Source organism: Martinezella paranaensis, assembly GCF_014200235.1.
GTDB lineage: Bacteria > Pseudomonadota > Alphaproteobacteria > Rhizobiales > Rhizobiaceae > Rhizobium > Rhizobium paranaense.
On record NZ_JACHBI010000004.1, the window covers coordinates 283,176 to 395,188 of the forward strand.

Below are 112,013 nucleotides of genomic sequence, written 5' to 3' on the forward strand. Positions count from 1 at the left end.
ACTTCCTTGATGACGAAGTTCAGGAACTTCTCGGCGAAATCCGGGTCCAGATTTGCGTCCTTTGCCAGGTGGCGCAGGCGTTCGATCTGGTATTCCTCGCGCGCCGGGTCGGCCGGCGGCAGATTGTATTTGGCCTTCAGCACACCGACTTCCTTTGTGCAGCGGAAGCGTTCGGCCAGCATATGCACCAGTGCGGCATCGATATTGTCGATCGACTGGCGGTAGTTGCCCAGTTGGGCTTTGACGTCTGGATCAATCATGGGGTCTGCGATCCTTCTCACTTCTTCTTCGGCAAACCGGGCAGTCCCGGCAAACCACCGCCGAGGCCGGGGAGCTTGGCGCCGCCGAGACCCGGCAAACCGCCACCGCCGCCAAGACCGGACAATCCGCCCGGCATACCGCCGGGACGTCCGAGACCAGCGGCTTCCGCCTGCTTCTGCAGGGCTTCCAACTGCTTGGGATCGATGTTCGACAGGTCAGGCATGCCGCCCATGCCGCCGCCGAGGCCCATCTTGCCGGCAAGGCCGCCCATAAGCTGCTTCATCATGCCGCCTTTGCCCTTGCCGCCCATCATCTTCATCATGTCCGCCATCTGGCGGTGCATCTTCAGAAGCTTGTTGATGTCGGCGGCATCGGTGCCGGAGCCGCTAGCGATGCGCTTCTTGCGGGAATGCTTCAAGAGGTCCGGATTGGCGCGCTCGGCCTTGGTCATCGAGGAGATGATGGCAAGCTGGCGGCCGAAGAGCTTGTCGTTGAGGCCTGCAGCGGCCATCTTGTCCTTCATGCCGGCCATGCCGGGCATCATGCCCATAATGCCGCCCATGCCGCCCATCTTCTGCATCTGCCTGAGCTGGTCGGCCAGGTCGTTCAGATCGAACTTGCCCTTGGCCATCTTGGCGGCCATGGCGGCCGCCTTCTCGGCGTCGATATTCTCCGCCGCCTTCTCGACCAGCGAGACGATGTCGCCCATGCCGAGGATACGGTCGGCGATACGGCGGGGATGGAATTCTTCCAGCTCGCCCATCTTTTCGCCGACACCGATCAGCTTGATCGGTTTGCCGGTGACAGCGCGCATCGAAAGGGCGGCACCGCCGCGGCCGTCGCCGTCCATACGGGTCAGCACGAGGCCGGTGATGCCGACGCGCTCGTCGAAATTGCGGGCGAGATTGACAGCGTCCTGACCGGTCAAGCTATCGGCGACCAGGAGGATTTCGTGCGGATTGGACTTCTTCTTGATATCCGCCATCTCGACCATGAGCGGCTCGTCGATATGCGTACGGCCGGCGGTGTCGAGGATGACGATGTCATGACCGCCGAGCTTGGCGGCCTGCACGGCGCGCGCTGCGATATCGGTCGGCGACTGGCCGGCGATGATCGGCAGGGTGTCGACGCGCGTCTGAACACCGAGCTGGCGCAACTGCTCCTGCGCGGCCGGACGGCGCGTGTCGAGCGAGGCCATCAGGACCTTCTTGCGGTCGCGGCTCGTCATGCGGCTGGCGATCTTGGCGGTCGTAGTGGTCTTACCGGAGCCCTGCAGACCGACCATCATGACGACGACCGGGGCCGGCGCGTTGAGGTCGATGCCGACGCCTTCGCCGCCAAGCATTTCGATCAGTTCGTCATGGACGATCTTGACGACCATCTGGCCGGGCTTGATCGACTTCAGGATCTCGGCGCCTACGGCCTTTTCACGGACGCGATCGGTAAAGGAGCGTACGACATCCAGCGCCACGTCGGCTTCCAACAGCGCGCGGCGAACCTCGCGAAGTGCTGCGGAAACATCGGCTTCCGAAAGCGCGCCGCGGCCAGTCAGTCCATTCAGAATGGAACCAAGACGGTCCTGGAGGTTTTCAAACATCAGTTCTTCCTTATCGATCGCTTGGGATTTGGACTTGCGCAACTTGCGCGGTTCCTCGCCCGAAAACGTCGTGCTTTTCCATGACGAAAACAAGACGCAAAGCCAAAAAGCACCCGAGGGCGCATCGCGCTGTCGGGTGTTGACCTCCGGGATCTCTTTATACCTTAACGGGTCCCGGTCGGTGGCTCGGAGGCTTGTGCTCGTCGCAGATTGGTGGGGATAAACAGGAAACGGGTGGGAAAGTCAAGCCGAGAGGGCGGAAAGGCTTTCAAAACCCTGATGTTTAACCCACATCTCAGCCAAGAGAAAAATCCATCGGCGTATTCATGACAGATAGATCCGGTTCCAGGAAGACATCGAACCCCTATTATCAAGGTCCAATCTCCGATCACTTCGACGGGCTACGCTTCTTTAATCCGGGCGGCGTGGAACCGGGTGGTCTTAGTGACCTGTTGAAATGGAAACTTGGCGGCGGGCGGGCGCGTTGGCCTCGTCCGGTCGTCAGCCTGTTTCCGCCGGCCAGGCCCGACAGGCGTGTTTTCGGCGACGTCTTGCGGGTCACCATGATCGGCCATGCCTCGATGCTGATCCAGGCGGCCGGTCTCAATATATTGACCGATCCTGTGTGGTCGGAACGCGTGAGCCCTTTCACCTTCATCGGCCCCAAACGGGCGGTTCCGCCCGGTATCCGCTTCGAAGACCTGCCGCCGATCGATCTCGTGCTGGTCTCGCACAATCACTATGATCATCTCGATCTCGCGACGCTGAAGCGGCTGCACGAGACGCACGCGCCAAAAATCCTCACGCCGCTCGGCAACGATGCCGTTATCCGCCGTGGGGCGCCCGGTGCCCAGATCACGACAATGGATTGGGGCGATCGCATCGCCATTGCCGACAAGGTGACGGTCGATGCCGAGCCTTGCCATCACTGGTCGGCGCGTGGCGCCGGCGACCGTCGCATGGCGCTCTGGGCCGCTTTCGTCATCACGACGCCTGCCGGCAAGATCTACCATATTGGCGATACCGGCTTTCATGGCGGCTTGAATTATGAGGCCGCGCGGCAAAAACACGGCAGCTTCCGCCTCGCCATCCTGCCTTTCGGCGCCTACGAACCGCGCTGGTTCATGAAGGGCCAGCATCAGAATCCGGAAGAAGCGGTCAAGGGCATGAAGCTCTGCAACGCCGCCCACGTCGCCGGCCACCATTTCGCGACCTTCCAGCTCACCGACGAGGCGATCGATGCGCCGGTTCACGCGCTGGACGCGGCCCTGAAGGCCGAGGGCGTGGAAGCGGATCGGTTCCGACCGCTGAGAGCGGGGGAAGTGTTCGATGTGCCGATGGTTTAAGACCAAACACTTTGACAGTGATGTGGGGAGGAGTTGGATTGGAACGATCGCCTGCCCAACCGTTTAGATCATCACTGTAGTGCCAGCAGATAGGAGCTTTGTATTCTTTATCAGTGACGCGAGTTCGCCAAAACGAGATATCTCGATGCTCCTTGCCTTCGAAGCTGCTTAGCGTCGGAGTGAGCTGATAGCGATCCACTTTGCTTCTTCCGGCCGCCTTATGTGCCAGTACTTCCAACCGTCAAGGTTAGTTCGCTTATCGTCTTTTGTTAGAGCGACACCGCCGGCCGCCGCAGAAGGGCTGGTGTACCGATCCCCTTCGACCATCCATGCCCCGTTTTGAATGATGCCCGTATGAACGCGGCCATTGTATTCCATCCGTAGTTCGGTGCCGTGTGGTAGTGTGACGCCTTTGCTTGCCCAAGGACGGCTTCCACTAGGTGTGACTTGGGTGGCATGCGCTTGGCCTTCGATTTGGAGCAGGCGCCGAAGCACGGTGTTAGGCGTTTCAGCAAAACTTTGTCGCGCTAGCTCGATCCGTTTATGCACGTCGAAGTCAATTTCAATAGTCCGCAGTTCTGTCATGCAGGCCTCCTTTGATAGTCCGCAATTGAAAGTTAAAATAGTAATTTAAGTAAGTAAAGGAGAAAAGGAGGTCTCGTGCAGCTTGCGTTGCGGCCCGTGGTGGTGGAAGGCGAAACATTGCCAGCCAGACAAGGCCGTCTCTTGCACTTTGCGCCAATGTGTGGGCCCTCTCCTCGCAGATGGGCAGAGGGAGTCATCATGCCACTGGTAATTCCCCCGCATTTCCGCCATATACAGCTCGAAAACACTGACGGACATACCAGCATGAGCAATACGGTCGAATTCGCGCGGATGAACGGGCTTGGCAACAAGATCCTGGTTGTCGACATGCGTGGCCGGAAAGATGTGGTGACAGCGGCGGCGGCGATTGCGCTGAATGCCGATCCGGCCACTGAGTTCGATCAGATCATGGCGATCCACGACCCGAAGGCGCAAGGCACCGACGCCTGGATCGATATTCTGAATTCCGATGGCACCAAGGCGCAGGCCTGCGGCAATGGTACGCGCTGCGTCGTGCAGGCGCTGGCCGCCGAGACCGGCAAGAAGATATTCACCTTCCAAACGGTCGCCGGCATTCTGAATGCCGTCGAGCACGAGGACGGCACGATTTCGGTCGATATGGGTAAGCCGGTCTTCGCCTGGGACAAGATCCCGCTCGCCGAGGAATTCGCCGATACGCGCCGTATCGAGCTGCAGATCGGGCCGATCGACAATCCTGTCCTGCATTCGCCTTCGGCCATGTCGATGGGCAATCCGCATGCGATCTTCTGGGTCGACAAGGACCCGATGTCTTACGATCTCGCCCGCTTTGGACCGCTGCTCGAAAACCATCCGATGTTTCCCGAGCGCGCCAATATCACCTTGGCGCAGGTGCTTTCGCCGACCACGCTGCGCACGCGCACCTGGGAGCGCGGCGCGGGGCTGACGCTTGCTTGCGGCTCGGCCGCCTGTTCGGCCGCCGTCAGTTCGGCGCGCACCGGCCGCACCGGCCGCAAGGTGACGATCGACGTCGCCTCTGCTCCTGCGCCGAGCCAGCTCACCATCGAATGGCGGGAAAGTGACGATCACGTCGTCATGACCGGTCCGGCGGAATGGGAATGGTCTGGTGTCGTCGATCCCGTAACGGGGAGCTGGGCACGCGATCAGGAGCAGGGGGCTCAGGCGCGGTGAGCGGGGTCGAGGTCATCACCTTCGGCTGCCGTCTCAACACCTATGAATCCGAAGTGATGAGGTCGCAGGCGGAAGCCGCGGGGCTCAATAATGCCATCCTGGTCAATACCTGCGCCGTCACCGGCGAGGCCGTGCGACAGGCGCGCCAGGCGATCCGCCGCGCGCGGCGCGACAATCCGCATGCTCGCATCATCGTCACCGGCTGCGCCGCGCAGACAGAAAAACATGCTTTCGCCGAAATGGCTGAAGTGGATGCCGTGCTCGGCAACGAGGAGAAGCTGACGAGTGCTTCCTATCGTTCCCTGCCGGATTTCGGCGTTTCAGCCGAAGAGAAGCTGCGCGTCAACGACATCATGAGCGTGCGCGCGACCGCGCCGCAGATGATCAGGCATATCGACGGGCACGTACGCGCCTTCATTCAGGTACAGAACGGTTGCGACCATCGCTGCACCTTCTGCATCATCCCCTATGGCCGCGGCAATTCGCGATCCGTGCCGATGGGTGCGGTGGTGAGCCAAGCGCGCAATCTCGTCGAAAGCGGTTACCGCGAGATCGTTCTGACCGGCGTCGATGCCACCAGTTACGGCGCCGACCTGCCGGGAACGCCGACGCTCGGCCTCTTGGCAAAGACGCTGCTGAAGCAGGTTCCCGAGATCCGCCGCCTGCGGCTATCCTCGATCGACAGCATCGAGGCCGACCAACATCTGATGGATCTGATCGCCGACGAGCCGCGCTTCATGCCGCATCTGCATCTGTCGCTGCAGCATGGCGACGACATGATCCTGAAGCGGATGAAGCGGCGGCATTCACGCGCCGATGCTATCCGTTTTATCGAGGATGCTCGCCGTCTTCGGTCGGAGATGAGCTTTGGCGCCGATATGATCGCCGGTTTTCCGACCGAAACGGACGCGATGTTCGAAAACGCCGTCAGTCTGGCGGAAGAGGTTGGCATTGCGCATCTGCATGTCTTTCCCTACAGCCCGCGTCCCGGTACGCCGGCCGCTCGGATGCCGCAGCTCGACCGCGCGTTGATCAAGCAACGCGCTGCACGGCTGCGCTTGGCTGGACAAAAGCTGCATCAGTCCCATCTCGACTCCATGGTCGGCACGCGGCAATGGCTGCTTGTGGAGAATAACGGGCTGGCGCATACGGAAAACTTCACGCTTGTCGCAGCCCCAAGCCTCAGGCCGCGCGACCTTGTGCAGGTGGCGATCACCGGCCACAATGGCAAGCATCTCGACATGCAACTTGCGGCCGCCGACGCGGCCTGATCCTACTCGCTCACGGAATTTTCATGGCGCTCAATTTCATCAAAAAAGTCTTCACCTTCGGCCGCGAAAAGCCGACGGAAGAACAGGCGCCCGTCGAGGATTCGACGAAGGTTGAAACGCCCGTTCCGGAGCAAGAGGCGCCTGCTGCGGAGCCTTCCGTTCATTCCGAGTTTGTCGAGCCTGCGTCACCCCCCTCTGTCCCTTCGGGACATCTCCCCCTCAAGGGGGGAGATCGTTTGGAGAGTGATGCGCCTTCCGAACAAGACGAGCGGGCCGATACGCAAGCAGAAGACGACTTGCGCATTTCGTTGAATGCTCAGGTGATCGAGGCTGAGAAAGCTGCTACGGCAGAGTATCCTGTGGCGACTGAAGTTGGTGATGAGTCTGACGAGACCGCCTCCGAAACGATCTCCCCCCTTAAGGGAGAGATGTCCAATAGGACGGAGGGGGGTGACGCAGGCTCGACAAACTCGGAGTTCTCGTCGGAAAGCACAGAATCTCCAACAGACTCGCAACCTCCATCGGAAAACACCGAATCCCCCATCCTCCCTAAAGGCTTCTCCACCGCCGCGCCCGCTCCAGCTCCCATTCCGGAAGCCCCCAAGCAGAAGCTTTCGTGGTTCCAGCGCCTCCGCGCCGGTCTTGCGCGCACTTCGTCACAGCTCTCTGGCCAGATCACGGCGCTTTTCACCAAGCGCAAGCTGGACGATCAGACGCTGCAGGATTTGGAGGATCTGTTGATCCAGGCCGATCTTGGCGTCGAGACCGCCATGCGGGTCACCGATACGCTGGCTTCGGAACGCTACGGCAAGGATGTGACCGGCGAGGATGTCAGCCGGATCATGGCGCAGGAAATCGCCAAGGTGCTGAAGCCGGTCGCCAAGCCATTGCAGCTCGATCTCGGTCATAAGCCGCATGTCATCCTGATCGTCGGCGTTAACGGCACCGGCAAGACGACGACGATCGGCAAGCTGGCGGCGAAGCTTTCTGGTGCGGGCTTGAAGGTCATGGTGGCCGCCGGCGATACGTTCCGCGCCGCGGCCATCGAGCAGTTGAAGATCTGGGCCGACCGCACCAAGTCGGAATTCATCGGCACCAAGCTCGGCGCCGATGCCGCCGGTCTTGCCTTCGATGCCTTCCAGCAGGCCAAGGCCAACAAGAGCGACGTGCTGATCATCGACACCGCCGGCCGCCTGCAGAACAAGGCGGAGCTGATGGCGGAGCTGGAAAAGATCGTCCGCGTGCTCGGCAAGCTCGATCCCGACGCGCCGCATACCGTTCTGCAAACGCTGGATGCGACCACCGGCCAGAATGCGTTGAATCAGGTGGAAATCTTCCGCAATGTCGCAGGGGTCAACGGCCTGATCATGACCAAGCTCGACGGTACGGCGCGCGGCGGTATCCTCGTAGCCATCTCGGCCAAGCACAAGCTGCCGGTCTATTTCATCGGCGTCGGCGAGGGTGTAGACGATCTCGAGCCGTTCGAGGCTGAGGATTTTGCCCATGCCATCGCCGGGATCGGTCAATGAACGACAAGACCAAATTCGATGACAGTGCCAAATCCGATGACAGTGAGAGTGCCGCAATGACGACCAGCGACAGTGATCTGACCCCAAGTGCTGCCGACAAGCATCATCCGCTGCTGAAGCTGGTGCTGGAACTCGGGCCGCTGCTCGTCTTCTTCTTCGGCAATCTGCGTGGCGACTGGCTGGTGCAGCATTTCCCGGCGCTCTCGGCGCTGGGCGGTCCGCTCTTCGTCGCAACCGCCCTGTTCATGGCGGCGACTGTGACCTCGCTCGTCGTCTCGAAGATCATGCTCGGCCATCTGCCGCTGATGCCATTCGTCTCCGGCATCGTCGTCGTCACCTTCGGCGCGCTCGGCATCTATCTGCAGAACGAGACCTTCATCAAGATGAAGCCGACCATCATCAACGCCCTGTTCGGCGTGGTGCTGCTCGGCGGGCTCGCCTTCGGCAGATCGCTGCTCGGCTATGTCTTCAATGCTGCCTTCCAGTTGGATAGCGAAGGCTGGCGCAAGCTCACACTGCGCTGGGGCATCTTCTTCCTGTTTCTCGCCGTGCTTAACGAAGTCGTCTGGCGTGGATCGAACTGGTACTATCTGCCCGATGTGAAAGCCGCGGATAATCTCTGGGTGCTCTTCAAGGTCTGGGGCACGATGCCGATCACCATCATCTTCACCTTGTCGCAGATGCCGCTGATCATGAAGCACACGGTCAATCCGCCGGCGGAAACCGAAGAATGACGACGCTTACGGACGCCGAAAATCGCTATCGGCAGCAAAGCTTCTGGTTCATTGCCTGCGCGATGGTCCTGCTAGTCCAGATCGTTGCGGAATATATGATGGGCCGGGTGCCGATCTGCACCTGCGGCTATGTCAAGCTCTTCGAACCCGTCGTGAAATCCAGCGGCAATTCGCAGCATATCGCCGACTGGTATACGCCGTCGCACATCATTCACGGCTTCCTGTTCTTCGGGCTGACGCATCTAATCATGCGCCGCAAGCCGCTGTCGATGCGCCTGTTCGTCGCCATGTTGATCGAATCCGGCTGGGAGCTGCTCGAGAACTCGCCGATCATCATCAACCGCTACCGCACGGCGACGATCTCGCTCGACTATTTCGGCGACAGCATCCTGAACTCGGCGATGGACGCGGTGTTCATGGTCGTCGGCTTCCTGTTCGCATGGCGCGCGCCGGTGGCGCTGACCATCGTGATCGCCATCTTCTTCGAGCTGCTCACCGGCTGGCTGATCCGCGACAATCTCACGCTGAACATCATCATGCTGGTCTGGCCGATCGATGCGATCAAGACCTGGCAGGGTGGGCTTTAAGAGAACTTTGAACCCGTGGCCACCTCGTGGTTCGAGGCCCTATTGCCTGCGCCAAGGCTTCGGCAACAGAGCACCTCACCATGAGGTGGAGTGCCTCTTGCGCAGGGCGGCGAAGATCAGCCCTCCTGGTGAGGTGCGGAAGTGCCCTGAGCCTGCCGAAGGGGGGCTGGAGCCTCGAACCACGAGGGCGGGTGGTTATCGCTGTCGTCGTTTCTCGACGCGGGCGCGGCGTTTAAGACGCAGATTTCCCCTGAGCTTTCTCTATCGCCGGATACAGCCCCTCTTTGAGGCTGTTCGCGGTAAACGGCCCGACCTGCTTGTAGAGGATCGTGCCGTCGGGGCCGACGAGGTAGGATTCGGGAATACCGTAGACGCCCCAGTCGATCGCGGCCGAACCGTTCGGATCGATGCCGATGGCGCTATAGGGATTGCCGAGTTCGCCGAGGAAACGCAGGGCGTTTTCGCTCGTATCCTTGTAGTTGATGGCGACGATGTTCAGCCGGCCGTCTTTGGCGAGTTGCTTCAAGACAGGGTGTTCTTCACGGCAGGGAAGGCACCAGGAGGCGAAGACGTTGACGAGCGTCAGCTTGCCTTTGATGGCATCGTCGGTCAGCGCCGGCAGATTGGAGCCCTCGAGCGGTGTCAACGCCAGGGTCGGAGCTTTCGTGCCGATCAGGGCCGAGGGGATGGCGGAAATATCGGTGCCGTGGACTTCCTGGTCGTACATCACCTTGCCGACGGCAAGGGCAATGCAGGCAAAGACGATCAGTGGAATGAGCGCCAGCAGGTAGCGACCGGTATTGCCGGACTTCGGCTTGTTGCCTTCTTCAGTTCCCAGGCTCATTTCGTCTTGCTTTCCGGGGTGCGCTGTGACCGGCGGCGGATGCCGGAGGCTTCGAGCGCCGCGATTTCCTTGCGCCGCAAATGTCCGTCGATCCATGTCCAGGCGATGACGGCGATGATCATGGCGGCGGTAAAACCATAGGAGCCGTAGACGTAGAAAGGATGCGTCATGCTATTCCTCCCGGGCGGCCATGCGGGCGGCGAGACGACGCTGCGCGGCGATGCGGCGACGCCAAATCTCGTTGCGGATCGCCATCAAATGCAGCGTGAAGAACAGCAGCGTGAAGGCAAGCGCCATGACGAAGAGCGGCCACAGGAATTGTGCATCGATGGTCGGGCCATCCAGGCGCATGATGCTTTCGGACTGATGCAGCGTGTTCCACCAGTCGACCGAGAACTTGATGATCGGAATGTTGATGAAGCCGACGAGGACCAGCACGGCGCTGACGCGCGCTGCCTTCGACGGATCGTCCATGGCGCGATTGAGCGCAATCAGCCCGAGATACATCAGGAAGAGGATGAAGACCGAAGTGAGCCGGGCATCCCAGACCCAATAGGTGCCCCACATCGGTTTGCCCCAGAGCGAGCCGGTGACGAGGGCGACGAGGGTAAAGGCGGCGCCGAGTGGTGCTGCGGCCTTGGCGGAGACATCGGCCAGCGGATGGCGCCAGACCAGCGTACCGATCGCCGACATGCTCATGATCGTATAGCACATCATCGACAGCCATGCGGCCGGCACGTGGATATACATGATGCGGACGGTATCGCCCTGCTGGTAGTCGCCTTCGGTCGAAAAGGCGAGATAGAGGCCGATCGCGAAGAGCACGGCTGATATGGCCGCCAACCAGGGAATAAGACGCGCCGAAAGCGCCAGGAACCGTGTCGGGTTGGCGAGGTCGGAAAATCGGCTGATCGCGGGGCTGATATCGCTCATGTCGCCTGTTTAAACCGATATCGCTTTTACGGCAATCGATCGCATTGTCTCAGGCCTATCAATCCGTCGTGTTGCGCAAGGCGAGAGCTGCTGCGGCCGGGCCGAGCACGGCAAAGAACAGGGTAAGTGCAATCAGGATCAGGAAGGGCGGCAGGAAGGGCTGCGGACCTTCGACCACGGCATAGGTGGCGCTGACGCCGAAGATCAGCACGGGAATGGTCAGCGGTAGCACCAGGATCGATACCAGCAGTCCGCCACGCGGCAAGGCAACGGCAACGGCGGCGCCGACCGCGCCGATGAAGGTGATAGCCGGCGAGCCGACAAGCAAAGTCAGCGCCGTCGCGCCGATCGCCATCTCGTTCATGTTCATGAAGAGGCCGAGCAACGGCGAGGCGATGACCAGCGGCAGGCCGGTCGCCGTCCAATGTGCGGCGCATTTGGTGAGCACGGTCAGCACCAGCGGCGTTTCCTGCATGACCAGCAGATCGAGCGATCCGTCATCGCGTTCGGCCTGAAACAGGCGGTCGAGACCGAGCAGGGCGGACAGAAGCGCGCCGATCCAGACGATGGCCGGACCGATGCGCGACAAAAGCTTCAAGTCGGGGCCGACGCCGAAGGGAATGACGGCGACGACGGTCAGAAAGAAGAGGATGCCGATGAGCGCGCCACCGCCGGCGCGGACTGAAAGTTTTAAGTCTCGGAGGAAGAGGGCGGTCATGGGGATATCCTGCCGTGGTGAGGGGGGTATCGCAGGTTCGGCAGACTCTGCATTGTCGAACTCATCCCCACACCCCTTCGCTCACTCCGGCAAACCCCGTCATCCGCATTTCCTGCACATTCTCCAAGCCCAGAGGTTGATGCGTTGCGGCAAGGATAATGCCGCCATTCTTCTGATGGGCTGTGATGAGCTGCGCAAGCAGCCGGTCTGCTGCCGCGTCCAATGCTGCCGTCGGTTCATCGAGGATCCAGATCGGGCGATAGGCGACCAGCAGTTTTGCGAAGGCTATTCGGCGTTGCTGGCCGGCGGAGAGATAGCCGAAGGGCAGGTGGGTGATGCCGGCAAGGCCGACGGCATCGGCCGCTTCATCGACATCCACACCGAAGCCGCCTGGCATGTCGTCCAGGAAGGTTTTCCAGAAGGACAGATTTTCGGCCACGGTGAGCTCGGATTTCATCGCATTGCGATGGCCGAGATAGTGGCTGGCCTCGTATGCCGGGCGGTCTGATTCGCCCTTGGAATCGGTGAAAACGACGCGGCCTTTTTCCTGCTTTAAGAGGCCCGCGACAACACGCAGAAGCGTCGATTTTCCTGAGCCGTTGCGGCCTGTCAGGATCAGGGCCTCGCCATTGCTCAAGCTAAAGGAAACATTTACGAAAATCAGGTCTTCACCCCGCCTTGCCGCCAGGTTTTCAGCGCTTAGATGCATCTGCTCAGGCTTTCCCCGTTTTCGTTATCGCAGCGCGCAAAAAATTGTCCGAATTTGCGCTTTGCCACTCTGGCAAGTCTTTACGAAATTATCTATAAGACCCGCAACCACGCCAGCGGTCGGCGTGAATTTCATCCTTGCGCCGAACATAAGGTTTTCTGCCTTACGTGCGGACAGCGGAAATGGCCGTACCCGCATCCTGATGTGCATAAAGTGCATAGGCGTTCGCACGACTGTGTTGGCTATCAGAAACGGGGTATCTCGTGTCTAAATCTCTTGACAGTTTCAATTGTCGTTCCACGCTGTCCGTGAACGGGAAAGACTACGTCTATTTCAGCCTGCCCAAGGCTGAGGCCAATGGTCTGCCTGGCGTTTCCAAGCTGCCCTATTCGATGAAGGTGCTGCTGGAAAACCTGCTGCGCTTCGAAGACGGGCAGTCGGTCACCAAGGAACATATCCTTGCCGTCGCCGAATGGCTGACCAACAAGGGTACCGTCGAGAACGAAATCGCCTATCGCCCGGCGCGCGTGCTGATGCAGGACTTCACCGGCGTTCCGGCCGTTGTCGACCTTGCTGCCATGCGCGACGCGATGGTGTCGCTCGGCGGCGATCCGGAAAAGATCAACCCGCTGGTTCCCGTCGATCTCGTCATCGACCACTCTGTCATCGTCGATGAATTCGGCACGCCGCAGGCTTTTGCCAAGAACGTCGAGCTGGAATATCAGCGTAACGGCGAGCGCTACCGCTTCCTGAAGTGGGGTCAGCAGGCATTCCAGAACTTCCGCGTCGTTCCTCCCGGCACCGGCATCTGTCACCAAGTGAACCTCGAATATCTTGGCCAGACTGTCTGGACGAAGGAAGAGGACGGCGAAACAATCGCTTATCCCGACACCTGCGTCGGCACCGACTCGCACACGACCATGATCAACGGTCTCGGCGTTCTCGGCTGGGGCGTTGGCGGTATCGAAGCTGAAGCTGCGATGCTCGGCCAGCCCGTCTCCATGCTGCTGCCGGAAGTCATCGGCTTCAAGCTCACCGGCAAGCTCAAGGAAGGCGTCACCGCGACCGACCTCGTGCTGACCGTCGTGCAGATGCTGCGCAAGAAGGGCGTCGTTTCCAAGTTCGTCGAATTCTTCGGCCCCGGCCTCGACAACATGCCGCTCGCCGACCGCGCGACCATCGGCAACATGGGTCCGGAATACGGCGCGACCTGCGGCTTCTTCCCGGTCGATAAGGAAACGTTGAACTATCTCAACATGTCCGGTCGTGCGAAGGATCGTATCGCGCTCGTCGAAGCCTATTCGAAGGCTCAGGGCATGTGGCGCGACAATGATGGTTCCGACCTCGTCTTCACCGACACGCTGGAACTCGACCTCAACGATGTCGTGCCGTCGATGGCCGGTCCGAAGCGCCCGGAAGGCCGTATCGCGCTGGAAAACATCGCGTCCGGTTTCGCCACATCGATGGACACCGAATACAAGAAGCCCGGCCAGCTCTCCAACCGCTATGCGGTCGAAGGCACGGATTTCGATATCGGCCATGGTGACGTCGCAATCGCCGCCATCACCTCCTGCACCAACACCTCCAACCCGTCGGTGCTGATCGCTGCCGGCCTTCTCGCCCGCAACGCCGTTGCCAAGGGCCTGAAGAGCAAGCCGTGGGTCAAGACCTCGCTAGCACCGGGATCGCAGGTTGTCGGCGAATACCTCGCCAAGTCCGGCCTGCAGGCCGATCTCGACAAGCTCGGCTTCAACCTGGTCGGCTTCGGCTGCACCACCTGCATCGGCAACTCCGGCCCGCTGCCGGCGCCGATCTCGAAGACGATCAACGACAAGGGCCTGATCGTTTCCGGCGTTCTCTCCGGCAACCGTAACTTCGAAGGCCGCATTTCGCCTGATGTCCAGGCGAACTACCTGGCGTCCCCGCCGCTCGTCGTCGCCTATGCGCTCGCCGGCACGGTGCAGCTCGACCTGACGAAGGAGCCGATCGGCGAAGACCAGAACGGCAAGCCGGTCTACCTCAAGGACATCTGGCCGACCTCGCAGGAAGTGCAGGAATTCATCCTGAAGTACGTCACCCGCGAACTCTACGAAACCAAGTACGCCGACGTCTTCAAAGGCGATGCCAACTGGCAGGCCGTGCAGGTTCCTCCGGGCCAGACCTATGCCTGGGACGACAACTCGACCTATGTGCAGAACCCGCCTTATTTCGTGGGCATGGGCAAGACCGGCGCCGGCGTTTCCGACATCAAGGGCGCCCGCGTTCTCGGCCTCTTCGGCGACAAGATCACCACCGACCACATTTCTCCGGCCGGTTCGATCAAGGCTGCCTCGCCGGCCGGTTCCTACCTCATCGGTCATGGCGTCGGCGTTGCCGACTTCAACCAGTACGGCACGCGCCGCGGCAACCATGAAGTCATGATGCGCGGTACCTTTGCCAACATCCGCATCCGCAACCATATGCTCGGCCCGAACGGCAAGGAAGGTGGCTACACCATCCACTATCCGTCCAAGGAAGAGACGTCGATCTACGATGCGGCCATGCAGTACAAGGCCGAGGGCGTTCCGCTCGTCATCTTCGCAGGTGTCGAGTACGGCAACGGCTCGTCGCGTGACTGGGCAGCCAAGGGCACGAACCTGCTCGGCGTGCGCGCCGTCGTCGCCCAGTCGTTCGAGCGTATCCATCGCTCGAACCTGGTCGGCATGGGCGTCATCCCCTTCGTCTTCGAGGACGGCACCACCTGGGCAAGCCTCGGCCTGAAGGGTGACGAACTCGTGACGATCGAGGGCCTGGAACACATCAAGCCACGCGAGCGCAAGATCGCCAAGATCACCTATGGCGACGGCTCCGTGAAGGACGTTCCGATCATCTGCCGCATCGATACGCTGGATGAAGTGACCTACGTCAACAATGGCGGCATCCTGCAGACCGTTCTGCGCGATCTCGCGGCCTGATTGGCATTAAAACTGCCTATACACGCCGCCGGAGCATAGCTCTCCGGCGGCGTCTTGTTTTTCACGCCGATGTGTACGACGCTAACGTCTCCGGGCCTTCGTCTCACCCCTTCGTGACTTTGCGTCATCGTGCTTAGCTATTATCTCTTGTTTCAGATTTATCAGGCTTGATGAGGCCTTACGGACATCCTGAAAAGCGCGACGCGGTTTCGGGGTTCGTGCCAGCACAAGGCCTTCAAGGTCTGAGAAAGAGGTATAACGGCATGCGCTTACGGTTTTTGGTTCCACTTCTAGCAGGCATCGCGCTCGCAAGTTCGCTGCATGCGGAGGAGCTTGCCAAAATCAAGGGCGTTGTCGAACTCTTCACGTCCCAGGGCTGCGCCTCCTGTCCGCCGGCCGATGCTGCGTTTCAGAAGCTGATCCGCCAGGGCGATGTCGTCGCACTCGCCTATCACGTCGATTATTGGAATTATCTCGGCTGGAACGACACGATGGCGTCCAAGGACAATACGGCTCGGCAATATGCCTATGCCCGCACCCTCGGCCGCAGCGGGGTCTATACGCCGCAGGCGATCATCAATGGCCGCGACCATCTGAACGGTGCCGATCTAAACGCCATCAATTTCAAGCTCGATGACTTCCAGCGCCAGGGCAAGGGCCTAACGGTCCCGGTCAGTGCCGCCATGAAGGGCGACGAACTGGAGATCAAGATTGGCGCTGGCCAGGGCAAGGCTAATGTCGTCGTTGCCTATTTCGACAGGGAGCAGCAGGTTGCTCCGAAGGCCGGCGAAAACAATGGCCAGGAAATCACCTATCTGCACGCGGTTTCGGACGTCGAAACCGTTGGCATGTGGGACGGCAAGGCCATGAATGTCGTGCTGCCCGCCAATGTATTGGACAAAGCCGGTCGGCGCGGCCTGGCGGTTCTATTGCAGTCCTCGACGCCATCGGGCGACCCGGCGGCGATCATCGGCGCGACGGTCTTGACGATCGGGACCGACGGCTGATCTGCATTTTCCGACGTCAGTCGAAAAGGTCCCAATTTCGGCTTTTGCCGAAAGTTCTCTATTTTGGCTGGCACCAAAAAGAGGGAGTGCCCGGCGAGGGCGCATTCGGGGCTGGGGTTCGGTCGATACGCCCCGGCCGGGCTCGGTTTAGCGCGGCGGCGCCAAACCGGGCCCTATAGTTCCGGTAAATGGGGCGTCGTTTTGACTGAAATGCGGCGCCGCCAAGATGCGTCCTTTCAAGCGCAAGAAATTGTGAGTAGCTCTTGGTCTTGCAATTTAATGTGGCTGAGGCAAACTGTCATCTTCTTGTCATGACGCAACCCCTGGGGGATTGATGACTGATCAGCCGGAATTGCGACACGGCGAAAGCCGTTCCGTCGACACCACTTCTTCCGTCGTCGTTGATCTCAGAGAATACAAACAGAGCAAGGACCCGCTGCCGGTGACCTTCCATCGCAGGGAGCTGGACGCCATCCTATGGATCTACGGCCGCATGGTCGGCGAAGGCGAATGGCGTGACTACGCCATCGACCATCTCAGGGAAAAGGCGGTTTTCTCGGTCTTCAAGCGCGCAGGCGAGCTGCCTCTCTTCCGCATCGAGAAAAACCCCAAGCTGGCCGCTAAGCAGGGCGCGTTTGCCGTAATCAATACCAACGGCATGATCCTGAAGCGTGGCCACGACCTGAACCAGGTGCTGAAGGTTTTCGATAAGCAGCTCAAGCTGGTGGAGAAGTAGCGTTGTTCCTTCTCCCCTCGGGGAGAAGGTAAAGGCGATACTACCCCCCAAACAAAGTCCCCGGATAGACCGATGGATCGGGGTCGGTTTCTACACCCTCGCCCAGCGCCTTTTGCATCAGCATCGTGTCCAGCCAGCGGCCGTGCTTGTAGCCGGTGCCTTTCAACAGGCCCGTCTCCGTAAAACCGGCGGCGCGGTGGAGGGCGACGGAGGCTGGGTGGGCGCCGCCGATGACGGCGATCATTTGGCGGAAGCCGAGGGTCTGGCAGTTTTCCACCAGAGCTGCCAGCAGCGCTTTGCCGATGCCGCGGCCGCGCGCTTCAGGCGCGAGATAGATCGAATCCTCCACCATCCAGCGATAGGCCGGCCGCGTGCGGAACGCGGAAGCGTAGGCATAGCCCAAGAAGGCGCCGTCTTCGCCTTCTGCGGCGATATAGGGGTAGCCTTTGTCGCGGATACCCTGGAAGCGGCCAGCCATTTCCTCTTCGCCCGGCGGGGTGATCTCATAGCTTGCCGTGCCGTTCAAAACGGAGTCGCGGTAGATGGCGGTGATAAAGGGAAGGTCGGCGGAGGTGGCGTTGCGAAGGCGGAAGGACATCTGCGTTTATTGCCTGATCTGCGATTCCAAAACGCAGATATAAAGCCGCGTGTGAAGCTGCAAGGCAAACAAAAAAGGCGGCCGGAGCCGCCTTTTCGAACGATCATTCATGTCGCAGCAATTATTTGCGGTTGCCCATGAATTGCAGCAGGAACATGAACAGGTTGATGAAGTCCAGGTAAAGCGTCAGCGCGCCCATGATCGCCTTGCGGCCAGCAACGGCAACGTCGTCGGCTTCATAGTACATTTCCTTGATCCGCTGCGTATCCCAGGCGGTCAGGCCTGCGAAGATCAGCACGCCGATCGCCGAGATGGCGAACTGCAGGGCGGACGAATGCAGGAAAATGTTGACGAGCATGGCGATGATCAGGCCGAAAAGACCCATCATCATGAACGAGCCCATCGCGGACAGGTTACGCTTCGTCGTGTAGCCGAACAGCGACAGCGCGCCGAAGGAGGCGGCGGTCACGAAGAAGGTCTGCACGACGCTCTGGCCGGTGTAGATGATGAAGATCGACGACAGCGACAGGCCCACCAACGCGGCATAGACCCAGAAGGTCGTCGTCGCGGCGGCAACGCTCATACTATTGATCCTGAAGCTCAGGAAGAACACCATCGCCAAGGGAGCGAGGATGACGACCCAACGCAGCGGGCTCAGATAGATCGCCTGACCGAAAGTTGTGAGCTGCCCGTCAGCGAAGGCGAGGGTGAATGCGAAATAGGCGGCCAAACCCGTGATCGCCAGACCCAGCGCCATCAGGTTATAGACCTTGAGCATGTAGGCTCGAAGGCCCTCATCTATCATCGCACCGGTCTGCGCACCGCTCTGGGGCGCCCGGTTTTGGTAATTGCGGAAGTCAGCCATGTTTTCCTCTTTCAAGCTCCGATGTGAGTAGCGTGTCGGGCACTTTGTCCCAGGCGCCGCTGCGGAGCTCCAGCATGCCTGCACAGAATATGAGGCTTTCACGCCCTATGCACAAGGGCTAAGCGGGGGCGGCAGGGTTAAATCGGCGTAATATCGAGCAATTTCGGGATGCTCGGTTAACGTCCAAGCATCTTGGCAGCGGACATGCCTTTCCGAAAATCCACGGCGATTTTCGTGTTCTGTGCTCAGAGTTCACGCAGGACCGGCGCTGCCTTCTGGCCGAGAATGCGCCAGGTGCCGATCAGCCCGATTCCGACCGTCAGCAGCAGTGCGATGATGAGGGTCGAAAAGGCGACGTCGGGAAGGAAGGTCGACGGCAGGTGCATGATGCGGCTGACGATGTACCAGGCCGCCACGGAACCGGCGAGCAGGGCGAAGACGGCGGTCGCTGCACCCAGCATCAGATATTCGTAGCTGAAGGCGCGGATCAGCATGGCTCGCGTCGCGCCGAGGGTCTTCAGCACGACCGCATCATGCGTGCGTGCGCGATTTCCGGCTGCGAGCGCGCCCGCAAGAACAAGCACGGATGCGATCAGCGCCACGGACGCCGCAGCGCGGATGGCGGCGGCAAGCTGGCCGACCAGCGTGTTGACGATATCGAGAGCATCCTTGACGCGGACGCTGGTGATCGTCGGATAGGTGTTGGTGACGTTCTTCAGGATGGCGGCTTCCTGCGCCGACGTCGCGCTGGGGTCGGTGAGGGTCGCGAGCCAGGCATGCGGCGCGCCCTTGAACGCGTTGGGCGAAAAGATCATGACGAAATTGATGGACAGCGATTGCCACTGGATCTTGCGGAAGCTGGCGATCTTGGCCGTCAAGTTGCGGCCGAGCACGTTGACGGTCACGGTATCGCCGAGCTTCAGACCGAGCGCCTTGCCTTCTTCGTCGGAGAAGGAGACCAGCGGTTCGCCGCTGTAATCCTTGCCCCACCATTGCCCTTCGGTAAGCGCAGCATTCTCCGGGATGGTGTCGGCATAGGTGATGCCGCGGTCGCCGCGCAATACCCACTGGCCAGCTGGCGGCACTTTCCTCTTGCTCACGTCCTCGCCATTGAAGGCGACGATGCGGCCGCGCAGCATCGGCACTTCGACGAGCTTGCCCTGCGGCGCCTGCGCCTGCACGACCTTGCGGAAGCCATCGAGCTCCGAGCCCTGGATATCGACGAAGAAGAAGTTCGGCGCCTGTTCGCTCATGCGCCCAGTGAGTTCGCGGCGCATATTGCCGTCGATGAGCGTCAAGGTCACCAGCAGCGCGAGGCCGAGACCGAGCGAGAGGACGACGGAGGCGGTGAGCGCGCCCGGCCGATGGATGTTGCCGATCGCCAATCGCAGCGCGGGCGAATGGACGCGTGGGCTGCGGCGGGCAAGCCACGACAACAGGGCGGCGACGGCACGCAGCACGACGAAGGCGACGGCGATCGAGACGACGAAGACGACCGCGATGAAGCGATCATAGGCGGTGAAGATCGCAAGCGCCGAAAGTGCCGCCATCAGCAGACAGGCGGCGAGCAGGTAGGGCCAGCTTGGCAGCCGGCGGGCCTCGAAGCCTTGCTCGCGGAACAGCGCTGTCGCCGGCACTTCGCGGGCATGGCCGAGCGGTAGGATGGCAAAGGCGAGCGTCGTCAGCAGGCCGAAGAGTGCTGCCAGCGTGAGCGGACCGGGATATAGCCGCGGCGCGGTCGAAATCGGCAGAAATTCGGCCATGAATTGCGAGGCGAGCAACGGCGCGATGGCGCCGAGGAGGAGACCGACGGCGATGCCGGCCAGCGCAATCAGGGCGATCTGGATCAGGTAGATCATCACCACGACCAAGGCCGGCGCGCCGAGGCACTTGAAGGTGGCGATGGTGGTGCGTTTGGAATCGAGGAAGGCGCGCACCGCATTGGCGACCCCGACACCGCCGACGATGAGGGCGGTCAGCCCGACCAGGGTCAGGAATTGCGAGAAGCGGGTGATGTTGTCGGCAAGCGCGGGCGCTGCCCGGTCGCTCGTTCGGACCGACCAGCCGGCCTGCGGGAAAGCCGTATTGGCGCGGGCGGCGATGTTGTTCAGGCCGTTGGCGGGATCGTCCATACGGATCTTGTAAACCTGCTCGACCAGACTTCCGGTCGTGATCAAGCCCGAGGCGACCAACGCGTTACGGCTGGTGAGCAAGCGCGGCGCAAAGCCGAAACCTTCCGATACCGAATCCGGCTCGGTCTTCACCGTGCCGGTGATTCGGAGCCTGGTATTGCCGAGCAGCAGCTCGCTGCCGATCTTGAGGTTCAGTCGTTCCAGCAGCAGAGGCGCGGCGACGGCGCCATAGGTTCCTTCCTTGGCCGCGAGCAGCGTCGATAGCGGCTGATCTGGATCGGCCTCGAAGGTGCCGTAGAGCGGGTAGGCGCCGTCAACTGCCTTGACTTCGACCAGCGCCTGATCGGAGCCGTCGGGCAGGCGGGCCATGGAGCGCAGGCCGGTGGATTGGGAGAGCTGGCCGAGGCTGTTGAGATAGGCCAATTCGTCCGGCGTCGCCTCGCGATTGTTGAGCTCGAAGCGGACGTCGCCGGCGAGCAGCGATTGGCCCTGCGTCGAGATCGCGTCGGTGATCGAGCGCGAGACGGAGTTGACGGCGGCGATTGCGCCGGTGCCGAGGGCGATGCAGGCGAGGAAAATATAGAAACCGCCGAGACCGCCGCGCAATTCGCGCAGCGCCAGGCGAAAGGCAAGCGTCAGACGCGCTCCCGCCGCAGTCATGCCATTGCCGCCTTATTGGTCCGTGCGTGGGCGCTGTCGCCCTCGATTTCGCCGGAGCGAACGTGGATCTGGCGGGAGCAGCGGGCGGCAAGCGCCGGATCGTGGGTGACGAGCAGCAGCGTCGTGCCGCGTTCGGCCTGCTGGGCGAAAAGCAGGTCGGCGATCTGCCGGCCGGTGTCGGTGTCGAGATTGCCGGTCGGCTCGTCGGCGATCAACAGGGCAGGCGACGGGGCGAGCGCGCGGGCGATCGCCACGCGTTGCTGCTCGCCACCCGAAAGCTGACCGGGATAATGGCTCAGCCGCTCGCCCAGGCCGACGGCCTGCAATTCGCGCCGGGCGATGTCGAAGGCGTCGCGGACATTGGCCAGCTCGAGCGGTACGGCGACATTTTCCAGCGCGGTCATATTGGCGATGAGATGGAAGGACTGGAACACGATGCCGATATTGCGGCCGCGGAAATCGGCAACGCGATCTTCGCTCAGGCTATGCAGGGGCGTGTCGCGGATCAACAATTCGCCGCTATCGAGCTTTTCAAGGCCGGCGAGCACCATCAGCAAAGTCGACTTGCCGGAGCCGGAGGGGCCGACGATGCCGACGGATTCGCCTTCGGCAACGGTGAGGTCGATGCCTTTCAACACATGGACGGAGGCGGCAGCGTTGCCGAGCGTCAAATCCGCCTTCTTCAGCTCGATGATGGTTTTTGCCAATGCGAACGCCCTATATACGTCAGAGACCGTGGCGGGCGCGATTTGGCCCTTACGGCGAATTTAGGGAATGGATCATGAGTTTTAAAGTTGCGGTGTTTCACTTCGCTGTCATTGCTTTCGGTCTTTTCTTTGGCGTTGCGGGTGCCGCCGATGCGCGGACGATCCAATTGGTCGGCCTCGGCGACAGCCTGATGGCCGGCTACCAGCTTCCGCCAGGCGATGGATTTCCTGCCAAGCTCCAGGCGGCGCTGAAGGCCAAGGGTCTGGATGTGGCGATTGCCGATGCCGGTGTGTCCGGCGATACCAGCTCCGGCGGCCTGTCGCGCGTCGACTGGTCGGTGCCGGACGGGACCGACGGCGTGATCCTCGAACTCGGCGCTAACGACGCATTGCGCGGCATTCCGCCCGAACAAACGGAAAAGAACCTCGACGCCATCATCAGCCGGCTGAAGGAGCGCAACATTCCCGTCCTGCTCGCCGGCATGCTGGCGCCGCCGAACATGGGTCCGGACTATGCAGCCAAGTTCAACCCGATCTACAAGCGGCTCGCCGAAAAATATCAACTGCCGCTCTATCCATTTTTTCTCGATGGCGTCGCGACGCATGCGGACTTACAATTGAGCGACGGTATGCATCCGAACCCGCAGGGTGTCGATGTGATGGTGCAACGTTTTCAGCCCGTAGCGACGAGTTTCATTGGGACGATTGTCGCACACGCGAAATAGGAGCTTGCACCGACTGCAAATGCATGATTCCCTGCTGTTATCTGCAAGAGATTCGGGGAGTGCTCGTTATGCCGAGACTTTTTACCGCCCTCGAAATTCCGCGCAACGCGGCCATGAGCCTTTCGTTGTTGCGCGGCGGTCTTCCCGGAGCCCGGTGGATCGACGTTGAAAATTATCACATCACTTTGCGTTTCATTGGCGATGTCGACGGTCGTACCGCCGATGAAATCGTCGAGCGACTGGACCGCATCGATCGGCCGGAATTCCAGCTTCGGTTGGAAGGCATCGGCTCCTTCGGCTCGAAGAAACCGCATTCGGTCTGGGCCGGCGTCACGCAGACGCCCGATATGTACGCGCTGCAGGGCGAAATCGAGCGCATCTGCCAGCGTATCGGCCTGCCGCCGGACCCGCGCAAGTTCACACCGCATGTCACGCTCGCACGGCTGAAGTCGTCGCGGGTCGATGATGTGGTGCACTATCTCTCCGGCCGCGGTAACTTCCACACGGCGCCGTTCACGGTTGGACGCTTCGTGCTGCTGTCTTCCCGCGAATCGGTCGGCGGCGGTCCCTACCTCACCGAAGAGATTTTCCCGCTTCACGAGGCTCGCAGCGCTTTCCCCGCCATGGGCAACAACGCTCTGCAGCCAGCCAAGAGCATGGTATAGACCGCTTCGAAGTCCTCGTGGCCTCCATAATAGGGGTCTGGGATGTCTTTGGGGCTACCAAGCGTGAAGGCGTTGAAGAGGTGCAGCTTGCCGAGTGCATCGGCAGGCGCAATTTTGCTCAAATTCTTCAAATTGTCTTGATCCATTGCCAGGATCAGGTCGAACCGATGAAAATCGGTTGTCTCGATGCGGCGTGCGCGTTGAGCGGAGATATCGACGCCGTGGCCTGACGCGACTTCCACGGAGCGGCGGTCAGGCTTCTCGCCCTGATGCCAGCCGCCGGTGCCGGCCGAATCGATCTCGAACTCGGAAGCTCGCCCGGCTTCGGTCGCAAGATGCCGGAAGATACCTTCGGCAAGCGGGGAACGGCAGATATTGCCGGCGCAAACAAACAGAATTCTGTGACGGTCCATAGTATCGTTCAATCGATAAAGAGGAGTAATCTTGCCATGAAATACGAAAAGCTGGAACCGGCGGCAATCGATGAAAACCTGGCTGGCCTTAGCGGCTGGACATTGGCTGCCGATCGCCTTTCGATGTCGAAGAGCTTCAAATTCCGCAATTTCGTCGAAGCTTTCGGCTTCATGGCCGAGGCAGCCTTGGCGGCGGAGAAGTTCAATCACCATCCCGAATGGTTCAACGTCTATTCCCGCGTCGACGTGAAACTGACGACGCATGACGCCGGAGGCTTGACGGACCATGACATCAAACTCGCCAAAGCGATGGAAAAGGCTGCGGCTCGGCGAGCTGATTGAATCGCGGGTGCCGATCACCATATGTCTAAGCGGCCCAGCAAGGGCTTCCTAAAGGGATGAGCGGAATGGATGACATCAAGTACGGGGAAATCCTGATGCCTGGTGACGAAGAGACCCAAGAACGGCAGGAGAAGTCGGTGCGCAGCAAGTTCTGGCCGACCTTACGCAAGGCAGCACGGTATATCCCGTTTTCTCGCGATGTCGTCGCAGCTTTCTATTGCGCGCTCGATCCGCAGACGCCGACCCGCGTCCGCGGCATTCTGCTGGCCGCGCTCGGCTATTTCGTCATGCCGGTTGACATCATCCCGGATTTCTTCGCCGTCATCGGTTTTTCGGACGATGTTGCCGTGCTGACGCTCGCCTTCGGCATGATCAAAGGCCACATCCGGCAGGAGCATTATGACGCCGCCGACCGGGCCTTGGCCAACGAACCCGAGGCCGTAAAAACGGCTTGATCCCCCTCCGATCGACGCCGGCAGGATTCCTGCCGGGTTTCCAGACCTTTATGCGGTCTTCCTGATTTTAGAGAGGTCAAACTCTTGCCCGAATCTTTCTGTCTTAAATCGATCCCATAGGGTGGTGTTCCGCCATCCGGGTTTTCCAATTCCTCCTGATGTGTTTCAGGCCCGGCCCACTTGGGCTGAAACGGCACAGATCAGGGGCAATTACCGCCCCGTTGACGGTTTGGTAACCTAAATAAAGTCAAAATAGGGCAGCTCACGAGCATAGGCGTGCGTTACTTAAATCGCCTTGAGCTCTGGACCGCAAGAAATCGGCAGGAAACCATGTTTGTAAAAAGCTTCGCAATCGCCCTCTCGCTCGTTCTGGCCGGCACCGGCATCGCGTCCGCGCAGACCAAGACCAAGAAGCAGGCAGCGCCCGCCCCACAGGCGCAGGCGGCAGCACCGGCGGCTCCGACGCGCATCCAGCAATTCGATGCCTGGGGCGCCTATTCCTACCAGTCCGGCGCGGGCAAGGTCTGCTACGTCCTTTCGGTGCCGACGGCAAAGTTGCCGGCTTCGGGCATCGACCATGGCGACAACTTCTTCATCGTTTCCCAGCGTCCGGGTCAGAACATCTCTTACGAACCGCAGGCGATGATGGGCTATCCGCTCAAGGAAAATTCCAAGGTCGACGTCGTCATCGACAACAAGACTTTCGTGATGTTCACCAAGGACAAGGCTGCCTGGGTCGAAAATGCCGCGCAGGAGCCGGCGCTCGTCGCAGCGCTCAAGTCCGGCCATTCGCTGAAGGTCACCGCGACCTCGAAGAAGGGCACCGGCACCTCCTACACCTACTCGCTGAAGGGCGTTTCCGCCGCTCTAAAGCAGATCGAAAGCTGCAAATAAGATCGATGATGCCGTGATCACGTCAAAGTGATCAAAGGTTCTCTCGAAACCGACGCAACGAGGCCGGCCTTGATGGCTGGCCTTTTGCCTTTCTTGAAGAGGGATGACGCGGGCTGAAATTAATGCTAAAGGCCGCGCCGACGAGCGGTGTATTTGCAATTTTTTGCCCCGCTACCAGATGAACCTTCTGATCTCAGTGCCTTGCCCGCGCCCGCAGCTTTCCGGCTTTGGGGCATCGCCGATATGAACCATTGGAATGATGCTATGTCCGCGATCGATGTCATGACCCCATCCAAGCTGAAGCCGATGCCTGTGTCGCAGCCGGTCGAGCTTTCGCCGAAACCGTCGCTGATCGGCCTGACACGTGAAGAGATGGGGGCGGCACTGAAGGAAAAGGGCGTCGCCGACAAGCAGATCAAGATGCGCGTCAGCCAGCTTTGGAACTGGATCTATGTGCGCGGCGTCTCCGATTTCGATGCCATGGCGAATGTCTCCAAGGACATGCGGGAAATGCTGAAGACGCATTTCACCATCGCCCGGCCGGAGATCGTCGAGGAGCAGGTTTCCAACGATGGCACCCGCAAATGGCTGTTGCGCTTCCCGCCGCGGGGCGCCGGCCGGCCGGTCGAAGTAGAAACCGTCTATATTCCGGAAGAGGGCCGCGGCACCCTCTGTATTTCCAGCCAGGTCGGCTGTTCGCTCACCTGTTCCTTCTGTCACACCGGCACGCAGCGCCTCGTCCGCAACCTGACGGCCGAGGAGATCCTGTCGCAGCTCCTCTTGGCGCGTGATCGGCTGGGCGATTTCCCCGACCGCGAAGCGCCGCAGGGGACGATCATGCCCGCCGAAGGCCGCAAGGTCAGCAACATCGTGATGATGGGCATGGGCGAGCCGCTCTACAATTTCGACAGCGTCAAGACGGCGTTGCTGATCGCTTCCGATGGTGACGGCCTGTCGCTCTCCAAGCGCCGCATCACGCTCTCCACCTCCGGCGTCGTGCCGGAAATCTATCGGACAGGTGATGAGATCGGCGTCATGCTGGCGATTTCGCTGCATGCGGTGCGCGACGATCTGCGCGACATGCTGGTGCCGATCAACAAGAAATATCCGCTGAAGGAATTGATGGACGCCTGCCGCGCCTATCCGGGCCTTTCGAACGCCCGGCGCATCACCTTCGAATATGTGATGCTGAAGGGCGTCAACGACAGCCTCGAGGATGCGAAAGGCCTGATTCAGCTCCTGAAGGGCATTCCGGCCAAGATCAATCTCATCCCCTTCAATCCTTGGCCGGGCACGAATTACCAGTGTTCTGACTGGGAGCAGATCGAGAAGTTTGCCGATTTCATCAATTCGGCGGGCTATGCCTCGCCGATCCGCACGCCGCGCGGCCGGGACATTCTTGCCGCCTGCGGCCAGTTGAAGTCGGAATCCGAGCGCATGCGCAAGACTGAACGGCTCGCTTTCGAAGCCATGATGATCGCCAACCACGGCGAGGATTGAGATCGATGCTGCTTGGTCTACGCGGGCCGATGCGGCTCCTGTGGGGCTATCTCGGCGCCTGTGTTCTGATGGGTTTCGTGCTGGCTTGCGTTGCAGCCTGGACCATGCCGGGAACGGCGGCCCCCGAACTCTTCGCGCTCACCGTGGCGCTGACCAAGCTCGCGATGATCGTCAGCATCCTGCCATCGCTCGTCGTCATTGCGATTTTCGAATGGCGCGGCATGCGCCGCTGGTATGGTTACGCCCTCTACGGCGCCTTGCTGTCAGCGGCGGCATCGGTGCTGATCTCGGGGAGTGTGGAAGGACCACAGACCCTCAATCTGATCACCATCGTCGTTTGTTTTGCCTTCCTTGGTGCCGTCTGCGGCACCGTCTATTGGTGGATCGCCGGCCGGTTCGCCGGGCTGCCTTAACCCAGGACATCCTTGGTAATCAAAGGATTGTAGCAGGTGCCTGATTTCGGAACGATGTCGAGATGGTCGCCTACTAAAACGTGCACTGGAGGACGTCCGATTTCGATTGTCTCGTCACAGTTGTATGATTTGCCGAGATGCGTTCTTACGAAGATGATCTCCGCCAACGTCACGGTATAGGGGGCACCCTTGCTTGGATGCACCTCTTCGTTCCACATCCGGGTAATGGTGGCCTCAGCGTGTGGAAAGTGATGTACCCGCCAGACGTTGGCTTCATGCACTGCCCACATAACGAAAAAAAAGCCAGCCAATTCAAGGGCGACAAGCATTACCTTTATTTCGGTGTCGGTGACGCGCAGCCAAAAAGAAGACTTTGGATCGTTATGCATTGTTTCAAGGTTTGCTACCGCTTCCCAACTTAAACATGCATAATATGTGCGGATAGTTCGCCCGCTTTTCAAGCCGTGCCGCACTTAACGGGAATGCGTGAGGAAGATCTTCACCGCGAAGACTGAAAAGACGCTCGCAAAGGCATAGTCGAGGCCGCGCATGATGCCGCGGTTCTTCTGCAGCCAGGTCGACAGGCCGTCGGCCGCAAGCACGACGAGCGCGTTGACCGGCATGCCGATCATGATGAAGAAGAAACCCAGGAACAGGAGCTTTTGCGTGACGGCCGGATCGCCCGCCGTGACGAACTGCGGCAGGAAGGTCATGAAGAAGATGATGACCTTCGGGTTCAGCAGATTGACCCAAAAGCCGGTCGAAACGTTGGCGAGCGGCGTGCCTTTTGCGATATCGACCTTCTTCACCGTCAAGCTGGAGCCGAAGCGGATCGCCTGGATCGCCAACCACAGCAGATAGGCAGCGCCACCGGTTTTCAGGATGGTGAAGGCCAGCGGCGATGCGGTAATCAGCGCCGAAACGCCAAAAGCCACCAGGAACGTATGCACGACGATACCGAGGCTGGTGCCGAGGACCACGAAAAGTGCTGCCTTCTTGCCCTGCGCCAATGCACGGCTGATCGACAGGGTCATGTCGGGGCCGGGGGTCGCCGCCAGCAGCAGGCTCGCGGCCGAAAAAGCAAGAAGGGTCGGCAAGCTGGGTATGAAGTCCATGGCATGCTCCGAAAGCCGGACAAAAGGATCAGCGGTTTTATCCGGCTTTCTGATCTTTGCCAATCAATCCTTCTTTTCGAGGAATGCCTTGAACTTTTCGGCATAGTCGGGATGCCAGCGTGACAGCGGCGGGCGGTTTTCGATGATATCGCCTGCGGCCCAGAGCATGCGGCGCTCGTCCGTTGGCCGCGCAACATCATTGTCCGGGCAGAGGATATAGAAGTCGCCGCGCTCAAGGCTCTCGACCATGAAATCGACCGTCTGTTCCGGCGTCCAGGCTCCGGCCGGCTTTTCCTGGCGGTCGCCCTTGGTGAGGCCGGTGAAGACGAAGCCGGGGATCAGGAGATGCGCGGAGATCCTGGCGCCGGCGGTGTTGCGCAGTTCGTGCTGGAGCGCCTCGGTGAAGACCTTCACGCCCGCCTTGGAGACGTTGTAGGCCGGGTTGCCGGGCGGTGTGGTGATGCCCTGCTTCGAACCGGTGTTGATAATCAGGCCGGGTTTTCCATGAGCCAGCATGCCGGGTCCGAAAACGCGCGTACCGTTGATGACCCCCAAAAGATTGACACCAAGGATGTTGTCCCACCCGGGCTGCGGGCTAAAGATCGAGGTTTCCGGCCCGATACCGGCATTGTTCATCAGCACATGCACGCGGCCGAAATGCTGCAGGACGGCACGTTCGAGAGCTTCCAACTGCTCCTTATGGGCAACGTCGGTCTCGACGGCCATGACCTGGTCCTCGCCGGCGATCGCTACGAGTTCGGCGCGTGCAGCGGCCAGCCGGTCGCGGCCGAGATCGGCGATGGCGACGCTCATGCCGAGCTTTGCGAAATATTTCGCCGCCGCAAGGCCGATCCCCGAGGCGCCGCCGGTGATGACGGCCACATTGGCTTTCTTGAAAATCTCTCGAATATCCGTCACGGGCGTTGCCCTCCCTAGGCCTTGTTTGGATACTGGCAGATATGATCCCTCGATTTGATGTGTCAAATCGAAATCATGTGTCCATGAACCAGAGGTCTTGCCGCTTCTCCATGTCATGAACGCGACACGAACTGGCAGTGCTTCCCCTTGCGCCTCGTGATAATCTCGCTAAAAGTGCCGCCACACAGGGTTTGCGGGCGTCTCCGCGGGCTCGCATTGAAACGGACCTCATCACCATGGCATCACATAAAGACGTGAAGAAAGTCGTTCTCGCCTATTCCGGCGGTCTCGACACCTCGATTATCCTGAAGTGGCTGCAGACGGAGCTCGGCGCAGAAGTCGTCACCTTCACCGCCGATCTCGGCCAGGGCGAAGAGCTTGAGCCGGCGCGCAAGAAGGCCGAGATGCTCGGCATCAAGGAAATCTATATCGAGGACGTGCGCGAAGAATTCGTGCGCGATTTCGTCTTCCCGATGTTCCGCGCCAATGCCGTCTATGAAGGCGTCTACCTGCTCGGCACGTCGATTGCCCGGCCGCTGATCTCCAAGCATCTGATCGATATTGCCAGGAAGACCGGCGCCGATGCGATCGCGCATGGCGCGACCGGCAAGGGCAACGACCAGGTTCGTTTCGAGCTTTCGGCCTATGCGCTGAACCCGGACATCAAGATCATCGCTCCCTGGCGCGACTGGTCGTTCAAGAGCCGCACCGATCTGCTCGAATTCGCTGAAACGCATCAGATCCCGGTCGCCAAGGACAAGAAGGGCGAAGCGCCGTTCTCCGTCGATGCCAACCTGCTGCACTCCTCGTCCGAGGGCAAGGTTCTGGAAGATCCGTCGCAGGAAGCACCGGAATATGTGCACATGCGCACGATTTCGCCGGAAGCTGCTCCCGACAAGGCGACCGTCATCAAGGTCGGCTTCGAAAAGGGTGATGCCGTTTCGATCAACGGCCAGCGCATGAGCCCGGCGACGCTGCTCGCAACGCTCAACAATTACGGCCGTGACAATGGTATCGGTCGTCTCGACCTCGTCGAGAACCGCTATGTCGGCATGAAGTCGCGCGGCGTCTACGAGACCCCCGGCGGCACGATCCTGCTCGCCGCCCACCGCGCCATCGAATCCATCACGCTCGATCGTGGTGCAGCTCACCTCAAGGACGAGCTGATGCCGCGCTATGCCGAGCTGATCTATTACGGCTTCTGGTTCTCGCCGGAGCGCGAAATGCTGCAGGCGCTGATCGACAAGAGCCAGGAGCATGTCGAGGGCGAAGTGACGCTGAAGCTCTACAAGGGCAATGTCATGGTCATCGGCCGCGAAAGCCCGAAGTCGCTCTATTCCGACAAGCTGGTGACCTTCGAAGACGACCAGGGCGCCTACGACCAGAAGGATGCGGCCGGCTTCATCAAGCTCAACGCGCTGCGCCTGCGCACGCTCGGCAAGCGCAATCTGTCGAAGTAATCGGCATCAAGATGATGAAAAGCCCGCTTCCGGTTGCCGGAGGCGGGTTTTTTCTTTCTGGATGGTTAGATAGAAAAAAGGGCCGGATTTACTCCGCGGCCCTTAATTCCCGTTCGATCTCCGCCGGCAGCTCCGCATTCTGCAGATTGCTGCGGAAGGCGCGGAGCGCATGATGGAGTTCATCCTGCAGGCCGTGATCGAAGCCCTGCATTGCATCCTTTTCCACCGCGTAGATCTCGCAACCGATCTGCTTCAGCTTGGCACCGGCCGCCTCCGACAGCACGATGCGCTTGGCGCGACGGTCAAGCGGATCGGGCTGACGCTCGATCAGGCCGCGCGCCTGCAATTTGTCGAGGAAGGCGCTGACTGTCATCGGCTCCAACCCCATGCGAGTGGCAATATCCAATTGACGGCTGCCATTGACGGCGGCGACCTGGATGAGCGTGCGCGCTTCACCCGCCGTCAAACCCAGCCCCGCGACCATAATGCGCCGCTCGAAGGCCGCTCGCATCAATCGGGCGCAATCCGCCACGAGAAAGGCAAGCGAATCCGTATCTATCCTGCTGCTCATAAGCGCTTCCCTACTTACGCTTTGTTTTTTAGGCCCCAACCAATCTTTATTGATTTCGCCCCCCGAATTCAACGGATTCTTCCTTTTTCAATAGACTTGTCCCGCTTGACCCGATTCGAAGCGTTGCTAATCTGCCCTGATTATCAGCGGGAACTTCCAATATGACGCAATCCCTTATCGTCGGCGCCTTCTTGGCGGCGCTGTTTTATGTGCTCATTCCCGGACCTGCTTTCCTGGCGCTGCTCGGCATCGGCGCGGGGCAGGGGCGCAAGGCTGGCGCCTTCTTCGTGAGCGGTCATTTGGTCGGGGATATCATTTGGTCGTCACTCGCTTTGATTGCAATCATCGGCGCAAAAACTATCGGTACCGTCGTATTCGACGTGCTCGGCTTGCTCTGCGGCTTCTATCTTGCCTGGATCGGCTGGAATGCGTTCACCGCCAAGCCGAAGAAGGATGGCAAGGCGTTGCTGAATGTCGAACGTCCCTTCCGGCGTGGCCTGATCTTTGGCGTCACCAATCCGAAAGGATATCCGGTGGCACTGGCAACGTTCACCGCGCTGGTGGCAGGTTCGGCGGGTGCGTTGACCTTCAGCGCGCTGCCGCTGCTGCTCGCCGTTTCTTTCGTCGGCTTCATCACCGCCGATATCATCCTCATCGGCGTTATCGGCGCTGGCGCCGTTAGGCGTTTCTACCGCGCTCACGAGCGGCTGATCGTACGCTGCTCCGGCGTGCTGTTCATGGGCTTTGCTGCGCAGGCTTTGTGGCATGCGACGCCCGGCTTGCTCGGTTGGCGCAAGGCCTGACCTTTCCTCATTATTTGTTCCACCCTCGCCATACCAATTTGGCGGCGAGGGTCTTATATCGTGCTTCGATCAGATGCCTGCCGAAAGGATGCCTTGCATGTCTTCCCAAACCGCCGTCAACCCAGCGCTCGTCGAATGGACCGGACATCAGGGCCTACCGCGTTTCGATGCCGTGAAAGACGCCGATTTTGCGCCTGCCTTTGACGCCGCTCTTGCGGCGCATAACGCGGAGATCGATGCGATCGCTGACAACGGCGAGGCGCCGACTTTTGCCAACACCGTTACCGCGCTCGAAATCGCCGGCGACGAGCTGTCGCGGGTCTCCGCTCTGTTCTGGAACAGGGCCGGGGCGCACACCAACGAGCTGATCCAGGCCTTGGAGCGCGAGATCGCGCCGAAGATGTCGCGGCATTATTCGAAGATCGGCATGAACGCCGCGCTGTTTGCTCGCATCGATGCGCTATGGGAAGCGCGTGAGGAGCTTGGCCTGACAGTGGAAGAAACTCGCGTGCTGGAACGGCACTGGAAGGGTTTCGTGAAGTCGGGCGCCAAGCTGGCGAAGGCAGAACAGGAGCGGCTCGCCGAGATCAATGAGAAATTGGCGGGCCTCGGCGCGCAGTTTGGGCAGAATGTTCTCGCCGACGAAAAAGGCTGGGTACTGATCCTCTCCGAAGAATCCGATCTGGCCGGCATTCCCGATTTTCTGAGGGACGCGATGGCCGCAGCCGCACGCGAACATGGCGCAGAAGGCAAATTTGTCGTCACGCTGTCGCGCTCGATCATCGAGCCGTTCCTGTCTTCGTCCGAGCGTCGCGATCTACGTGAGCAGGCTTTCAAGGCATGGGTAGCGCGTGGCGCCAACGGCGGCGAAACGGACAATCGCAAGATCATCAAAGAGACGCTGGCGCTGAGAGCCGAGAAGGCCGAGCTGCTCGGCTACGGCAACTTTGCCGAATTGAAGCTCGACAACACCATGGCCAAGACGCCGGAGGCGGTGAACGAACTGCTGAGGGCGGTCTGGGCGAAGGCGATCGAGCGCGCTCGCGAGGAAGAGGGCGATATCGCCGCGCTGATCGCCGAGGAAGGGCGCAATCACGAGGTCATGCCTTGGGATTGGCGGCATTATGCCGAGAAGATCAGGACGCGGAAGTTCGATTTCTCCGAGACGGAACTGAAGCCCTATCTGCAGCTCGAAAAGATCATCGCCGCCTGCTTCGACGTTGCCGGTCGCCTCTTCGGCATTCGCGCCGTCGAGCAGAAGGGTGTTCCCGCCTATCACCCCGATGTGCGTGTTTTCGAAATCCGCGATCGCTCGGACAGGCTGGTGGCACTGTTCCTCGGCGATTATTTCGCCCGCAATTCCAAGCGCTCAGGCGCCTGGATGAGCTCGTTTCAATCGCAGCATAAACTGCCGCTGAAGAATGGTCATGTCGGCGAGCTGCCGATCATCTATAACGTCTGCAATTTCGCCAAGCCCGCCGAAGGCAAGCCGGCGCTACTGTCGCTCGACGATGCCCGCACGCTGTTCCATGAATTCGGCCACGCGCTGCACGGCATGCTCTCCAACGTCACCTATCCGTCGGTGTCGGGCACCGGCGTTTCCCGCGATTTCGTCGAGCTGCCGTCGCAGCTTTACGAACACTGGCTGACCGTGCCGACAATCCTCAAGGAATATGCCGTGCACTACGAGACCGGCGCGCCGATGCCGCAAGCTTTGCTCGACAAGGTTCTTGCCGCCCGCACCTTCAATGCCGGCTTCAACACCGTGGAATTCACGTCCTCGGCGCTGGTCGATATGGCTTTTCATACCCGTGGCGCTGTCGAGGACCCCATGGTAGTGCAGACCGAAGTGCTTTCGGAAATCGGCATGCCGAATTCGATCGTCATGCGCCATGCCACGCCGCACTTCCAACATGTGTTTTCCGGCGACGGCTATTCGGCCGGCTATTATTCCTACATGTGGTCGGAAGTGCTGGACGCCGACGCTTTCGCCGCCTTCGAGGAAACCGGCGACGCGTTCAATCCGGATATGGCTGGAAAGCTGAAGGCCAATATCTATTCCGTGGGTGGCTCGATCGATCCGGAGGATGCCTACAAGGCCTTCCGCGGCAAGTTGCCGAGCCCGGACGCGATGCTGAGGAAAAAGGGGCTGGCGGCCTGATCCTTTATCCCCGGACGTGAAGGTTCGGTGACAAGATCGACATGTTGGGGATATGCGAAAGCGGGCATGCTGCGCGCTTTCGTGCCTCCCCCCTTTCGCATTCGCGAAAAAAAGGGTATGAGCGCGCCAAATGTAATTGGCGTGTTCACTTCATACCGCGCCCCAGCCTCAGAGATACAAGATTATGGCACTTCGCAACATCGCGATCATCGCGCACGTTGACCATGGGAAAACCACCCTCGTTGACGAGCTTCTGAAGCAGTCCGGCTCCTTCCGCGAGAACCAGCGCGTTGCCGAACGCGTCATGGACTCGAACGACCTGGAAAAGGAACGCGGCATCACCATTCTCGCCAAGGCGACCTCGGTCGTCTGGAAGGATACACGCATCAACATCGTCGACACCCCCGGCCACGCCGACTTCGGCGGTGAAGTCGAGCGCATCCTGTCGATGGTGGACGGCGCGATCGTTCTCGTCGACGCTGCCGAAGGCCCGATGCCGCAGACCAAGTTCGTCGTCGGCAAGGCGCTGAAGGTTGGTCTTCGCCCGATCGTCGCGATCAACAAGATCGACCGTCCGGACGCCCGCGCCGACGAAGTCATCAACGAAGTCTTCGATCTCTTCGCCAATCTCGACGCCACCGACGAGCAGCTCGACTTCCCGATCCTCTACGGTTCCGGCCGTAACGGCTGGATGAACTATTCGCCGGAAGGTCCGAAGGACGAAGGTCTCGGCCCGCTGCTCGACCTCGTCGTCAAGCACGTTCCGGAGCCGACCGTCGGCGAAGGCCCGTTCCGTATGATCGGCACCATCCTGGAAGCCAACCCCTTCCTCGGCCGCATCATCACCGGCCGCATCCATTCCGGCTCGATCAAGCCGAACCAGGCCGTCAAGGTTCTGGGCGCTGACGGCAACCTCATCGAAACCGGCCGTATCTCCAAGATCCTCGCCTTCCGCGGCATCGAGCGTCAGCCGATCGAAGAAGCGCAGGCAGGTGATATCGTCGCCATCGCCGGCCTTTCCAAGGGCACGGTCGCCGACACCTTCTGCGATCCGCAGGTCAGCGAGCCGCTCGTCGCGCAGCCGATCGACCCGCCGACCGTCACCATGTCCTTCATCGTCAACGACAGCCCCTATGCAGGCACCGAAGGCGACAAGGTCACCTCGCGCGTCATCCGCGACCGTCTGTTCAAGGAAGCCGAAGGCAACGTTGCGCTGAAGATCGAAGAAGCCGAAGGCAAGGACTCGTTCTACGTCTCCGGTCGTGGCGAATTGCAGCTCGCCGTCCTGATCGAAACCATGCGCCGCGAAGGCTTCGAGCTTGCCGTTTCGCGTCCGCGCGTCGTCATGCACAAGGATGAGAGCGGTGAGCTTCTAGAGCCGATCGAAGAAGTCGTCATCGACGTTGACGAAGAGCATTCCGGTATCGTCGTGCAGAAGATGTCGGAGCGTAAGGCCGAAATGGCTGAGCTGCGTCCGTCGGGCGGCAATCGCGTTCGCCTCGTATTCTTCGCGCCGACCCGCGGCCTGATCGGCTACCAGTCGGAACTTCTGACGGACACGCGCGGCACCGCCGTCATGAACCGTCTGTTCCATGACTATCAGCCGTACAAGGGCGAAATCGGCGGCCGTGTGAACGGCGTGCTGCTCGCCAACGAAGCCGGCGAAGCCGTGGCCTATGCCTTGTTCAACCTGGAAGACCGCGGCCCGATGATCATCGACGCCGGCGAGAAGGTCTATGCCGGCATGATCATCGGCATCCACTCCCGCGACAACGACCTCGAAGTCAACGTGCTGAAGGGCAAGAAGCTCACCAACATCCGCGCCGCCGGCAAGGACGAAGCCGTGAAGCTGACGCCGCCGATCCGCATGACGCTCGACCGCGCACTCTCCTGGATCCAGGACGACGAGCTCGTCGAAGTCACGCCGAAGTCGATCCGCCTGCGTAAAATGTACCTCGATCCGAACGAGCGTAAGCGTTTCGAGAAGGCTCGCTACGCATAATAGAGCGACTTGTACCGCTTCGGACGAATTGACCCCGGCCCCTGTGCCGGGGTTTTATTTTGTGTGTTCGATTTTTGAGCCCTTGTTGCAAAGGTTAAAAAGGGGTTAATTTTCAGTAGCCGTCCACAGGTAAAGACTGTGGGCAAATCGTCTGTCCGCATGATTTGTGGATGGTTAATTTTCGCTGGCGGGACCAGAGTAGACGTTATGAAGACGTTGTCGATTGATGTTCGGCGGGCTGAACCGCATGATGCCCGAGCCATTTCGGAGGTGCACCGCCAGTCGTGGCAGTACACCTATACCGGCATCATTCCGCATCGTGCGCTCAGCCAGATGATCGAGCGCCGCGGCGAAGCCTGGTGGCGCAAGGCGACCAGTGGCCCGGCAACGCTTCTGGTTCTCGATGTCGCCGGCGAGATCGCCGGTTACGCCACGCTCGGTCTCAATCGTGCCCGCGCACTGCCTCAGGAAGGCGAGATCTACGAACTCTATCTGCGCCCGGAATATCAGGGCATCGGCCTTGGCCGGCTTCTCTTCGGCGAGGCGCGCCGGCTCCTGAAGTCGCTTGGCTGCAAGGGACTGGTCGTCTGGTGCCTCGAGGAAAACGAGAATGCCGACCGCTTCTATCGCGGTCAGGGCGGCGCCGATTTCTGCGAGGGTATCGAGACCTTCGACCGCAAGCAGCTCAAGAAGATCGGCTTCGTCTGGCCCTAAAGCGGTCGCGATCTTTCAAACTCGCTCCTTGCGCTCTAGGCTCTTGATATTGCGCATGTCGTTATCGCAAAACCGTTGCGCACTTTTGCGGGACATGCGTTAAGACGCCCGCTGCGACAATCGATTAAAATCCCGCACCGTCCCAATGCCTTGTTGCGTTGCGTCATGATTCCGATTATTTGGCTGGCAGCAACCATCCTTATTAGGGGACACGCATGCGCATCGACGCGATTTCCATTGGCAAGAACCCGCCCGAAGACGTCAACGTCATCGTTGAAGTTCCGGTCGGCGGTCATCCGATCAAGTATGAAATGGACAAGGACGCCGGCACGCTGGTTGTCGACCGTTTCCTCTACACGCCGATGACCTATCCGGGCAATTACGGCTTCGTCCCGCACACGCTCTCCGAAGACGGCGACCCGATCGACGTGCTGATCGCCAGCACCCGCCCGCTGGTTCCGGGCTGCGTCATCAACGTCCGCCCGATCGGCGTGCTGATGATGGAAGACAATTCCGGCAAGGACGAAAAGATCATTGCCGTTCCTTCGCCGAAGCTGACGCTGCGCTACGAGAAGGTTAGGGAATATACCGACCTGCCGGAAATCACGGTGAAGCAGATCGAGCACTTCTTCGAGCACTACAAGGATCTGGAGCCCGGCAAGTGGGTGAAGATCTACGGCTGGAAAGGCTCGAAGGAAGCCGGCGAACTCATTCTCGAAGCTATCGAGCGCGCCAAGAAGGCGAAGTGATCAGGTCTTATCAAATCCTCCGGGTCGCCATCGATCCGGAGGATTTTTTTACGCGCGGTCTCACCGGAAATCAGGCTGACCGAGGATTTGGAGGTGCCGAAGCTCTTGGCGATGAGCGCGATCAGCGCCTTGTTGGCCTTGCCCTTTTCCGGCACGGCGGAGACACGCGCCTTGAGATAGGCTTCGCCATCGGCGCCGGTCTCGAACCCGTCGATCGCATCACGCCCGCCATTGGGCGTGAGCCGGATGGACAATCTCACATGGTCGGCAAAAGCCTGCCAGGCATCGCTCACCGGCCGACGAGCGGATAAAGCGTGTTCCACATCAGGGAACGGAAGAAGAAGATGATCAGCAGCAGGATGATCGGCGAAATGTCGATGCCGCCGAGATCGGGCAGGATGCGCCGGATCGGACGGAGCGCCGGTTCCGTGACCGCATAGAGGAAACTTCCGACCGAGTTGACGAACTGATTGCTCGAATTAATGACATTGAATGCATAGAGCCATGAAAAAATGGCACTGGCGATCAGTACCCAAGTATAAAGATTCAAAGCCAGATCAATGGTTTGAAATAAGGCGAGCATATCCGTCTCCATTTCGCGGTTGACAGACATGTAGACATTGGCGACTTAACGGGCAAGTCCCATGCTTTGAAGCACGCTGAATCATGTTTAACAGGCCGAGCGTTCTCTACAGCTCCGGCCGGAAAGCCTCATCTCATGTCGTCGGTTCCGAGCGGTGACCGGTTTGCCGCTTTCAGGCACGTCGCCTACACCTATTTCTTCTTTGCCCGATTTCTGACGGCTTTCGCCACACAGGTGGTCAGCGTCTCCGTCGGCTGGCAGATGTATGACCATACCGGCAATCCGATCTATCTCGGCCTGATCGGCCTGGTGCAGTTCCTGCCTTCGCTGCTCCTGATCCTGGTGACCGGCACCGTCGCCGACCGCTACAACAGGCGCATGGTGGCCGCCATCTGCATTTTCGTCGGCACGATCTGTACTGCGGCACTACTGTTTCTGACGGTTTCCGGCACCTTCGCGCCGCTTCCGGTTTTCGCGATCCTTACCGTCTTCGGCATCGAGCGCGCCTTCATGACGCCGGCGACGCAGTCGCTTGCGCCCAATCTCATTCCGCCGAGGGATTTGCCGAACGCGGTGACCTGGAATTCCATGTCCTGGGATGCGGCCGCCATTCTCGGCCCCGTCGCGGGCGGTCTGCTCTACGGTGTCGGCCCGAGCGTTTCCTATACGGTCGCCGTCGTGTTCTTCGCCGCCGGTTCGCTGCTGACTTTCCTCATTCCGAAACCGCAGCAGCGTGTTGCGCATGAATCGAGAAGCTTGAAGGAGATCCTCGCAGGCTTCCATTTCATCTGGTCGGAAAAGGTGGTGCTCGGCGCCGTCTCGCTCGATCTCTTCGCCGTGCTGCTTGGCGGAGCCGTGGCGCTGATGCCGGTCTATGCGCGCGATATCCTGACGCTCGGTCCCTGGGGCCTCGGCCTGCTGCGCGCCGCGCCAAGCTTCGGCGCCATTGCCATGGGCCTGTTTCTGGCGACCTATCCCATCCGGCATCGTGCCGGGATCTACATGTTCAGCGGCGTCGCAATGTTTGGCTTGGGAACATTGATCTTCGGCATTTCGCATACGCCGTGGCTATCGATCGCGGCGCTCGCCATCATGGGCGCCTCCGACCTGATCTCGGTCTACGTCCGCGAAACTCTGATCACGCTCTGGACGCCGGACCACGTACGCGGCCGCGTCAATGCCGTGAACATGGTCTTCGTCGGTGCGTCGAACGAACTCGGCGAATTCCGCGCCGGCACTATGGCGCGCTATTTCGGCGCCGTCCCTGCCGTCGTCATCGGCGGCATCGGCACCTTGGCCGTCGCGATCATCTGGGCGAGCGGCTTCCCGCAACTGCGAAAGATCGATAGCCTGAATGCGCCGGACCGCGAGGGCGAGCCGCAGGTGGCGTAAGCCACAATTTTCTTGTCATGATGGCAAGTGCGCGCGCATGTTGTCGCCATGAGCAACATGACGAGCAACGAACCGATCGAGCCGGAGCCATCTGCTCCGCTGCCGGCTGCGTCCACCGAGCGCCAGCGCGCGTTCCGGCTCGTCGTGGGTATAGCCTGCCTGCTGGCGCTATTGGCGGTTTGGCAGGTTCTGACGTCGTTCGTCGCCTATACGGACGATGCCTATGTCACCACGAATTTCGTGACGATTGCCCCGCAGGTCACGGGCGTGATCGTCAGCGTCAACGTCGCCAACGACCAGGAGGTACGGCGCGGCGATCTTTTGGCTGTCATCGATAAGGTGCCGTTCCAGCTCGTCGTCGATCAACGCAAAGCAGCGGTTCAGGAAGCGGCTGTGAATCACAAGCTTGTCAACGATGAGCTGAAGGCTGCTCAGGATCGGCTGGCGGCTGCGACGGCCGCATTACAACAGGCCAGCGGTGATCAGAAGCAGGTGGCCTTGACGGCTGCCGACATGGTTTCCGCCCAACAGCGGGAGCAGGTGGCCGCCCGCGAGGCGGTCGATAAGGCTTCGCAGTCGGTTGTCAATCAGGACGCTGTCGCCGCGCAGGCTAAGGCCGCGCTTGCCTTGGCGGAATGGCAGCTCAGCCAGACCGAAATCCACACGCCCGCCGACGGCACGGTCAACAATCTCTCCGTCAGCGTGGGCGATACGGCCTCGGCCGGCAAGGCGCTCGTCGGCATCGTCGATGCGGCGGGCTGGCGCATCGTTGCGAACTACAAGGAGAACTACATCAGGAGCCTTAAGCCCGGCAAGGCAGCCTGGGTATGGCTCGACACGCATCCGTGGCGCCTCTATCGCGCTCGTATCGAAGGCGTGTCGCGCGGCATCAGCAGAGGCCCCAATCAGGATGGAATATTGCCCTATGTCGCTCCGACCACCGACTGGATCCGGCTGGGACGCCGCTTCCCGGTAACGCTGAAGCTGGCCGATCCCCCATCTGACCTCACCCTTTATATGGGATCGGATGCCAGCACACTGATCTTCCCATGAGGAAGGCTATCGCCGAGCTCGTCAATGCGATCCGCGGCGAGCTGGCAGAGCTCAGCCTTTCCGGCCCCCGCGTGTGGCAAGCCAATATCGCCGCCCTGGCGGTCGGACTCGCGCTCGTCCTTGCTTTGATGCTGAGGGTCAACAATCCCTGGTGGGCCGGGATCAGCGCCTTCCTGTGCGTGCAGGCGAGCCATCCGCAATCCTGGCAGAGAGGCGGGATGAGGATGGTGGGAACGCTCGTCGGCGCGGCGCTGAGCTTCGTCCTTGCACCCTGGGTCGTCTATGATCCTTTGGCGACGGTGCTGCTTCTTTTTGCCGCCGGTACGCTTGCCATCCTCGGCTCATTGCTGAGCCCCCACGGCCAGGCCTGGCTGCTTGGTGGGATCACGGCCATGATGGTGACGCTTGGTTCGTTGGATGATCCGACGCTGGCGCTTTCCATCGCTTTCTATCGTGCCGTCGAGATCGTGCTCGGTACTGCCACGGCGCTTCTGGTGACACGGCTACTGGCGCCTGCGGAAGGCGAGGCGGTGGCGCCGCCACCCGGTTGGCATAGTTTGTTCGGTCCCAACTGGCATGTGCTGTCGCATGCCATGCGAACGGGGATGGCGGTTGCGGCGGTGCCACTGGTCTGGCGGCAACTGGAGTTGCCTAACCTCAGCCAGATGGCGATTTCGATCGGCGCTGTCATGGCTGTTCCGACGCTGACCGGGATTTCGGAAAGGGACCAATCGGCGATTGCTCAGCGCATGTTGCAGCGGATAGCCGGGTGCATACTGGGCGGCTGTTTTGGCGCCATGGTGCTGTTCTTCCCGATCAGCCAATCCTTCGTACCCTGGCTGTTGTTGCTGATGGCAGGCACCTGGCTTTCCATGCAGATCCAGAGCGGGCGGTATGGCATCGCCGGCGTTGGTTCGCAGGCGGGCGTCGCATTGATCCTGACGCTTGTGCAGGATACAGGCCCCGCGGACAGCCTACTGCCGGCCATGAACCGCATCGCCGGCATGATTGGAGCCATAGGGCTTTTGGTGCTCATCAACCTGTTGGTTGGTCCGCCGCTCGGCATCCAATCAACGGCGGAGGAAAAGCAGAGCTGACGCGAAGGATGGGATGAGGCGGAGCCGATCAGGCCGCGATCGCCTGCTTGCCCTCGAAAATCAGATCGAGGAATTCGGATAGCCAGGCTTTGAGCGGTGGGTCAAAAATCATCCGGCCCTCCAGATGCTCGCGGCCCTTCTGGGCGTTCGGCATGCAGAAGCGGTGCTCGCCATGTACGACCCAGCGCTGCATCATGGCGCGGGTCAGTTCCGCGTGGAACTGCAGGCCCCAGGCATTGGCGCCGTAGCGATAGGCCTGGTTGGGATAGGTCTCGCCTGTCGCCAACAGATCGGCACCGTGAGGCAGTTCGAAACCTTCACGGTGAAAATGATAGACCATTTGCGGCCAGTGGCGCATCAAAAGCCGGCCTTTTTCCGTCGGCTGCAGCGGATACCAGCCGATTTCGGTCTTGCCGTCATCGCGGGCTTTGACCTTGGCGCCGAGGTGGCGGGCGAGCATCTGCGCGCCGAGGCAGATGCCGAGATAGGGGCGATTTTCCTTTAGCGGCACGTCGAGCCAATTGATCTCGGCCTTGACGAAATCGTCGGGATCATTGGCGCTCATCGGGCCGCCGAAGACCACCGCGCCGGCGTGACCTTCCAGCGTTGTCGGCAGCCGGTCGCCAAGCACCGGCCGACGGATGTCGAGATCGTAGCCCTTGTCCAAAAGCATCTGGCCGACGCGGCCGGCGCTGGAGCGTTCCTGATGCAGGACGATCAATACGGGGCCGCGTCTACCACCCCGCGGCGCCTCAATCATCATCCCCGGTTTCCTTCCTGGGACCCGGGGCGCGGGCGGCTGCCTCCTGGCGCTTGACGACGCGATCACGATCGGAAATGCCCAAGAGATCGGCGATGCGCCAGATCGCATGGTCCTCCATTTCGCTGCGTTCGCCATCCGCATAAACGATGTCCCAGAGGATGCCGAGAAGTTCGAGGCGCTGTTCGCTGTTGAGATGGCGCTTCAGATCGGAAGTGAAGCGGTAATAATCGACCGCCTCGCTCTCGGCCTCCTGACCGGCCGCAATCAGCGCGTCGAGCTGGCGGCCGTCGAGACCGTATTGGCTCTTCAGCAGCTTGCGAAGCCGCTTCTTCTCGCTTTCCTCGATCTTGCCATCCGCCTCCATCACCTGGAAACAGAGCGCGGCAACCGCGATACGCGGATCGTCGGGAGCAAAACCGGACTTGGGGTTTTCCCTGGTCAGATTTTGGAAGAATTCCTGAAAGCGTTCAAACATTCGATTCCATTCTTAGAAGAGCTTCAGCCGTGTCTTGGGTTCCGGTTCAAGCTTGAGATCTTTCACGCCCGGATCATCCGGCGCACCGCCGAAGAAGGGCTTTGGTTCCGGCTCCTTCGCCGGCTCGAATTTGGCGGGACGCGCGGGAGCCGGCTTCGTTGCGACCGGCTCCAATTCTATAACAGATGTATCGGCAGCCGGCGAAGCAACTGTTGGTGAGGTCGGTTGCGCCGCGGCGGTTGCGGGAGCTGCCTCGCGCACCGGCGGCAGCGACCGCAGCGCGGCGTCGACCGAGGCGATCGTACCCTCTTCCACCGGGCCTTCGAGTTGGCCGAAGGGCGCTTTCCATTCGAAGGCGTCGAGGCGGCCGGTAATCGGCGACAGCGGCAGCCATTTGTCGGAAACGACGCCATCGGCTAGCCAGGCCGGATCGCGTGGCGCGCGCAATGCCTGCGCCATCCAGTGGCGGATGCGGCCCTGATCTCCGGTTTCGGCCTCTTCGATGTCGGCGAGCAGTAGGAACGCGCCTTCGCGGGCATCGATGCGGGCCGCGGCTTCCGCCTTGGTGCGAGCCTTGGCGAAATCACGGGCGTCGAGTGCGGCCTTTGCCGTGATCAGCAGTGCTTCGACGTTGTTCGGGCGGATCGCCTCCAGTCGCTCGGCACGCTTCAGGCGATCGGCGACGGAATCGCCACTGCGGGCGCGGACATAGGCTCTGCCGATCTCCGGATGCGGCTCCGCCTTCCAGACCTGTTCAAGAATAGAAGCGGCCTTGCGGACTTTGTCTTCGCGAAACAATGCCTTGGCGGCGGTGAGCGCGGCCGGCACGAAATCAGGGGACTGCTTCAGCGCGGCCAGCGCATCGTCCCGGGCGCCGGATGGATCGCCTTCGAGCTTTTCATTGGCTCGTGCGGTCAGCAATACAGCACGCTGGCGGTTGGCAGTGTCCTTGTCGATGACACGGGCGATCTTCTGCTGGTCGAGAAGCTTGATGGCTTCGTCCCAATCGCCGGCCTGGCTGCGATATTCCAGCGTCGCCTGTGCTGCCCAAGGCAGATAGGGCGCCTGGTCGGCAGCTTTTTCGGCATAGTGCCGTGCTGCTTCATGCGCGCCGAGACGTTTGGCTTCGAGATAAAGACCGCGCAGACCCAGTTCGCGGGTTTCCGGGTCGTTGGCCATCAGCTCGAATTTTTGGCGGGCCTCGTCATGCTTACCCTCGATCAGCGCAGCCTGCGCTTCTAGCAGGTTGATCAGCGGCTCCTGATCGGCGCGGATGAGGCCGCGCGTGCGCGCCGCCATCTTGCGGGCAAGCAACGCGTTGCCAGCGCCGGCGGCGATCAGCCCCGTGGACAAAGCCTGATAGCCGCGGTCGCGCTTGCGGGCGCGAAAATAGCGGGTGACGGAATGCGGCGAGGTCCAGATCAGGCGGATGAACCACCAGACCACCATGACGGCGGCGATCAGCGCGATCAGGATGCCGGCGGCGACGATAAGCCTGGTTTGATAGAGTTCGCCGCCCCAGACCAGCGAAAGATCGCCGGGGCGATCCGCAAGCCAGGAAAAGCCATAGCCAAGCACCAGGACGAGAACGGCGAAAATAAGCAGTCTGATCATTCTCTTCCCCGCCCTCAGCTTTGTTTTCCGGTGTCGGCGATCGCCTTCGACAGCGCGTCGCCGACCAGGTCCTCGACCCGGATGCGAGCTTCCAATGATTGCTTGAAGGCGGCGGAGGCCGATTTGGCGGCGTCCGGCAGGCTATTCCATTCGGTGACCGCGCCGGGCAGATCGCCATTCTTCACCTTGTCCTCGAAGCGGGCGGCAATGGCTTCGACGCTGTCGCCGGTGACGTTGCCGACCGGGCGCACCTGCACCAGGGATTTGGCACTGGTCAGCAACCGGTCGCTCCAGCTTTGATTGGGATCGTCCTGCTGCGTCGAGCTGACGATCGCGGTGGCAACGTCGGATACCCGGCGAATGAGATCGGCGCGCGAAGGAATGCCGGTCTGGGCGAAAGCCTTGAGATCAGCAACTGCGGGGTCATTGGGTGCGACATTGGCGTAGGTATCGAGCTCCGGCTGGAATGGGCCGCCGCGATCGATCGCCGCCTTCAGGGCCGCCGCCGCGATAGCGCGGGCGACTGCGCTTTCCTGGCTAGGCGCGTTCAGCTTCTTTTCAGCGTCTTCAAGACGCTTGCTGACATCGGCGTCGGATGAGGCCTGACTTTGCGTCGCCTGGGCGAGGCTCGCCTTCAATTGATCCACTTCGGCGCTGAGCGCGGCGATCTTCTGGTCGGCATCGCCGCTACTCGTACCCGACGATCCGCCTGCGGCCGTATTGTTGGCGGCCGCTGTCTCGAGGGCTGCGACGCGGGCGGTAAGGGTGGCGTCGGGCGATGGAGCACCGGCGAGCTTGGACACGGTCTGCTTCAGGCCGTCGATTTCGTCGCTAAGCGCGGCAATATCGGCGGAATGATCTTTTGCCGGCCTGCTGCCGGGCAGGAGGCCGGCATATTGGATGGCGCCGACGCAGATGAGGGAGATCAGGCCGCCGACAATGCCCGCGGCGATCAGGCCAGACGTTGCGCCGGGCTGCCGCTGGGGCGCGGAGGGTTGTTCGGCATAGGAACGCGCGGGTTCTGGTTCGGGGGCGGTTGCGACCTTTTCATCTTCCGCCGCAGTTTCCGCGACTGGCCGATCGGCCTCCTCCTCTAACGGCTCCTTTTCCGTTTCCGGCGGTATTTCCACCTCATTGGCGGACGAGCTGCCGGGTTCGCTGTGATGGCGCTCCGTCATCTCTTCGGAAGCCGCGGCTTGAGCGGTTTCCTCAGCTTCCAGATCAATCGTGATCGGCTCATCGTTGGGCTTCGAATGGTTTGGCGGATTTCCCGATACCATGAGGTCCTCTTTTCATGCGCTGCAGCGAAAGTAGACAGACAAGTCGATTATGGAAAGAGCTTAGATCAAAATTGCGACCTCACTTCGCGGCAAGAAGCGCCAGAAGGCTGTCTTCATCCGGCATATTAGCGATATCCACATGAGAATGCAGCGAAGTCGGGACGGCCTCGGCAATCACTTCGCTAAGACAGAGGAATCTTGTCGAAGTGAGGAGGTTCGAGTGGCGTTGCAGGAAAGGCAGGCTGAAGAATCGTTTCGCCGTCAGATGCGAATAGAGCAGCACCGCATCGGCGGAAGCATCGAGAAAGAGCCGGCGAAGGGTCGCGTCGTCGATGACGATATCCTGCATCCGGTAGCACTCGACCGTCTGGAACGGGATATTCAGCCCCTTCAATCTTGCTTCGAAACCTGCGGCGCGTGGTGAACCTGCGAGATAGAGCAGCGGGGCTTGAGAAATATCGGTCCATTCGCGGGAAACCAGTTCCGCCAGCTCGGCGCCGCTGCCCTCGGATGCGAAAACATGGATGAAACCAAGTTTTTGAGCCTCGTCAGCGGTCGCTTTGCCGACTGCGAAAAGCGGGCGGCTGAGATGAGGCTTGAGGGGCTGGCCTATCGCGCCCAATGTGCGGATAGCTTCGGCACTGGTAACGGCAACAGTGCCCTCGGTGTTCGACAGGGCTTGTCGGGTCGCGTCGACATGGCGGACAGGCTTTGATAGTGGCAGGAGCACTGCCTCATGCCCCATCTCCGCAAGCCTGCGGGCGGTGCGTTCACCCGAATGCTCAGGACGGGTGACGACGACGCGCATCCGGTATCAGGTCCAGTTTTCGAAGAAGGTGGTGCCTGCTTCGGCGCGGATCGCCTGGCCGGCATTGGTGCCGAGCGCCTCGGCATCCCGACGGTGACCTTCGATGGTGGTGGTGTACACCTGCTGGCCGTCGGGCGTCAGGATCATGCCGAAGAACCTGATGTGATCGCCCTCGCAGACAGCATAGCCGGCAATCGGCGTGCGGCAGGAGCCGTCGAGCGCTGCCAGGAAACCGCGCTCGCACGAAACGGTGTCGAAGGTCGGTCCGTCATTGATGGCGGAGAGCAGGTCGTTCGTCCTGTCGTCACCGATGCGGCTTTCGATGCAGATCGCACCTTGTGCCGGCGCTGGCGGGAATTCGTCCGGGTCGAGAATGTCGGTGATTACATCCACCTTGCCGAGCCGCTTCAGGCCGGCAAGCGCCAAGAGGGTTGCGTCCGCCTGGCCTTCTTCCAGCTTGCGCAGCCGCGTTTCGACCAAGCCGCGGAAGACAATGACGTTGATATCGGGACGTAGGCGCCGGATCAGCGCCTGGCGGCGCAGCGACGCAGAGCCGACGGTCGCGCCGTGCGGCAGCTCGATCAGCTTCGGCGCGGTGCGGCCAATAAAGGAGTCGCGGATATCTTCGCGCGGCAGATAGGCAGATAGCGACAGCCCTTCGGGCAGCTTCGTCGCCATGTCCTTGGCCGAATGAACGGCAAAGTCGAGTTCGCCTGTGATCAGTTTCTGTTCCAGCTCTTCCGTGAACAGGCCTTTGCCGCCGATCGCCGCCAGCGAACGATCGGTAATGCGGTCGCCCTTGGTGCTCAGAACGACGATCTCGAACATCTCCTCCGGCAAGCCATGCGCCGCCATCAGGCGGTCGCGGGTCTCGTGCGCCTGCGCCAACGCAAGTGGGCTGCCACGCGTGCCGATCCGGAAAGGTTTTGTTTGCATCCGCTTTGATCCGTTGTTACCGACAGTTCCCGTAACCATATTTCCGCTTCATCGCAATCGACCAACAGGCAACGAACAGCTTCCATGGCGCCATTTCTTCGCATTCTCGGCATCGAAACAAGCTGCGACGAAACCGCCGCGGCCATTGTCGAGCGCCGGGACGACGGCACGGCCACGATTGCCTCCGACGTGGTTTTGAGCCAGTTGGATGAGCATAGCGCCTATGGCGGCGTCGTGCCCGAAATTGCTGCGCGGGCCCATGTCGAGGCGCTGGATACGTTGATCGACGAGGCCCTGAAGCGCGCCAATGTGTCGCTGTCCGATGTCGATGCCATCGCTGCCACATCCGGTCCCGGTCTGATCGGCGGCCTGCTCGTCGGGCTGATGACCGGCAAGGCGATATCGAGGGCGACCGGCAAGCCGCTCTACGCTATCAACCATTTAGAGGGCCATGCGCTGACGGCAAGGCTGACGGATGGTCTCACCTTTCCTTATCTGATGCTGCTCGTCTCCGGCGGCCATACGCAATTGATCCTGGTGCGCGGCGTCGGCGAATACGAGCGCTGGGGCACGACCATCGACGATGCGCTGGGCGAAGCCTTCGACAAGACGGCGAAGCTGCTCGGTCTTCCCTATCCCGGTGGTCCGGCGGTCGAAGAGGCGGCGAAGAACGGTAATCCGGATCGATTCGATTTTCCGCGGCCGCTGGTCGGCGAGACCCGCCTTGATTTCTCCTTCTCCGGCCTCAAGACCGCGGTGCGGCAGGCGGCAACGGCGATCGCGCCGGTGACCGAACAGGATATCGCCGACATCTGCGCCTCCTTCCAGAAGGCGATTTCGCGCACCTTGAAGGACCGGATCGGGCGCGGCCTGCAGCGCTTCAAGAAGGAATTTCCGAAGACGGCGGACAAGCCGGCGCTGGTGGTTGCCGGCGGGGTCGCGGCCAATCTCGAGCTGCGGCGCACGCTACAGGAACTCTGCGATCTCAATGGGTTCCGTTTCATCGCGCCGCCGCTGCGGCTCTGCACCGATAATGCCGTGATGATCGCCTGGGCGGGGCTGGAGCGCATGGCGACAGGCGCGGCACCCGACGGCCTCGATGTGCAGCCGCGCTCGCGCTGGCCGCTCGATCAGAAGGCGGAGACTCTTTTGGGGCATGGCAAACGAGGAGCAAAGGCATGAGCGGCAATGAACGCATTGCAGTGATCGGCGCCGGCGCCTTCGGCACGGCGCTCGCCTCCGTCATCGCCTTGACCGGTAAGAGCCAGGTGACACTGGTCGGGCGCAATGCGGCTGTCATGGCCGATCTCAGCGCTGACCGGATCCATGATGCGGCGTTGCCGGGTATCGATTTGCCGGATTCGCTGCAATTTTCCGCCGAGCCGGACGCGGTTTCGGACGCCGGCATCGTGCTGTTTGCCATGCCGTCGCAGGCGCAGGCGGATGCGGCACGTCATTACGGACCTTATCTCGCAGAGGATGCCGTCGTCGTTACCTGTGCCAAGGGCATCGACAAGGTCTCCGGCGATCTCTTGACCGACATGCTGGAGCGGGAATTGCCGCATCACGCCATCGCGGTTCTCTCCGGTCCGGGCTTTGCGACCGATATTGCCAAGGGCCTGCCGACGGCAATGGCGATCGCCGCCGGCGACATGGCGGTGGCGGAACGACTGGCGCAGGCGATTTCCGGGCCGACATTCCGTCTCTATGCGTCCGACGATCGCGTCGGCGTGCAGCTTGGCGGCGCGCTGAAGAATGTTTTGGCCATTGCCTGCGGCATTGTCGAAGGGCGCGGCATCGGCGATTCGGCACGCGCGGCGCTGATCAGCCGCGGTCTGGCGGAAATGTCGCGCTTTGTCTGCGCCAAGGGCGGCAAGGCGGAAACGGTGCGCGGGCTCTCTGGCCTCGGCGATCTCGTGCTGACCGCGACCAGCCACCAATCCCGCAACCTGCGTTTCGGCATCGCGCTCGGCCGCGGCGAGGCGGCGGACCCATCGCATGGCGATCTCGTCGAAGGCGCCTATGCCGCCTCCATCGCGGCGCGGCTGGCACGCAAGCTTGGGGTCGATATGCCGATCGCCGAAGCGGTCTCGGCCATCATCGACGGCAAACTGGATATCCCGACGGCAATCGAGCAGTTGATGACGCGGCCGATTACGACGGAATGACTTGGCGCTTGAGTGTGGGGCGATTACTGGATATATTACTGGTAATAAGTCGGAGGCCGCGATGAGCAGTTCCCAAAAGCGTGCAATCAAAAATTATCGGTCGCGTCTTGAAGAACGTGGTCTAGCCCGTTTCGAGGTGCTTGGCCTTGATGGCGATCGTGCGCTCATTCGCTCGCTCGCGCGGCGTCTGGCGGAAGGGGGGACCGATGCGGCCCATATCCGTAATGTCCTGAACCAGGCGATCGCCGGCGAGCCGAAGAAGAAGGGTGGCGTTTATGCGTGGCTGCGCAGTTCGCCGCTTGTTGGAGCGGATCTCGATCTTGAACGGGTTCACGGCGAAGTGCGCGAGATCGATCTTTGACCCGTTATTTGCTCGATACCAATATTATCAGCAATACGGTCAAGCCGGAGCCGGCGCCTAGTCTTGCCGGCTGGTTTCAAGCACAGATAGATGATGACCTCTTCATCGCAGCGTCCACGATCGCCGAGATTCAGCGTGGGATTTTGATCAAGCCAGCAGGACGCAAACGGGACGATCTCGAAACCTGGTTTCTTGGCGCACAGGGACCGTTGGCATATTTTGCCGGACGCATTCTTCCCTTCGACGAGAGTGCTGCCCTAATATGGGCGCAACTCATGGCGGAGGGGCGAGCGGCCGGGCGACAGCGTGACCCCATGGACATGTTGATCGCCTCCGTGGCAATTGCGAATGAATGCATTATCGCAACGGACAACGAGGCGGACTTTTGGGGCCTCGACATCGTCAACCCCCTTCGCGCAGGGACAGGATGACTGGCGGCGTGCAAGGCTTCATCCATCACCATCAATGATCTGCTGATTCCCATAGGAGAATGAAAACATGCTGTTTGCCTTTGTCTGCAAGGACAAGCCCGGTCACCTGAATGTCCGCATGGACACGCGCCCCGCCCATCTCGAGTATCTGAACAAGCTCAATGCCGAGGGTACGCTGAAGATGGCGGGTCCATTCCTCGATGCGGATGGAAAGTCGAATGGCACCCTCGCCATCGTCAGCGCCGAAACGATCGAAGCGGCGAAGGCGATCGCCGATGCCGATCCCTATACAAAGGTCGGCCTGTTCGAGAGCGTCGAGATCAAGCCGTTCAACTGGGTCTTCAACAATCCGGAGGCATGAAACATGGCGCATTGGCTGTATAAATCCGAGCCGTCTTCCTGGTCCTGGGAGGCCCAGAAAAAGGCTGGCGAGAAGGGCACGGAATGGACCGGCGTACGCAACTATCTCGCCCGCAACAACATGCGGGCGATGCAGATCGGCGACAAGGGCTTCTTCTATCATTCCAATGACGGGCTTGAGATCGTCGGCATTGTCGAGGTCTGCGCGCTGTCGCATCCGGATTCGACCGCCAAGGACGATCCGCGCTGGGATTGCGTGGATATCCGCGCCGTTTGCGACATGCCGAAGCCCGTCTCGCTGAAGGATATCAAGGCCAATCCGAAACTTTCGCAGATGTCGCTCGTCACGTCGATGCGGCTTTCCGTGCAGCCGGTGACTGACGAGGAATATCTCGAAGTCTGCCGCATGGGCGAACTCGACAATCCGCCCGTCTGACACTTAGCTCGAGGATGATTTGAAGACCGATCCGGAAAGTTTCATTCGTGCGAACACCAGTCTCATGGCGCCGCCGCATGTGCCGGAAATCCGACTGCATCTGGCAAGCGAAGCCCATGATCTCTGGCTGAAGACGGAGGAAGAACTCGAGGCGATCGGTCTGCCGCCGCCGTTTTGGGCTTTCGCCTGGGCGGGCGGGCAGGGGCTTGCGCGCTATGTGCTCGATCATCCCGATACGGTTGCCGGAAAACGGGTCCTGGATTTCGCCAGCGGCTCCGGCCTCGTCGCGATTGCGGCGAAGCTTGCGGGTGCGAGCCATGTGCTCGCCGCCGATATCGATCCCTGGGCTGAAACCGCAACAAGGCTGAATGCGACGGAAAACGGTGTCGTGCTCGACTTCACCGGTGACAATCTCATTGACCGGATGACGGACGCCGACGTCATCCTTGCCGGCGATGTCTTTTATGATCGCGATTTCGCCGATCGCCTCATTCCATGGTTTCGGCAGTTGGCGGGAGAGGGTCGTCTTGTGCTGGTGGGCGATCCGGGCAGGGCATATCTGCCCAAGGATCGTCTGGAGGCTGAGGCCAGCTATCAGGTGCCGGTGACGCGGGCGCTGGAGGATAGCGAGGTCAAGAAGACGACGGTCTGGCGCTTTCTTGCCGGCTAACGACCGTCAGGGGCGAATCACACAGACGCCGGCCTCGTAGGAGCAGGCATTGCCGGCACGTTTGACGTTGATGACCTTGGCCCTCGGCTTCAGCGCAGTGGATTCGCCTCGATATGGATCGTAGCCGCCGCCATAGCCGACAATATAGGTCCCGCCATCGGCCTGATACATGTCGGCCGTGCCCGCATAGGTGCCGACGTTAGCCGCATATTGCCGATCCATGAGAATGATTCTGGCCGGTTGCGGCTGAGCGTAGTGCTGCGGCCAGGAGATTTGTTGCAACCGAACCAGGCCACGATGGCGGAACGGCCGATATCCATGGCGATAGTCGGTCGAAAAGGCGGCCGCCGTGGCTAAAGCACTGACGCGGGCCGGGTGCAGCGGAAATGGCCCGTGATGTCGGAACGGGCGGTACCCATCATGATAGCCGCCGGCGGAGGCCGACATGGACGACAGGGCGGCGGCTGCCGCTAAGACGAGCGTTGCTGCCTTGAAAAGATGCCGTCCCATAGGTTGCCTCGCGCTCCAAATGCTTAATAAAGTATGAAGAGCAGAGTGCCTCAAGAGCGACGTCAAGTCCACTCGGTTGGCGGGAAAATCGTATCGAGCGGCCAATCGGAGAATGTCGTTTCTGCGCACTCGCTAAAAGTGTCCGCTGATCCGAATCGATTAAATTCAAGGCAGACAGCAATTGTGCTTGTCGACATGCCTTTCCGTGATTAATGGTCGCAATTGATGCAACGCACACAGCACTTCCCCCAAGCGTGTGTTGCCCCGGAGATATCTGGGATAGAAGCGTATCGTAACGCCGCGAGGTTCTGATGGCGAACGTCACACAAAACCGGCCCCTGTCGCCGCATTTGCAAGTCTACAAACTTATTCCCACCATGGTCATGTCGATTGTCCACCGCATCACCGGCGGCGCGCTTTATTTCGGCACGCTGCTGGTCGCCTGGTGGCTGATCGCGGCGGCGACCGGCCAGGGCTATTTCGAGCTGGTCAACTGGATCATGGGTTCGATCATCGGCCGGCTCGTTCTGCTCGGCTATACCTGGGCGCTGCTGCACCATATGCTTGGCGGCTTCCGGCATTTTATTTGGGATCTCGGATACGGCTATGATCCCGCTGTCTCGACCAGGATGGCCAAGGCGACGCTCGTCGGTTCGCTCTGTCTGACCGCGCTGGTCTGGATCATCGGCATCGCCATCCGGCTGATTTGATTGGCATGATTGCTCTCGGAAGCGCTCAGGCGCCTTTCGGGATCATGCTTTAAAGGATATTTCTCATGGATATGCGCACTCCTCTGGGCAAAGTCCGCGGTCTTGGTTCCGCCAAGGAAGGCACCGAGCATTTCTGGCGTCAGCGCCTGACCGCCGTTGCCAACGTTCCCCTCATCATCTTCTTTGTCATCTTCCTGATGATCTATGCCGGCGCGCCCTACGCGGAAGTCGTGCACGCGCTGTCGAACCCGATCGTCGCCGTTATCTTCGGCCTGATGGTGATCTCCGGCGTCATTCACATGAGGATCGGCATGCAGGTCATCATCGAGGACTATGTCCACAGCGAGATCAGCAAGATCGTCCTTCTCATGCTCAACACATTCTTCGCGATTTTCGTGGCCGGGCTCTGTCTCTTCGCCATTCTGAAGATCGCGTTCGTAGGATAATTACCGATGGCACCGAACTCATCCCCTCAGAATGGGCCCGCTCAAAACGGAAAAGCCTACAAATATGTCGATCACTCCTATGATGTGATCGTCGTCGGCGCCGGCGGCGCGGGCCTCCGCGCCACGCTCGGCATGGCCGAGCAGGGTTTCCGCACGGCCTGCATAACCAAGGTATTCCCGACCCGCTCACATACGGTCGCAGCCCAGGGCGGTATCGCCGCCTCGCTGCAGAACATGACGCCGGATAGCTGGCAGTGGCATCTCTACGACACCGTCAAGGGTTCCGACTGGCTCGGCGACGTCGACGCCATGCAGTATCTCGCCATGGAAGCGCCGAAGGCGGTCTATGAGCTCGAGCATTACGGCGTGCCGTTCTCGCGTAACGAGGAAGGCAAGATCTATCAGCGCCCGTTCGGCGGCCACATGCAGAACTACGGCGAAGGCCCGCCGGTGCAACGCACCTGCGCCGCAGCCGACCGCACCGGTCACGCCATCCTGCATACGCTTTATGGCCAGTCGCTGCGCAACAACGCTGAATTCTTCATCGAATATTTCGCGCTCGATCTGATCATGTCCGACGATGGCAGCCGCTGCACCGGCGTCGTCGCCTGGTGCCTGGACGATGGCACGATCCATCGCTTCGCCGCCAAGATGGTGGTGCTGGCGACCGGCGGCTACGGCCGCGCGTATTTCTCGGCAACCTCGGCTCACACCTGCACCGGCGATGGCGGCGGCATGGTTGCCCGCGCCGGCCTGCCTCTGCAGGACATGGAGTTCGTGCAATTCCATCCGACAGGCATCTACGGTTCTGGCTGTCTGATCACGGAAGGGGCGCGCGGCGAAGGCGGCTATCTCGTCAACTCCGAAGGCGAGCGCTTCATGGAGCGCTATGCGCCGTCGGCCAAGGACCTTGCCTCGCGTGACGTCGTTTCGCGCTGTATGACGCTGGAAATCCGCGAGGGTCGCGGCGTTGGCAAGAGCAAGGACCACATCTTCCTGCATCTCGACCATCTCGATCCGGCCGTGCTGCATGAGCGCCTTCCCGGCATTTCCGAGAGCGCGCGCATCTTCGCCGGTGTCGACGTGACCCGCGAGCCGATCCCGGTTCTGCCGACCGTTCACTACAACATGGGCGGCATTCCGACGAACTATTGGGGTGAAGTGCTGAATGCCGACAGCAATAATCCGGAGCGCGTTCTGCCGGGTCTGATGGCCGTTGGTGAAGCCGGCTGCGCCTCCGTGCACGGCGCCAATCGCCTCGGTTCCAACTCGCTGATCGACCTCGTGGTCTTCGGCCGCGCCGCCGCCATCCGCGCCGGTCAGGTCATTGACCGGGCAAGTCCGGTGCCGCCGGTCAATGTGGCCGCTTGCGACAAGATCATGGAGCGCTTCGATGGTCTGCGCCATGCCAGCGGTGGAACACCGACGGCGGTGCTGCGCGAAAAGATGCAGCGCGCCATGCAGGAAGACGCCGCCGTGTTCCGTACGCAGGAATCGCTGGAATCCGGCTGCCGCCGCCTTTCCGCGATCTGGAAGGAACTGCCCGACATCAAGGTCACCGACCGTTCGCTGATCTGGAATTCCGACCTTGTCGAGACGCTGGAACTGCACAATCTGATGGCCAACGCCATCACGACGATCTACGGCGCCGAAGCCCGCAAGGAAAGCCGCGGCTCGCATGCCCGCGAGGATTATACCGAGGGCAAGTTCGCCGGCCGCAACGACGAGAACTGGCGCAAGCATACGCTCGCCTGGGTCAACGAAGCCGGCGACGTGAAGCTCGACTATCGTCCCGTTCATACCGACCTGATTGCCGAAGGCATCGATCCGCACAAGATCGAGCCGAAGGCACGCGTGTACTGATCTGAGAGGAACTGACCATGGTTGAACTCGCTCTCCCCAAGAACTCTCAGATGCGTGAAGGCAAGGTCTGGCCGAAGCCGGCAGGCGCGACGAATACGCGGGAATTCCGTGTCTATCGCTGGAGCCCGGACGACGGCCTGAACCCGAGCATAGACACCTATTATATCGACGTCGATGATTGCGGCCCGATGGTGCTCGACGGCCTGCTCTACATCAAGAACAAGATCGACCCGACGCTGACGCTGCGCCGTTCCTGCCGCGAAGGCATTTGCGGCTCCTGCGCGATGAACATCGACGGCACCAATACGCTCGCCTGCACCAAAGGCCTGGACGAGATCAAGGGCACGGTGAAAATCTATCCGCTGCCGCATATGCCCGTCGTCAAGGATCTCGTGCCGGATCTGACGAACTTCTATGCTCAGCATCGCTCGATCGAGCCCTGGCTGAAGACGGTGTCGCCGCCGCCAGCAAAGGAATGGAAGCAGAGCCATGAGGATCGTCTGAAGCTCGACGGCCTTTATGAATGCATCCTCTGCGCCTGCTGCTCGACCTCCTGTCCGAGCTATTGGTGGAACGGCGACCGTTATCTCGGCCCGGCTGTCCTTCTGCAGGCCTATCGCTGGCTGATCGACAGCCGCGACGAGGCAAAGGGCGAGCGTCTCGACAATCTCGAAGATCCGTTCCGCCTTTATCGCTGCCACACGATCATGAACTGCGCCCAGACCTGCCCCAAGGGTCTGAACCCGGCCAAGGCGATCGCCGAAATCAAGAAGATGATGGTCGAGCGGCGGATCTGACCGGCGCCCGACATCGCGAGGTGATGGGGATCGAAGTCGCATGACGATGGAAGGCTTTGCGCCGGAGGCAGTAGCTGAAATTCGCTTGCGGCTTGCCTCGGTCAAATCTGAAGGCATTCGCATCGGCCTTGCCATCGAAAGCGGAAGCCGAGCCTGGGGGTTCCCGTCACCCGATAGCGACTATGATTGCCGCTTTGTCTATGTCAGGCCAGAGCGGGATCATTTTTCCCTGTTTCCGCATCGCGATGTCATTGAATTTCCCATTGTGGGAGACATCGACACCGGCGGCTGGGACTTGCGCAAGGCGCTGCTCCTAGCGCTGAAAGGCAATGCCGTTCTTGTCGAATGGTTGAAATCCCCGCTTGTCTATGAAGAAGAGCCTGGCTTTCGCGAGCGTCTTGGCGCTTTGCTGGAAGCGATCATGGTGCCGGGAAAGGTTGCTCATCACTATATCGGCCTGATGAAACAGCACCAGCCGGGCGATGGAGCCGAGCCAGTACGGTTAAAAAAGTTGCTTTACGGCATTCGACCGGCCATAGCGCTGGAGTGGATGCGGCAGACCGATTTCTCAAAACTGCCGCCGATGAACATGCTCGAATGCCTTGAAGACATCGACATAGCCGAAAAAATGCGGGCAGCAATTCTGCAATTGGTAGCTCTCAAGAAAGAGACACGCGAGATGGGCGAAGGCGCGCCGCCAGCGCCGCTCATGGAATTCTTGTCGAGCTCGCTTGCACGTTATTCCGATTTTTCCAGCAAACTTCGTCAGGACGCCGACCGCGATAAAAAGATGCAAGAACTCGCCAATCATTTCTATCTGGATGAGGTTCGTCGGGTTAAGCCTTGAAATGACCGGATTCTTGCGGAGCTATGGCCCCTAGCGATTTGTGCTGTGTAGCGACTTGATTAACCAAAGTGAAATACGATAATCCCAACCTAACTAAGCGCCAGTTTGCAAACCTCGATGGTGGACAATTAGGAGTATGATGATGCAATTGAGATATGCAGCGACGGCTGCGGCGATCAGTCTGTCGCTTGCCGGTTGCCAGCGCACAGCATACAACAACGACGATTATTCTGCCGCGCCACTGCAGGCTCAGCCCGTTCCTTCTGTCCAATCCAGCCAGCTTCCGCCCACGACCGGTGCCTCGCAGTTTCCTGCGGCGCCAACGAATACGCCGAATGCGGGTAATCAGCAGCAACAGCAGGCGATGGCCGCTTCTGCGCAGGACGTGACCAAGGAATCCATGGTCGGTAGCTGGAAGGTCAGCAATGGCGGTGCGAGCTGCGACATGTTCCTGACGCTCACCAATCTCGGCAGTGGTTCGCGCGGCGGAACGCGCGGTTGCGCGGGCGAACTCACGACGATGGGTTCCTGGGAAGTTTCCGGCAAGCAGGTTATCTTGAAGAACCGTGATGGCAGCCAGATCGGCACGCTCTACAAGACGGCCGATTCGCGCTTCAACGGTTCCACGGCGTCCGGCCAGCCGCTCAGCCTCAGCCGATAAAGCTCTTTTGAAGCGGTTGGACCATACCGGCCGCTTCCTCCTTGCACAGGCGGGTATCTCCCCATGCAGCCCATGCCCGACTATTCCATCAGCGTCGTCGAACACCTAAAGACGCTGACGGCTTCCGGATCGCTTCAGGTGGATTCGGCGCAGATGGATGTGGCGAAATCCCTCGATCGCGTGCTTGCAGATCTCAAGCGGAAACGACCGGCGACCAAATCGAGCGCGCTCGGCTGGATGTTTGCGGCGCGCAAGAAGCCGGCCCAGATCGTCCGCGGTCTCTATATCCATGGCAGTGTCGGGCGCGGCAAGACCATGCTGATGGACATGTTCTTCGGCATGGCGCCATGCAGCAAAAAACGCCGGGCGCATTTCCATGAGTTCATGGCGGACGTACATAACCGCATCGCCGCCCATCGGCTGAAGTTCAAGAACGGCGAGACCAAGCAGGCCGATCCGGTGCCGCCGGTCGCAGCCGAGCTTTATGGTCAGGCAGAGCTGCTTTGCTTCGACGAATTCACGGTGACCGATATTGCCGATGCGATGATCCTGTCGCGGCTGTTTTCCGAGCTGTTTTCACTCGGCTGCGTATTGGTTGCCACGTCGAATGTCGAGCCGGACAATCTCTATCGTGACGGCCTCAATCGCGGCCTGTTCCTGCCCTTCATCGATCTTCTCAAGCGTCATGTCGATATCGTCACGCTGGACTCGCCGACGGATTACCGCATGGAGAAGCTGAACAGCCAGCCGGTTTATTTGATCCCGATCAACGAGCGCACGGATATGGCGATGGATGCGTCGTGGGTGCAGGCGCTGCACGGACGCAAGGCGCAGCCGCTGGAGATCCCGATGAAGGGACGTTCGATCCATGTGCCGCTTGCCGCCGATCGTATGGCGCGTTTCTCCTTCGCCGATCTCTGCGAGCAGCCCCTGGGTGCGGCCGATTTCCTGGCCATCGCCAAACGGTTCGATACAATCTTTCTCGATCGCGTTCCGAAGCTCGGGCCGGAAAAGCGCAACCAAACCAAGCGTTTCATCATTCTCATCGACACGCTTTACGATCATTCGGTCCGGCTTTTCGTGTCGGCCGAGGCGATGCCGGAAGACCTTCTGATCGAAAGGCGCGGCACCGAAGGCTTCGAGTTCGACCGCACCGCATCGCGGCTTTTCGAGATGCGCAGCGCGGAATATCTCGCCCAGACTCACGGAAAACGTGCGGCCGAGTAACGATTTGGTGACAAAATGTCTTACGTTTACGTAAGACATTTTTGATCTAACCGATTGAAATCCCTGATCCAAAAATAATCAATTGCCAATTTCGACCTTTGGGTCTATGCGAATGGCGGCAATGGTGGATGCCTTGCAAGGTGTCCCGCCACGGATTTTGATCGCAAAGGATACACCGAAATGGCGCGCAACAAGATCGCACTTATTGGTTCTGGCATGATTGGTGGCACGCTGGCGCATCTCGCCGGCCTGAAAGAATTGGGCGACATCGTCCTGTTCGACATCGCGGACGGCATTCCCCAGGGCAAGGGTCTCGACATCGCCCAGTCTTCGCCTGCCGAAGGCTTCGACGCCAACCTCACCGGCGCCAGCGACTACTCCGCGATCGAAGGCGCTGACGTCTGCATCGTCACCGCCGGCGTTCCCCGCAAGCCGGGCATGAGCCGCGACGATCTTCTCGGTATCAACCTCAAGGTCATGGAACAGGTCGGCGCTGGCATCAAGAAGTATGCCCCGGACGCTTTCGTCATCTGCATCACCAACCCGCTCGACGCCATGGTCTGGGCTCTGCAGAAGTTCTCGGGCCTGCCGACCAACAAGGTCGTCGGCATGGCTGGCGTACTTGACTCGTCGCGCTTCCGCCTCTTCCTCGCCAAGGAATTCAACGTCTCGGTCGAAGACGTCTCGGCTTTCGTTCTCGGCGGCCATGGCGACTCGATGGTGCCGCTCGCTCGTTACTCCACCGTTGCCGGCATTCCGCTGACCGACCTCATCACCATGGGCTGGGTCACCAAGGAACGCCTCGAAGAAATCATCCAGCGCACCCGTGATGGCGGTGCCGAGATCGTCGGTCTGCTGAAGACCGGCTCGGCCTACTACGCTCCGGCCGCTTCCGCCATCGCGATGGCTGAATCCTACCTCAAGGACAAGAAGCGCGTCCTGCCGTGCGCAGCCTACCTCTCCGGCCAGTACGGCGTGAAGGACATGTATGTCGGCGTTCCCACCGTCATCGGTGCCGGCGGCATCGAGCGCGTGATCGAGATCGACCTGAACAAGGCCGAGAAGGAAGCCTTCGACAAGTCGGTCGCAGCCGTTGCCGGCCTCTGCGAAGCCTGCGCCACCATCGCGCCGTCGCTGAAGTAATTTCCGCGTTCCAACAGGGATAAATCCATGAACATTCATGAATATCAGGCCAAGGCTCTGCTGAAGACCTATGGCGCACCCGTCGCGGACGGCGTTGCCATCTTCTCCGCCGATGAAGCCGAAGCCGCCGCAAAGCAGCTTCCGGGCCCGCTTTACGTCGTCAAGAGCCAGATCCATGCCGGCGGTCGCGGCAAGGGCAAGTTCAAAGAACTCAGCCCCGACGCCAAGGGCGGCGTTCGCCTCGCCAAGTCGATCGAGGACGTCGTTGCCAATGTCAAGGAAATGCTCGGCAACACGCTGGTGACCAAGCAGACCGGCCCGGCCGGCAAGCAGGTCAACCGCCTCTACATCGAAGACGGCGCCGACATCGACCGCGAACTCTACCTCTCGATCCTGGTTGACCGCTCGGTCGGCAAGGTTGCCTTCGTCGTTTCGACCGAAGGCGGGATGGACATCGAGACAGTTGCGCACGACACGCCGGAAAAGATCATCACCGTCGACATCGATCCGTCGACGGGCGTGACGGTCGCCAACTCGGCTGCCCTTTCCAACGCGCTGAAGCTCGAAGGCGCTGCCCGCGAAGACGCTGCTAAGCTCTTCCCGATCCTCTACAAGGCCTTCGTCGAGAAGGACATGGCCCTGCTCGAAGTCAACCCGCTGATCGTCATGACCAACGGCAATCTGCGCGTTCTCGACGCCAAGGTCTCCTTCGACGGCAACGCGCTGTTCCGTCACGAGGACATCGTTGCGCTGCGCGACACGACCGAGGAAGACGCCAAGGAAATCGAAGCGCACAAGTATGACCTCGCCTATGTCGCCCTCGACGGCAATATCGGCTGCATGGTCAACGGCGCCGGCCTTGCCATGGCCACCATGGACATCATCAAGCTCTACGGCGCCGAGCCGGCGAACTTCCTCGATGTCGGCGGCGGCGCTACCAAGGAAAAGGTCACCGCGGCCTTCAAGATCATCACCGCAGACCCGGCTGTCGAAGGCATCCTGGTCAACATCTTCGGCGGCATCATGAAGTGCGACGTCATCGCCGAAGGCGTGCTCGCAGCCGTCAAGGAAGTCGGTCTGAAGGTTCCGCTCGTCGTCCGCCTCGAAGGCACCAACGTCGAGCTCGGCAAGAAGATCATCAACGAATCCGGTCTCAATGTCATCTCCGCCGATGACCTGGACGATGCCGCCCAGAAGATCGTGAAGGCAGTCAAGGGCTGATCGGGATGGCTGCTTCCTTCGCTCCAACGGCTGCTCATCTCCGCCTCGGTGCCTTTGCAGGCACCTGGGAAGGGGAAGAGCGTGTCGCGGCTTCGGCCTGGACGAAGGAAGGAACGGCAACCGCGCAGCTCACGGCCGAGTGTCTGTTCGGCGGATTTTTCGTCGAACAGCGCTACGTACAGATGCGGGACGGCAGCACATCGTTCGAAGCCCGGAACATTCTCGGCTTCGACGCTGCGGATCAGGCCTACAAGCTTTATCAGTTCGATACGGTGGGCTTCGTGCCCGCCGCGCCGGCCTCCGGCGAATGGATCGACGACAAGCTTGTCCTGACCAAGGTCTCGCCGCGCGGTTCGCAATGCACTCTCTTCCAGTTCGAAAATGAAGACTGCTACCGCATGGGCGTCACTTTCTCGCCCGCCGGCAGCGATACATGGCAGGAGGTCGTCAGCGGCGTCTATCGTCGCGTTGCCTCCGCGTCTTCCAACCTCTCGTAACAAAGGCCTCGCATGTCTATTCTCATCAACAAAGACACCAAGGTTCTGGTTCAGGGCCTGACCGGCAAGACCGGTACCTTCCACACCGAACAGGCGCTTGCCTATCACGGCACGAAGATGGTCGGCGGTATCCACCCCTCCAAGGGTGGTGAAACCTGGACCGGCAAGGACGGCGAAAAGCTGCCGATCTTCAAGTCCGTCGCCGAAGGCAAGGACGCCACCGGCGCCAACGCCTCAGTCATCTACGTTCCGCCGGCCGGCGCTGCTGCTGCGATCCTCGAAGCGATCGAAGCTGAAATCCCGCTGATCGTCTGCATCACGGAAGGCATTCCGGTTGCCGACATGGTCAAGGTCAAGGATCGCCTCCAGAAGTCGAAGTCGCGCTTGATCGGGCCGAACTGCCCGGGCGTGCTCACCCCGAACGAATGCAAGATCGGCATCATGCCGGGCTCCATCTTCAAGAAGGGCTCCGTCGGTGTTCTCTCGCGTTCCGGCACGCTGACCTATGAAGCCGTGTTCCAGACCACCAATGAAGGCCTCGGCCAGACGACGGCTGTCGGCATCGGCGGCGACCCGGTCAAGGGCACCGAATTCATCGACGTCCTGGAAATGTTCCTCGCCGACGACGAAACGAAGTCGATCATCATGATAGGCGAAATCGGCGGTTCGGCTGAAGAAGAAGCCGCGCAGTTCCTCAAGGACGAAGCCAAGAAGGGCCGCAAGAAGCCGATGGTCGGCTTCATCGCCGGCCGCACGGCACCTCCCGGCCGCACCATGGGCCATGCTGGCGCCGTGATTTCCGGCGGCAAGGGCGGCGCGGAAGACAAGATTGCAGCGATGGAAGCGGCAGGCATTCGCGTGTCGCCTTCGCCGGCACGTCTCGGCAAGACGCTTGTGGAAGTCCTGAAGGGCTGATCCTACCTGTAGCAAGACCCGGACGGGTAGCGGCATCCGCACATCCCGTCCGGCTTTTGAATTTGTAAGAGCAGATGTACGGTCCACGGGATCGCAGACGAAATGTGGTCGCCGGATTTCCATAAGCCGGCAAAGTAAACAAGTCGGGAGGCGGACGAGAGCGTCCGCATATCACCATGGCAAGGCAAGAAGCCAACGAGCAATTTCAAATCACCTCGTTCCTGGACGGCGCCAACGCTGCTTATATCGAGCAGCTTTATGCGCGCTACGAGGAAGACCCATCGTCGGTGGCCGACGAGTGGCAGTCGTTCTTCAAGGCACTGGAAGACAGTCCCGACGATGTGAAGAAGGCGGCCAAGGGCGCCTCCTGGCAGCGCAAGAACTGGCCGATCCAGGCAAACGGCGAACTCGTTTCCGCACTCGACGGCAACTGGGGCATCGTCGAGAAGGTCATCGAGACCAAGGTGAAGGCCAAGGCCGAAGCCGCCGGCAAGCCGACCGATACCGCCGACGTCCTGCAGGCGACGCGCGATTCCGTCCGCGCCATCATGATGATCCGCGCCTATCGCATGCGCGGCCACCTGCACGCCAAGCTCGACCCGCTCGGCATCGCTGCCGCCGTGGAAGACTACAAGGAGCTGTCGCCGGAAGCTTATGGCTTCACCGAGGCCGACCTCGACCGTAAGATCTTCATCGACAACGTGCTCGGCCTTGAATATGCAAGCGTGCGCGAGATGATGGAAATCCTCGAGCGCACCTATTGTTCGACGCTCGGCGTCGAATTCATGCATATCTCCAATCCGGAAGAGAAGGCCTGGATTCAGGAACGCATCGAGGGCGTCAACAAGGGCATCAACTTCAGCGCGGACCGCAAAAAGGCGATCCTGCAGAAGGTGATCGAATCCGAAGGCTACGAGCAGTTCCTCGACGTCAAGTTCAAGGGCACCAAGCGTTTCGGCCTCGATGGCGGTGAATCGCTCATCCCGGCGCTGGAGCAGATTCTCAAGAGCGGTAGCCAGCTTGGACTCAAGGAAGCCGTGTTTGGTATGGCCCATCGCGGCCGTCTGAACGTGCTTTCGCAGGTCATGGCCAAGCCGCATCGTGCAATCTTCCACGAGTTCAAGGGCGGCTCCTACGCGCCGGACGAAGTCGAAGGCTCGGGCGACGTCAAGTACCACCTTGGCGCTTCCTCGGACCGCGATTTCGACGGCACCAAGGTGCACGTTTCGCTGACGGCCAATCCGTCGCATCTGGAAATCGTCAACCCTGTCGTCATGGGCAAGGTCCGCGCCAAGCAGGATATGAGCGCCACCCTCTGGGATGGCGATATCATTCCGCTCTCCGAACGCGCCAAGGTCGTGCCGCTGCTGATCCATGGCGATGCCGCTTTCGCCGGTCAGGGCGTCGTGGCTGAAATCCTCGGCCTTTCCGGTCTGCGCGGCCACCGCGTCGCCGGCACGATGCACGTCATCATCAACAACCAGATCGGCTTCACCACCAATCCAGCCTTCTCGCGTTCGTCGCCCTATCCGTCCGACGTTGCCAAGATGATCGAAGCGCCGATCTTCCACGTCAACGGCGACGATCCGGAAGCGGTCGTCTATGCCGCGAAGATCGCGACCGAATTCCGGATGAAGTTCCACAAGCCGGTCGTGATCGACATGTTCTGCTACCGCCGCTACGGCCACAATGAAGGCGACGAGCCGTCCTTCACGCAGCCGAAGATGTACAAGGTCATTCGCGCCCACAAGACGGTGCTGCAGCTCTATTCCGAGCGGCTGGTCGGCGAAGGCGTGTTGACCGAAGGCGAAGTCGAGAAGATGAAGGCCGACTGGCGCGCCCATCTCGAACAGGAGTTCGAGGCTGGCCAATCCTACAAGCCGAACAAGGCCGACTGGCTGGACGGCGAGTGGTCGGGTTTGCATACGGCCGACAATGCCGACGAGCAGCGTCGCGGCAAGACTGCCGTGCCGATGAAGAGCCTGAAGGATATCGGCCGCAAGCTGTCGGAAATCCCGGCGGGCTTCCATGCGCATCGCACCATCCAGCGCTTCATGGAAAACCGCGCCGGCATGGTCCAGACAGGTGAAGGCATCGACTGGGCAATGGCGGAAGCGCTGGCTTTCGGCTCGCTGGTGGTCGAAGGCCACAAGATCCGCCTGTCCGGTCAGGATTGCGAGCGCGGCACCTTCTCGCAGCGTCATTCGGTTCTCTACGATCAGGAAACCGAAGAGCGCTACATCCCGCTCGCCAACCTGTCGCCGACCCAGGCCCGCTACGAAGTCATCAACTCGATGCTGTCGGAAGAGGCGGTTCTCGGCTTCGAATACGGCTATTCGCTGGCTCGTCCGAATGCGTTGACGCTTTGGGAAGCGCAGTTCGGCGACTTCGCCAACGGTGCGCAGGTCATCTTCGACCAGTTCATCTCGTCGGGCGAACGCAAGTGGCTGCGCATGTCCGGCCTCGTCTGCCTGCTGCCGCACGGCTATGAAGGTCAAGGTCCGGAACACTCCTCGGCCCGTCTCGAGCGTTATCTGCAGCTCTGTGCCGAAGACAACATGCAGGTCGCCAATGTCACCACGCCGGCGAACTACTTCCACATCCTGCGCCGTCAGTTGAAGCGCGATTTCCGCAAGCCGCTCATTCTGATGACGCCGAAGTCGCTGCTGCGTCACAAGCGTGCAGTGTCGAGCCTGGCGGAGATGGCGGGGGAAACCTCGTTCCATCGCCTGCTCTGGGACGATGCGGAGGTCATCAAGGACGGCCCGATCAAGCTGCAGAAGGACAACAAGATCCGTCGCGTCGTCATCTGCTCGGGCAAGGTCTATTACGATCTCCTGGAAGAGCGCGAGAAGCGCGGCATCGACGATATCTACCTGCTGCGTATCGAACAGCTCTATCCGTTCCCGGCCAAGGCGCTCATCAACGAGCTCAGCCGCTTCCGCAATGCGGAGATGGTCTGGTGCCAGGAAGAGCCGAAGAACATGGGCGCATGGTCCTTCATCGATCCTTATCTGGAATGGGTGCTTGCCCATATCGATGCCAAGTACCAGCGGGTTCGCTACACCGGCCGTCCGGCCGCCGCCTCTCCGGCGACGGGCCTGATGTCCAAGCATCTGGCGCAGCTCGCTGCATTCCTTGAGGATGCGCTGGGCGGTTAAAGCGATAGGGGTGCGCGATGGCCTATTTTCATCTGAAACTCATGCCGCCGCGCCCCAGCTTCCCACATGACGCCACAGGGGAGGAGATGGCCGCCATGCAGCAACATGCCGCCTATTGGCGCGAACATGCGGATGCCGGAACGGCTGTAGTCGTCGGTCCGGTTTTCGCGGCCGACGGTGCTTTCGGCATGGCTGTCGTCGACGTGGAAGACGCCGATGCCGCCAAGGCGCTTGGTGATGCCGATCCCGTCCTTCTCGCCGGGCTCGGTTTCCGAATCGAAATCTCGCCAATGCCCTCGATCATTCTCCGGCCATCTGCCGCTGGAAATTCCATCTAAGTTTATAACGACGAAAAATCAGGATCTGAACAATGGCCACTGAAATCCGCGTTCCTACCCTCGGCGAATCCGTCAGCGAGGCGACCGTCGGCACCTGGTTCAAGAAGGTCGGCGATGCCATCAAGGCCGATGAGCCGATTCTCGAGCTGGAAACCGACAAGGTGACGATCGAAGTTCCCGCACCCGCAGCCGGCACGCTGTCCGAAATCGTTGTCCAGGCCGGTGAAACCGTCGGCCTCGGCGCGCTGCTCGGCCAGATCAGCGCCGGCAACGGCGCTGCGGCTGCTCCGGCCCAGGCTGCCGCACCGGCTGCTGCCGCCGCGCCGGCACCCGCTGCTCCGGTTGCCGCATCGGCTTCCGCCATGCCGCCGGCCCCTGCTGCCGCCAAGCTGCTTGCCGAAAGCAATCTCTCCGCCGATCAGGTCGATGGCAGCGGCAAGCGCGGCCAGGTCCTGAAGGGCGATGTCATTGCCGCTGTTGCCAAGGCTGCCTCGGCGCCTGCCGCCGCACCGGCTGCTCCGGTTGCCGCCCGTGCGCCGACCACCGTCGAAGATGCCGGCCGCGAAGAGCGGGTCAAGATGACCCGTCTGCGCCAGACGATCGCCAAGCGCCTCAAGGATGCGCAGAACACCGCCGCCATGCTCACCACCTATAACGAGGTGGACATGAAGGCCGTCATGGACCTGCGCAATAAGTACAAGGACATCTTCGAGAAGAAGCATGGCGTGAAGCTCGGCTTCATGGGCTTCTTCACCAAGGCCGTCACGCACGCCCTGAAGGAACTCCCGGCCGTCAACGCCGAGATCGACGGCACCGACATCATCTACAAGAACTACTGCCACATCGGCGTCGCCGTCGGCACGGACAAGGGTCTCGTGGTTCCGATCGTGCGCGATGCCGACCAGATGTCGATCGCCGAGATCGAGAAGGAAATCGGCCGCCTCGGCAAGGCAGCCCGTGACGGCCAGCTCTCCATGGCTGACATGCAGGGCGGCACCTTCACCATCTCCAACGGTGGTGTCTACGGCTCGTTGATGTCCTCGCCGATCCTGAATGCGCCGCAGTCGGGCATTCTCGGCATGCACAAGATCCAGGAACGTCCGGTCGCCATCGGCGGTCAGGTCGTTATCCGCCCGATGATGTATCTGGCGCTCTCCTACGATCACCGCATCGTCGACGGCAAGGAAGCCGTGACCTTCCTCGTGCGCGTCAAGGAAAGCCTGGAAGATCCGGAACGTCTGGTTCTCGATCTCTAAGGGAGCGCTGGCTCATGTCGAAATGGCCCATGCGGACGATGCGCGGACTCTTGTGCGCCGTCGCCGCGTGGATGCCATTTTCCGCTGTCGCGGATGATTTCGACGTAGTAAAGCTCAGCGGCAATTTCGATCTGGCGTCGCTGAGCGACGCCGATCCCACCGCCCGGTCGATCACCGTCTTCCATATGGGCGATGTCGAACGGACCTCCGGCCGCATTGTCGCCAGCGATCCTCTGGCCAAGCCGAGGGGGAAATAACCATGCCGACAAACCACGCGATGGCGCGATTGGCCCCCGTGCATTGGGCGATAATGGCGTTTACAGCCATTCCTACCCCCGCGCTGGCCGATGAATGCGTGCAGGAAAAAGCAGTCTACGGCGACATGGAGAATGCCTACGAGCTGCGTTTCGAGCCGATCGGTTCCGAGGCGGCGGCCGCCAGCAACAAGTTCAAATTTACTGTGCGCAATACGCCGATCGTGGCGGATGGTGTGGTGATGCGCTCGGATGATCAACTGCGCGCCAACGGCCTGATCATGTTCAACTGCCCGGAAGGCGATGTGACGGGCGCCGATCTGCGTGCCTGCACCGTCTGGCAGGGCATGATCTATGCCTCCGACGTGACGGGCAATATCAGCGTGTTGCCGGCGGAGGGTGCTGGCGCCGCAGCGCGGCTGGTCCTGCCGGCGCTCGGACCTTCGATCCGTGAATCCTCCATCTGGGGCAAAGGCAAAGCGACCGTCGCCCCCTGGGATGTCCTGACCTTGAAAGGATGCGGCGAATGACTGGCAAATCCCCTGTTCTTCTCGTCACCGGCGGCAGCCGCGGCATCGGGGCGGCGGTTTCGATTGCCGCTGCCCGGCAAGGCTGGGCCGTGGCCGTCAATTATGCCTCGAACAAAGCGGCCGCGGACACGGTCGTCACCGCGATCCGCGATGCCGGCGGGGAGGCAATTGTGATTGCTGGCGATGTCGGCTCGCCCGAGGACATCCGGTCGATTTTCTCGGTAGTCGACGGGCATTTCGGCCGGCTGGACGGCCTCGTCAACAATGCCGGCATCGTTGACCGTGTGCAGCGTCTGGATGAGATGACGCCGGAGCGGCTCGACCGGATGTTTCGCATCAACATCACCGGCTCGTTGCTTGCGGCTGCGGAAGCCATCCGCCGCATGTCCACCCGCCATGGCGGCAAGGGAGGCGCGATCGTCAATCTCTCGTCCGTCGCGGCCACGTTGGGCGGCGGCGGACAGTATGTCGATTATGCTGCGTCCAAGGGTGCGATCGATACGTTCACGGTCGGTCTGGCGCGAGAGGTGGCGGCTGAGGGCATAAGGGTGAACGCGGTGCGGCCGGGCATCATCGATACTGAAATTCACGCGGCTGCTGGCCTGCCCGATCGGGCGAGCGCGATCGCACCGCAACTGCCGATGAAGAGGGCGGGGACGGCGGAAGAAGTCGCTGACGCCATCCTCTACCTCTTAGGCCCCCAGGCATCCTATATAACGGGCGCCATCCTCGATGTGAGCGGCGGTCGTTGATCGGAAAGGGCAGTGATCATGCAATATGTGTTGGAATTCCTCGGCCTGATGGCGGTGTTTTCGATTTTCATCGTCGCACCGGGCGCTGATTTCGCTGTCATCCTGCGCCAGAGCATCGTGCATGGCCGCCGCGCGGCCGTCATGACCGGCCTCGGCATGGGCTTCTCGCTGCTCTTCCATATCAGCTACACCATTCTCGGTCTCGGCCTCATCGTTTCGAAATCGCTGATGCTCTTCAGCCTGATCAAATGGGCCGGCGTCCTTTATCTCGCCTATCTCGGCATCAAGTCCTTCCGGGAGCCGGGCTTCAAGGTGAAGGAGATCGAGATCGGCGAGGAGGACCGCAAGCCGGTTTCCATCTGGCGCTGCCTGGCGACGGGTTTCATCACCAACGCGCTCAATCCGAAGCCGGTGCTGTTTTTCCTGTCGCTGTTTTCGACGCTCGTGCATCACGACACGCCGGCGCTGATCCAGTTTTCCTATGGCATCGGCATGGCGACGGCACTCGTCGCCTGGTTTGCCGGCGTCTCCGTCTTCTTTACCGTCAAGCCGGTCCGCGATCGCTTCATCGCCAGCGGCAAATGGTTCAACCGCATCACCGGAGCGGCACTTGTCGGCTTCGGCATCCGCCTCGCATTGGCGCGGGCGGCTGACTAACAGAGTTACAAAACAAGGAAATTAAAACCATGTCCTACGATGTGATCATTATCGGAACCGGCCCTGGCGGCTACGTCTGCGCTATCAAGGCGGCGCAGCTCGGCCTCAAGGTGGCAGTCATCGAAAAGCGCACCACGTTCGGCGGCACCTGCCTCAATGTCGGTTGCATCCCGTCCAAGGCGCTGCTGCATGCCTCCGAAATGTTCCATCATGCCGGCCACGGCATGGACGCGCTCGGCATCGAAGTCGCAGCACCGACGCTCAATCTCTCGAAGATGATGGCGCACAAGGATGCGACGGTGAAGTCGAATGTCGACGGCGTCGCCTTCCTCTTCAAGAAGAACAAGATCGATGCCTTCCAGGGCACCGGTAAGATCGTCGCTGCCGGCAAGGTTTCCGTCACGGCCGATGACGGCAAGGTGACTGAGATCGAAGGCAAGAACATCGTCATCGCCACCGGCTCCGACGTTGCTGGCATTCCGGGCGTGTCCCTCGAAATCGATGAGAAGGTGATCATTTCGTCCACCGGCGGCATCGCGCTCGACAAGGTGCCGGCCAACATGATCGTCGTCGGCGGCGGCGTCATCGGCCTCGAACTCGGCTCGGTCTGGTCGCGCCTCGGCGCCAAGGTCACCGTCGTCGAATATCTCGACACGATTCTCGGCGGCATGGACGGCGAAGTTTCGAAACAGTTCCAGCGTATGCTGGCCAAGCAGGGCGTCGACTTCCATCTCAGTGCGAAGGTCACCGGCGTCGAGAAGGTCGGCAACGGCGCCAAGGTCACCTTCGAGCCGGTCAAGGGCGGCGACAAGGTGGTGCTCGATGCCGATGTCGTGCTGGTGTCGACCGGCCGCAAGCCGTACACGGCCGGTCTCGGCCTGGAAGAGGCGGGCGTTGCCCTCGACGCCAGAGGCCGCGTCGAGATTGATGGCCACTTCAAGACCAATGTCGCCGGCATCTATGCCATCGGCGATGTGGTGAAGGGCCCGATGCTGGCGCACAAGGCGGAAGACGAGGGCGTGGCGCTCGCCGAAATCCTCGCCGGCCAGGCAGGCCACGTGAACTACGACGTCATTCCGAGCGTGGTCTACACGCAGCCGGAAGTCGCCTCCGTCGGCAAGACCGAGGAAGAGCTGAAGGCCGCGGGTATTGCCTACAAGGTCGGCAAATTCCCCTTCACCGCCAACGGCCGCGCCCGCGCGATGCTCGCGACGGATGGCTTCGTCAAGATCCTGGCGGACAAGGAGACCGATCGCGTTCTCGGCGGCCACATCGTCGGCTTCGGCGCTGGCGAAATGATCCACGAGATTGCGGTGCTGATGGAATTCGGCGGCTCGTCGGAAGATCTCGGCCGCACCTGCCATGCGCATCCGACCATGTCGGAAGCCGTGAAGGAAGCCGCCCTCGCGACCTTCTTCAAGCCGATCCATATGTAAATTATAGAGACGTATCCTTTGATGTGAGCGGCGGCGGTGATGACGGCCGCCGTTTCCTTTTGCGGGCTGTCGTGAGCGAATTGCCGCAGCCGTCGTTTGTATGTCTGGCTATACGTTGGCTATGCTACTTTGCAGAGAGTGAAACAGCAGACGACAAAATGCCGACAAAGCCCATAATGGTTAAACCACATATGCCGCATCCCGCATTGCCGGGCGCGGACTGGGCTGATTGTTACGAGCTACAGGTACAGGAATCGGATTTTACGGCAGTCGCTGCAGCGCGCACGATGTTCTGCAATTTTCCTTTTTGGGTGCGGTCGCTGCTGAAGCTGCGCGATACGGTCGTCAGTGTCTTCGGCCTGAAATCTACGGGACATCACTCCCTAAATACGTCGGAGACAATCGGCTTCTTTCCGATCGTCAGCAAATCAGAGAACCAAGTTGTTCTCGGCTTCGACGACAAGCACCTTGATTTCCGTGTCGTAATCGATGTGCGGGATGATGGTCAGGGGCGTCGACTCATCGATATAACGACGCTCGTGAAACGGAAAATCTTGCTCGGCCAGATCTATATCGCTGTGATCACGCCGTTCCATCGGTTGATTGTCGAGACAGTGCTGACTGACTTCGGCAAACGAATGGGCGCGCTCAATTCACCGCCGTTACCGTGAAACCCTGCTTGCGCAGCAACTCGACAAGACCCTGATCGCCCACGAGATGCAGCGCACCGACGGCGATGAAGGTGTTGCCCTTGGCGAGGATGGGTGCGGCGCGCTCCACCATGACCTTGTTGCGGTCGAGGATGATGCGTTGTTCGAAGGCGGCGGTATCATCCTCGGACAAATTCTGGTCCGGCACGATATTCTTCAGCATCGGTATCATCGCGCCGATATTGCCGGCGAGATAGAGGTCGGTCATGGTTTCGTTGACGTCGTTGATCTTATCGCCGAGTTCCAACGTCTGAATGAGTGATTTCAGGTGCAGTTCGATCGGCAGATCGCTCATCGCCTTGGCCTGTTCGGCCAATGTTTCCAGGCCTTTTACTTGCCTCCCGCTAGCGGCCGCATCGCTCGCAAGCTTCTGATCGAGGAACTTCATGCCGGTCGCCTTGCGGCGGACTTCGCAGCTTGTCATTTCGAAGGAACTTGAGATCAACCAGGGTTGCATGTGGGCGACGGCGGCGAGCGGCACGCCGCGCTCCTTGAGGCCCGCTTCCAGCTTGGCATTCTCTTCGGGCGACAGATGCTGGCTGATGGTCGAGCCATCGGTCAGCATGGTCAAAGACGGATTGACGAAGAGCGCTGCCGCCGCTTTTTTATCGTCAAGGATTTCGTCGGATTCGACGACGATCGTATCGGCCGCGGCACTTGCTTCGGCTACACCCTTCGGCATGGTCAGCACGCGCGCGTCGCTGACATGCATGGTGCCGAGCAACCAGGAGGGTTTCAGGTCGGGCTTTTCGATCTTCCAGAAAATGCTTTTGCCGTTCGCCACCTTGTCACCCTCGGCGAGGATCGAGGCATATTTCGCGGGATCGCTTTTCTGCAGTTCAGCCATCAGATCCTTGCCGCCGCAGCTATCGGATGCCGTCTCGTCGGCATGCGCCGGCTGCAAGCTGAGTATGGTTGTGATCAACAGAGCTGCCAGCATCAACGGAAAGGCTGCGGCGAGCCAAAGGAGAAGGTCGCCGATTGCCGGTTTCATCGACCGCATCGTCTTAGGTTCGAGGGCAGAAATCATCTAAACCTTCCGCTGGCAGAGGGCATGACTCGTAAAGCGCGAACGTGGTTTTCGCGAGACATGCGGATACATGCTTCTGCTCTATCCGCCTGAGACGCATATTCCCTTAACGCGAGAGGTTAACGCTTTCTTATGCTCGCGGATGAGCCCGATCATAGACTTCCAGCAGCCGTGATGAATCGACGCCAGTATAGACCTGCGTCGTCGAAAGGCTGGCATGGCCGAGCAATTCCTGGATCGTGCGCAGGTCACCGCCACCTGCGAGCAGATGCGTGGCGAAAGAATGGCGCAGCGCATGCGGCGTTGCCGTGTCCGGCAGCCCGAAGGCGCTGCGCAGCTTCTGCATGCCGCGCTGGATGATGCCCTGCTGCAACTTGCCGCCGCGCGCGCCGCGAAAGAGCGGACTAGCTACGTCGAGATGATAGGGGCAAAGCGCGCGGTATTTTTCCACCGCTTCGACGACGATGGGCAACAGCGGCACCAGCCGGGTCTTGTTGCCCTTGCCGGTGACGCGCAGCGCGGTCGCGCCGGGGCGCACGTCTTCTGGCGTCAAATCCAATGCTTCGGAGATGCGCAGGCCGCAGCCATAGAGCAGGGTCAGCACGGCCGTATCGCGCGCGGCGATCCAAGGCTCGTCGTGCATCTGCGCCTCGTCGCTGACAACGGTGATCGCCTGGGTATCCGACAGTGGCTTCGGCAGCGATTTCGGTTGTTTCGGCGACCGCACCGCTGCCGCGCCGGCCGCATTCACCAGCCCCTTCTTTTCGAGATAGCGCAGCAGCGACCGAAGACCGGCCAGGTTGCGCCCGAGCGAACGCGCGCCGGCGCCATCCTTGCGGCGGGCGGCCAGAAAACCGCGGAAGTCGGCGGGGCGCAACGCATGGATGTCCTTGATCGTCGCCGGGCCGCCGAGATGGCCGGTCAGAAAGGTCAGGAATTGCCGGGTATCGCGCTCGTAGGCATCCAGCGTATGGGCGGAAAGCCGCCGCTCCTCACCGAGCGTTTCCAGCCATCGGCTGCGCTCGGTCATCAACTCAGGATCGGCGATAATCAGCAACTCGTTCAGTGGAAAACCCCTTGAAATTCAAATTCCTTCTGCCACTTTGAAGGAGGGAAGGTTATGGAATCGCTAACATTCCTACTGTGCCGTGCCTCTCCTTTGTGTATGGAAAGATCGCAGTAGAACTTTTCAACTGCGTATAAGCTGTTTCTTAAATCAAAATCGATTTAGGCGGTTATACGCGAGGCGCTTTGTCATGCTTCGATCATATTCGATTGCAATAGAGTATAACCCAACCATTCAGGGCATTTCATGGCACGTCGCGGTTCGATAACTGCACTGGGACAACTTGCAGAAGCGATCGCTTTGGTGTCCCAGGGCCAGCCCGGACATATTGTCGATACGCTGATCGCCGAACGCGGTCAGAAGATCGTTCGCAACCCGCTTTGGCCGTTGATGCGGCCCTTTCTCTACACGCTGCTGCGCTACAACAAGGCGATCGAATTCGCCGACGATATCGCCAATCTGCCGGGTTTCCAGTGCTTCGAATATATGAGCGATCTGCTGCGGCTTGATATCGGGGTGACCTATGCCGAGCGCATCCCGGCTTCCGGCGGCTTCATCCTCGTCAGCAACCACCCGACCGGCATTGCCGATGGTGTCGCCGTTTTCGATCTTCTGAAGACGCGCCGGCCCGATATGATGGTTTTCGCCAATCGCGACGCCGTCCGCGTCAATCCGCGATTCGCCGAGATGATCATTCCGGTCGAATGGCGTGAGGAATATAAGAGCAAGCCGAAGACGCGCGAGACGCTGCAGCTCACCAATCGCGCCGTTGCCGAGGGCAAGGTCACCGTGCTCTTCCCCTCCGGCCGCATCGCCTATTGGGCTAACGGCAAGTTGAACGAGCGGCCATGGAAGACGTCGGCTGTCGGGCTGGCGCGCAAGTATAATCTGCCGATCCTGCCCGTGCATCTGACGGCGCGCAATTCCGGCCTGTTCTATTGGTTCGCCAAATGGTCGACCGAGCTGCGTGACATGACGGTGTTCCATGAACTCCTCAACAAGCGCGATGACCGCTTCGATTTCCTGATCGGCAATCTCATCCCCGTCGAGCATCTGGACGGCGACGTCAACGAAGTGACGAAGGCGCTGGAGAAGCACACGGTGTTCGATCTGGCGGCGGACGGAAACGCGACTTTCACGCCAATCGGTCCTCCGGTTGCGGTCGAGGATACGGCCGCGGTCGTCGCCGAACATTCCGTTTGACGGCTGTCGGCAGTTCATTGAAGCGTCTTTCGGACGATACCTGCCGAACCACTCCCGGGTTTCCTTTTATCGCCGCTCGGGGCATGGTCTGGCGCGATGACTAAAGATTCGTCCGATCTGTTCGGTGCGCTGTTTGAAGCCGCGCCCGCAAACTTGACCATGAGCCGCACGGTCCCGGTTCTGGTGCCGATGCCGGCGCCGAAGCCCTATTCCTATGCGGTGCCGGAAGGCATGGCGGTCGAGCCCGGCTCGGTCGTGCAGGTGCCGCTTGGGCCGAGGCAGGTGATCGGCGTCGTCTGGGACGGCGGTGACGAGGGCGGCGTCGATCCGAAGAAGCTGCGGCCGATCAGCCATGTCTTCGATTGCCCGCCGCTCAACAGGGAGATGCGCGATTTCATCGACTGGGTGGCCGCCTATACGCTGTCACCGCCGGGGCTGGTGGCGCGCATGGCGCTGCGTGCACCCGCAGCCTTCGATCCCGAACCGATGATCGAGGGCTTGCGTTTTATCGGCGGCACGCCGGAGCGGCTGACACCGGCCCGCGCCCGGGTCATGGAGACGGCAAATGACGGCCTGTCATGGACGCGCAGCGGGCTGGCGCATGCTGCCGGGGTTTCGACCAGCGTCATCGACGGGCTGATCACGCAGGGTATTTTCGAAACCGTATTCCTGCCGCCGCCGCCGGTCGTGGCGAGGCCAGATCCGGATTACATCGCCTCGCGGCTCGAAGGCCCGCAGCGCGAAGCGGCCGATGAAATCCTTGCCGAGGTGCGCAAGGGCGAGTTTGCCGTTTCGCTGATTGATGGCGTCACCGGCTCGGGCAAGACCGAGGTCTATTTCGAGGCGATCGCCGAGACGCTGAAGCGCGGCAAGCAGGTGCTGATCCTGCTGCCGGAAATCGCACTGACCGCCAGTTTTCTCGAGCGCTTCCAGGATCGTTTCGGCGCCAAGCCGGCCGAGTGGCATTCGGATCTGGCGCCGCGCATGCGCGAAAAAGTCTGGCGGCAAGCCGTGACCGGTGAGGTGCGCGTTGTGGCCGGCGCGCGCTCGGCGCTGTTCCTGCCCTTCGAAGAGCTGGGCTTGATCATCGTCGATGAAGAGCATGATCCCGCCTACAAGCAGGAGGATCGCGTCTATTACAATGCCCGCGACATGGCGGTCGTGCGTGGCCGGATCGGCGATTTTCCGGTGGTGCTGGTGTCGGCGACACCTTCGGTCGAGAGTCAGGTCAACGGCCAGAGCGGGCGCTACAGCACCATCCATCTGCCGACCCGCTTCGGGGATGCAGCTCTTCCGGACCTGCATCTGATCGACATGCGCCGGCATGCGCCGGAGCGCGGCGGTTTCCTCTCGCCGTTGCTGATCCGGGCGATCGGCAAGACAGTGGAGAAGGGCCAGCAGTCGCTGTTGTTCCTCAACAGGCGCGGCTATGCGCCGTTGACGCTCTGCCGTGTCTGCGGGCACCGCTTCCAATGTCCGCAATGTTCGAGCTGGCTGGTGGAACACCGTTTCCGTGGCCAGATCCAATGCCATCAATGCGGCTATGCCGAACGGACACCCGAGGCCTGCCCGGAATGCGGCACGCTCGACCATCTCGTCGCCTGCGGGCCGGGCGTCGAGCGCATTGCGGAGGAGGTCGAGCGGCATTTTCCCGAAGCGCGGACGATCGTGCTCTCCTCCGATATCATGGGCGGCGTCAAGCGGCTGCGGCTGGAACTTGAGGCTATTGCCAAGGGCGAGGCGGATATCGTCATCGGCACGCAGCTCGTCGCCAAGGGCCATAATTTCCCGCTGATGACGCTGGTCGGCATCGTCGACGCCGATCTCGGCCTTGCCAACGGCGATCCGCGTGCCGCCGAGCGGACATTCCAGCTTCTGTCGCAGGTGACCGGCCGCGCTGGGCGAACCGGCCTCAAGAGCCATGGCTTGTTGCAGACCTATCAGCCGCAGCACCCCGTCATGCAGGCGATCGTCTCCGGCGATGCCAGCGCCTTTTATGAGCGCGAGATTTCGGAGCGCGAAAGAGCCATATTGCCGCCCTTCGGCCGGCTCGCCTCGATCATCGTCTCGGCTGATACTCGGCAGGATGCCGAGACCCATGCACGCGGCATGCGCAACGCGGCGCCGCAGGTGCAGGGCATATCGGTGCTCGGGCCAGCCGAAGCGCCGCTCGCCCTGGTGCGCGGCCGCCACCGCTTCCGCCTGCTCGTGCATGGACGGCGCAACTCGGACATGCAGGGATTCCTGCGCGCTTTGCTGACACAATCTCCGAAGGAGCGCGGCTCCGTGCAGGTGCAACTCGACATCGATCCACAGAGTTTCCTGTAGTTTGGTGAAACGGCGCCTTCCCGGCGTCTTCCCCTGTTTCGCCTGTTCATGCCATAAGTCGGCCTGTTGATATGATTGATTTGGTTTAGGTTGATTTGGGGACGACCGATGGAGCTTTATTTTCCGACAGATCTCGGCGAGCAGCTTGCCTATTGCTCGGCGGCGTTTACGGCGCTCATCGGCTTCCTCGCGATGTTCGCGCCCGGCTACACCTATCGTTTCCTTAAGCTGCAGGTGCGGGAAGGGCGGCCGGAAGCCTATGCCGAGGGGCGTGCGACCGGCGGCTTCTATCTGGGCTTCGGGCTGGTTGCGATTCTGCTCGCCCAGCCGATGGTCTATCTGGCGCTCGGGGCGTCGTTTGCCGTTGCGGCCTTCGGCCGCATTCTCTCGATCATGTCGGATCGCGGAAGCTTTCTTTTGAATATTGCACTTCTGGTTGTGCAAGCGGTTTTGGCGGCTCTACCGCTTCTTTATGGCTTGGGCTATATTTGAGCGAAAATGCTCTCGCTTCGGCTGCTAATGCCTGCGCTATCCCCATAGTTTTGAATTTTTGCCACCATAAATTCACCCGAATAGCGTATTCGGCGATTACGCGTGTTGCGAGTCTCAATATCCTATGTTAGACGAACCCCGAATTTCGGATGAGGTAGGGGGAAGCTCCTGCTGATTTCTGGGGGAAATCAAAACGAATTCAAGAACATGTGACTTCCGTCTCTCGGAAGCCGGATTCTTGGGTTGAAATCAGGGAATTTTGTGCCCGTGGCAGACACATCCCAGCATATTTCTGGTGTTGCAGAACGATATGCCTCGTCATTGTTCGAGCTGGCCCTCGAGGAGGGTGCCGTCCCGGCCGTGACCGCCGATCTCGATCGGTTCCAAGCCATGCTGGACGACAGCGATGATCTGAAGCGTTTCGTCTCGAGCCCGGTCTTTTCGGCTGAAGAGCAGGTCGGTGCCGTGCAGGCGCTGGCGACCAAGGCCGGCTTCGGCAATTACGTCACCAATTTCCTCAAGGTCGTGGCAGGCAACCGGCGCCTTTTTGCGCTGCCGGGCATGATCAAGGCTTTCCGTATTATTGCCGCGCAGCATCGCGGTGAAGTTTCCGCCGAGATCACCTCGGCGCATGCGCTGACCCCGGCGCAGGAAGATGAATTGAAGGCGGCGCTGAAGGGCGTCACCGGCAAGGATGTGGCGATCGCCGTCACCGTCGATCCGTCGATTCTCGGTGGCCTGATCGTCAAGGTCGGCTCCCGCCAGATCGATACGTCCCTTCGCACCAAACTCTCCACCCTTAAGCTTGCATTGAAAGAGGTCGGCTGATGGATATCCGCGCCGCGGAAATTTCCGCAATTCTGAAAGATCAGATCAAAAACTTCGGCAAGGAAGCTGAAGTCTCCGAAGTCGGCCAGGTTCTCTCCGTCGGTGACGGTATCGCCCGCGTCTACGGTCTGGACAACGTTCAGGCCGGCGAAATGGTCGAATTCCCCGGCGGCATCCGCGGCATGGCGCTGAACCTCGAATCCGACAACGTCGGCGTGGTTATCTTCGGTTCCGACCGTGACATCAAAGAAGGCGACACCGTCAAGCGCACCGGCGCGATCGTTGATGTTCCGGTTGGTCCGGAACTTCTCGGCCGCGTTGTCGACGCGCTCGGCAACCCCATCGACGGCAAGGGCCCGATCAACGCGACCCGCCGCGCTCGCGTCGACGTCAAGGCTCCAGGCATCATTCCGCGCAAGTCGGTTCATGAGCCGATGTCGACCGGCCTGAAGGCTATCGACGCTCTGATCCCGGTCGGCCGCGGCCAGCGCGAGCTTGTCATCGGCGACCGCCAGACCGGCAAGACCGCCATCATTCTCGACACGATCTTGAATCAGAAGGCCATCCACGATGCCGGTCCGGACAGCGAAAAGCTGTACTGCGTCTACGTCGCTATCGGCCAGAAGCGTTCGACCGTCGCTCAGTTCGTCAAGGTGCTCGAAGAGCGCGGTGCGCTGAAGTACTCGATCATCGTTGCCGCAACGGCCTCCGATCCGGCCCCGATGCAGTACCTGGCGCCGTTCGCCGGTTGCGCCATGGGCGAATATTTCCGTGACAACGGCATGCATGCCCTGATCGGCTATGACGACCTGTCGAAGCAGGCCGTTTCCTATCGTCAGATGTCGCTGCTGCTGCGCCGCCCGCCGGGCCGCGAAGCCTATCCGGGCGACGTTTTCTACCTGCACTCGCGCCTCCTCGAGCGCGCTGCCAAGATGAACGATGAACAGGGCGCCGGTTCGCTGACTGCTCTGCCGGTCATCGAAACGCAGGGTAACGACGTTTCGGCGTTCATTCCGACCAACGTGATTTCGATCACCGACGGCCAGATCTTCCTCGAAACCGACCTGTTCTACCAGGGTATTCGTCCGGCCGTTAACGTCGGTCTGTCGGTTTCGCGCGTCGGTTCGTCCGCACAGATCAAGGCGATGAAGCAGGTTGCCGGCTCGATTAAGGGCGAACTCGCCCAGTATCGCGAAATGGCCGCCTTCGCTCAGTTCGGTTCGGACCTCGATGCCGCAACGCAGCGCCTGCTGAACCGCGGCGCCCGTCTGACCGAGCTCCTGAAGCAGCCGCAGTTCGCGCCGCTGAAGACGGAAGAGCAGGTCGCGGTGATCTTTGCCGGCGTCAATGGCTATCTCGACAAGATCGCAGTTGCGCAGATCGGCAAGTTCGAGCAGGGCCTGCTTTCCTACCTGCGGTCGGAAGGCAAGGACATCCTCGACGCGATCCGCACCGAAAAGGCCATCAGCGACGCGACCAAGGGCAAGCTCATCGCTGCTCTCGACAGCTACGCCAAGTCTTTCGCCTGATCGGGCCTCACTTCTAGGACGGATACCGGATGCCTTCACTTAAGGATCTGAAAAACCGGATCGCCTCCGTCAAGGCGACGCAGAAGATCACCAAGGCGATGAAAATGGTCGCCGCGGCGAAGCTTCGGCGCGCCCAGGAGGCGGCGGAGGCCGCACGGCCCTATTCACAGCGCATGAGCGCCGTTCTCGCCAACATCACGGCTGCTGTCAGCGACGCTGACGGCGCGCCGCCGCTGATGACTGGCACCGGCAAGAGCGATGTACATTTGCTCGTCGTCTGCTCGGCTGAACGCGGCCTTTGCGGCGGTTTCAACTCGCAGATCGCGCGTTTTGCCCGCGATCATGTCCGCAAGCTGATCGCCGAAGGCAAGACCGTGAAGATCTTCACGGTTGGCAAGAAGGGCTACGACATTCTGCGTCGTGAGTTCTCTTCGCTGATCGTCGAGCGCAAGGAACTGCGCGACGTCAAGCGCATTGGCTTCGACAATGCCGATGCCATCGGCAAGCGCGTCATCGAGATGTTCGAAGGCGGCGAGTTCGACGTCTGCACGCTGTTCTATTCCGAGTTCAAGTCGGTCATCAGCCAGGTGCCGACGGCGCAGCAGCTCATTCCGGCTTCGGCCCCGGCTGTTGTCGAAGAAGATACCGCTCATAAGGGCGCCATTTACGAATACGAGCCGGATGCGGCTTCGATCCTCGCGGACCTGATCCCGCGCAATATCTCCGTTCAGATCTTCCGCGCGTTGCTCGAAAACGTCGCCGGCGAGATGGGCGCCAAGATGAGCGCGATGGACAATGCGACGCGCAATGCTGGTGAGATGATCAACAAGCTGACGCTGAACTACAACCGTCAGCGCCAGGCACAGATCACCAAGGAACTGATTGAAATCATTTCGGGCGCGGAAGCGCTCTGAGGTTAGGGAAAGAGGGTAAGAATATGGCTGACGCAGCTATGGCCGCAGTTTCGGTCGGCAAGGTTACGCAGGTTATCGGCGCCGTCGTGGACGTTTCTTTCGATGGCGATCTGCCGAAGATCCTGAATGCTCTCGAAACCGACAACAACGGCAACCGCCTTGTTCTGGAAGTCGCACAGCACCTGGGTGAAAACTCGGTCCGCACGATCGCCATGGACTCGACCGAAGGTCTGGTTCGTGGTCAGTCCGTTTCCGACACCGGCGCGCCGATCTCGGTTCCGGTTGGCCACGAAACGCTCGGCCGTATCATGAACGTCATCGGTGAGCCGGTCGACGAAGCCGGTCCGCTGAACACCACTCGTAAGCGCGCCATCCACCAGGACGCTCCGTCTTACGTCGAGCAGTCCACGGAAGGCCAGATCCTGGTTACCGGCATCAAGGTCGTCGACCTGCTCGCTCCTTACGCAAAGGGCGGCAAGATCGGCCTGTTCGGCGGCGCCGGCGTCGGCAAGACCGTTCTCATCATGGAGCTGATCAACAACGTCGCCAAGGCGCACGGTGGTTACTCGGTCTTTGCAGGCGTGGGTGAACGTACCCGCGAAGGCAACGACCTTTACCACGAAATGATCGAATCGGGCGTCAACAAGCATGGCGGCGGCGAAGGCTCCAAGGCTGCGCTCGTCTATGGCCAGATGAACGAACCGCCGGGTGCCCGCGCTCGCGTCGCTCTGACCGGTCTGACCGTTGCTGAAAACTTCCGCGATGAAGGCCAGGACGTTCTGTTCTTCGTCGACAACATCTTCCGCTTCACGCAGGCTGGTTCGGAAGTGTCGGCTCTGCTCGGCCGTATTCCTTCGGCCGTGGGCTATCAGCCGACGCTCGCAACCGACATGGGCCAGATGCAGGAACGCATCACCACGACGACGACGGGCTCGATCACCTCGGTTCAGGCCATTTACGTTCCGGCCGACGACTTGACCGACCCGGCACCGGCAACCTCGTTCGCCCACCTGGACGCAACGACGGTTCTGTCGCGCTCGATCGCTGAAAAGGGTATCTACCCGGCTGTCGACCCGCTCGACTCCACCTCGCGCATGCTCGACCCGATGGTCGTCGGCGAAGAGCACTACGAAATTGCTCGTAAGGTTCAGTCGACGCTGCAGCGCTACAAGGCCCTGCAGGACATCATCGCCATCCTCGGCATGGACGAACTCTCCGAAGACGACAAGCTGGCTGTTGCCCGCGCCCGCAAGATCGAGCGCTTCCTGTCGCAGCCGTTCTTCGTTGCCGAAGTCTTCACCGGTTCGCCGGGCAAGCTCGTTGCGCTCGAAGACACGATCAAGGGCTTCAAGGGCCTCGTCAACGGCGAATACGACCATCTGCCGGAAGCTGCTTTCTACATGGTTGGCTCGATCGAAGAAGCGATCGAAAAGGCCAAGAAGCTGGCTGCCTAATAGAGCCGATCGAACGGCGCGCGAAGTTTCGTGCGCCGTTGCCTTGAAATAAAGACAATCGAGAAGTGACCGGTCATGCCTGACAATTTCAATTTCGAACTGGTGTCTCCGGAGCGTCTGCTCCTGTCGGAGCAGGTTGTTGATGTCGTCATTCCCGCCAGCGAAGGCGAAATGACCGTCATGGCTCATCATGCTCCGACGATGACGACGATCAAGCCGGGCGTCGTCAAGGTGCATGCAGCATCGGGTAAGAAGCAGGACTACGTCGTGTTCGGCGGCTTCGCCGACATCCTGCCGACCGGCTGCACGCTGCTTGCGGAATCCGCAATTCCGGTCGAAGACCTGAGACAGGACGAGTTGACGCGTCGTATCGATCTCGCCAGGGCAGAACTCGAAGATGCCGAACATCACGAGCACAAGTCGCGCCTTGAGCATTACATCATGGAAATGACGCGGCTGCGCGGCGCAATCGGGCAAGATTGATCCGGTACCTAGTCTTAGGTTTCGAATGAGAGCGGCCTTTCGGGGCCGCTTTTTTGTTGCGCGGCTTGGTCTCTATCAGCCCTGATAGCCGCCCAGCAGATGCCGATGCAACTGACCCGCTTCCGGCGAGAGGGCGCGGAAGCGCGGTGCGCCGAGATAATAACCGAAGCCGCTTTCGACCCGGTCATTGCCGATCGTAACCAGTGCGCCAGAGCGCAGGTGCTCTTCGATAAGCCCGAGGCTGCCGAGCGCGATGCCTTCGCCGCGCAAGGCCGCCTCGACCGCCATGATATAGGTGGAGAAAGACAGCCGCGGTCGCGGCAGTTTGCCCTTCGGTGGATTGCCGATACGACCGAACCATTGGCGGAAGCTGATCCAGTGGGCGTTGAAACGCTCGTAGTCGATCAGATCCAACGCGGCGATATCGGCCGATGTCAACGCCTGCGGCTCCAGACCGCGACTGGCCAGATAATCCGGCGAGGCAATCGGCACCAGCACTTCCTTCATCAGCAGCGTCAGGTTCCAGCGCGGATGCTCACCAGTGGAATAGAGAATGACGAGGTCATTGGTCTCCGAGGCAAGTTCCGAGGGTGAGTCCGTCGTCAGCAGGCGGACGGAAATGCCGGGGCTCTCCTTGCCGAAATCCTTGAGCCGCTGTCCGAGCCAGAGATGCGAGACAGAACCGCTGGCGGCGATCGAAATGATCTCGCCCGTGCCTGCGCGGAAAGGCTCCAGGCTCTCTTCAAGATATTCGAGTGTCGCCCGCACGCGCTGGAACAGTCGCTCGCCATCCGGCGTCAGCGCCAGGTTGCGGCCGCGCCGGGTAAAGAGCGCGGCGCCCAGGTGATCCTCCAATCCCTTGATGCGCCGGCTGACGGCCGCCTGGGTAATGTTCAACTCGCGGCCGGCGCGGGAAAAGTTCATGGCGCGGGCTGCGGCGTCGAACACGCGGAAGGCCTCCAGCGGTATCTTTTCGAGCATCACTCCTCCATAACTTCAGATCATCAATATTCCCGATAAATGGCCAGATTTGAAGAGCTGAAATTGTGATGCAGGATTACGGCATCGTTTCAGCCGTTTCCCAAGGGGATTCTTCGTGTTCTTCTCCCTCTCCGCCATTCCGGACATTCGTTTCGGCGAAGGCGCCCTCTCCGGCCTTCCGGCCGCCATCAAATCCTTCGACGGCGTTGGTGCTGTTCTGCTTGTGGTCGACGCCTTCCTGGCGCAATCGGGCCTTGCCGCCGAGATCAGCGGCGAGCTTGCCGAAGCGGGTGTGAAGACGCAGGTTTTTTCCGCTTTTGCTGGCGAGCCGAAGCTTGCGCATCTGCATGCGGCGATCAAGCTGGGGCAGGGCGCCGACATGGTGATCGGCGTCGGTGGCGGCTCGGCGCTGGATATCGCCAAGATCGTCGCCTGTTGCGCAGCGTCGGGAGAAGACCCGATGTTTTATGCGCTTGCGGCCAACCCCCTCCCGAAGAACCCGCTGAAGAAGATCATGGTGCCGACGACAGCCGGCACTGGCTCGGAGACCTCGGCCACCAATATCTTCGCCGGTCCGGAAGGCAAGAAGCTCTGGATCTGGGGATCGGAGAGCAAGGCCGATCTCGTCATCCTCGATCCGACGCTGACGACCACGCTGCCGGCCAATCTCACCGCCTGGTGCGGCCTTGACGCCTTCATCCATGCTTTCGAGGCGGCGACGAACCGGAACACGCATCGCGGTGCGCAGCTCTACGCCCATCAGGCGCTGCGGCTAATCATCGGCGCTCTGGAAACGGCGGTGAAGGAGCCCGGTAATATAGAGGCGCGGGGCGACGTGCTGCTCGGTTCCTGCCTTGCCGGCATCGCCATTGACAATTGCGGCACGGCGATCGCCCACAATATCAGCCATGCGCTGGCGGGGCTTGCGCCGGTTCACCATGGGCTCGCAACCGCTCTCGGCTTTGAAGTAACGCTGCCCTGGCTGGTGGAGGCGGATACGGGCGAGCTCAATGCCGCCGCGAGAGCCTGTGGGCTCAAAAGTGCGGCGGCTCTACCTGCCTTCGTTTCCGATTGGATGGACCGCTGCGGCATCGTCCGCGCCCTGCCGGCGGCGTTCATGCCCTTCGCCGCAACCGATCTCGCGCGGGAAATGCGCGCTCCGGAAAACCAGCCGATGCGGCGCTCGACCGTCCGCGATGTGACGGATGCCGATATCGACCGATTCGCCGCTGCCGTCATGGCGCTGCCGAAAGGAATTTGAGATGAGCAAGACCTACACACGCGAGTATTGGGAAGGCGTTTTGTCCGGCCTTAAGCTCGAAGGGAGGCATTTCATCGATGGCGCCTATCGTCCCTCCTCGTCCGGCACGACTTTCACCCGCATCCGACCGATGGATGGCAGAGCAGGGCCGGAATTGGCGCGCGGCAACGCCGCTGATGTCGACGCGGCCGTGGCTGCTGCCCGTGCGACTTTCGAAAGCGGCATCTGGCGCAAAAAGGACCCTATGGCAAAGAAGAGGATCATGCTTCGCTGGGCCGAACTGATCCGCGCCCATGGCGAAGAACTCGCCATGCTCGAAACGCTGGATGTCGGCAAACCGGTCATGGCGTCGCTGACGGTCGATGTCCGCCTTTGCGCCGATGGCATTCAATTCTACGGCGAGATGATCGACAAGATGTATGACGAGATCGCGCCGACCGGGCCGAATGCGCGCGCTTTGGTGCGCAAGGTGCCGATCGGCGTCGTCGGGGCGATTACGCCGTGGAACTATCCGATGATCATCGATGCCTGGAAGCTCGGGCCAGCGATTGCCGCAGGTAATTCCGTGCTGCTGAAGCCGGCCGAACAATCCTCGCTCTCGGCCCTCCGCCTGGCTGAACTTGCTTCTGAAGCAGGCCTGCCCGCCGGCGTCTTCAATGTCGTCACCGGTTATGGCGAAGAGACCGGCAAACCGCTGGCGCTGCACATGGATGTCGACATGATCGCCTTCACCGGCTCGACCGAGGTCGGAAAGCTGATCATGGGGTATGCAGCGCAGTCGAACGTCAAGCGCGTAGCGCTGGAACTCGGCGGCAAGTCGCCGCTGGTCGTTTTCGAAGATGCCGATCTCGATGCGGCGGCGAGCGCGGCCGCCTGGGGCTGCTTCTACAATTCCGGCGAGACCTGCCACGCCTCGACGCGGCTGATCGTGCAGCGCTCGGTCCAGGAGAAGCTGATTGCGAAGATCGAGGCGGTGACGCGGTCCGATATTACGCTCAAACACCCGCTTGATCCGTCCGCGCAGATCGGCGCGCTGATCGAGGAGGAGCACATGAACAAGGTGCTCTCTATGATCGCTGCTGGTGAGAAGGAAGGCGCTCGACGTGCTTTCGGCGCAGAGCGGGTGCTGAGCGAGACCGGCGGTTACTATGTCTCGCCCGGCGTCTTCGTCGACATGACCAACGATATGAGCCTGGCGCGGCAGGAGATTTTTGGGCCGGTGCTTGCCGCCATTCCCTTCGACACCGAGGAGGAAGCGCTCAAGATCGCCAACGATACGATCTATGGCCTTGCCGGCGCCGTCTTCACCAAAGACATGGACCGCGCCCACCGCTTTTCCGAGGCGATCCATGCGGGCACCGTGTGGATCAACACCTACGATATGTCGAATTTCGCGACACCTTTCGGCGGCTTCAAGCAATCCGGTTTCGGCCGTGACCGTTCAGTGCATGCGATCGACAAATATTGCGATTACAAGACCATCTGGCAGCAGTTCGGCTGAGGTTTGCGGGGAGGCACGACCATGAGCAAGATCGTTTCCATAGAGATCACCCATCACCGCCTGCCGCTCGATCCGCCGTTCAAGGCGAGCTGGGATGGCAGGCCACGCCGGCATTTCGATGCGACGATCGTCCGCGTGCGGGATGACGAGGGCCGCGAGGGTATCGGGTCCGGCGATCTCATGAAGGGTTTCGAGGGGCACGAGGATCTGTTCATCGGCCAGGACCCGCGGCATCTGGAGCGTCACTACGAGGTCCTGTCGCATATCAATTTCCATTATGGCCGCTGCTGGCCGATGGACCTGGCGCTGTGGGATCTTTCCGGCAAAATCACCGGCGAACCCGTCTGGCGGATGCTTGGCGGCCGCGCCAGCCGCGTGCGGCTCTATGCTTCCTCCGGCGTATTGCGCGAGCCGGCCGCGTTGGCTGAGCAGGCGGAGCGTTATCTCGAAGAGGGCTTTCCCGCGATGAAGGTGCGCTTCTCTTCATCCGCAGGTGGGCGCGGCGGTTGGCTAGATGATGTGAAGGCTCTGGAGGCAATCCGCGCGCGCGTCGGCACCAAGCTGGAGTTGATGGTGGACTGCAACCAGGGTTGGCGCATGCCCTGGGATACGACATTGCCCTGGACCTTCAAGGACGCGTTGGCGGTTGCGAAAGAGCTGGAGCGGCTCGGCATCTATTGGATGGAGGAGCCGCTGCACCGTTCGGACCGCAAGGGCATGAAGGAGCTGAAGCAGGCGACGTCGGTACGCATCGCCGGCGGCGAGATGACGCGAGAGCTCTATGAGTTCCGAGACATTATCGAAGACCGTGCCTTCGATGTCGTCCAGCCGGATGTGGCGCTGGTCGGCGGCATCACCGGCTGCCGGCGGGTGGCTTACCAGGCGCGGGAGGCGGGTGTTCAATTTACGCCGCACTCATGGACGAATGGTATCGGTGTGCTGGCCAATGCGCATTTGACGGCGGGTGTCGGTGATGCGCCCTGGCTCGAATATCCCTATGACAATCCGGAGTGGAGCGAGGCCCGTCGTGACTATCCGATGGCGATGCCGCTCAAGCACGATCAGGGTTGGCTGGATTTGGGGCTATCTCCCGGCCTCGGCGTCGTTCTCGATGAAGAGCGCCTGAAGGTCACCCGCATCTGACATGATACTCGGCCTCTCCCCGGCTGGGTTTCGTTTCCCACCTTATCTGCCGCCCAATGGTTTCCCTTGGACGGCCTTTTTCTCGGATGTTGGTGCCGTGCGTGCCGTCTGCTCGCGCGTGCGGGCCCAACGAATGACCGGGCGTTCCAGGAGAAAATAGCTGGCAGTCCCGATCGTGAAGATGATGACGATTGCGACGAGGCTCGATGTGATCCATCCGCCGAGCACGTCATTTGAGCCAATGCCGAAGCTCCAGGGGAAGAGCGTGGTCATCAGCGTCAGCACGATATCCTGCCAGATATAGACGCCGAAGGAGACGGTGGCGACATAACGGATGATGGGGTTGTCGAGCAGCTTTGCCAACAACAGCGATTGCGGAAGCGTGGTAAGCGCAATAGCGACTCCCAGGGGAAGTAGCGGGAATTGATAGGGGATGCCAAGCCAGGCATAGCCTTCCGCTGCACCGCCGATGGACTGCGGCAACTGCCATGCGCCCATAACAATCGCGAGCGCTCCAATGACATCGTAGATCGCCGAGCGGCGAGCCGGGATGATGGTCTGGATTCCGGCTGCCAGCGCCCCGATCGCGAATATCGCGAAGAAGCCGATGGGGTTGTAGCGCGGCATCCATTCCTTGGCGCCGCCCTCGAAGCCGTATTCCCATCCCCGCCCGACGCTGTCCGTCGGGAGATAGGTCACTACCAGCCAGTGGCCGAGCAGCGAGGCGGCGATAAAGCCGATCCAGAACAGGCGGCTGACGAGAGGGGAGCGCGATCTCGGCTTCGCATAGAACGGCAGCAGGAAGCCGATCGGCAACAGAACGTAGCAGGTCGTCTCAAAGGGGATCGACCATAGTGGCCCGTCACCCTGCACTGGAAAAAAGGTGCGCCAATGCCATTGGCTCATCAGAAAGAAGCCAGCGATGTAGCGGCCTATCAGCTCCCCATCGAGCGGAAACCCATAGACCGTGAAGCTGAGCACGAAGCCGACCGTCAGGGCAAACCAGAAGCCCGGCAGGATGCGCGCAGCACGACGCATGGTGTAGATCTTCAATGAAGGCAGTGGTTGGGCTTTATCCAGCGCCAGCCAGAAGGGACGCGAGAGAAGAAAGCCACTGAGCACGAAGAAGACCGAGACGCCGTGATTGCCGAAGCGCGCCAGCATGAAGGTCAGGTCCAAACCGGGCGGGATTTTGTAGAAGTTCATTCGAAGCGCGAGATGGTGAGCAAGCACCATCAGACATGCGACGGCGCGCATGAAATCCGCTCCTCCCAGACGTTTCTCGTTCTCCATCCCTGTACCGCCGAAACTGCCTTGCTATTGGGTTAGGTCATCGAGGCGACTTCGGCAAGTGCAGCTTTCCGGCAAGGTAAACTTCTGGGTGCACAACAGACGCCCGAACCTGGGGATGCCAGATCCGGGCGTCGAGCCGGTCTTCCGTACCTGCCAGAAACGAAAGACCGGATTCGGATATTGTTGAAGACGATCAAGCGGCGACGGAGCGATAGGGGCGCGTTGCCCGGGCTGGCTTCAATGCCGCGCTCCACCAATTCAGCCGCGCCATCATTTGCACCAGCGCCTGACGGGCTTCGATCGGGTTTTCGAGGGAGCCATCCTCGGCGAACCGGCCCCAGGGATTGGCGAAACTGACGGTATCGCGCACCGTGACGGCATGCAGCTCGGCAAAGACCAGCCGCAACTGTTCAACGGCGCGAAGCCCGCCGGAAATGCCGCCATAGGAGACGAAAGCAACCGGCTTGCCCTGCCATGGCTCGTAAACGAGATCGAGCACGAATTTCAGCGCGGCCGTGAAGCTATGATTGTATTCCGGTGTGACGACGATGAAGGCATCCGCCTCGGAGAGCCGCTCGGCGAGGTCCGCGACGGCCGGATGCTCCTTGTCGTGGTGGACCGGCAGGCCGAATTCCAATGGATCGATAATGTCGAGATCGATCAATGGATAGTTCGCCAGCTCACGGACGACCCAATTGACCACGCGGTCACATAGTCGGCCCTTGCGGGTGCTGCCGTAGAGAATTGCCAGCCGGGTTGGTTCTGTCATGCATTGCTCCTGCTTTACGCGCTTCGGAGCAGGAGCTATAGAACCTCAAGTAAAGTTGAGGTCAAGGGCTCATTATGGGAAAAATCGAATCCGATCAATTTTCCAAATTATTGACGGTGGGCGAGGTGGCAGCGCGCAGCGGCATTGCGGTTTCGGCGCTGCATTTCTACGAGGCAAAGGGACTGATCGAGAGCCATCGCAGCAGCGGCAATCAGCGGCGCTACGCCCGCGAGGTCTTGCGCCGGGTGGCGGTCATCAAGGTAGCGCAGCGCGTCGGCATTCAGCTTGCCGAGATTCAGGCGGCACTTGATACGCTGCCGCAAAGCCGGACGCCGACAGGGGCCGATTGGCGGGCGCTTTCGGCGCAGTGGAAGGATGATCTCGATAACAGGATCAGGCGGCTGCAGGGCCTGCGCGATAAGCTCGACGGCTGCATCGGCTGCGGCTGTCTCTCAATGCAGAGCTGCCCCCTGCGTAATCCGTTGGATGAATTGGCAAAAGAGGGGCCTGGGCCGCGTCTGCTGGATCCATAGCCGCCGCGCCCAATGGCGCTTGGCCAATCCCGAAGCACTTGCTGGGAATTCGGCTGGAGCCTTCGCCTACTCAAGCATGAACGCGTGTGCCGGCCATGTAATCGTCCAGCGCGGCGGCTTCGTCCTTCGAGAGATAGAGGCCCTTCTTCGAACGGCGCCAAAGGACGTCGGCGGCGGTATAGGCCCATTCATGTGCCATGAGATAGCGGACTTCCGCCTCGTAGAGATCGCTGCCGAAGCTGCGGCCGAGATCGGCCGTGGTCTTTGCCTCTCCAAGGAGCATGGCGGCGCGGGTGCCATACCGGCGCACGAGCCGGCGGGCATGCGGATCGGCGAGGAAGGGGTAGCGTCCCTTCAGCTTCGCAACTTCAGCCTCATAGCCACGAACCGGGAAGTCGCCGCCCGGCAGAGAGCTCTTGGCCGTCCACGGCGTACCCTTGAGGCCGATAACCTCGCCGATCTTTTCCAGCGCATGTTCGCTTAAGCGACGATAGGTGGTGAGCTTGCCGCCGAAGACGTTGAGCAATGGCGGCTGACCTTCGGCACCTTCGACCTTCAGCACATAATCGCGCGTCGCTTCCTGCGCCTTGGAGGCGCCGTCGTCATAGAGCGGACGTACGGCGGAATAGGTCCAGACGATATCCTCGCGGCGGACCGGCTCCTTGAAATATTCGCTGGCAGCGTTGCAGAGATAGGTCGTTTCCTCGTCGGAAATCTTCACGTCCTTGGGATCATCCTTGTAGTCGCGGTCCGTCGTGCCGATCAGGGTGAAATCCTGTTCGTAGGGGATCGCGAAGATGATGCGGTTATCCGGATTCTGGAAGAAATAGGCGCGGGGATCGTCAAACTTCTTGCGGACGATAATATGGCTGCCCTGCACGAGACGGACATTGTGCACCTGGTTCTTGCCAAACGCGTCGGACAGAACATGATCGACCCAGGGACCGGCGGCGTTGACCAGCATGCGCGACTGGAAGGCGCGTTTTTCGCCGGTGACGGTGTCCTGCGTTTCGATCGTCCAGGCAGCACCTTCACGGCGGGCGGAGGTTACCTTCGTCCGCGGCATGATCGTTGCGCCGCGATCGGCCGCGTCGCGGGCGTTGAGCACGACCATGCGCGCATCGTCCACCCATCCGTCGGAATATTCGAAAGCCTTGGTGAACAGCGCCTTCAGTGGTTTTCCCGCCGGGTCCCTCTTCATGTCGAGCGTCGCGGTGGCAGGCAGCAGCTTGCGGCCGCCGAGGTGATCATAGAGGAAGAGGCCAAGGCGGATGAGCCAAGCCGGGCGGATGCCGCCCTTGTGATAGGGCAATACGAAACGCATCGGCCAGATGATGTGCGGCGCCATCGCCCAGAGCACTTCACGCTCCATCAGCGACTCGCGCACAAGGCGGAATTCGTAATGTTCGAGATAGCGCAGGCCGCCATGGATGAGCTTGGTGGCTCCGGACGATGTGCCGGAGGCGAAATCATTCATTTCCGCAAGAGCCACCTTGTAGCCGCGCCCGGCTGCGTCACGAGCGATGCCGCAGCCGTTGATGCCGCCGCCGATAACGAAAATGTCGTAAATCTGCTCGCTCACCCGCCCCTCCGAAAAGGTCTGCCATTTTGAGAAATGGAAAATTCGAAAATTGATTCATCTAAAACGAAATCAATCCGAATGTCAAACGAACGTTTCGTGACGAAAGCGATGAGACGATCAATTCTGGCGGCGTGAGGTTTCCACCAGGCGAACGCCATGTTCGGCCGCGGCGGCGCGGACGGACTCGACACGACATTCGTCGGTAACGAACGTGTGGACTTGCGAGAGATGGCCGATGCGCACCGGGGCGGTGCGTTCGAACTTGGTGCTGTCGGCCACCAGGATGACATGGCGAGCATTGGCGATGATCGCCTGCGCCACTTTCACTTCGCGGAAATCGAAATCCAGAAGTGCGCCATCGGCATCGACGGCCGAGGTGCCGATGACGGCGTAATCCACCTTGAATTGCTTAATGAAGTCGACCGCCGCCTCCCCGACAATGCCGCCGTCCGAGCCGCGCACGACGCCGCCGGCGATGACCACCTCGATCGAGGGGAAGATGCGTAACTTATTGGCGACGTTGATATTATTGGTGATGACCATCAGTTCGTGATGGCCGAGAAGGGCCTCGCCGACCGCTTCCGTGGTGGTGCCGATATTGATGAAAAGAGAGGTATTGTTGGGGATCAGGCCGGCGGCGGCGCGGCCGATCGCCTGCTTTTCGGGGGCGGCGATGGAGCGGCGCGCTTCGTATTTGACGTTTTCCGTGCCGCCTGGAAAGAGCGCACCGCCATGGACGCGCGATAGAACGCGGCCGTCGCACAGGTCGTTCAGGTCCTTGCGGATGGTTTGCGGCGTTACGGAGAAGCGAAGCGCCAGTTCCTCCACCAGCACGCGCCCCTCAGTCTTGGCGATTTCCAGAATCTCCGTCTGGCGTCCTGATAGGAACATTGTCGACGCTCCCTTTCTTTCGTTTTTTCGTCATCATATGATAAAGTGAAAATTCCGCAATTGCCGACGCGCGGATTCTGCGAATTGGGGAGGTCATGGTGTTTCATCCGAAGCTATTCGAAAATCGCAATGTCGTGGTTACCGGCGCCGGCCGTGGCATCGGGCTGGAGGTGGCGCGACAGTTTCTCGATTGCAGCGCGCGCGTTCTCGTCCATGTCGGCCGCGATCCCGGCCGCGAGCTGCCCGATTTTCTGCTAGAGGCCGAGCTCGATCGCCGCGCCTTTCTCGTTCCCGCTGATTTCACGAGCGAGACCGGCACGAGGGACTTTGCTCTTGCCGCTGCTGACGTGTTCGACCGCATCGACGTGCTGGTCAACAATGCCGGTACCATGGTCGGCCGCTTTCCGGCCGGCGAATTGACCGACGAATGGTATGACCGGATCGTCCAGCTCAACCAGACCTCCGTCGTCGAGGTGACAAGGGCGCTGTTGCCGCTATTGCGGGCGGCCGGGCAGGCGGCAATCGTCAATACAGTTTCGATCTCGGCTTTGACCGGCGGCAGCCCGGGGTCGGCGATCTATTCCGCCTCCAAGGCCTTCGTCGCAACCTATTCGAAGGCTTTGGCGCGCGAGCTGGCGCCGGAGGGTATCCGGGTGAACTGCGTATCGCCGGGAACCATCGCCACCGATTTCCACGATCGTTACTCGTCGAAGGAAAAACTCGAACAGACGCGGCGATCGATCCCGCTGCAGCGCCTGGGGACGGCGGAGGATTGCGCGCCTGCCTATCTCTTCCTCGCCGCGCCGACGCTCTCCGGCTACATCACGGGACAGGTCATCGAGATCAACGGCGGGCAGCTTATCTGCTGATAATCGGACCTTTTTTGGTGTTCTGCGACCTTTTGAACCAGCTTATGGATTCATAATATTATAAGCATATCTCTATGTGAGTTTATCACTAGAGGCCATTCTATGTCGCTGTCTCCACCGCTTGGCGGTGCCATCGAGCATAATGTCGAGGAACTGACTGCGAGGGCTCGAAGGGCGAGTATCCTGTTGAAAGCTCTGTCGCACGAGACGCGGCTGAGCATCCTCTTCATGCTGGCCAAGCGCGAAAAGACGGTCACGGAGATCGAGGGGCTTCTCGGCCTGCAGCAGGCAGTGGTTTCGCAGCATCTGGCGCGGTTGCGGCTGGAAAAGCTGGTCGATACCCGCCGGGAGGGCCGGCTCGTCTATTATGCCGTCGCCAGTTCCGAAATCTGCGCGGTGCTCGATTCGCTGCAGCAGTCCTTCTGCAAGGGCGATTGCTGATCATCCGGAAAGTCGGAAATTCCTGAAGCCTTGGTTTGGCCTTCAATTCATCATCGTATCGTCAACTGACTGACACGACAGTGTTATGCAGAGACGCTAATACTCCCTCAAAACATAGAAGGAGGATAGGCTCATGCAGAATAATGAGATGACCATGTCGGAAGTTCTGCGCGATCCGATGATCCGGCAGATGCTCCGTGCCGATCGCGTGTCGCTGAGCGACTTTGCGACGCTTCTGAAGAAAACGGCCCGTGCGAGAAATGCGGCTTCTGCCGAAAAGAGTGCGATGCCGCTCGTCCCTCCCGTTTTCATTGAGCGTCTATCCGCCGGTGGCGAGGCAGGTCTCTAGGGAGTTTCCGGAGGCCTAGCCTCAAGGCGGACATGCGCCCCATGCCACGCCTCCGTTTTCCAATGTTGCGCTGATGCCTTGGCGCGTTTAACTCTCGTATTCAGGAGAGTTAAATGATCGACAAGCTGGAATTCTTCATCGCGCTTGCCAACCAGAAGCATTTCGGCCGTGCTGCGGAGGAATGCGGGATAACGCAGCCGACATTGTCGGCCGCGATCAGGCAGTTGGAGGATCAGCTCGGTGTCATGCTCGTCAGTCGCGGCTCGCGCTTTCAGGGTTTGACGCCGGAGGGCCAGCGGGTGCTGGAGTGGGCGCGGCGCATCGTCGGCGATACTAGGACCATGCGCGAGGAAATGCGGGCGGCGCGCAAGGGGCTTGCCGGCCATATCCGCATCGCCGCCATTCCGACGGCGCTTGCCATGGTGCCGAAAATCACCGCGCCGTTTCAGGAGCGGCATCCCGACGTTACCTTCTCCATCACCTCGCGCAATTCGCTGCAGGTGTTGAGCCTGCTCGAAAATCTCGAGATCGACGCGGGCATCACCTATCTGGAAAATGAGCCGCTTGGCCGCGTCACCAGCGTGCCGCTTTATGCCGAGCGCTACCATCTGATCACGGCAGCGGGCAGTCCGCTGGCCGAGCGCGCAAGCGTGACCTGGAAGGAAGTGGGCCATCTTCGGCTTTGTCTATTAACTGCTGATATGCAAAACCGCCGGATCATCAACCGGCATCTCGCCGAAGCGGGGGCGGTGGTGCAGCCGACGCTGGAGTCCAATTCGATGATTGTGCTGTTTGCCCACGTCCAGACCGGACGCTGGGCGAGCATCATGCCGAAGAATATCGCGGATTCCTTCGGCTTTCCCGCTGATATTCACAAGATTCCCATCACGGAACCGGATGCGGAACATCTCGTTGGTCTGGTTGCGACGCATCGCGAGCCGTTTACGCCGCTCGTCTCCGCTTTGTTGCATGAGGCGCGATTGTTAGCTGAAGCCGATAAAAATCGATAGAAATTTTCTATCGATTAACGGGGCTGCGTTATTGATTCCTCCGCTCTTCCCTGCGATTTTTGTTTCATTGGCCATGCGTTCGCGTGTTCGCTGAGGAGAAGCCTGGGAGGCTGCTTATGAGTTTGCATCTTGGTTCGGGCGAGATCGCGGCCCGCGCCGGCGTTATCATCGACCGCATGAAGTCGATGGAAGGGCCGCTCCTGCCGATCCTGCACGGGATCCAGGAGGAGTTCGGCTATGTGCCGCAGGATACGCTGCCGCTCATCGCAAAGGCGCTGAACCTGTCTCGCGCCGAAGTGCATGGCGTGATGACCTTCTACCATGATTATCGCGATCATCCCGCCGGCCGTCATGTGCTGAAGCTCTGTCGCGCCGAAGCCTGTCAGTCGATGGGCGGCGACCGGCTCGCCGAGCGGGTCAAGCAATTGCTCGGCATCGATTTCCACCAGACGACACTGGATGGCGGCGTGACGCTGGAGCCGGTATACTGTCTCGGCCTGTGCGCCTGTGCGCCGTCGGCGATGCTCGACGGTGAGCTTCATGGCCGCCTGGATGATGAGGCCGTCGAAGATCTCGTGATGGAGGCGCGCCGATGACGGTGAAGATTTACATCCCCCGCGATGCCGCCGCTCTTGCCCTCGGGGCCGAGAAGGTGGCGAAGGCTGTCGCGCAGGAGATTGCCGGCCGGGGTCTTGATGCGCAGATCGTGCGCAACGGCTCGCGCGGCATGTTCTGGCTGGAACCGCTGGTCGAAGTCGAGGTCGACGGCAAGCGTATCGGCTATGGGCCGATGAAGGCCAAGGATGTGGTTGGTATCTTCGATGCCGGGCTGATCACCGGCGGCGATCATCCGCTCTGTCTTGGGGAGGTCGAGAACCTCCCATTCCTCAAGGAGCAGACCCGCCTCACCTTCGCCCGCTGCGGCGTCACCGATCCTCTTTCGCTGCAAGACTATGAAGCCCATGGTGGCCTGAAGGGCCTGCGTCGTGCCGTCGGCATGGTTGCGGCCGACATTGTGAAGGAAGTGACCGACTCCGGCCTGCGCGGCCGCGGCGGTGCGGGCTTCCCGACCGGCATCAAATGGAAGACGGTGCTCGACGCCGCGGGCGACCGCAAATACATCGTCTGCAATGCCGACGAGGGCGATAGCGGCACCTTTGCCGACCGCATGATCATGGAAGGCGATCCCTTCGTACTGATCGAGGGCATGGCGATTGCCGGCCTCGCAACCGGCGCGACCAAGGGCTTCGTCTATACGCGTTCGGAATATCCGCATGCGATCGCCGTGATGACCGAGGCGGTCGAGATCGCGCGCAAGGCCGGCATTCTCGGGCCTTCCGTTCTCGGCTGCGGCAAGGCTTTCGATGTGGAGATCCGCACTGGCGCCGGCGCCTATGTCTGTGGCGAGGAGACGGCGCTCCTGAACAGCCTGGAAGGCAAGCGCGGCGTGGTCCGCGCCAAGCCGCCATTGCCGGCGCATAAGGGTCTGTTCGACTGCCCGACCGTCATCAACAACGTCATTTCGCTCGCCTCCGTCCCGGTGATCATGGACAAGGGCGCAGCCTTCTATCGTGATTTCGGCATGGGCCGGTCGCGCGGCACCATTCCCCTCCAGATCGCGGGCAACGTCAAATATGCCGGCCTCTACGAGACGGCCTTCGGCCTGTCTCTTGGCGATATCGTCGACAGGATCGGCGGCGGTACTGCAACGGGACGACCGGTCAAGGCGGTGCAGGTGGGCGGGCCCCTCGGGGCTTATTTCCCGCGCGCCTTGTTCGACACGCCGTTCGACTATGAAGCCTTTGCGGCTAAGGACGGCCTGATTGGCCATGCCGGCCTCGTGGTTTTCGACGATACCGCCGACATGCTGAAACAGGCGCGTTTCGCGATGGAATTCTGTGCGGTGGAAAGCTGTGGCAAGTGCACGCCCTGCCGCATCGGTTCGACGCGCGGCGTAGAGACGGTCGACAAGATTGCAGGCGGCATCGAACCGGAGAAGAACCGGGTCCTGCTTGCCGATCTCTGCAACACAATGAAATTTGGTTCGCTCTGTGCACTCGGCGGCTTTACGCCCTATCCCGTCATGAGCGCGATGACGCATTTTCCGGAGGACTTTTCTCCGGTTCCCTTGATCGAAGCGGCGGAGTAAGAGCCATGTCCCTCGTTCACGAAATCGACTACGGTACACCCGCCTCCCAGTCCGAAAACCAGGTGACGCTGACCATCGACGGCCGCCAGATTACGGTGCCGGAAGGCACGTCGATCATGCGCGCTTCGATGGAAGCCGGCATTGAGGTGCCGAAGCTCTGCGCCACCGATATGATCGATGCATTCGGTTCCTGCCGGCTCTGTCTCGTCGAGATCGAAGGCCGCAACGGCACGCCGGCCTCGTGCACGACGCCCGTAGCGCCGGGCATCGTCGTCCACACGCAGACCGGCCGGCTGAAGGACATCCGCCGCGGCGTGATGGAGCTCTATATTTCGGATCACCCACTGGACTGCCTGACCTGCGCCGCCAACGGCGATTGCGAATTGCAGGACATGGCCGGCGCCGTCGGCCTGCGCGATGTGCGTTATGGCTACGAGGGCGACAATCACGTCAAGGCACGCGACAACGGCGAGATCAATCTGAAGTGGGCGCCGAAGGACGAGTCCAATCCCTATTTCACCTATGATGCTTCGAAGTGCATCGTTTGCTCCCGCTGCGTACGCGCCTGCGAGGAAGTGCAGGGCACGTTCGCGCTGACCATCGAGGGACGCGGCTTCGACTCCCGCGTCTCGGCCGGCATGCACGAGAATTTCATCGATAGCGAGTGCGTCTCTTGCGGTGCCTGCGTGCAGGCTTGCCCGACCGCGACGCTGACCGAGAAATCGGTGATTTCGATCGGCCAGCCGGAACATTCCGTTGTCACCACCTGCGCCTATTGCGGCGTCGGCTGCTCCTTCAAGGCGGAGATGCGTGGCGAGGAAGTGGTACGCATGGTGCCGTGGAAGGATGGCCAGGCCAATCGCGGCCATTCCTGCGTCAAGGGCCGCTTCGCCTATGGCTATTCGACCCACAAGGACCGCATCCTCAATCCGATGGTCCGTGAGAAGATCACCGACCCGTGGCGCGAAGTGACCTGGGATGAGGCCTTTGCCCATATCGCCACCGAGTTCAAGCGGCTTCAATATCAGTATGGCCGCGACTCCGTCGGCGGCATCACCTCGTCGCGCTGCACCAACGAAGAGACCTACCTAGTGCAGAAGCTGGTGCGCGCCGGCTTCGGCAACAACAACGTCGATACCTGCGCCCGCGTCTGCCACTCGCCGACCGGTTACGGCCTCGGCCAGGCTTTCGGCACCTCGGCCGGCACGCAGAATTTCGACAGCGTCGAATATTCCGATGTCGTCATCGTCATCGGCGCCAATCCGACGGATGGTCACCCGGTGTTCGGCTCGCGACTGAAGAAGCGGCTGCGTCAAGGTGCCAAGCTGATCGTCATCGATCCGCGCCGCATCGATCTGGTGCGCACGCCGCATGTCGAGGCGAGCTATCACCTGCCGCTGAAGCCGGGCACCAACGTCGCCATGCTGACGGCGCTGGCCCATGTCATCGTCACGGAAGGCCTTTTCGACGAGAAGTTCATCCGCGAACGCTGTGACTGGTCCGAATTCGAAGATTGGGCCGCTTTTGTCGCCGAGCCGCAGCACAGCCCGGAGGAATCGGAAAAATACACCGGCGTTCCCGCCGATCTGGTGCGCGGCGCTGCCCGCCTTTATGCCAAGGGCGGCAATGGCGCGATCTATTACGGCCTCGGCGTCACCGAGCACAGCCAGGGCTCGACCACGGTCATGGCGATCGCCAACCTCGCCATGGTGACGGGCAATATCGGCCGTCCGGGCGTCGGCGTGAACCCGCTGCGCGGTCAGAACAACGTGCAGGGCTCGTGCGATATGGGTTCCTTCCCGCACGAACTGACAGGTTATCGCCACATCTCCGACGATGCGACCCGCGATATCTTCGAAAAGCTCTGGGGCGTGAAGCTCAACAACGAGCCCGGCTTGCGCATTCCCAATATGCTCGATGCCGCCGTCGAGGGCACGTTCAAGGGCATCTACATTCAGGGAGAGGATATCCTCCAGTCCGATCCGGATACCAAGCATGTTGCCGCCGGTCTTGCGGCGATGGAATGCGTCGTCGTTCACGATCTCTTCCTGAACGAGACCGCCAATTACGCGCATGTCTTCCTGCCCGGTTCGACCTTCCTGGAAAAGGACGGCACCTTCACCAATGCCGAACGCCGCATCAACCGCGTGCGCAGGGTGATGAGCCCGCTCAACGGTTATGCCGATTGGGAAGTGACGCAGAAGATGGCGCAAGCCATGGGTCTTGGCTGGAACTACGCGCATCCGTCCGAGATCATGGACGAGATCGCCGCGACGACGCCGAGCTTCGCGCTTGTCTCTTATGACTATCTCGAGAAAATGGGCTCCGTGCAGTGGCCCTGCAACGAGAAGACGCCGCTCGGCTCGCCGATCATGCATGTCGACGGCTTCGTGCGTGGCAAGGGCAAGTTCATCCGCACGGAATATGTTCCGACCGATGAGCGTACCGGCCCACGATTCCCGCTGCTGCTCACCACCGGGCGTATCCTCAGCCAGTACAATGTCGGCGCGCAGACGCGGCGCACCGAGAATGTCGTGTGGCATGCGGAGGATCGCCTGGAAATCCATCCGCACGATGCGGAGCAGCGCGGCATCCGCGATGGCGATTGGATCAAGCTCGCCAGCCGCTCCGGCGATACGACGCTCAGGGCATTGATTACCGACCGCGTTGCCCCCGGCGTCGTCTATACGACCTTCCATCATCCGAACACGCAGGCAAACGTCATCACCACGGACTATACCGACTGGGCGACGAACTGCCCGGAATACAAGGTGACGGCGGTGCAGGTCTCGCCCTCCAACGGTCCGTCGCAATGGCAGATCGATTATGACGAACAGGCGCGGCAATCTCGTCGGATTGCCGGGAAGCTGGAGGCGGCTGAGTGAGTCGGAGTGTGTGGAGAGATACCCCCCTCTGTCACCATCGTGACATCTCCCCCGCAAAGGGGGAGATCGTTAATGTGTGGCACTCTCCTCGCAACATAATGAACATTATCCCGTTGGAAACGTTGTCTGTGGGTGTCGCAGGGCAGAGCGATCCTGCCCAAGAAATTGCTGGTATCGCAGCTACATGACCCGTTTCAAACCCACGACCACCGCATCCGAAACCGTGCGCCGCAACGGCATTGTCCGCTCTGGATCGCGCATCGTGCCGGAAGAAGTGCCAATCGCTTTTTCCTATGGTGGTTCCTCGCATGCGGTGATGATGGGGACGCCTGCCGACATTAACGATTTTGCAGTCGGATTCAGTCTGACCGAGGGCATCATCACCAATATCGATCAGATCGCCGCAGTGGAGCCTGTCGAGGACGAGCGGGGGATCGATGTGCAGATCACCTTGGTCGATGACGCGGCCGATGCATTGCGTGTCCGGCGGCGGCATATGGCCGGGCCGGTCGGCTGCGGGCTCTGCGGCATCGAATCGATCGAACAGGCGGTGCGCAAGGTTCCGGATGTTTCGGCGGTCGCGCTGACGGTCTCCCATGAGGATATCATCAAAGCGGTCGCTCTGTTGAGCGATGCGCAGTTGTTGAACCGCGAGACCCGCGCCGTGCATGGGGCGGGCTTTTATATTCCGGGCGAAGGATTGATCGCCCTGCGCGAGGATGTCGGACGCCATAATGCGTTGGACAAGCTCTGCGGCGCCATCATCCGTTCCGGCCGTGAGGGCTCCGAGGGCATCGTTGCCGTCACCAGCCGTCTTTCGGTCGAGATGGTGCAGAAGGCTGCAGTATTGGGCAGCTCTGTCCTCGTTGCCATTTCCGCGCCGACGGCACTTGCCATCCGCACAGCCGAGGAGTCCGGCATGACGCTGGTGGCACTGGTGCGCGGCGACGATTTCGAGATTTTCACCCATCCGCAGCGCATTACCCCAGGGAGCATCGCCGATGTCGCCTGACGAAACACACCACGGCAAAACGTCAGCCAAGCTCGTCTATATGGCGAACCAGATTGCCACTTTCTTCAAAACGCAGCCGGCCAATGAGGCAGCGCAAGGCGTTGCGACGCATATCAATAAATTCTGGGAGCCGCGGATGCGGCGGCAGTTTTTCGAAATAATCGATAATGGAAACAGCGGGCTGGATCCCCTGGTGCTGGAAGCGGCCTCTTTGATCCACAGGCCGGAGCCGGTCAAACAGGATTAATCCTTCTAATCATTAAGTATTAGTAGTACGATAATGGGGCGGCGAAATTTGTTCGTCGTTACAATTTAAAATAGAATAATTGCGAATCCTAAGTCTTCGAATCAAGGAAAAGTTGTTCATGACGACTGCGGAAACAGATCTTTCAAGAGAATCGGTAACATCAGGTTTGCTCGATCGCGAGCGCATCATCGCCAAGCCCGGCTTCAATCGATGGCTGGTGCCACCGGCTGCCCTGGCGATCCATCTTTGCATCGGCATGGCTTACGGCTTCAGTGTCTTCTGGCTGCCATTGTCGAAAGCGCTCGGTACGTCGACCCCGGCGGCCGAATGCGCCAGCCTTAATCTTCTCTCTGCCCTCGTCACCACCACTTGCGATTGGCGCGTCAGCGATCTTGGCTGGATCTATACGTTGTTTTTCGTGCTGCTCGGTTCCTCGGCCGCCATCTGGGGTGGCTGGCTGGAGCGGGTCGGTCCGCGCAAAGCGGGCGTCGTCTCGGCTTGCTGCTGGTGTGGCGGTATCCTGATCGCCGCGATCGGCGTCATTTTCCACCAGCTCTGGCTGATGTGGGCCGGCGCCGGCATGATCGGCGGCATAGGTCTCGGTCTCGGCTATATCTCGCCGGTGTCGACGCTGATCAAATGGTTCCCTGACCGGCGCGGCATGGCAACGGGCATGGCGATCATGGGCTTCGGTGGAGGAGCGATGATCGGCGCGCCGCTCGCCAACCTGCTGATGACCAGCTTCCGCGGCGACGGTTCGGTCGGAGTCTGGCAGACATTCGTCGTCATGGCGGCGATCTATTTCGTCTTCATGATGGGTGGCGCTTTCGGCTATCGCCTGCCGCCGGCCGGCTGGCGCCCGGAAGGCTGGACGCCGCCCGCTGCCAAGAGCACGATGATCACGACCAAGCATGTGCATCTGCGCGATGCCCACAAGACCAAGCAGTTCTGGCTGATCTGGGCCGTGCTGTGCCTGAACGTCTCGGCCGGCATCGGTGTCATCGGCATGGCCTCGCCGATGCTGCAGGAAATCTTCGGCGGTGCGCTGATCGGTCTGCCGGACGTGAAGTTCGCCGCTCTCGGCAAGGACCAAGTGGCCGCCGTTGCCGCGATCGCCGCAGGCTTTGCCGGTCTGCTGTCGCTATTCAATATCGGCGGACGCTTCTTCTGGGCGTCGCTCTCCGACAAGATCGGCCGCAAGAACACCTATTACTGCTTCTTCATCCTCGGCATCTCGCTTTATACGCTTGCTCCGTGGGCGGCAGGTATTCACAGCAAAGTACTGTTCGTCGGCGCATTGTGCATCATCCTGTCGATGTATGGCGGCGGCTTCGCCACGGTTCCCGCCTACCTCGCCGATATCTTTGGCACGCAGTTCGTCGGCGCCATCCATGGCCGATTGCTCACCGCCTGGGCGACGGCTGGCATCATCGGTCCGGTGGTGGTCAATTATATCCGTGAGGCGCAGAAGGCCGCCGGCGTCGAAGGCGCGCAGCTTTACAGCTTCACCATGTATATCCTCGCCGGCATGCTGGCACTGGGCCTGATCGCCAATGCGTTGGTGAAGCCGCTTTCGGACAAATGGTTCATGTCGGATGGCGAGGTTGCGGCTCTGCAGGCGAAAAGCGCTGCCTCCAACGCCGGCCCTGCCGGTTCCTTCGGCATCGGAACAGGCGGTCTCGACGCCAAGGCGTTGATCGCTTGGGCGATCGTCGGCATCCCGCTGCTTTGGGGTGTCTGGGTAACGATCAAGAGCACATACGCGCTGTTTGGCTGAACCCGGACATACTGATTGCATGAATAAAGCCGCCTCGGAAAACCGCGGCGGCTTTATCTTTATTCTTTGCCAATTCCAGACGGAAACCGCTGGGCGCGTTTCCCGAAATCGCCTTAAGCGGCGACGAGTTCGTCCGTTTCGTTTTCCTTGAACATCTTCGCGAGGTTGAGGAAGCAGATCATGCCGCTTTCGGTGGCGATGATGCCTTCGCAATAGGCGCGGTCGAAGGAAGCGGTGACTTCGGGGACCGGCTGAACCTGGCTCGAGGAGATCGTCAGGATGTCGGAGACGCGGTCGACCAGCATGCCGATGACCATGTTGTGGACTTCGGCGACGACGATGGCGCTGCGTTCATTCGCGACCGTGCTCTTCATACCGAGCTTGTAGGCGAGGTCGATGATCGGAATGACCGAGCCGCGCAGGTTCATGACGCCGATCACATCGGCCGGCGAATGCGGGATCGGCGTCGACGGCGCCCAGCCGCGGATTTCGCGGATGGTGGTGGTCTTGACGCAGAACTCCTGATCATGAAGCCGGAAGGCAATGATCTCCAAAGTGTCGCCGCTGAAGCTGGTGGAATTGATCGTGGCCATGAACACTCTTTCCATTGAAGCATGGCGCCAAATCTGGCGCGCTATCACGAAGATAGCGCAAGAATGTTGCTCAAACCTAAACCGCAGAAGAGATTTCGGAAGGATATACTTGCGGTCTTTTTAGAGCGGTTCAGCGTTTCACGGAATCGCTTTCCCGCTCTATCCCTTTGTTTTGACGCATTCCGGACGGAAAACCGCTGCGCACTTTTCCTGGAAGTGCTCTAAGAGTCTGATTCAAAATTATTCCGCATACTTTCATAATCTTGCGATACGCCGCGCGAAAAGCTGGATCGAGGCGATGAAGAGCCATGCGGTTGCTGATGCGATGGTTTGCTCGAAGTCCTTGGCGAGACGGCGATTTCGGCTCAGCCATGCCAAGGTGCGCTCCACCACCCAGCGACGCGGGAGGATCACGAAGCCTTTGGCGGTATCGGATCGTTTGACGATCTCTACAGTCCATTTGCCGATCCGGCGCAGTGCGTCCCTCAGCTTGTCGCCGGCATAGCCGCCATCTGCGAACACATGGCGCAGCCACGGGAAGCGCCGGATGATTTCGGCCAGCACCATCGGTGCACCGTCGCGGTCTTGGATGTCGGCGGTGTGAATCACGGCGTGAACCAGATTGCCATCGGTGTCGGTGAGGATATGGCGCTTGCGGCCCTTGATCCTCTTGCCCGCATCATAGCCTAGAAGCCCGCCGCTTTCCGTGGTTTTGACCCTCTGGCTGTCGATGACACCCGCGCTTGGGCTGGCCTCCCGACCCGCCGCCTCGCGCGCCATCAGTAACAGAGCATGATTGAGCGAAAGCCACAGCCGATTGTCCCGCCACAGGTAGAACCAGCGCCGCACCGTCGAGGCCGGCGGAAGCAGGGCGGCAGCATCCGCCACGGCAGGCCACCGCGCAGCAGATAGAGGATCGCTTCAACAATCCGCCGCAGCGGCCACTTGCGTGGGCGCCCGACATAGGACGGTGGCGGGAAAAACGGTTCCAGAACCGCCCATTCGGCATCGGTCAAATCGCTTGGCAAATTCAGTTCCGCGCGGGCATACTGCACCCGAGTGGTGTCGGTCCACATCGTCAATTTCCTGGTGGTGTCTCAGTTTGAACTTTGACTTGTCGGTTAGCGGCTTGTCTGCCTCTGGCGATCGGAAAGGACAAGCCTTCGCCAGAATTCGTTATTTCAGGGGCAAAAACAACTCTGCGACCGCCTCATGCTCCGGCACCTCCGGGAAGAAGCTCAGCCGCTGGCAATAGATCGGGAAGTCGCGTGTTTCTTCGCCGCTGGCTGGAAGCCACTCGCGATACAGGTAGAGCGCGGCAGGCTCCAGATTGCCGGTGTTGCCGACGACCCGCAGCACCGCGCAGCGGCCTCCGGGGATCACGCCAGCCTTGATCTGCCCGTCTTCCCGTTCGAACGACCGGTCGATGCCGACACATAAGTCCATCCGGTACTCGGACTGGGGCGTGGTGTGCGGATCGGAGTGGAAGACGTTGAAGGTCGGGCTTGTCTTTGGAGTCAGGCCGGTCGCCTTGCGCCACGCGATGAAACGCTGGATCGTCGCGCCGATCATCGCCGGATCGCCCCGATGCTCCATGATTGCCACGGGGGTCGAGACCACTTCGCGGATCGTCACGTCGTCGGGGGTAAAGGTCTTTTGCATAAGTTTGCTCCGTGCATTGTCGAGAGGGCCAAAAGCGGCAAGCCACGGCTCCCAATCGGGAGATTTTCGGAACGACGAAGGCGATTGCCCGACCCGTTGCCGAAAGGCGCGGGCGAAGGCATCGGGTGCATCGTAGCCGGCATCCATCGCTATGTCCGTGACGCTTTGGGCGTCGCGATAGGCCAGCCGGTATGAAGCGCGCTTCATGCGGGCGAGCTGGACATAGCGATGCACGGACAACCCGAAGGTCGCCGTGAACTGCCGGTGGAAATGAAACTTCGAGAAGGCCGCGATACTACTCAGAACATCAAGATTGAGATCGTCATCGAGATGCTGGTCGATATATTCCAGAACTCGTTGCATTCGAGCATGATAGTTTTGAAATGCCGCCTTCATCGTCCTTTACTCCGTAGCGGCATCAGTTAGGCGTTTATGGCTTAAGCGCGCTCGTCCGATCTTGCGGTTTGACATGGAATAACCGGCACGTGGATGGCGAGGAATGGAGCGAAAGCGGAAATTCAAACTGAGACGCTACCGATCTCCTCCGGTATTTAGCAAAACCGCAGAATCAACGAATTGGGCATCCGTCAAGAATAAGCCGCTGATACCATTCAACTTAATTTTGGATCAGGCTCCAAGGGCTGGCCTATTGAGCCAGCACCTTATCGATCTGTTCCAGCGCCCAATCGACCTGATCGCGGGTGATGACCAATGGAGGCGCAAGGCGGATCGTGTGATCGTGCGTATCCTTGGCGAGCAGGCCGAGATCCTTGAGCTGATAGCAATATTGCCGTGCCCCGCCGGCTTCCGGCACCAGCTCTACTGCCATCATCAGGCCGCGGCCGCGCACGTCCTTCACGATATTCGAGCGGATCGAACGTAGGCCTTCGAGGAAATAATCGCCCATGACGGCGGCATTCTCGATCATGCCCTCCTCGGTGAGCACGCGCAGCGCGGCGCGAGCGACGGCGCAGGCCAGCGGATTACCGCCGAAGGTGGAACCATGCTGGCCGGGCTTCAAGACGCCGAGGACTTCAGAATTGGAGAGCACGGCGGAGACGGGGTAGAAACCGCCCGACAGGGCTTTGCCGATCAGCGTCACGTCGGCCTCGATGCCCTCATGCTCTTCGGCGAGCAGCTTGCCGGTGCGGCCGAGGCCCGTCTGGATCTCATCGAGGATAAGGGTGACGTTGTTGACGGTGCAGAGTTCCCGCACGCGGGTGAAGTAGCCGGGTGCGGGAATGATGACCCCAGCCTCGCCCTGGATCGGCTCGATCAGCACTGCGACGGTGTTTTTGTTGATAGCTGCGGCAAGGGCGTTGGCATCGCCGAAGGGAACGGTGCGGAAGCCTGGCGTATAGGGGCCGAAGCCGGTACGGGCATCCGGATCGGTGGAGAAGCTGATGATGCTGAGCGTCCGGCCGTGAAAATTGTTGGAGCAGACGATGATTTCCGCCTGGTTTTCCGGAACGCCCTTCACCTCGTAGCCCCATTTGCGCACGGCTTTGATCGCCGTCTCGACGGCCTCGGCGCCGGAGTTCATCGGCAGGATCTTGTGCGAGCCGGTCAGCGCCGCCAACTCTTCGTAGAGATAGGCGAGCTGGTCGTTGCGGAAGGCGCGGGAGGTAAGCGTCAGCTTACCGGCCTGCTCGATCATCGCTTCGCGGATCTTCGGATGGCAATGGCCCTGGTTGACCGCCGAATAGGCAGAGAGACAATCGAGATAGCGCTTGCCGTCGGTATCCCAGACATAGACGCCTTCGCCGCGGGTCAGCACGACGTCGAGCGGCTTGTAATTATGGGCGCCGAGGCGCTGTTCGGTGGCGATGAGATCGGTCGATACGCTCATGATAATTTCCCCCCAGACCTATGCTGCCCTTGTCGGGCGATCGAAAATGCGCCGTCCGAAGAGGCTCGCCGTCATTTCCACCAGGACGCGGGCGCTCTTGCCGCGATCGTCGAGGAACGGATTGAGCTCGACCAGATCGAGCGACGAGACGAGGCCGCTGTCGGACAGCATTTCCATGATGAGATGGGCTTCGCGGAAGGTCGCGCCGCCGGGTACCGTCGTCCCGACACCCGGCGCGATATCCGGATCGAGGAAATCGACGTCGAAGCTGACATGCAGCAGGCCGTTGGCGGCGCTGATCGTATCGAGCACCCGGCGCATGATCGCGGCCACGCCCTGCTCGTCGAGGGAGCGCATATCGAAGACGTTGACGCCGTGCTCGCGGATTTCCTGGCGCTCGTGCGGGTCGACGGAGCGTATGCCGACCTGGAATACCTTCTTCGGATCGACCAGCGGGCGGGAGGCCGGCAGGATATCCGCAATCTCGGCTTCGCCGCAGAAGAAGGCGACCGGCATGCCGTGAATATTGCCCGACGGCGATGTGGCCGGGGAGTTGAAGTCCGAATGCGCATCCAGCCAGAGCACGAACAGCGGCCGGCCGACCTCGGCGGCATGGCGGGCCATGCCGGAGACGCTGCCCATGGAGAGGCTGTGATCACCGCCCAGGATCAGCGGAAAGCTACCGGATGAGGCAACGTCGTAGACCTTGGCTTCCAGGGCACGGGTGAAGGCGCCAACAACCTTCAGATTATGTGCCTTCGGATGGTCCGGCAGATCGGCGGCGGGGGCCGGATGCAGGTCGCCGCTGTCTGTGACACGATGGTTGAGTTCGGTCAGCATCGTCTCGATGCCGGCGATGCGCAGGGCTGTCGGGCCCATGCCGGCGCCGCGGCGGCCGGAGCCTTCCTCGAGCGGAACGCCGATCAGGGTGATGGATGTGGATTCTACGTTCATCGGCAGCGCTCCAATCAGCAATTGGCCCCGAAAAATACGAAGCGGTTTTCGGAAAGACCTGTGCGTTATCCCAGATTCAGGTTGGTTGTTGATCCCGATTATCAACGAGGGAGATGACAGCAAAAAGATGGAAAATTGTCAAAAATCGAGTAGTCTTCGACAGATTGACTAGTATGATTTAGCAGAATGATAAGCCCATGGATGACCTTGATCGCGACCTCCTGAGCGCGCTGCGCCACAATGCCCGCACCTCCGTCTCATCACTGGCGGCAACGACGGGCGCCTCGCGCGCCACGGTGACGGCGCGCATCGAACGGTTAGTCGACAACGGCACCATCACCGCCTTTACCATCCGAACCGGCCACGAGACCCGCTCCGCCGGCGTGCGCGCCATCGTCATGATCGAGGTGCTCGGCAAATTGGCGGATAAGGTCGCCGATCAGCTTCGCGGCCTGCCGCAGGTGAGGGCGTTGCACAGCACCAACGGCAAATGGGATTTCATCGCCGAACTGGAAGACCGCGACCTCGCCTCCTTCGACGAAACGCTGCGCCGGATTCGCCTGATCAACGGTATCAACACGACAGAGTCCAATATCTTGCTGAAGACGAGCAAGATGGGGTTTTGATCATCCTTGCCAGGGGGAGACCACCCGTCCTCGCCCTTCGAGGCTCCAGCCCCTTCGACAAGCTCAGGAGGCTTCCGCACCTCAGGGTGAGGACTGATCTTTTGCGCGCGCCCAAAACTCTCTCCACCTCACTCTGAGGTGCTTTGACGTTTGAGCGTTAGCGAAAGCGGCAAGGCCTCGAAGGGCGAGGTGGCCGCGGATCGGCTTGAAGAGAAAGTCGCGTGAGCCCTTCAATACTCATGCTCATAAACAATCCCGGCTTCGCCTGCGCCATCCGAGCCGGCTGCGCCCCGCAGCTTGACGCCGCGTCCGACGTCGAGGTTGATGATCGCCTTGGTGTTGTTGGAGGCGCCCTGCTGCAGCTCGATATAGGTGCGCTTGTTCAGATATTTGCCGGCGCCGACCTGGGCCTGGCCCTTCGAGTCGGTCGTGATGTCGAGATCGTCGACGCCGAGATGGCTGCGCAGGCCCTCGAACAAGGAGGTGGAGCGGCCGCCGGCGAGCTGGCTTGCGGCATCGGCAAGCTGGGCGATCTGCAGGGCCGAAAGCTTCGACATTGATTGGCCGAAGATCAGTTGCGCCAGCACCTCATCCTGCGGCAGGGCAGGCGAGGAGGAAAAACTGATTTTCGGGTCGGTCGCCAGACCCGTGACGTCGACGGTGATGGTGGTGGAATTCACGCTCGACGTCGCTTCCATGTCGAGGGCGGGCGTCAGGTCGCCACCAAAGGTGATCTTGCTGGAATTGGTGAAATCCAGGCGGCGGCTGAGGATGGTCAGGCGCCCGCGCCTCATGGTGAAACCGCCGGAGACGATCGGATCCGCTGCCGTGCCGCGCACAGTGATGTTACCGCCGAGTTCCGCATCGATGCCGCGACCTCGGACGAAGATCTGCGAGGGCGCGTCGAGTTGCAGGTCGATGCCGAGAGTGGTGGACTTATCGCGCGGGCCTTGCGGCTTCTGGTCCCTGAACTGGGCGCTGACGGCGGCCGGTGCGTTCCTGTGTTTGATATTGATCTCGGACAGCGAGGCCGGCAGCTTTTCCGGCACGGTGATCGATGCCTTGCTGAGCTTCAGACTACCGGTGAGCACCGGTGCAGTCAGCAATGGACCCTTGATGGCGAGCGTACCGTTGATGGTCGCAGTCACCAGCGTGCCGTCGACATAGGTGGCATCATTGAATTTCAACTGGATATCGGCGGGAAAGCCGCTGTCCGGAGCAATGCCGACCGTGCCGCTTGCCGATACGCTGCCGCCGCTGGCGAGATTGCCATTGAGCCGCGAGATCACTGCCTGTCTGCCGTCGAGCGTAATGCTGACGGCGAGGCCGTTGAGGGTGAGGTTGCGGCGGACATCGACGAGCTTGGAGCCATCGGTGGAGATGGTGCCGGTGACGGCGGGTGCCGCGGTCGTGCCGGCGATCTGAATATCGATCTTTGCTGCGCCCGTCATGCTGAGACCCTGCGCGGCAAGCTGTCCGGCCACCGCGTCGAAGGGCAGGGTGCCGGAGAATTTCATCGCCAAGGCCTTGTTGCCGGCAACGGCGACAGTGCCGCCGCCGTTGAGCGCTAGGCCATTCTGGCCCGTGAGGTTCGTGTCGATGGTGACGCTATTGTTGGCGAACCGGCCGTTCGCCTTGATGCCGAGCGGGCCGAGGCCGGCAGATTTCGTCTGGCTGGTCGCCGCACCCGACCAATTGGTCTGAAAGGCGACGACGGGTGCTGCCGGCTTGCCGGTCACCGTCACCTTGCCGGAAATCGCGCCTTCTGCCGCAAGCGTCGGCGCGAAGACATTGGCAAGGCTGGCGGGCAGGTTGGCGATCTCGGCGGTGATATTCAGCATCTGTCCGGCCGTGCCGCTGACCGTGACCGAGCCGCTGCCGGTCCGGATCGTCAGGCCGCTCAGTGTTGCCGTGCCGTCCTTGACGACGATCTTGGTCGGCGATGCCAGCTTGACCGGGATGGTGCGCGGCGCGCCGGCGAAATTGTCGAGGCTGACGACCGTCTGGCCGCCGCCGGTTTCGACATTGCCATTGGCGGTCAGCGGCGCATTGTCATAGTTCGATTTGAGATCGAAAACCGTGCGGTTGCCCTGCTGCGTGAACGTCAG

At 60.7% G+C, this 112,013-nt stretch carries 114 protein-coding genes (2 of these 114 cut by a window edge); 75 read left to right on the forward strand and 39 right to left on the reverse strand.

Annotated elements, in window-relative coordinates; all coding sequences use genetic code 11:
- Together GGD50_RS12625 and ffh are read right to left on the reverse strand one after the other, a co-directional pair.
- Positions 1-260, reverse strand: partial view of a chorismate mutase gene (locus GGD50_RS12625; protein ID WP_034481598.1) — the 5' portion only. It extends 43 nt beyond the left edge of the window; 260 of the gene's 303 nt are visible here — the first part of the coding sequence; the start codon lies at positions 258-260; its stop codon lies off the left edge, out of view.
- 17 nt (positions 261-277) lie between these two features.
- Positions 278-1,858, reverse strand: a complete 1,581-nt coding sequence (ffh, locus tag GGD50_RS12630) for a signal recognition particle protein (RefSeq protein ID WP_107109935.1) — start codon at positions 1,856-1,858, stop codon at positions 278-280.
- A 326-nt stretch (positions 1,859-2,184) separates the two neighbouring features.
- Between ffh and GGD50_RS12635 the strand changes: the two genes are divergently transcribed.
- A complete protein-coding gene (locus GGD50_RS12635) occupies positions 2,185-3,204 on the forward strand; it encodes an MBL fold metallo-hydrolase (RefSeq protein ID WP_107109645.1) in 1,020 nt (339 codons plus the stop codon).
- A gap of 168 nt (positions 3,205-3,372) precedes the next feature.
- Here the strand turns inward: GGD50_RS12635 and GGD50_RS12640 are convergent, their stop codons facing one another.
- The gene (locus tag GGD50_RS12640) at positions 3,373-3,789 is read right to left on the reverse strand and encodes a hypothetical protein (protein WP_107109644.1); all 417 of its coding nucleotides are present in this window, start codon (positions 3,787-3,789) and stop codon (positions 3,373-3,375) included.
- 264 nt (positions 3,790-4,053) lie between these two features.
- On the opposite strand from GGD50_RS12640, the gene dapF reads away from it, so the two are divergent.
- Genes dapF through GGD50_RS12665 form a run of 5 tightly spaced genes read left to right on the forward strand, consistent with a single transcriptional unit; the run spans position 4,054 to position 9,080 of the window.
- Positions 4,054-4,959, forward strand: coding sequence for a diaminopimelate epimerase (gene dapF / locus GGD50_RS12645; protein WP_107109643.1), 906 nt, complete (start codon positions 4,054-4,056; stop codon positions 4,957-4,959).
- A complete protein-coding gene (mtaB, locus tag GGD50_RS12650; RefSeq protein WP_107109642.1) occupies positions 4,956-6,230 on the forward strand; it encodes a tRNA (N(6)-L-threonylcarbamoyladenosine(37)-C(2))-methylthiotransferase MtaB in 1,275 nt (424 codons plus the stop codon). The genes dapF and mtaB overlap by 4 nt, the downstream gene beginning before the upstream one ends.
- Before the next feature lie 23 nt (positions 6,231-6,253).
- Complete coding sequence (ftsY, locus tag GGD50_RS12655) at positions 6,254-7,759, forward strand: signal recognition particle-docking protein FtsY (protein ID WP_107109641.1); 1,506 nt, start codon at positions 6,254-6,256, stop codon at positions 7,757-7,759.
- Between the two features lie 56 nt (positions 7,760-7,815).
- Complete coding sequence (locus GGD50_RS12660) at positions 7,816-8,493, forward strand: septation protein A (protein ID WP_245407533.1); 678 nt, start codon at positions 7,816-7,818, stop codon at positions 8,491-8,493.
- Positions 8,490-9,080 carry a DUF2585 domain-containing protein gene (locus GGD50_RS12665; RefSeq protein ID WP_107109639.1) on the forward strand — a complete coding sequence of 197 codons (591 nt, stop codon included), beginning with the start codon at positions 8,490-8,492 and terminating at the stop codon, positions 9,078-9,080. The genes GGD50_RS12660 and GGD50_RS12665 overlap by 4 nt, the downstream gene beginning before the upstream one ends.
- 232 nt (positions 9,081-9,312) lie before the next feature.
- Here GGD50_RS12665 and GGD50_RS12670 read toward each other — a convergent pair whose 3' ends face one another.
- The 5 genes from GGD50_RS12670 to ccmA form a co-directional block, all read right to left on the reverse strand.
- The gene (locus GGD50_RS12670; protein WP_107109638.1) at positions 9,313-9,924 is read right to left on the reverse strand and encodes a DsbE family thiol:disulfide interchange protein; all 612 of its coding nucleotides are present in this window, start codon (positions 9,922-9,924) and stop codon (positions 9,313-9,315) included.
- The gene (ccmD, locus tag GGD50_RS12675) at positions 9,921-10,094 is read right to left on the reverse strand and encodes a heme exporter protein CcmD (protein ID WP_107109637.1); all 174 of its coding nucleotides are present in this window, start codon (positions 10,092-10,094) and stop codon (positions 9,921-9,923) included. The genes GGD50_RS12670 and ccmD overlap by 4 nt, the downstream gene beginning before the upstream one ends.
- 1 nt (position 10,095) lies before the next feature.
- Positions 10,096-10,857, reverse strand: a complete 762-nt coding sequence (locus tag GGD50_RS12680; RefSeq protein WP_107109636.1) for a heme ABC transporter permease — start codon at positions 10,855-10,857, stop codon at positions 10,096-10,098.
- 58 nt (positions 10,858-10,915) lie between these two features.
- Entirely contained in the window at positions 10,916-11,575 is a 660-nt protein-coding gene (gene ccmB, locus GGD50_RS12685; RefSeq protein ID WP_107109635.1) for a heme exporter protein CcmB, read from the reverse strand.
- A 61-nt stretch (positions 11,576-11,636) separates the two neighbouring features.
- Positions 11,637-12,284, reverse strand: a complete 648-nt coding sequence (gene ccmA, locus GGD50_RS12690; RefSeq protein ID WP_107109634.1) for a heme ABC exporter ATP-binding protein CcmA — start codon at positions 12,282-12,284, stop codon at positions 11,637-11,639.
- A gap of 263 nt (positions 12,285-12,547) precedes the next feature.
- Between ccmA and acnA the strand changes: the two genes are divergently transcribed.
- The 3 genes from acnA to GGD50_RS12705 all read left to right on the forward strand — a co-directional run bounded on the left by acnA (position 12,548) and on the right by GGD50_RS12705 (position 16,981).
- Positions 12,548-15,238, forward strand: coding sequence for an aconitate hydratase AcnA (acnA, locus tag GGD50_RS12695; RefSeq protein ID WP_107109633.1), 2,691 nt, complete (start codon positions 12,548-12,550; stop codon positions 15,236-15,238).
- Between the two features lie 263 nt (positions 15,239-15,501).
- Positions 15,502-16,245, forward strand: a complete 744-nt coding sequence (locus tag GGD50_RS12700) for a DUF1223 domain-containing protein (RefSeq protein WP_107109632.1) — start codon at positions 15,502-15,504, stop codon at positions 16,243-16,245.
- 334 nt (positions 16,246-16,579) lie between these two features.
- On the forward strand, positions 16,580-16,981 hold the full coding sequence (locus tag GGD50_RS12705) for a DUF2794 domain-containing protein (RefSeq protein ID WP_107109631.1): 402 nt from the start codon (positions 16,580-16,582) through the stop codon (positions 16,979-16,981).
- Between the two features lie 40 nt (positions 16,982-17,021).
- Here the strand turns inward: GGD50_RS12705 and GGD50_RS12710 are convergent, their stop codons facing one another.
- The 4 genes from GGD50_RS12710 to GGD50_RS12725 all read right to left on the reverse strand — a co-directional run bounded on the left by GGD50_RS12710 (position 17,022) and on the right by GGD50_RS12725 (position 21,943).
- Complete coding sequence (locus GGD50_RS12710) at positions 17,022-17,579, reverse strand: GNAT family N-acetyltransferase (RefSeq protein WP_107109630.1); 558 nt, start codon at positions 17,577-17,579, stop codon at positions 17,022-17,024.
- Positions 17,580-17,700: 121 nt separating this feature from the next.
- Complete coding sequence (locus GGD50_RS12715; protein WP_107109629.1) at positions 17,701-18,444, reverse strand: Bax inhibitor-1/YccA family protein; 744 nt, start codon at positions 18,442-18,444, stop codon at positions 17,701-17,703.
- Positions 18,445-18,689: 245 nt separating this feature from the next.
- Positions 18,690-21,236, reverse strand: coding sequence for an ABC transporter permease (locus GGD50_RS12720; RefSeq protein WP_107109628.1), 2,547 nt, complete (start codon positions 21,234-21,236; stop codon positions 18,690-18,692).
- Positions 21,233-21,943: an ABC transporter ATP-binding protein gene (locus GGD50_RS12725; protein ID WP_107109627.1), complete on the reverse strand. Its 711-nt coding sequence runs from the start codon at positions 21,941-21,943 to the stop codon at positions 21,233-21,235. The genes GGD50_RS12720 and GGD50_RS12725 overlap by 4 nt, the downstream gene beginning before the upstream one ends.
- Positions 21,944-22,017: 74 nt before the next feature.
- On the opposite strand from GGD50_RS12725, the gene GGD50_RS12730 reads away from it, so the two are divergent.
- Positions 22,018-22,668 carry an arylesterase gene (locus GGD50_RS12730; protein ID WP_107109626.1) on the forward strand — a complete coding sequence of 217 codons (651 nt, stop codon included), beginning with the start codon at positions 22,018-22,020 and terminating at the stop codon, positions 22,666-22,668.
- Positions 22,669-22,736: 68 nt separating this feature from the next.
- Positions 22,737-23,333, forward strand: a complete 597-nt coding sequence (gene thpR, locus GGD50_RS12735) for an RNA 2',3'-cyclic phosphodiesterase (RefSeq protein WP_107109625.1) — start codon at positions 22,737-22,739, stop codon at positions 23,331-23,333.
- Here the strand turns inward: thpR and GGD50_RS12740 are convergent.
- Positions 23,264-23,746, reverse strand: a complete 483-nt coding sequence (locus GGD50_RS12740) for a low molecular weight protein-tyrosine-phosphatase (protein ID WP_107109624.1) — start codon at positions 23,744-23,746, stop codon at positions 23,264-23,266. The two genes, thpR and GGD50_RS12740, sit on opposite strands and share 70 nt — an antisense overlap.
- A 36-nt stretch (positions 23,747-23,782) precedes the next feature.
- Between GGD50_RS12740 and GGD50_RS12745 the strand changes: the two genes are divergently transcribed.
- The 5 genes from GGD50_RS12745 (at position 23,783) to GGD50_RS12765 (ending at position 27,350) form a co-directional block, all read left to right on the forward strand.
- Positions 23,783-24,088, forward strand: coding sequence for a 4a-hydroxytetrahydrobiopterin dehydratase (locus tag GGD50_RS12745; RefSeq protein WP_107109623.1), 306 nt, complete (start codon positions 23,783-23,785; stop codon positions 24,086-24,088).
- A gap of 65 nt (positions 24,089-24,153) precedes the next feature.
- A complete protein-coding gene (locus GGD50_RS12750) occupies positions 24,154-24,543 on the forward strand; it encodes a YkvA family protein (RefSeq protein ID WP_028751329.1) in 390 nt (129 codons plus the stop codon).
- A gap of 330 nt (positions 24,544-24,873) precedes the next feature.
- Positions 24,874-25,437, forward strand: a complete 564-nt coding sequence (locus GGD50_RS12755) for an invasion associated locus B family protein (RefSeq protein ID WP_107109622.1) — start codon at positions 24,874-24,876, stop codon at positions 25,435-25,437.
- A 264-nt stretch (positions 25,438-25,701) separates the two neighbouring features.
- On the forward strand, positions 25,702-26,937 hold the full coding sequence (gene rlmN, locus GGD50_RS12760) for a dual-specificity RNA methyltransferase RlmN (protein WP_107109621.1): 1,236 nt from the start codon (positions 25,702-25,704) through the stop codon (positions 26,935-26,937).
- A gap of 5 nt (positions 26,938-26,942) precedes the next feature.
- Entirely contained in the window at positions 26,943-27,350 is a 408-nt protein-coding gene (locus tag GGD50_RS12765) for a hypothetical protein (RefSeq protein WP_107109620.1), read from the forward strand.
- Here GGD50_RS12765 and GGD50_RS12770 read toward each other — a convergent pair.
- The 3 genes from GGD50_RS12770 to GGD50_RS12780 form a co-directional block, all read right to left on the reverse strand.
- Entirely contained in the window at positions 27,347-27,739 is a 393-nt protein-coding gene (locus tag GGD50_RS12770; protein ID WP_107109619.1) for a hypothetical protein, read from the reverse strand. The genes GGD50_RS12765 and GGD50_RS12770 overlap by 4 nt on opposite strands.
- 84 nt (positions 27,740-27,823) lie before the next feature.
- On the reverse strand, positions 27,824-28,465 hold the full coding sequence (locus GGD50_RS12775; protein ID WP_107109934.1) for a LysE family translocator: 642 nt from the start codon (positions 28,463-28,465) through the stop codon (positions 27,824-27,826).
- A 63-nt stretch (positions 28,466-28,528) separates the two neighbouring features.
- Positions 28,529-29,383, reverse strand: coding sequence for an SDR family NAD(P)-dependent oxidoreductase (locus tag GGD50_RS12780; RefSeq protein ID WP_107109618.1), 855 nt, complete (start codon positions 29,381-29,383; stop codon positions 28,529-28,531).
- Positions 29,384-29,619: 236 nt separating this feature from the next.
- Between GGD50_RS12780 and GGD50_RS12785 the strand changes: the two genes are divergently transcribed.
- Complete coding sequence (locus GGD50_RS12785) at positions 29,620-30,843, forward strand: argininosuccinate synthase (protein WP_107109617.1); 1,224 nt, start codon at positions 29,620-29,622, stop codon at positions 30,841-30,843.
- Between the two features lie 88 nt (positions 30,844-30,931).
- Here GGD50_RS12785 and GGD50_RS12790 read toward each other — a convergent pair whose 3' ends face one another.
- Positions 30,932-31,414, reverse strand: coding sequence for a MarR family winged helix-turn-helix transcriptional regulator (locus GGD50_RS12790; protein ID WP_107109616.1), 483 nt, complete (start codon positions 31,412-31,414; stop codon positions 30,932-30,934).
- Between the two features lie 161 nt (positions 31,415-31,575).
- Between GGD50_RS12790 and GGD50_RS12795 the strand changes: the two genes are divergently transcribed.
- The 5 genes from GGD50_RS12795 (at position 31,576) to ppa (ending at position 37,843) form a co-directional block, all read left to right on the forward strand.
- Positions 31,576-32,217 (forward strand): LysE family translocator, encoded by a 642-nt coding sequence (locus tag GGD50_RS12795; protein WP_107109615.1) that lies wholly within the window; start codon positions 31,576-31,578, stop codon positions 32,215-32,217.
- A gap of 97 nt (positions 32,218-32,314) precedes the next feature.
- Positions 32,315-34,378 carry a M3 family metallopeptidase gene (locus tag GGD50_RS12800; protein WP_107109614.1) on the forward strand — a complete coding sequence of 688 codons (2,064 nt, stop codon included), beginning with the start codon at positions 32,315-32,317 and terminating at the stop codon, positions 34,376-34,378.
- Between the two features lie 184 nt (positions 34,379-34,562).
- Positions 34,563-36,380 (forward strand): translational GTPase TypA, encoded by a 1,818-nt coding sequence (gene typA / locus GGD50_RS12805; RefSeq protein WP_107109613.1) that lies wholly within the window; start codon positions 34,563-34,565, stop codon positions 36,378-36,380.
- 207 nt (positions 36,381-36,587) lie between these two features.
- Positions 36,588-37,094, forward strand: coding sequence for a GNAT family N-acetyltransferase (locus tag GGD50_RS12810; protein ID WP_104824627.1), 507 nt, complete (start codon positions 36,588-36,590; stop codon positions 37,092-37,094).
- Positions 37,095-37,309: 215 nt separating this feature from the next.
- The gene (ppa, locus tag GGD50_RS12815) at positions 37,310-37,843 is read left to right on the forward strand and encodes an inorganic diphosphatase (RefSeq protein ID WP_028751314.1); all 534 of its coding nucleotides are present in this window, start codon (positions 37,310-37,312) and stop codon (positions 37,841-37,843) included.
- On the opposite strand, the gene GGD50_RS12820 is transcribed toward ppa, so the two are convergent.
- Positions 37,768-38,136 (reverse strand): DUF167 domain-containing protein, encoded by a 369-nt coding sequence (locus GGD50_RS12820; RefSeq protein WP_107109612.1) that lies wholly within the window; start codon positions 38,134-38,136, stop codon positions 37,768-37,770. The two genes, ppa and GGD50_RS12820, sit on opposite strands and share 76 nt — an antisense overlap.
- Positions 38,133-38,426 carry a YggT family protein gene (locus GGD50_RS12825; protein WP_107109611.1) on the reverse strand — a complete coding sequence of 98 codons (294 nt, stop codon included), beginning with the start codon at positions 38,424-38,426 and terminating at the stop codon, positions 38,133-38,135. Before GGD50_RS12825 ends, GGD50_RS12820 begins: the two co-directional genes overlap by 4 nt.
- 135 nt (positions 38,427-38,561) lie before the next feature.
- Between GGD50_RS12825 and GGD50_RS12830 the strand changes: the two genes are divergently transcribed.
- The 3 genes from GGD50_RS12830 to GGD50_RS12840 are packed head-to-tail and all read left to right on the forward strand — an operon-like array spanning position 38,562 to position 41,968.
- On the forward strand, positions 38,562-39,818 hold the full coding sequence (locus tag GGD50_RS12830) for an MFS transporter (RefSeq protein WP_107109610.1): 1,257 nt from the start codon (positions 38,562-38,564) through the stop codon (positions 39,816-39,818).
- A gap of 48 nt (positions 39,819-39,866) precedes the next feature.
- Complete coding sequence (locus tag GGD50_RS12835; protein WP_245407522.1) at positions 39,867-40,871, forward strand: HlyD family secretion protein; 1,005 nt, start codon at positions 39,867-39,869, stop codon at positions 40,869-40,871.
- Complete coding sequence (locus tag GGD50_RS12840) at positions 40,868-41,968, forward strand: FUSC family protein (protein ID WP_107109609.1); 1,101 nt, start codon at positions 40,868-40,870, stop codon at positions 41,966-41,968. Before GGD50_RS12835 ends, GGD50_RS12840 begins: the two co-directional genes overlap by 4 nt.
- A 28-nt stretch (positions 41,969-41,996) precedes the next feature.
- On the opposite strand, the gene GGD50_RS12845 is transcribed toward GGD50_RS12840, so the two are convergent.
- From GGD50_RS12845 to hemC, 6 genes are all read right to left on the reverse strand, one after another.
- Positions 41,997-42,728, reverse strand: coding sequence for a glutamine amidotransferase (locus GGD50_RS12845; protein ID WP_107109932.1), 732 nt, complete (start codon positions 42,726-42,728; stop codon positions 41,997-41,999).
- A complete protein-coding gene (locus GGD50_RS12850; protein ID WP_107109608.1) occupies positions 42,721-43,206 on the reverse strand; it encodes a tellurite resistance TerB family protein in 486 nt (161 codons plus the stop codon). Before GGD50_RS12850 ends, GGD50_RS12845 begins: the two co-directional genes overlap by 8 nt.
- Before the next feature lie 12 nt (positions 43,207-43,218).
- Positions 43,219-44,820, reverse strand: coding sequence for a heme biosynthesis protein HemY (locus GGD50_RS12855; RefSeq protein ID WP_107109607.1), 1,602 nt, complete (start codon positions 44,818-44,820; stop codon positions 43,219-43,221).
- Positions 44,821-44,834: 14 nt separating this feature from the next.
- A complete protein-coding gene (locus GGD50_RS12860; RefSeq protein ID WP_107109606.1) occupies positions 44,835-46,100 on the reverse strand; it encodes a COG4223 family protein in 1,266 nt (421 codons plus the stop codon).
- A gap of 79 nt (positions 46,101-46,179) precedes the next feature.
- The gene (locus GGD50_RS12865) at positions 46,180-46,908 is read right to left on the reverse strand and encodes a uroporphyrinogen-III synthase (RefSeq protein WP_107109605.1); all 729 of its coding nucleotides are present in this window, start codon (positions 46,906-46,908) and stop codon (positions 46,180-46,182) included.
- 6 nt (positions 46,909-46,914) lie between these two features.
- Entirely contained in the window at positions 46,915-47,844 is a 930-nt protein-coding gene (hemC, locus tag GGD50_RS12870) for a hydroxymethylbilane synthase (RefSeq protein WP_107109604.1), read from the reverse strand.
- An 84-nt stretch (positions 47,845-47,928) separates the two neighbouring features.
- On the opposite strand from hemC, the gene tsaD reads away from it, so the two are divergent.
- The 7 genes from tsaD to GGD50_RS12905 all read left to right on the forward strand — a co-directional run bounded on the left by tsaD (position 47,929) and on the right by GGD50_RS12905 (position 52,270).
- Positions 47,929-49,026 (forward strand): tRNA (adenosine(37)-N6)-threonylcarbamoyltransferase complex transferase subunit TsaD, encoded by a 1,098-nt coding sequence (gene tsaD, locus GGD50_RS12875; protein WP_107109603.1) that lies wholly within the window; start codon positions 47,929-47,931, stop codon positions 49,024-49,026.
- Entirely contained in the window at positions 49,023-50,012 is a 990-nt protein-coding gene (locus tag GGD50_RS12880; RefSeq protein WP_107109602.1) for an NAD(P)H-dependent glycerol-3-phosphate dehydrogenase, read from the forward strand. Before tsaD ends, GGD50_RS12880 begins: the two co-directional genes overlap by 4 nt.
- 61 nt (positions 50,013-50,073) lie before the next feature.
- Positions 50,074-50,373, forward strand: coding sequence for a hypothetical protein (locus GGD50_RS12885; protein ID WP_107109601.1), 300 nt, complete (start codon positions 50,074-50,076; stop codon positions 50,371-50,373).
- Positions 50,370-50,804, forward strand: a complete 435-nt coding sequence (locus GGD50_RS12890; protein ID WP_107109600.1) for a type II toxin-antitoxin system VapC family toxin — start codon at positions 50,370-50,372, stop codon at positions 50,802-50,804. The genes GGD50_RS12885 and GGD50_RS12890 overlap by 4 nt, the downstream gene beginning before the upstream one ends.
- A 67-nt stretch (positions 50,805-50,871) precedes the next feature.
- The gene (locus GGD50_RS12895; RefSeq protein ID WP_107109599.1) at positions 50,872-51,165 is read left to right on the forward strand and encodes a YciI-like protein; all 294 of its coding nucleotides are present in this window, start codon (positions 50,872-50,874) and stop codon (positions 51,163-51,165) included.
- A gap of 3 nt (positions 51,166-51,168) precedes the next feature.
- On the forward strand, positions 51,169-51,600 hold the full coding sequence (locus GGD50_RS12900; protein ID WP_107109598.1) for an EVE domain-containing protein: 432 nt from the start codon (positions 51,169-51,171) through the stop codon (positions 51,598-51,600).
- A 19-nt stretch (positions 51,601-51,619) separates the two neighbouring features.
- Positions 51,620-52,270 (forward strand): class I SAM-dependent methyltransferase, encoded by a 651-nt coding sequence (locus GGD50_RS12905; protein WP_107109597.1) that lies wholly within the window; start codon positions 51,620-51,622, stop codon positions 52,268-52,270.
- 6 nt (positions 52,271-52,276) lie between these two features.
- On the opposite strand, the gene GGD50_RS12910 is transcribed toward GGD50_RS12905, so the two are convergent.
- A complete protein-coding gene (locus tag GGD50_RS12910) occupies positions 52,277-52,780 on the reverse strand; it encodes a hypothetical protein (protein WP_245407521.1) in 504 nt (167 codons plus the stop codon).
- A gap of 311 nt (positions 52,781-53,091) precedes the next feature.
- On the opposite strand from GGD50_RS12910, the gene sdhC reads away from it, so the two are divergent.
- From sdhC to GGD50_RS13010, 20 genes are all read left to right on the forward strand, one after another.
- Complete coding sequence (gene sdhC / locus GGD50_RS12915) at positions 53,092-53,490, forward strand: succinate dehydrogenase, cytochrome b556 subunit (protein WP_107109596.1); 399 nt, start codon at positions 53,092-53,094, stop codon at positions 53,488-53,490.
- Positions 53,491-53,555: 65 nt separating this feature from the next.
- Positions 53,556-53,936, forward strand: coding sequence for a succinate dehydrogenase, hydrophobic membrane anchor protein (sdhD, locus tag GGD50_RS12920; protein WP_028751293.1), 381 nt, complete (start codon positions 53,556-53,558; stop codon positions 53,934-53,936).
- 6 nt (positions 53,937-53,942) lie between these two features.
- Positions 53,943-55,799 (forward strand): succinate dehydrogenase flavoprotein subunit, encoded by a 1,857-nt coding sequence (gene sdhA, locus GGD50_RS12925; protein WP_107109595.1) that lies wholly within the window; start codon positions 53,943-53,945, stop codon positions 55,797-55,799.
- 17 nt (positions 55,800-55,816) lie between these two features.
- Positions 55,817-56,596, forward strand: a complete 780-nt coding sequence (locus GGD50_RS12930) for a succinate dehydrogenase iron-sulfur subunit (RefSeq protein WP_107109594.1) — start codon at positions 55,817-55,819, stop codon at positions 56,594-56,596.
- 40 nt (positions 56,597-56,636) lie between these two features.
- Positions 56,637-57,443 carry a nucleotidyltransferase domain-containing protein gene (locus GGD50_RS12935; RefSeq protein WP_107109593.1) on the forward strand — a complete coding sequence of 269 codons (807 nt, stop codon included), beginning with the start codon at positions 56,637-56,639 and terminating at the stop codon, positions 57,441-57,443.
- A gap of 142 nt (positions 57,444-57,585) precedes the next feature.
- Positions 57,586-58,104, forward strand: a complete 519-nt coding sequence (locus tag GGD50_RS12940; RefSeq protein ID WP_107109930.1) for a protease inhibitor Inh/omp19 family protein — start codon at positions 57,586-57,588, stop codon at positions 58,102-58,104.
- Positions 58,105-58,167: 63 nt separating this feature from the next.
- On the forward strand, positions 58,168-59,331 hold the full coding sequence (gene zapE / locus GGD50_RS12945) for a cell division protein ZapE (protein WP_107109592.1): 1,164 nt from the start codon (positions 58,168-58,170) through the stop codon (positions 59,329-59,331).
- A gap of 180 nt (positions 59,332-59,511) precedes the next feature.
- A complete protein-coding gene (mdh, locus tag GGD50_RS12950; protein ID WP_107109591.1) occupies positions 59,512-60,474 on the forward strand; it encodes a malate dehydrogenase in 963 nt (320 codons plus the stop codon).
- A 27-nt stretch (positions 60,475-60,501) separates the two neighbouring features.
- The gene (gene sucC / locus GGD50_RS12955) at positions 60,502-61,695 is read left to right on the forward strand and encodes an ADP-forming succinate--CoA ligase subunit beta (protein ID WP_107109590.1); all 1,194 of its coding nucleotides are present in this window, start codon (positions 60,502-60,504) and stop codon (positions 61,693-61,695) included.
- A gap of 5 nt (positions 61,696-61,700) precedes the next feature.
- Positions 61,701-62,192: a DUF1579 family protein gene (locus GGD50_RS12960; protein WP_107109589.1), complete on the forward strand. Its 492-nt coding sequence runs from the start codon at positions 61,701-61,703 to the stop codon at positions 62,190-62,192.
- Positions 62,193-62,204: 12 nt separating this feature from the next.
- Complete coding sequence (gene sucD / locus GGD50_RS12965) at positions 62,205-63,107, forward strand: succinate--CoA ligase subunit alpha (RefSeq protein ID WP_107109588.1); 903 nt, start codon at positions 62,205-62,207, stop codon at positions 63,105-63,107.
- Positions 63,108-63,283: 176 nt separating this feature from the next.
- Entirely contained in the window at positions 63,284-66,268 is a 2,985-nt protein-coding gene (locus tag GGD50_RS12970; RefSeq protein ID WP_107109587.1) for a 2-oxoglutarate dehydrogenase E1 component, read from the forward strand.
- Positions 66,269-66,285: 17 nt separating this feature from the next.
- Positions 66,286-66,606: a YciI family protein gene (locus tag GGD50_RS12975; RefSeq protein WP_107109586.1), complete on the forward strand. Its 321-nt coding sequence runs from the start codon at positions 66,286-66,288 to the stop codon at positions 66,604-66,606.
- Positions 66,607-66,638: 32 nt separating this feature from the next.
- A complete protein-coding gene (odhB, locus tag GGD50_RS12980) occupies positions 66,639-67,862 on the forward strand; it encodes a 2-oxoglutarate dehydrogenase complex dihydrolipoyllysine-residue succinyltransferase (RefSeq protein WP_107109585.1) in 1,224 nt (407 codons plus the stop codon).
- Positions 67,863-67,876: 14 nt separating this feature from the next.
- Positions 67,877-68,119, forward strand: coding sequence for a hypothetical protein (locus GGD50_RS12985; protein WP_245407520.1), 243 nt, complete (start codon positions 67,877-67,879; stop codon positions 68,117-68,119).
- A 20-nt stretch (positions 68,120-68,139) separates the two neighbouring features.
- Entirely contained in the window at positions 68,140-68,646 is a 507-nt protein-coding gene (locus tag GGD50_RS12990; RefSeq protein ID WP_107109929.1) for a hypothetical protein, read from the forward strand.
- Complete coding sequence (locus GGD50_RS12995) at positions 68,643-69,398, forward strand: SDR family oxidoreductase (RefSeq protein WP_107109584.1); 756 nt, start codon at positions 68,643-68,645, stop codon at positions 69,396-69,398. Before GGD50_RS12990 ends, GGD50_RS12995 begins: the two co-directional genes overlap by 4 nt.
- A gap of 18 nt (positions 69,399-69,416) precedes the next feature.
- A complete protein-coding gene (locus tag GGD50_RS13000) occupies positions 69,417-70,055 on the forward strand; it encodes a LysE family translocator (RefSeq protein ID WP_107109928.1) in 639 nt (212 codons plus the stop codon).
- 29 nt (positions 70,056-70,084) lie between these two features.
- The gene (lpdA, locus tag GGD50_RS13005; RefSeq protein ID WP_107109583.1) at positions 70,085-71,491 is read left to right on the forward strand and encodes a dihydrolipoyl dehydrogenase; all 1,407 of its coding nucleotides are present in this window, start codon (positions 70,085-70,087) and stop codon (positions 71,489-71,491) included.
- Between the two features lie 158 nt (positions 71,492-71,649).
- Positions 71,650-72,162 (forward strand): DUF2867 domain-containing protein, encoded by a 513-nt coding sequence (locus tag GGD50_RS13010; RefSeq protein WP_107109582.1) that lies wholly within the window; start codon positions 71,650-71,652, stop codon positions 72,160-72,162.
- Here the strand turns inward: GGD50_RS13010 and GGD50_RS13015 are convergent.
- Together GGD50_RS13015 and GGD50_RS13020 are read right to left on the reverse strand one after the other, a co-directional pair.
- Positions 72,140-73,231 carry a TraB/GumN family protein gene (locus GGD50_RS13015; RefSeq protein ID WP_107109581.1) on the reverse strand — a complete coding sequence of 364 codons (1,092 nt, stop codon included), beginning with the start codon at positions 73,229-73,231 and terminating at the stop codon, positions 72,140-72,142. The genes GGD50_RS13010 and GGD50_RS13015 overlap by 23 nt on opposite strands.
- Positions 73,232-73,361: 130 nt before the next feature.
- Positions 73,362-74,297, reverse strand: a complete 936-nt coding sequence (locus GGD50_RS13020; protein ID WP_107109580.1) for a tyrosine recombinase XerC — start codon at positions 74,295-74,297, stop codon at positions 73,362-73,364.
- A 246-nt stretch (positions 74,298-74,543) separates the two neighbouring features.
- On the opposite strand from GGD50_RS13020, the gene GGD50_RS13025 reads away from it, so the two are divergent.
- The 8 genes from GGD50_RS13025 (at position 74,544) to GGD50_RS13060 (ending at position 83,528) form a co-directional block, all read left to right on the forward strand.
- Positions 74,544-75,500 (forward strand): GNAT family N-acetyltransferase, encoded by a 957-nt coding sequence (locus GGD50_RS13025; protein WP_107109579.1) that lies wholly within the window; start codon positions 74,544-74,546, stop codon positions 75,498-75,500.
- Positions 75,501-75,596: 96 nt separating this feature from the next.
- Entirely contained in the window at positions 75,597-77,828 is a 2,232-nt protein-coding gene (locus GGD50_RS13030; RefSeq protein WP_107109578.1) for a primosomal protein N', read from the forward strand.
- Between the two features lie 108 nt (positions 77,829-77,936).
- A complete protein-coding gene (locus tag GGD50_RS13035; protein ID WP_107109577.1) occupies positions 77,937-78,320 on the forward strand; it encodes an AGROH133_08824 family phage infection protein in 384 nt (127 codons plus the stop codon).
- 261 nt (positions 78,321-78,581) lie between these two features.
- A complete protein-coding gene (locus GGD50_RS13040) occupies positions 78,582-79,148 on the forward strand; it encodes a F0F1 ATP synthase subunit delta (protein ID WP_107109576.1) in 567 nt (188 codons plus the stop codon).
- Entirely contained in the window at positions 79,148-80,677 is a 1,530-nt protein-coding gene (gene atpA / locus GGD50_RS13045) for a F0F1 ATP synthase subunit alpha (RefSeq protein WP_107109575.1), read from the forward strand. Before GGD50_RS13040 ends, atpA begins: the two co-directional genes overlap by 1 nt.
- Before the next feature lie 29 nt (positions 80,678-80,706).
- Positions 80,707-81,591 (forward strand): F0F1 ATP synthase subunit gamma, encoded by an 885-nt coding sequence (locus tag GGD50_RS13050; RefSeq protein WP_107109574.1) that lies wholly within the window; start codon positions 80,707-80,709, stop codon positions 81,589-81,591.
- 23 nt (positions 81,592-81,614) lie between these two features.
- Entirely contained in the window at positions 81,615-83,045 is a 1,431-nt protein-coding gene (gene atpD / locus GGD50_RS13055; protein WP_107109573.1) for a F0F1 ATP synthase subunit beta, read from the forward strand.
- Between the two features lie 75 nt (positions 83,046-83,120).
- On the forward strand, positions 83,121-83,528 hold the full coding sequence (locus GGD50_RS13060; protein ID WP_107109572.1) for a F0F1 ATP synthase subunit epsilon: 408 nt from the start codon (positions 83,121-83,123) through the stop codon (positions 83,526-83,528).
- A gap of 75 nt (positions 83,529-83,603) precedes the next feature.
- Here GGD50_RS13060 and GGD50_RS13065 read toward each other — a convergent pair whose 3' ends face one another.
- Positions 83,604-84,509, reverse strand: coding sequence for a LysR substrate-binding domain-containing protein (locus GGD50_RS13065; protein WP_107109571.1), 906 nt, complete (start codon positions 84,507-84,509; stop codon positions 83,604-83,606).
- Between the two features lie 115 nt (positions 84,510-84,624).
- Between GGD50_RS13065 and GGD50_RS13070 the strand changes: the two genes are divergently transcribed.
- Genes GGD50_RS13070 through GGD50_RS13080 form a run of 3 tightly spaced genes read left to right on the forward strand, consistent with a single transcriptional unit; the run spans position 84,625 to position 88,414 of the window.
- A complete protein-coding gene (locus GGD50_RS13070) occupies positions 84,625-85,770 on the forward strand; it encodes an iron-containing alcohol dehydrogenase (RefSeq protein ID WP_107109570.1) in 1,146 nt (381 codons plus the stop codon).
- Position 85,771: 1 nt separating this feature from the next.
- The gene (locus tag GGD50_RS13075) at positions 85,772-87,271 is read left to right on the forward strand and encodes an aldehyde dehydrogenase family protein (RefSeq protein WP_107109569.1); all 1,500 of its coding nucleotides are present in this window, start codon (positions 85,772-85,774) and stop codon (positions 87,269-87,271) included.
- A 21-nt stretch (positions 87,272-87,292) separates the two neighbouring features.
- On the forward strand, positions 87,293-88,414 hold the full coding sequence (locus tag GGD50_RS13080) for a mandelate racemase/muconate lactonizing enzyme family protein (RefSeq protein ID WP_107109568.1): 1,122 nt from the start codon (positions 87,293-87,295) through the stop codon (positions 88,412-88,414).
- 42 nt (positions 88,415-88,456) lie between these two features.
- Here the strand turns inward: GGD50_RS13080 and GGD50_RS13085 are convergent, their stop codons facing one another.
- Positions 88,457-89,707, reverse strand: coding sequence for an acyltransferase family protein (locus tag GGD50_RS13085; RefSeq protein ID WP_107109567.1), 1,251 nt, complete (start codon positions 89,705-89,707; stop codon positions 88,457-88,459).
- Positions 89,708-89,900: 193 nt separating this feature from the next.
- On the reverse strand, positions 89,901-90,476 hold the full coding sequence (locus tag GGD50_RS13090; protein ID WP_107109566.1) for an NADPH-dependent FMN reductase: 576 nt from the start codon (positions 90,474-90,476) through the stop codon (positions 89,901-89,903).
- A 74-nt stretch (positions 90,477-90,550) separates the two neighbouring features.
- Between GGD50_RS13090 and soxR the strand changes: the two genes are divergently transcribed.
- Positions 90,551-91,009, forward strand: coding sequence for a redox-sensitive transcriptional activator SoxR (gene soxR, locus GGD50_RS13095; protein ID WP_107109565.1), 459 nt, complete (start codon positions 90,551-90,553; stop codon positions 91,007-91,009).
- A gap of 70 nt (positions 91,010-91,079) precedes the next feature.
- Here the strand turns inward: soxR and glpD are convergent, their stop codons facing one another.
- Positions 91,080-92,591, reverse strand: a complete 1,512-nt coding sequence (gene glpD, locus GGD50_RS13100) for a glycerol-3-phosphate dehydrogenase (RefSeq protein WP_107109564.1) — start codon at positions 92,589-92,591, stop codon at positions 91,080-91,082.
- 117 nt (positions 92,592-92,708) lie between these two features.
- Positions 92,709-93,482, reverse strand: coding sequence for a DeoR/GlpR family DNA-binding transcription regulator (locus tag GGD50_RS13105; RefSeq protein ID WP_107109563.1), 774 nt, complete (start codon positions 93,480-93,482; stop codon positions 92,709-92,711).
- A gap of 98 nt (positions 93,483-93,580) precedes the next feature.
- On the opposite strand from GGD50_RS13105, the gene GGD50_RS13110 reads away from it, so the two are divergent.
- From GGD50_RS13110 to GGD50_RS13155, 10 genes are all read left to right on the forward strand, one after another.
- Complete coding sequence (locus GGD50_RS13110; RefSeq protein ID WP_107109927.1) at positions 93,581-94,351, forward strand: SDR family NAD(P)-dependent oxidoreductase; 771 nt, start codon at positions 93,581-93,583, stop codon at positions 94,349-94,351.
- A 102-nt stretch (positions 94,352-94,453) separates the two neighbouring features.
- Positions 94,454-94,792 (forward strand): ArsR/SmtB family transcription factor, encoded by a 339-nt coding sequence (locus tag GGD50_RS13115; protein WP_107109562.1) that lies wholly within the window; start codon positions 94,454-94,456, stop codon positions 94,790-94,792.
- Between the two features lie 133 nt (positions 94,793-94,925).
- The gene (locus tag GGD50_RS13120) at positions 94,926-95,141 is read left to right on the forward strand and encodes a hypothetical protein (RefSeq protein WP_107109561.1); all 216 of its coding nucleotides are present in this window, start codon (positions 94,926-94,928) and stop codon (positions 95,139-95,141) included.
- A 113-nt stretch (positions 95,142-95,254) separates the two neighbouring features.
- Positions 95,255-96,151, forward strand: coding sequence for a LysR family transcriptional regulator (locus tag GGD50_RS13125; protein ID WP_107109560.1), 897 nt, complete (start codon positions 95,255-95,257; stop codon positions 96,149-96,151).
- Between the two features lie 116 nt (positions 96,152-96,267).
- Positions 96,268-96,747 carry a formate dehydrogenase subunit gamma gene (locus GGD50_RS13130; RefSeq protein ID WP_107109559.1) on the forward strand — a complete coding sequence of 160 codons (480 nt, stop codon included), beginning with the start codon at positions 96,268-96,270 and terminating at the stop codon, positions 96,745-96,747.
- Positions 96,744-98,300 carry a formate dehydrogenase beta subunit gene (locus tag GGD50_RS13135; RefSeq protein WP_107109558.1) on the forward strand — a complete coding sequence of 519 codons (1,557 nt, stop codon included), beginning with the start codon at positions 96,744-96,746 and terminating at the stop codon, positions 98,298-98,300. The genes GGD50_RS13130 and GGD50_RS13135 overlap by 4 nt, the downstream gene beginning before the upstream one ends.
- A gap of 5 nt (positions 98,301-98,305) precedes the next feature.
- Entirely contained in the window at positions 98,306-101,185 is a 2,880-nt protein-coding gene (gene fdhF, locus GGD50_RS13140) for a formate dehydrogenase subunit alpha (RefSeq protein ID WP_107109557.1), read from the forward strand.
- Positions 101,186-101,369: 184 nt separating this feature from the next.
- Positions 101,370-102,197: a formate dehydrogenase accessory sulfurtransferase FdhD gene (fdhD, locus tag GGD50_RS13145; RefSeq protein ID WP_107109556.1), complete on the forward strand. Its 828-nt coding sequence runs from the start codon at positions 101,370-101,372 to the stop codon at positions 102,195-102,197.
- Positions 102,187-102,444 carry a formate dehydrogenase subunit delta gene (locus GGD50_RS13150; protein WP_107109555.1) on the forward strand — a complete coding sequence of 86 codons (258 nt, stop codon included), beginning with the start codon at positions 102,187-102,189 and terminating at the stop codon, positions 102,442-102,444. The genes fdhD and GGD50_RS13150 overlap by 11 nt, the downstream gene beginning before the upstream one ends.
- Positions 102,445-102,562: 118 nt before the next feature.
- Complete coding sequence (locus GGD50_RS13155) at positions 102,563-104,221, forward strand: OFA family MFS transporter (protein ID WP_107109554.1); 1,659 nt, start codon at positions 102,563-102,565, stop codon at positions 104,219-104,221.
- Between the two features lie 113 nt (positions 104,222-104,334).
- Here the strand turns inward: GGD50_RS13155 and GGD50_RS13160 are convergent, their stop codons facing one another.
- The 5 genes from GGD50_RS13160 to rocF form a co-directional block, all read right to left on the reverse strand.
- Positions 104,335-104,814, reverse strand: a complete 480-nt coding sequence (locus tag GGD50_RS13160; RefSeq protein WP_028751249.1) for a chemotaxis protein CheW — start codon at positions 104,812-104,814, stop codon at positions 104,335-104,337.
- A 255-nt stretch (positions 104,815-105,069) separates the two neighbouring features.
- A protein-coding gene (locus GGD50_RS13165; protein WP_107109553.1) for an IS5 family transposase occupies positions 105,070-105,890 on the reverse strand; the annotation gives its coding sequence in 2 pieces (ribosomal slippage) (positions 105,070-105,680 and positions 105,680-105,890; 822 coding nt in all).
- A 100-nt stretch (positions 105,891-105,990) separates the two neighbouring features.
- Positions 105,991-106,872, reverse strand: a complete 882-nt coding sequence (locus GGD50_RS13170; RefSeq protein WP_107109552.1) for an AraC family transcriptional regulator — start codon at positions 106,870-106,872, stop codon at positions 105,991-105,993.
- 250 nt (positions 106,873-107,122) lie between these two features.
- Positions 107,123-108,325: an ornithine--oxo-acid transaminase gene (gene rocD / locus GGD50_RS13175; RefSeq protein ID WP_107109551.1), complete on the reverse strand. Its 1,203-nt coding sequence runs from the start codon at positions 108,323-108,325 to the stop codon at positions 107,123-107,125.
- Between the two features lie 18 nt (positions 108,326-108,343).
- Positions 108,344-109,279: an arginase gene (rocF, locus tag GGD50_RS13180; RefSeq protein ID WP_107109550.1), complete on the reverse strand. Its 936-nt coding sequence runs from the start codon at positions 109,277-109,279 to the stop codon at positions 108,344-108,346.
- Between the two features lie 197 nt (positions 109,280-109,476).
- Between rocF and GGD50_RS13185 the strand changes: the two genes are divergently transcribed.
- Positions 109,477-109,905: an Lrp/AsnC family transcriptional regulator gene (locus tag GGD50_RS13185; RefSeq protein WP_107109549.1), complete on the forward strand. Its 429-nt coding sequence runs from the start codon at positions 109,477-109,479 to the stop codon at positions 109,903-109,905.
- 230 nt (positions 109,906-110,135) lie between these two features.
- Here GGD50_RS13185 and GGD50_RS13190 read toward each other — a convergent pair whose 3' ends face one another.
- Positions 110,136-112,013 carry the end of a translocation/assembly module TamB domain-containing protein gene (locus GGD50_RS13190; protein ID WP_107109548.1) on the reverse strand. 2,310 nt of this gene lie beyond the right edge of the window, so only the last 1,878 of its 4,188 coding nucleotides appear in the window; the start codon falls outside the window, past its right edge; it ends in the stop codon at positions 110,136-110,138.

What these genes read in the sequence shown, in the direction of transcription:
- ffh (WP_107109935.1), bottom strand. Translation starts at nt 1,858, where the DNA reads ATGTTTGAAAACCTCCAGGACCGTCTTGGTTCCATTCTGAATGGACTG.
- GGD50_RS12635 (WP_107109645.1), top strand. Translation starts at nt 2,185, where the DNA reads ATGACAGATAGATCCGGTTCCAGGAAGACATCGAACCCCTATTATCAA.
- GGD50_RS12640 (WP_107109644.1), bottom strand. Translation starts at nt 3,789, where the DNA reads ATGACAGAACTGCGGACTATTGAAATTGACTTCGACGTGCATAAACGG.
- dapF (WP_107109643.1), top strand. Translation starts at nt 4,054, where the DNA reads ATGAGCAATACGGTCGAATTCGCGCGGATGAACGGGCTTGGCAACAAG.
- ftsY (WP_107109641.1), top strand. Translation starts at nt 6,254, where the DNA reads ATGGCGCTCAATTTCATCAAAAAAGTCTTCACCTTCGGCCGCGAAAAG.
- GGD50_RS12660 (WP_245407533.1), top strand. Translation starts at nt 7,816, where the DNA reads ATGACGACCAGCGACAGTGATCTGACCCCAAGTGCTGCCGACAAGCAT.
- GGD50_RS12665 (WP_107109639.1), top strand. Translation starts at nt 8,490, where the DNA reads ATGACGACGCTTACGGACGCCGAAAATCGCTATCGGCAGCAAAGCTTC.
- GGD50_RS12670 (WP_107109638.1), bottom strand. Translation starts at nt 9,924, where the DNA reads ATGAGCCTGGGAACTGAAGAAGGCAACAAGCCGAAGTCCGGCAATACC.
- ccmD (WP_107109637.1), bottom strand. Translation starts at nt 10,094, where the DNA reads ATGACGCATCCTTTCTACGTCTACGGCTCCTATGGTTTTACCGCCGCC.
- GGD50_RS12680 (WP_107109636.1), bottom strand. Translation starts at nt 10,857, where the DNA reads ATGAGCGATATCAGCCCCGCGATCAGCCGATTTTCCGACCTCGCCAAC.
- ccmB (WP_107109635.1), bottom strand. Translation starts at nt 11,575, where the DNA reads ATGACCGCCCTCTTCCTCCGAGACTTAAAACTTTCAGTCCGCGCCGGC.
- ccmA (WP_107109634.1), bottom strand. Translation starts at nt 12,284, where the DNA reads ATGCATCTAAGCGCTGAAAACCTGGCGGCAAGGCGGGGTGAAGACCTG.
- GGD50_RS12700 (WP_107109632.1), top strand. Translation starts at nt 15,502, where the DNA reads ATGCGCTTACGGTTTTTGGTTCCACTTCTAGCAGGCATCGCGCTCGCA.
- GGD50_RS12705 (WP_107109631.1), top strand. Translation starts at nt 16,580, where the DNA reads ATGACTGATCAGCCGGAATTGCGACACGGCGAAAGCCGTTCCGTCGAC.
- GGD50_RS12710 (WP_107109630.1), bottom strand. Translation starts at nt 17,579, where the DNA reads ATGTCCTTCCGCCTTCGCAACGCCACCTCCGCCGACCTTCCCTTTATC.
- GGD50_RS12715 (WP_107109629.1), bottom strand. Translation starts at nt 18,444, where the DNA reads ATGGCTGACTTCCGCAATTACCAAAACCGGGCGCCCCAGAGCGGTGCG.
- GGD50_RS12720 (WP_107109628.1), bottom strand. Translation starts at nt 21,236, where the DNA reads ATGACTGCGGCGGGAGCGCGTCTGACGCTTGCCTTTCGCCTGGCGCTG.
- GGD50_RS12730 (WP_107109626.1), top strand. Translation starts at nt 22,018, where the DNA reads ATGAGTTTTAAAGTTGCGGTGTTTCACTTCGCTGTCATTGCTTTCGGT.
- thpR (WP_107109625.1), top strand. Translation starts at nt 22,737, where the DNA reads ATGCCGAGACTTTTTACCGCCCTCGAAATTCCGCGCAACGCGGCCATG.
- GGD50_RS12740 (WP_107109624.1), bottom strand. Translation starts at nt 23,746, where the DNA reads ATGGACCGTCACAGAATTCTGTTTGTTTGCGCCGGCAATATCTGCCGT.
- GGD50_RS12745 (WP_107109623.1), top strand. Translation starts at nt 23,783, where the DNA reads ATGAAATACGAAAAGCTGGAACCGGCGGCAATCGATGAAAACCTGGCT.
- GGD50_RS12750 (WP_028751329.1), top strand. Translation starts at nt 24,154, where the DNA reads ATGGATGACATCAAGTACGGGGAAATCCTGATGCCTGGTGACGAAGAG.
- GGD50_RS12755 (WP_107109622.1), top strand. Translation starts at nt 24,874, where the DNA reads ATGTTTGTAAAAAGCTTCGCAATCGCCCTCTCGCTCGTTCTGGCCGGC.
- rlmN (WP_107109621.1), top strand. Translation starts at nt 25,702, where the DNA reads ATGTCCGCGATCGATGTCATGACCCCATCCAAGCTGAAGCCGATGCCT.
- GGD50_RS12765 (WP_107109620.1), top strand. Translation starts at nt 26,943, where the DNA reads ATGCTGCTTGGTCTACGCGGGCCGATGCGGCTCCTGTGGGGCTATCTC.
- GGD50_RS12770 (WP_107109619.1), bottom strand. Translation starts at nt 27,739, where the DNA reads ATGCATAACGATCCAAAGTCTTCTTTTTGGCTGCGCGTCACCGACACC.
- GGD50_RS12775 (WP_107109934.1), bottom strand. Translation starts at nt 28,465, where the DNA reads ATGGACTTCATACCCAGCTTGCCGACCCTTCTTGCTTTTTCGGCCGCG.
- GGD50_RS12785 (WP_107109617.1), top strand. Translation starts at nt 29,620, where the DNA reads ATGGCATCACATAAAGACGTGAAGAAAGTCGTTCTCGCCTATTCCGGC.
- GGD50_RS12790 (WP_107109616.1), bottom strand. Translation starts at nt 31,414, where the DNA reads ATGAGCAGCAGGATAGATACGGATTCGCTTGCCTTTCTCGTGGCGGAT.
- GGD50_RS12795 (WP_107109615.1), top strand. Translation starts at nt 31,576, where the DNA reads ATGACGCAATCCCTTATCGTCGGCGCCTTCTTGGCGGCGCTGTTTTAT.
- GGD50_RS12800 (WP_107109614.1), top strand. Translation starts at nt 32,315, where the DNA reads ATGTCTTCCCAAACCGCCGTCAACCCAGCGCTCGTCGAATGGACCGGA.
- typA (WP_107109613.1), top strand. Translation starts at nt 34,563, where the DNA reads ATGGCACTTCGCAACATCGCGATCATCGCGCACGTTGACCATGGGAAA.
- GGD50_RS12810 (WP_104824627.1), top strand. Translation starts at nt 36,588, where the DNA reads ATGAAGACGTTGTCGATTGATGTTCGGCGGGCTGAACCGCATGATGCC.
- ppa (WP_028751314.1), top strand. Translation starts at nt 37,310, where the DNA reads ATGCGCATCGACGCGATTTCCATTGGCAAGAACCCGCCCGAAGACGTC.
- GGD50_RS12825 (WP_107109611.1), bottom strand. Translation starts at nt 38,426, where the DNA reads ATGCTCGCCTTATTTCAAACCATTGATCTGGCTTTGAATCTTTATACT.
- GGD50_RS12830 (WP_107109610.1), top strand. Translation starts at nt 38,562, where the DNA reads ATGTCGTCGGTTCCGAGCGGTGACCGGTTTGCCGCTTTCAGGCACGTC.
- GGD50_RS12835 (WP_245407522.1), top strand. Translation starts at nt 39,867, where the DNA reads ATGAGCAACATGACGAGCAACGAACCGATCGAGCCGGAGCCATCTGCT.
- GGD50_RS12840 (WP_107109609.1), top strand. Translation starts at nt 40,868, where the DNA reads ATGAGGAAGGCTATCGCCGAGCTCGTCAATGCGATCCGCGGCGAGCTG.
- GGD50_RS12845 (WP_107109932.1), bottom strand. Translation starts at nt 42,728, where the DNA reads ATGATTGAGGCGCCGCGGGGTGGTAGACGCGGCCCCGTATTGATCGTC.
- GGD50_RS12850 (WP_107109608.1), bottom strand. Translation starts at nt 43,206, where the DNA reads ATGTTTGAACGCTTTCAGGAATTCTTCCAAAATCTGACCAGGGAAAAC.
- GGD50_RS12855 (WP_107109607.1), bottom strand. Translation starts at nt 44,820, where the DNA reads ATGATCAGACTGCTTATTTTCGCCGTTCTCGTCCTGGTGCTTGGCTAT.
- GGD50_RS12860 (WP_107109606.1), bottom strand. Translation starts at nt 46,100, where the DNA reads ATGGTATCGGGAAATCCGCCAAACCATTCGAAGCCCAACGATGAGCCG.
- GGD50_RS12865 (WP_107109605.1), bottom strand. Translation starts at nt 46,908, where the DNA reads ATGCGCGTCGTCGTCACCCGTCCTGAGCATTCGGGTGAACGCACCGCC.
- hemC (WP_107109604.1), bottom strand. Translation starts at nt 47,844, where the DNA reads ATGCAAACAAAACCTTTCCGGATCGGCACGCGTGGCAGCCCACTTGCG.
- tsaD (WP_107109603.1), top strand. Translation starts at nt 47,929, where the DNA reads ATGGCGCCATTTCTTCGCATTCTCGGCATCGAAACAAGCTGCGACGAA.
- GGD50_RS12880 (WP_107109602.1), top strand. Translation starts at nt 49,023, where the DNA reads ATGAGCGGCAATGAACGCATTGCAGTGATCGGCGCCGGCGCCTTCGGC.
- GGD50_RS12885 (WP_107109601.1), top strand. Translation starts at nt 50,074, where the DNA reads ATGAGCAGTTCCCAAAAGCGTGCAATCAAAAATTATCGGTCGCGTCTT.
- GGD50_RS12895 (WP_107109599.1), top strand. Translation starts at nt 50,872, where the DNA reads ATGCTGTTTGCCTTTGTCTGCAAGGACAAGCCCGGTCACCTGAATGTC.
- GGD50_RS12900 (WP_107109598.1), top strand. Translation starts at nt 51,169, where the DNA reads ATGGCGCATTGGCTGTATAAATCCGAGCCGTCTTCCTGGTCCTGGGAG.
- GGD50_RS12910 (WP_245407521.1), bottom strand. Translation starts at nt 52,780, where the DNA reads ATGGGACGGCATCTTTTCAAGGCAGCAACGCTCGTCTTAGCGGCAGCC.
- sdhC (WP_107109596.1), top strand. Translation starts at nt 53,092, where the DNA reads ATGGCGAACGTCACACAAAACCGGCCCCTGTCGCCGCATTTGCAAGTC.
- sdhD (WP_028751293.1), top strand. Translation starts at nt 53,556, where the DNA reads ATGGATATGCGCACTCCTCTGGGCAAAGTCCGCGGTCTTGGTTCCGCC.
- sdhA (WP_107109595.1), top strand. Translation starts at nt 53,943, where the DNA reads ATGGCACCGAACTCATCCCCTCAGAATGGGCCCGCTCAAAACGGAAAA.
- GGD50_RS12930 (WP_107109594.1), top strand. Translation starts at nt 55,817, where the DNA reads ATGGTTGAACTCGCTCTCCCCAAGAACTCTCAGATGCGTGAAGGCAAG.
- GGD50_RS12935 (WP_107109593.1), top strand. Translation starts at nt 56,637, where the DNA reads ATGACGATGGAAGGCTTTGCGCCGGAGGCAGTAGCTGAAATTCGCTTG.
- GGD50_RS12940 (WP_107109930.1), top strand. Translation starts at nt 57,586, where the DNA reads ATGCAATTGAGATATGCAGCGACGGCTGCGGCGATCAGTCTGTCGCTT.
- zapE (WP_107109592.1), top strand. Translation starts at nt 58,168, where the DNA reads ATGCAGCCCATGCCCGACTATTCCATCAGCGTCGTCGAACACCTAAAG.
- mdh (WP_107109591.1), top strand. Translation starts at nt 59,512, where the DNA reads ATGGCGCGCAACAAGATCGCACTTATTGGTTCTGGCATGATTGGTGGC.
- sucC (WP_107109590.1), top strand. Translation starts at nt 60,502, where the DNA reads ATGAACATTCATGAATATCAGGCCAAGGCTCTGCTGAAGACCTATGGC.
- GGD50_RS12960 (WP_107109589.1), top strand. Translation starts at nt 61,701, where the DNA reads ATGGCTGCTTCCTTCGCTCCAACGGCTGCTCATCTCCGCCTCGGTGCC.
- sucD (WP_107109588.1), top strand. Translation starts at nt 62,205, where the DNA reads ATGTCTATTCTCATCAACAAAGACACCAAGGTTCTGGTTCAGGGCCTG.
- GGD50_RS12970 (WP_107109587.1), top strand. Translation starts at nt 63,284, where the DNA reads ATGGCAAGGCAAGAAGCCAACGAGCAATTTCAAATCACCTCGTTCCTG.
- GGD50_RS12975 (WP_107109586.1), top strand. Translation starts at nt 66,286, where the DNA reads ATGGCCTATTTTCATCTGAAACTCATGCCGCCGCGCCCCAGCTTCCCA.
- odhB (WP_107109585.1), top strand. Translation starts at nt 66,639, where the DNA reads ATGGCCACTGAAATCCGCGTTCCTACCCTCGGCGAATCCGTCAGCGAG.
- GGD50_RS12985 (WP_245407520.1), top strand. Translation starts at nt 67,877, where the DNA reads ATGTCGAAATGGCCCATGCGGACGATGCGCGGACTCTTGTGCGCCGTC.
- GGD50_RS12990 (WP_107109929.1), top strand. Translation starts at nt 68,140, where the DNA reads ATGGCGCGATTGGCCCCCGTGCATTGGGCGATAATGGCGTTTACAGCC.
- GGD50_RS12995 (WP_107109584.1), top strand. Translation starts at nt 68,643, where the DNA reads ATGACTGGCAAATCCCCTGTTCTTCTCGTCACCGGCGGCAGCCGCGGC.
- GGD50_RS13000 (WP_107109928.1), top strand. Translation starts at nt 69,417, where the DNA reads ATGCAATATGTGTTGGAATTCCTCGGCCTGATGGCGGTGTTTTCGATT.
- lpdA (WP_107109583.1), top strand. Translation starts at nt 70,085, where the DNA reads ATGTCCTACGATGTGATCATTATCGGAACCGGCCCTGGCGGCTACGTC.
- GGD50_RS13010 (WP_107109582.1), top strand. Translation starts at nt 71,650, where the DNA reads ATGCCGACAAAGCCCATAATGGTTAAACCACATATGCCGCATCCCGCA.
- GGD50_RS13015 (WP_107109581.1), bottom strand. Translation starts at nt 73,231, where the DNA reads ATGATTTCTGCCCTCGAACCTAAGACGATGCGGTCGATGAAACCGGCA.
- GGD50_RS13025 (WP_107109579.1), top strand. Translation starts at nt 74,544, where the DNA reads ATGGCACGTCGCGGTTCGATAACTGCACTGGGACAACTTGCAGAAGCG.
- GGD50_RS13030 (WP_107109578.1), top strand. Translation starts at nt 75,597, where the DNA reads ATGACTAAAGATTCGTCCGATCTGTTCGGTGCGCTGTTTGAAGCCGCG.
- GGD50_RS13035 (WP_107109577.1), top strand. Translation starts at nt 77,937, where the DNA reads ATGGAGCTTTATTTTCCGACAGATCTCGGCGAGCAGCTTGCCTATTGC.
- atpA (WP_107109575.1), top strand. Translation starts at nt 79,148, where the DNA reads ATGGATATCCGCGCCGCGGAAATTTCCGCAATTCTGAAAGATCAGATC.
- GGD50_RS13050 (WP_107109574.1), top strand. Translation starts at nt 80,707, where the DNA reads ATGCCTTCACTTAAGGATCTGAAAAACCGGATCGCCTCCGTCAAGGCG.
- atpD (WP_107109573.1), top strand. Translation starts at nt 81,615, where the DNA reads ATGGCTGACGCAGCTATGGCCGCAGTTTCGGTCGGCAAGGTTACGCAG.
- GGD50_RS13060 (WP_107109572.1), top strand. Translation starts at nt 83,121, where the DNA reads ATGCCTGACAATTTCAATTTCGAACTGGTGTCTCCGGAGCGTCTGCTC.
- GGD50_RS13065 (WP_107109571.1), bottom strand. Translation starts at nt 84,509, where the DNA reads ATGCTCGAAAAGATACCGCTGGAGGCCTTCCGCGTGTTCGACGCCGCA.
- GGD50_RS13075 (WP_107109569.1), top strand. Translation starts at nt 85,772, where the DNA reads ATGAGCAAGACCTACACACGCGAGTATTGGGAAGGCGTTTTGTCCGGC.
- GGD50_RS13080 (WP_107109568.1), top strand. Translation starts at nt 87,293, where the DNA reads ATGAGCAAGATCGTTTCCATAGAGATCACCCATCACCGCCTGCCGCTC.
- GGD50_RS13085 (WP_107109567.1), bottom strand. Translation starts at nt 89,707, where the DNA reads ATGGAGAACGAGAAACGTCTGGGAGGAGCGGATTTCATGCGCGCCGTC.
- GGD50_RS13090 (WP_107109566.1), bottom strand. Translation starts at nt 90,476, where the DNA reads ATGACAGAACCAACCCGGCTGGCAATTCTCTACGGCAGCACCCGCAAG.
- soxR (WP_107109565.1), top strand. Translation starts at nt 90,551, where the DNA reads ATGGGAAAAATCGAATCCGATCAATTTTCCAAATTATTGACGGTGGGC.
- GGD50_RS13105 (WP_107109563.1), bottom strand. Translation starts at nt 93,482, where the DNA reads ATGTTCCTATCAGGACGCCAGACGGAGATTCTGGAAATCGCCAAGACT.
- GGD50_RS13115 (WP_107109562.1), top strand. Translation starts at nt 94,454, where the DNA reads ATGTCGCTGTCTCCACCGCTTGGCGGTGCCATCGAGCATAATGTCGAG.
- GGD50_RS13120 (WP_107109561.1), top strand. Translation starts at nt 94,926, where the DNA reads ATGCAGAATAATGAGATGACCATGTCGGAAGTTCTGCGCGATCCGATG.
- GGD50_RS13125 (WP_107109560.1), top strand. Translation starts at nt 95,255, where the DNA reads ATGATCGACAAGCTGGAATTCTTCATCGCGCTTGCCAACCAGAAGCAT.
- GGD50_RS13130 (WP_107109559.1), top strand. Translation starts at nt 96,268, where the DNA reads ATGAGTTTGCATCTTGGTTCGGGCGAGATCGCGGCCCGCGCCGGCGTT.
- GGD50_RS13135 (WP_107109558.1), top strand. Translation starts at nt 96,744, where the DNA reads ATGACGGTGAAGATTTACATCCCCCGCGATGCCGCCGCTCTTGCCCTC.
- fdhF (WP_107109557.1), top strand. Translation starts at nt 98,306, where the DNA reads ATGTCCCTCGTTCACGAAATCGACTACGGTACACCCGCCTCCCAGTCC.
- fdhD (WP_107109556.1), top strand. Translation starts at nt 101,370, where the DNA reads ATGACCCGTTTCAAACCCACGACCACCGCATCCGAAACCGTGCGCCGC.
- GGD50_RS13150 (WP_107109555.1), top strand. Translation starts at nt 102,187, where the DNA reads ATGTCGCCTGACGAAACACACCACGGCAAAACGTCAGCCAAGCTCGTC.
- GGD50_RS13155 (WP_107109554.1), top strand. Translation starts at nt 102,563, where the DNA reads ATGACGACTGCGGAAACAGATCTTTCAAGAGAATCGGTAACATCAGGT.
- GGD50_RS13160 (WP_028751249.1), bottom strand. Translation starts at nt 104,814, where the DNA reads ATGGCCACGATCAATTCCACCAGCTTCAGCGGCGACACTTTGGAGATC.
- GGD50_RS13170 (WP_107109552.1), bottom strand. Translation starts at nt 106,872, where the DNA reads ATGAAGGCGGCATTTCAAAACTATCATGCTCGAATGCAACGAGTTCTG.
- rocD (WP_107109551.1), bottom strand. Translation starts at nt 108,325, where the DNA reads ATGAGCGTATCGACCGATCTCATCGCCACCGAACAGCGCCTCGGCGCC.
- rocF (WP_107109550.1), bottom strand. Translation starts at nt 109,279, where the DNA reads ATGAACGTAGAATCCACATCCATCACCCTGATCGGCGTTCCGCTCGAG.
- GGD50_RS13185 (WP_107109549.1), top strand. Translation starts at nt 109,477, where the DNA reads ATGGATGACCTTGATCGCGACCTCCTGAGCGCGCTGCGCCACAATGCC.